At 37.9% G+C, this 115343-nt stretch carries 113 protein-coding genes, 6 tRNA genes and 2 pseudogenes (2 of these 121 running past the window's edge); 39 read left to right on the top strand and 82 right to left on the bottom strand.

Annotation, left to right across the window (positions count from 1 at the left end; all coding sequences use genetic code 11):
• The 9 genes in view from ETP70_RS10275 to ETP70_RS10315 are tightly spaced (at most 53 nt apart) and all read right to left on the bottom strand, a layout consistent with a single transcriptional unit that may run on beyond the window.
• Positions 1 to 1350, bottom strand: partial view of an AAA family ATPase gene (locus tag ETP70_RS10275; RefSeq protein WP_151901092.1) — the 5' portion only. 885 nt of this gene lie to the left of the window's left edge; the window shows 1350 of its 2235 coding nt (coding positions 1-1350); it begins with the start codon at positions 1348 to 1350; its stop codon lies beyond the left edge, outside the window.
• 4 nt (positions 1351 to 1354) lie between these two features.
• Positions 1355 to 2635: a M16 family metallopeptidase gene (locus ETP70_RS10280; protein WP_347400459.1), complete on the bottom strand. Its 1281-nt coding sequence runs from the start codon at positions 2633 to 2635 to the stop codon at positions 1355 to 1357.
• Positions 2635 to 3684 (bottom strand): dehypoxanthine futalosine cyclase, encoded by a 1050-nt coding sequence (locus ETP70_RS10285; RefSeq protein ID WP_151901093.1) that lies wholly within the window; start codon positions 3682 to 3684, stop codon positions 2635 to 2637. The genes ETP70_RS10280 and ETP70_RS10285 overlap by 1 nt, the downstream gene beginning before the upstream one ends.
• Positions 3681 to 4115, bottom strand: coding sequence for a DUF302 domain-containing protein (locus ETP70_RS10290; RefSeq protein ID WP_151901094.1), 435 nt, complete (start codon positions 4113 to 4115; stop codon positions 3681 to 3683). Before ETP70_RS10290 ends, ETP70_RS10285 begins: the two co-directional genes overlap by 4 nt.
• A complete protein-coding gene (locus ETP70_RS10295; protein WP_151901095.1) occupies positions 4115 to 6544 on the bottom strand; it encodes a multiheme c-type cytochrome in 2430 nt (809 codons plus the stop codon). Before ETP70_RS10295 ends, ETP70_RS10290 begins: the two co-directional genes overlap by 1 nt.
• A gap of 6 nt (positions 6545 to 6550) precedes the next feature.
• Positions 6551 to 6955 carry a transcription antitermination factor NusB gene (gene nusB / locus ETP70_RS10300; protein WP_151901096.1) on the bottom strand — a complete coding sequence of 135 codons (405 nt, stop codon included), beginning with the start codon at positions 6953 to 6955 and terminating at the stop codon, positions 6551 to 6553.
• Positions 6955 to 7419, bottom strand: coding sequence for a 6,7-dimethyl-8-ribityllumazine synthase (gene ribH / locus ETP70_RS10305; RefSeq protein ID WP_151901097.1), 465 nt, complete (start codon positions 7417 to 7419; stop codon positions 6955 to 6957). Before ribH ends, nusB begins: the two co-directional genes overlap by 1 nt.
• 20 nt (positions 7420 to 7439) lie before the next feature.
• On the bottom strand, positions 7440 to 8234 hold the full coding sequence (gene kdsA, locus ETP70_RS10310) for a 3-deoxy-8-phosphooctulonate synthase (protein ID WP_151901098.1): 795 nt from the start codon (positions 8232 to 8234) through the stop codon (positions 7440 to 7442).
• Positions 8235 to 8287: 53 nt separating this feature from the next.
• The gene (locus ETP70_RS10315) at positions 8288 to 9193 is read right to left on the bottom strand and encodes a DMT family transporter (RefSeq protein ID WP_151901099.1); all 906 of its coding nucleotides are present in this window, start codon (positions 9191 to 9193) and stop codon (positions 8288 to 8290) included.
• A 43-nt stretch (positions 9194 to 9236) separates the two neighbouring features.
• Here ETP70_RS10315 and ETP70_RS12735 point away from each other — a divergent pair, with 43 nt between their 5' ends.
• Positions 9237 to 9992: a TerB family tellurite resistance protein gene (locus ETP70_RS12735; RefSeq protein ID WP_151901100.1), complete on the top strand. Its 756-nt coding sequence runs from the start codon at positions 9237 to 9239 to the stop codon at positions 9990 to 9992.
• 3 nt (positions 9993 to 9995) lie between these two features.
• Positions 9996 to 10352: a c-type cytochrome gene (locus tag ETP70_RS10325; protein ID WP_230973267.1), complete on the top strand. Its 357-nt coding sequence runs from the start codon at positions 9996 to 9998 to the stop codon at positions 10350 to 10352.
• Between the two features lie 116 nt (positions 10353 to 10468).
• Here the strand turns inward: ETP70_RS10325 and ETP70_RS10330 are convergent, their stop codons facing one another.
• Positions 10469 to 10921, bottom strand: a complete 453-nt coding sequence (locus ETP70_RS10330) for a phosphoribosyltransferase (protein ID WP_151901101.1) — start codon at positions 10919 to 10921, stop codon at positions 10469 to 10471.
• Positions 10922 to 10991: 70 nt separating this feature from the next.
• Between ETP70_RS10330 and ETP70_RS10335 the strand changes: the two genes are divergently transcribed.
• On the top strand, positions 10992 to 11594 hold the full coding sequence (locus tag ETP70_RS10335; RefSeq protein WP_151901102.1) for an LPP20 family lipoprotein: 603 nt from the start codon (positions 10992 to 10994) through the stop codon (positions 11592 to 11594).
• A gap of 118 nt (positions 11595 to 11712) precedes the next feature.
• Positions 11713 to 13191, top strand: coding sequence for a ribosome biogenesis GTPase Der (gene der / locus ETP70_RS10340; protein ID WP_151901103.1), 1479 nt, complete (start codon positions 11713 to 11715; stop codon positions 13189 to 13191).
• Positions 13192 to 13322: 131 nt separating this feature from the next.
• On the opposite strand, the gene ETP70_RS10345 is transcribed toward der, so the two are convergent.
• Genes ETP70_RS10345 through hpf form a run of 3 tightly spaced genes read right to left on the bottom strand, consistent with a single transcriptional unit; the run spans position 13323 to position 14693 of the window.
• Complete coding sequence (locus ETP70_RS10345; protein WP_151901104.1) at positions 13323 to 13745, bottom strand: CopD family protein; 423 nt, start codon at positions 13743 to 13745, stop codon at positions 13323 to 13325.
• A gap of 9 nt (positions 13746 to 13754) precedes the next feature.
• On the bottom strand, positions 13755 to 14354 hold the full coding sequence (locus ETP70_RS10350; RefSeq protein ID WP_151901105.1) for a hypothetical protein: 600 nt from the start codon (positions 14352 to 14354) through the stop codon (positions 13755 to 13757).
• Between the two features lie 9 nt (positions 14355 to 14363).
• Positions 14364 to 14693: a ribosome hibernation-promoting factor, HPF/YfiA family gene (gene hpf / locus ETP70_RS10355; protein WP_151901106.1), complete on the bottom strand. Its 330-nt coding sequence runs from the start codon at positions 14691 to 14693 to the stop codon at positions 14364 to 14366.
• Between the two features lie 108 nt (positions 14694 to 14801).
• On the opposite strand from hpf, the gene trpS reads away from it, so the two are divergent.
• A complete protein-coding gene (gene trpS, locus ETP70_RS10360; RefSeq protein ID WP_151901107.1) occupies positions 14802 to 15767 on the top strand; it encodes a tryptophan--tRNA ligase in 966 nt (321 codons plus the stop codon).
• Between the two features lie 12 nt (positions 15768 to 15779).
• Here trpS and ETP70_RS10365 read toward each other — a convergent pair whose 3' ends face one another.
• From ETP70_RS10365 to hemB, 5 genes are read right to left on the bottom strand one after another with little or no spacing between them, the layout of a single operon-like run.
• Positions 15780 to 16967, bottom strand: coding sequence for a multiheme c-type cytochrome (locus tag ETP70_RS10365; RefSeq protein WP_151901108.1), 1188 nt, complete (start codon positions 16965 to 16967; stop codon positions 15780 to 15782).
• A gap of 20 nt (positions 16968 to 16987) precedes the next feature.
• Entirely contained in the window at positions 16988 to 17503 is a 516-nt protein-coding gene (gene purE / locus ETP70_RS10370) for a 5-(carboxyamino)imidazole ribonucleotide mutase (protein WP_151901109.1), read from the bottom strand.
• Entirely contained in the window at positions 17500 to 18651 is a 1152-nt protein-coding gene (locus ETP70_RS10375) for a 5-(carboxyamino)imidazole ribonucleotide synthase (protein ID WP_151901110.1), read from the bottom strand. The genes purE and ETP70_RS10375 overlap by 4 nt, the downstream gene beginning before the upstream one ends.
• Positions 18652 to 18661: 10 nt before the next feature.
• Positions 18662 to 19582 carry an ornithine carbamoyltransferase gene (argF, locus tag ETP70_RS10380; protein ID WP_151901111.1) on the bottom strand — a complete coding sequence of 307 codons (921 nt, stop codon included), beginning with the start codon at positions 19580 to 19582 and terminating at the stop codon, positions 18662 to 18664.
• A gap of 52 nt (positions 19583 to 19634) precedes the next feature.
• Positions 19635 to 20609: a porphobilinogen synthase gene (gene hemB / locus ETP70_RS10385; protein WP_151901112.1), complete on the bottom strand. Its 975-nt coding sequence runs from the start codon at positions 20607 to 20609 to the stop codon at positions 19635 to 19637.
• Positions 20610 to 20730: 121 nt separating this feature from the next.
• Here hemB and ribA point away from each other — a divergent pair, with 121 nt between their 5' ends.
• Positions 20731 to 21294: a GTP cyclohydrolase II gene (gene ribA / locus ETP70_RS10390; RefSeq protein ID WP_151901113.1), complete on the top strand. Its 564-nt coding sequence runs from the start codon at positions 20731 to 20733 to the stop codon at positions 21292 to 21294.
• 3 nt (positions 21295 to 21297) lie between these two features.
• Here ribA and ETP70_RS10395 read toward each other — a convergent pair whose 3' ends face one another.
• Positions 21298 to 21741 carry a CZB domain-containing protein gene (locus ETP70_RS10395; protein ID WP_151901114.1) on the bottom strand — a complete coding sequence of 148 codons (444 nt, stop codon included), beginning with the start codon at positions 21739 to 21741 and terminating at the stop codon, positions 21298 to 21300.
• 111 nt (positions 21742 to 21852) lie between these two features.
• Between ETP70_RS10395 and ETP70_RS10400 the strand changes: the two genes are divergently transcribed.
• The 4 genes from ETP70_RS10400 to ETP70_RS10415 all read left to right on the top strand — a co-directional run bounded on the left by ETP70_RS10400 (position 21853) and on the right by ETP70_RS10415 (position 23701).
• Positions 21853 to 22416, top strand: coding sequence for a PAS domain-containing protein (locus ETP70_RS10400; RefSeq protein WP_151901115.1), 564 nt, complete (start codon positions 21853 to 21855; stop codon positions 22414 to 22416).
• 75 nt (positions 22417 to 22491) lie between these two features.
• Positions 22492 to 23079: a 16S rRNA (guanine(527)-N(7))-methyltransferase RsmG gene (rsmG, locus tag ETP70_RS10405; RefSeq protein WP_151901116.1), complete on the top strand. Its 588-nt coding sequence runs from the start codon at positions 22492 to 22494 to the stop codon at positions 23077 to 23079.
• Positions 23076 to 23312: a PP0621 family protein gene (locus ETP70_RS10410; RefSeq protein ID WP_151901117.1), complete on the top strand. Its 237-nt coding sequence runs from the start codon at positions 23076 to 23078 to the stop codon at positions 23310 to 23312. The genes rsmG and ETP70_RS10410 overlap by 4 nt, the downstream gene beginning before the upstream one ends.
• On the top strand, positions 23312 to 23701 hold the full coding sequence (locus ETP70_RS10415; protein ID WP_151901118.1) for a hypothetical protein: 390 nt from the start codon (positions 23312 to 23314) through the stop codon (positions 23699 to 23701). Before ETP70_RS10410 ends, ETP70_RS10415 begins: the two co-directional genes overlap by 1 nt.
• Positions 23702 to 23709: 8 nt before the next feature.
• Here ETP70_RS10415 and ETP70_RS10420 read toward each other — a convergent pair whose 3' ends face one another.
• Positions 23710 to 24738 carry an alanine racemase gene (locus tag ETP70_RS10420; protein WP_151901119.1) on the bottom strand — a complete coding sequence of 343 codons (1029 nt, stop codon included), beginning with the start codon at positions 24736 to 24738 and terminating at the stop codon, positions 23710 to 23712.
• Between the two features lie 16 nt (positions 24739 to 24754).
• On the opposite strand from ETP70_RS10420, the gene ETP70_RS10425 reads away from it, so the two are divergent.
• The 8 genes from ETP70_RS10425 (at position 24755) to ETP70_RS10460 (ending at position 34119) form a co-directional block, all read left to right on the top strand.
• Positions 24755 to 25810 carry an agmatine deiminase family protein gene (locus tag ETP70_RS10425; RefSeq protein ID WP_151901120.1) on the top strand — a complete coding sequence of 352 codons (1056 nt, stop codon included), beginning with the start codon at positions 24755 to 24757 and terminating at the stop codon, positions 25808 to 25810.
• Between the two features lie 276 nt (positions 25811 to 26086).
• Positions 26087 to 28087, top strand: a complete 2001-nt coding sequence (locus ETP70_RS10430) for a TonB-dependent receptor domain-containing protein (RefSeq protein WP_151901121.1) — start codon at positions 26087 to 26089, stop codon at positions 28085 to 28087.
• A gap of 82 nt (positions 28088 to 28169) precedes the next feature.
• Positions 28170 to 29498, top strand: a complete 1329-nt coding sequence (locus tag ETP70_RS10435) for a DUF2202 domain-containing protein (RefSeq protein ID WP_151901122.1) — start codon at positions 28170 to 28172, stop codon at positions 29496 to 29498.
• 47 nt (positions 29499 to 29545) lie between these two features.
• Positions 29546 to 30604: a flavodoxin-dependent (E)-4-hydroxy-3-methylbut-2-enyl-diphosphate synthase gene (gene ispG, locus ETP70_RS10440; RefSeq protein ID WP_151901123.1), complete on the top strand. Its 1059-nt coding sequence runs from the start codon at positions 29546 to 29548 to the stop codon at positions 30602 to 30604.
• 54 nt (positions 30605 to 30658) lie between these two features.
• A complete protein-coding gene (locus ETP70_RS10445) occupies positions 30659 to 30946 on the top strand; it encodes a nucleotidyltransferase family protein (protein ID WP_151901124.1) in 288 nt (95 codons plus the stop codon).
• A complete protein-coding gene (locus ETP70_RS10450; RefSeq protein ID WP_151901125.1) occupies positions 30939 to 31400 on the top strand; it encodes a HepT-like ribonuclease domain-containing protein in 462 nt (153 codons plus the stop codon). The genes ETP70_RS10445 and ETP70_RS10450 overlap by 8 nt, the downstream gene beginning before the upstream one ends.
• Entirely contained in the window at positions 31390 to 32835 is a 1446-nt protein-coding gene (locus tag ETP70_RS10455) for a replicative DNA helicase (RefSeq protein WP_151901126.1), read from the top strand. Before ETP70_RS10450 ends, ETP70_RS10455 begins: the two co-directional genes overlap by 11 nt.
• Positions 32836 to 34119, top strand: a complete 1284-nt coding sequence (locus ETP70_RS10460; protein WP_151901127.1) for a ComEC/Rec2 family competence protein — start codon at positions 32836 to 32838, stop codon at positions 34117 to 34119.
• On the opposite strand, the gene ETP70_RS10465 is transcribed toward ETP70_RS10460, so the two are convergent.
• Genes ETP70_RS10465 through ETP70_RS10475 form a run of 3 tightly spaced genes read right to left on the bottom strand, consistent with a single transcriptional unit; the run spans position 34066 to position 37081 of the window.
• Complete coding sequence (locus ETP70_RS10465) at positions 34066 to 34890, bottom strand: YihY family inner membrane protein (RefSeq protein WP_151901128.1); 825 nt, start codon at positions 34888 to 34890, stop codon at positions 34066 to 34068. The genes ETP70_RS10460 and ETP70_RS10465 overlap by 54 nt on opposite strands.
• A gap of 6 nt (positions 34891 to 34896) precedes the next feature.
• Positions 34897 to 36282 (bottom strand): FAD-linked oxidase C-terminal domain-containing protein, encoded by a 1386-nt coding sequence (locus ETP70_RS10470; RefSeq protein WP_151901129.1) that lies wholly within the window; start codon positions 36280 to 36282, stop codon positions 34897 to 34899.
• A 1-nt stretch (position 36283) separates the two neighbouring features.
• On the bottom strand, positions 36284 to 37081 hold the full coding sequence (locus ETP70_RS10475; protein ID WP_151901130.1) for a plasminogen-binding N-terminal domain-containing protein: 798 nt from the start codon (positions 37079 to 37081) through the stop codon (positions 36284 to 36286).
• A 100-nt stretch (positions 37082 to 37181) separates the two neighbouring features.
• On the opposite strand from ETP70_RS10475, the gene ETP70_RS10480 reads away from it, so the two are divergent.
• Both ETP70_RS10480 and ETP70_RS10485 read left to right on the top strand, forming a co-directional pair.
• Positions 37182 to 38378 carry a peptidoglycan DD-metalloendopeptidase family protein gene (locus ETP70_RS10480; RefSeq protein ID WP_151901131.1) on the top strand — a complete coding sequence of 399 codons (1197 nt, stop codon included), beginning with the start codon at positions 37182 to 37184 and terminating at the stop codon, positions 38376 to 38378.
• Positions 38366 to 38947, top strand: a complete 582-nt coding sequence (locus ETP70_RS10485; protein WP_151901132.1) for an NUDIX domain-containing protein — start codon at positions 38366 to 38368, stop codon at positions 38945 to 38947. The genes ETP70_RS10480 and ETP70_RS10485 overlap by 13 nt, the downstream gene beginning before the upstream one ends.
• Positions 38948 to 39303: 356 nt before the next feature.
• On the opposite strand, the gene ETP70_RS10490 is transcribed toward ETP70_RS10485, so the two are convergent.
• The 5 genes from ETP70_RS10490 to ETP70_RS10505 all read right to left on the bottom strand — a co-directional run bounded on the left by ETP70_RS10490 (position 39304) and on the right by ETP70_RS10505 (position 43138).
• On the bottom strand, positions 39304 to 41214 hold the full coding sequence (locus tag ETP70_RS10490) for a primosomal protein N' (RefSeq protein WP_151901556.1): 1911 nt from the start codon (positions 41212 to 41214) through the stop codon (positions 39304 to 39306).
• Positions 41215 to 41415: 201 nt separating this feature from the next.
• Positions 41416 to 41553, bottom strand: coding sequence for a hypothetical protein (locus ETP70_RS12440; RefSeq protein ID WP_188109986.1), 138 nt, complete (start codon positions 41551 to 41553; stop codon positions 41416 to 41418).
• A 31-nt stretch (positions 41554 to 41584) separates the two neighbouring features.
• Positions 41585 to 42064, bottom strand: a complete 480-nt coding sequence (locus tag ETP70_RS10495) for a type II secretion system protein (protein WP_151901133.1) — start codon at positions 42062 to 42064, stop codon at positions 41585 to 41587.
• 17 nt (positions 42065 to 42081) lie between these two features.
• Positions 42082 to 42561 (bottom strand): type II secretion system protein, encoded by a 480-nt coding sequence (locus ETP70_RS10500; protein WP_151901134.1) that lies wholly within the window; start codon positions 42559 to 42561, stop codon positions 42082 to 42084.
• Between the two features lie 199 nt (positions 42562 to 42760).
• A complete protein-coding gene (locus ETP70_RS10505) occupies positions 42761 to 43138 on the bottom strand; it encodes a type II secretion system protein (RefSeq protein ID WP_151901135.1) in 378 nt (125 codons plus the stop codon).
• Between the two features lie 241 nt (positions 43139 to 43379).
• Here ETP70_RS10505 and flgB point away from each other — a divergent pair, with 241 nt between their 5' ends.
• Genes flgB through ETP70_RS10525 form a run of 4 tightly spaced genes read left to right on the top strand, consistent with a single transcriptional unit; the run spans position 43380 to position 46421 of the window.
• The gene (gene flgB / locus ETP70_RS10510) at positions 43380 to 43811 is read left to right on the top strand and encodes a flagellar basal body rod protein FlgB (RefSeq protein ID WP_151901136.1); all 432 of its coding nucleotides are present in this window, start codon (positions 43380 to 43382) and stop codon (positions 43809 to 43811) included.
• 12 nt (positions 43812 to 43823) lie between these two features.
• A complete protein-coding gene (gene flgC / locus ETP70_RS10515) occupies positions 43824 to 44318 on the top strand; it encodes a flagellar basal body rod protein FlgC (protein ID WP_151901137.1) in 495 nt (164 codons plus the stop codon).
• A gap of 18 nt (positions 44319 to 44336) precedes the next feature.
• Positions 44337 to 44636 carry a flagellar hook-basal body complex protein FliE gene (gene fliE / locus ETP70_RS10520; protein ID WP_151901138.1) on the top strand — a complete coding sequence of 100 codons (300 nt, stop codon included), beginning with the start codon at positions 44337 to 44339 and terminating at the stop codon, positions 44634 to 44636.
• Between the two features lie 24 nt (positions 44637 to 44660).
• Entirely contained in the window at positions 44661 to 46421 is a 1761-nt protein-coding gene (locus tag ETP70_RS10525; RefSeq protein WP_151901139.1) for a peptidoglycan D,D-transpeptidase FtsI family protein, read from the top strand.
• Here the strand turns inward: ETP70_RS10525 and panC are convergent.
• On the bottom strand, positions 46398 to 47219 hold the full coding sequence (panC, locus tag ETP70_RS10530) for a pantoate--beta-alanine ligase (protein WP_151901140.1): 822 nt from the start codon (positions 47217 to 47219) through the stop codon (positions 46398 to 46400). The genes ETP70_RS10525 and panC overlap by 24 nt on opposite strands.
• 63 nt (positions 47220 to 47282) lie before the next feature.
• Here panC and prfB point away from each other — a divergent pair, with 63 nt between their 5' ends.
• Complete coding sequence (prfB, locus tag ETP70_RS10535) at positions 47283 to 48380, top strand: peptide chain release factor 2 (RefSeq protein ID WP_151901141.1); 1098 nt, start codon at positions 47283 to 47285, stop codon at positions 48378 to 48380.
• On the opposite strand, the gene ETP70_RS10540 is transcribed toward prfB, so the two are convergent.
• Positions 48377 to 48700, bottom strand: coding sequence for a hypothetical protein (locus tag ETP70_RS10540; RefSeq protein WP_151901142.1), 324 nt, complete (start codon positions 48698 to 48700; stop codon positions 48377 to 48379). The genes prfB and ETP70_RS10540 overlap by 4 nt on opposite strands.
• A gap of 53 nt (positions 48701 to 48753) precedes the next feature.
• Here ETP70_RS10540 and ETP70_RS10545 point away from each other — a divergent pair, with 53 nt between their 5' ends.
• A complete protein-coding gene (locus tag ETP70_RS10545; RefSeq protein WP_151901143.1) occupies positions 48754 to 49467 on the top strand; it encodes an arginyltransferase in 714 nt (237 codons plus the stop codon).
• On the opposite strand, the gene ETP70_RS10550 is transcribed toward ETP70_RS10545, so the two are convergent.
• The 20 genes from ETP70_RS10550 to ETP70_RS10645 all read right to left on the bottom strand — a co-directional run bounded on the left by ETP70_RS10550 (position 49454) and on the right by ETP70_RS10645 (position 68686).
• Complete coding sequence (locus ETP70_RS10550; RefSeq protein ID WP_151901144.1) at positions 49454 to 50122, bottom strand: hypothetical protein; 669 nt, start codon at positions 50120 to 50122, stop codon at positions 49454 to 49456. The genes ETP70_RS10545 and ETP70_RS10550 overlap by 14 nt on opposite strands.
• A 109-nt stretch (positions 50123 to 50231) precedes the next feature.
• Positions 50232 to 52322 (bottom strand): elongation factor G, encoded by a 2091-nt coding sequence (fusA, locus tag ETP70_RS10555; RefSeq protein ID WP_151901145.1) that lies wholly within the window; start codon positions 52320 to 52322, stop codon positions 50232 to 50234.
• An 11-nt stretch (positions 52323 to 52333) separates the two neighbouring features.
• Positions 52334 to 52801, bottom strand: coding sequence for a 30S ribosomal protein S7 (gene rpsG / locus ETP70_RS10560; protein ID WP_151901146.1), 468 nt, complete (start codon positions 52799 to 52801; stop codon positions 52334 to 52336).
• 105 nt (positions 52802 to 52906) lie between these two features.
• On the bottom strand, positions 52907 to 53281 hold the full coding sequence (gene rpsL / locus ETP70_RS10565; protein WP_151901147.1) for a 30S ribosomal protein S12: 375 nt from the start codon (positions 53279 to 53281) through the stop codon (positions 52907 to 52909).
• Between the two features lie 253 nt (positions 53282 to 53534).
• Complete coding sequence (gene rpoC / locus ETP70_RS10570; RefSeq protein WP_151901148.1) at positions 53535 to 58055, bottom strand: DNA-directed RNA polymerase subunit beta'; 4521 nt, start codon at positions 58053 to 58055, stop codon at positions 53535 to 53537.
• On the bottom strand, positions 58048 to 62193 hold the full coding sequence (gene rpoB, locus ETP70_RS10575) for a DNA-directed RNA polymerase subunit beta (protein ID WP_151901149.1): 4146 nt from the start codon (positions 62191 to 62193) through the stop codon (positions 58048 to 58050). Before rpoB ends, rpoC begins: the two co-directional genes overlap by 8 nt.
• A gap of 213 nt (positions 62194 to 62406) precedes the next feature.
• Complete coding sequence (gene rplL, locus ETP70_RS10580) at positions 62407 to 62778, bottom strand: 50S ribosomal protein L7/L12 (RefSeq protein WP_151901150.1); 372 nt, start codon at positions 62776 to 62778, stop codon at positions 62407 to 62409.
• A 43-nt stretch (positions 62779 to 62821) separates the two neighbouring features.
• The gene (gene rplJ, locus ETP70_RS10585; RefSeq protein ID WP_151901151.1) at positions 62822 to 63307 is read right to left on the bottom strand and encodes a 50S ribosomal protein L10; all 486 of its coding nucleotides are present in this window, start codon (positions 63305 to 63307) and stop codon (positions 62822 to 62824) included.
• A 218-nt stretch (positions 63308 to 63525) separates the two neighbouring features.
• Positions 63526 to 64218: a 50S ribosomal protein L1 gene (gene rplA, locus ETP70_RS10590; RefSeq protein WP_151901152.1), complete on the bottom strand. Its 693-nt coding sequence runs from the start codon at positions 64216 to 64218 to the stop codon at positions 63526 to 63528.
• A gap of 64 nt (positions 64219 to 64282) precedes the next feature.
• On the bottom strand, positions 64283 to 64708 hold the full coding sequence (gene rplK / locus ETP70_RS10595; RefSeq protein ID WP_151901153.1) for a 50S ribosomal protein L11: 426 nt from the start codon (positions 64706 to 64708) through the stop codon (positions 64283 to 64285).
• Between the two features lie 111 nt (positions 64709 to 64819).
• Positions 64820 to 65347, bottom strand: coding sequence for a transcription termination/antitermination protein NusG (nusG, locus tag ETP70_RS10600; protein WP_151901154.1), 528 nt, complete (start codon positions 65345 to 65347; stop codon positions 64820 to 64822).
• 10 nt (positions 65348 to 65357) lie between these two features.
• Positions 65358 to 65537 (bottom strand): preprotein translocase subunit SecE, encoded by a 180-nt coding sequence (gene secE / locus ETP70_RS10605; RefSeq protein ID WP_151901155.1) that lies wholly within the window; start codon positions 65535 to 65537, stop codon positions 65358 to 65360.
• A gap of 71 nt (positions 65538 to 65608) precedes the next feature.
• Positions 65609 to 65684 (bottom strand) — tRNA-Trp (locus ETP70_RS10610).
• A 143-nt stretch (positions 65685 to 65827) separates the two neighbouring features.
• Entirely contained in the window at positions 65828 to 65980 is a 153-nt protein-coding gene (rpmG, locus tag ETP70_RS10615; RefSeq protein WP_151901156.1) for a 50S ribosomal protein L33, read from the bottom strand.
• Between the two features lie 45 nt (positions 65981 to 66025).
• A complete protein-coding gene (gene tuf / locus ETP70_RS10620; protein ID WP_151901157.1) occupies positions 66026 to 67225 on the bottom strand; it encodes an elongation factor Tu in 1200 nt (399 codons plus the stop codon).
• Between the two features lie 90 nt (positions 67226 to 67315).
• Positions 67316 to 67390: transfer RNA gene (locus tag ETP70_RS10625), tRNA-Thr, on the bottom strand.
• 153 nt (positions 67391 to 67543) lie between these two features.
• A tRNA-Gly gene (locus ETP70_RS10630) sits at positions 67544 to 67619 on the bottom strand.
• A 7-nt stretch (positions 67620 to 67626) separates the two neighbouring features.
• A tRNA-Tyr gene (locus ETP70_RS10635) sits at positions 67627 to 67711 on the bottom strand.
• A gap of 60 nt (positions 67712 to 67771) precedes the next feature.
• Positions 67772 to 67848 (bottom strand) — tRNA-Thr (locus ETP70_RS10640).
• Positions 67849 to 67903: 55 nt separating this feature from the next.
• On the bottom strand, positions 67904 to 68686 hold the full coding sequence (locus ETP70_RS10645; protein WP_151901158.1) for a 3',5'-cyclic-nucleotide phosphodiesterase: 783 nt from the start codon (positions 68684 to 68686) through the stop codon (positions 67904 to 67906).
• An 86-nt stretch (positions 68687 to 68772) separates the two neighbouring features.
• On the opposite strand from ETP70_RS10645, the gene ETP70_RS10650 reads away from it, so the two are divergent.
• Together ETP70_RS10650 and ETP70_RS10655 are read left to right on the top strand one after the other, a co-directional pair.
• Positions 68773 to 69501 carry a YaaA family protein gene (locus tag ETP70_RS10650; protein ID WP_151901159.1) on the top strand — a complete coding sequence of 243 codons (729 nt, stop codon included), beginning with the start codon at positions 68773 to 68775 and terminating at the stop codon, positions 69499 to 69501.
• Between the two features lie 12 nt (positions 69502 to 69513).
• Complete coding sequence (locus tag ETP70_RS10655) at positions 69514 to 70263, top strand: TrmH family RNA methyltransferase (RefSeq protein ID WP_151901160.1); 750 nt, start codon at positions 69514 to 69516, stop codon at positions 70261 to 70263.
• Here ETP70_RS10655 and ETP70_RS12780 read toward each other — a convergent pair.
• The 15 genes and pseudogenes from ETP70_RS12780 to ETP70_RS10725 all read right to left on the bottom strand — a co-directional run bounded on the left by ETP70_RS12780 (position 70253) and on the right by ETP70_RS10725 (position 85557).
• A complete protein-coding gene (locus ETP70_RS12780; protein WP_347400470.1) occupies positions 70253 to 70729 on the bottom strand; it encodes a CZB domain-containing protein in 477 nt (158 codons plus the stop codon). The two genes, ETP70_RS10655 and ETP70_RS12780, sit on opposite strands and share 11 nt — an antisense overlap.
• Positions 70721 to 71734 (bottom strand): annotated as a pseudogene (locus ETP70_RS12740) (methyl-accepting chemotaxis protein); the annotation flags it as partial. The pseudogene ETP70_RS12740 and the gene ETP70_RS12780, both read right to left, overlap by 9 nt.
• Positions 71685 to 72194 carry a PAS domain-containing protein gene (locus ETP70_RS10665; RefSeq protein WP_151901162.1) on the bottom strand — a complete coding sequence of 170 codons (510 nt, stop codon included), beginning with the start codon at positions 72192 to 72194 and terminating at the stop codon, positions 71685 to 71687. The gene ETP70_RS10665 and the pseudogene ETP70_RS12740, both read right to left, overlap by 50 nt.
• Before the next feature lie 72 nt (positions 72195 to 72266).
• Positions 72267 to 72587 carry a thioredoxin family protein gene (locus ETP70_RS10670; protein WP_151901163.1) on the bottom strand — a complete coding sequence of 107 codons (321 nt, stop codon included), beginning with the start codon at positions 72585 to 72587 and terminating at the stop codon, positions 72267 to 72269.
• A 4-nt stretch (positions 72588 to 72591) separates the two neighbouring features.
• Positions 72592 to 73785: an O-antigen ligase family protein gene (locus ETP70_RS10675; protein ID WP_151901164.1), complete on the bottom strand. Its 1194-nt coding sequence runs from the start codon at positions 73783 to 73785 to the stop codon at positions 72592 to 72594.
• Positions 73782 to 75074: an exopolysaccharide biosynthesis polyprenyl glycosylphosphotransferase gene (locus ETP70_RS10680; RefSeq protein WP_151901165.1), complete on the bottom strand. Its 1293-nt coding sequence runs from the start codon at positions 75072 to 75074 to the stop codon at positions 73782 to 73784. Before ETP70_RS10680 ends, ETP70_RS10675 begins: the two co-directional genes overlap by 4 nt.
• Entirely contained in the window at positions 75071 to 76162 is a 1092-nt protein-coding gene (locus tag ETP70_RS10685; protein ID WP_151901166.1) for a glycosyltransferase, read from the bottom strand. The genes ETP70_RS10680 and ETP70_RS10685 overlap by 4 nt, the downstream gene beginning before the upstream one ends.
• Positions 76159 to 77307: a glycosyltransferase family 4 protein gene (locus tag ETP70_RS10690; RefSeq protein WP_230973269.1), complete on the bottom strand. Its 1149-nt coding sequence runs from the start codon at positions 77305 to 77307 to the stop codon at positions 76159 to 76161. The genes ETP70_RS10685 and ETP70_RS10690 overlap by 4 nt, the downstream gene beginning before the upstream one ends.
• Positions 77273 to 78151: an NAD-dependent epimerase/dehydratase family protein gene (locus ETP70_RS10695; protein ID WP_151901167.1), complete on the bottom strand. Its 879-nt coding sequence runs from the start codon at positions 78149 to 78151 to the stop codon at positions 77273 to 77275. Before ETP70_RS10695 ends, ETP70_RS10690 begins: the two co-directional genes overlap by 35 nt.
• A 3-nt stretch (positions 78152 to 78154) precedes the next feature.
• A complete protein-coding gene (gene gmd / locus ETP70_RS10700; RefSeq protein ID WP_223176099.1) occupies positions 78155 to 79192 on the bottom strand; it encodes a GDP-mannose 4,6-dehydratase in 1038 nt (345 codons plus the stop codon).
• 2 nt (positions 79193 to 79194) lie between these two features.
• Complete coding sequence (locus ETP70_RS10705; RefSeq protein ID WP_151901169.1) at positions 79195 to 80484, bottom strand: TolC family protein; 1290 nt, start codon at positions 80482 to 80484, stop codon at positions 79195 to 79197.
• Entirely contained in the window at positions 80474 to 81769 is a 1296-nt protein-coding gene (locus ETP70_RS10710) for an HlyD family type I secretion periplasmic adaptor subunit (protein WP_188109987.1), read from the bottom strand. Before ETP70_RS10710 ends, ETP70_RS10705 begins: the two co-directional genes overlap by 11 nt.
• A 14-nt stretch (positions 81770 to 81783) precedes the next feature.
• Positions 81784 to 83583 (bottom strand): type I secretion system permease/ATPase, encoded by a 1800-nt coding sequence (locus ETP70_RS10715; RefSeq protein ID WP_151901171.1) that lies wholly within the window; start codon positions 83581 to 83583, stop codon positions 81784 to 81786.
• Between the two features lie 17 nt (positions 83584 to 83600).
• The gene (locus ETP70_RS10720; protein ID WP_151901172.1) at positions 83601 to 84992 is read right to left on the bottom strand and encodes a SapC family protein; all 1392 of its coding nucleotides are present in this window, start codon (positions 84990 to 84992) and stop codon (positions 83601 to 83603) included.
• A gap of 109 nt (positions 84993 to 85101) precedes the next feature.
• Positions 85102 to 85557, bottom strand: coding sequence for a hypothetical protein (locus tag ETP70_RS10725; protein WP_151901173.1), 456 nt, complete (start codon positions 85555 to 85557; stop codon positions 85102 to 85104).
• A 79-nt stretch (positions 85558 to 85636) separates the two neighbouring features.
• On the opposite strand from ETP70_RS10725, the gene ETP70_RS10730 reads away from it, so the two are divergent.
• A tRNA-Thr gene (locus ETP70_RS10730) sits at positions 85637 to 85713 on the top strand.
• A 2-nt stretch (positions 85714 to 85715) separates the two neighbouring features.
• On the opposite strand, the gene ETP70_RS10735 is transcribed toward ETP70_RS10730, so the two are convergent.
• The 3 genes from ETP70_RS10735 to ETP70_RS10745 are packed head-to-tail and all read right to left on the bottom strand — an operon-like array spanning position 85716 to position 89849.
• The gene (locus ETP70_RS10735) at positions 85716 to 87146 is read right to left on the bottom strand and encodes a DUF4214 domain-containing protein (RefSeq protein ID WP_151901174.1); all 1431 of its coding nucleotides are present in this window, start codon (positions 87144 to 87146) and stop codon (positions 85716 to 85718) included.
• 27 nt (positions 87147 to 87173) lie between these two features.
• The gene (locus ETP70_RS10740; protein ID WP_151901175.1) at positions 87174 to 88670 is read right to left on the bottom strand and encodes a FecR family protein; all 1497 of its coding nucleotides are present in this window, start codon (positions 88668 to 88670) and stop codon (positions 87174 to 87176) included.
• A gap of 12 nt (positions 88671 to 88682) precedes the next feature.
• The gene (locus ETP70_RS10745; RefSeq protein WP_151901176.1) at positions 88683 to 89849 is read right to left on the bottom strand and encodes a tetratricopeptide repeat protein; all 1167 of its coding nucleotides are present in this window, start codon (positions 89847 to 89849) and stop codon (positions 88683 to 88685) included.
• A 71-nt stretch (positions 89850 to 89920) separates the two neighbouring features.
• Here ETP70_RS10745 and ETP70_RS10750 point away from each other — a divergent pair, with 71 nt between their 5' ends.
• From ETP70_RS10750 to hepT, 4 genes are all read left to right on the top strand, one after another.
• Positions 89921 to 92083 (top strand): CHASE2 domain-containing protein, encoded by a 2163-nt coding sequence (locus tag ETP70_RS10750; RefSeq protein WP_151901177.1) that lies wholly within the window; start codon positions 89921 to 89923, stop codon positions 92081 to 92083.
• 15 nt (positions 92084 to 92098) lie between these two features.
• Positions 92099 to 94450, top strand: coding sequence for an HD domain-containing phosphohydrolase (locus tag ETP70_RS10755; RefSeq protein WP_151901178.1), 2352 nt, complete (start codon positions 92099 to 92101; stop codon positions 94448 to 94450).
• A gap of 136 nt (positions 94451 to 94586) precedes the next feature.
• Complete coding sequence (gene mntA / locus ETP70_RS10760) at positions 94587 to 94949, top strand: type VII toxin-antitoxin system MntA family adenylyltransferase antitoxin (RefSeq protein ID WP_151901179.1); 363 nt, start codon at positions 94587 to 94589, stop codon at positions 94947 to 94949.
• The gene (gene hepT, locus ETP70_RS10765) at positions 94939 to 95343 is read left to right on the top strand and encodes a type VII toxin-antitoxin system HepT family RNase toxin (protein WP_151901180.1); all 405 of its coding nucleotides are present in this window, start codon (positions 94939 to 94941) and stop codon (positions 95341 to 95343) included. The genes mntA and hepT overlap by 11 nt, the downstream gene beginning before the upstream one ends.
• A 60-nt stretch (positions 95344 to 95403) precedes the next feature.
• Here the strand turns inward: hepT and ETP70_RS10770 are convergent, their stop codons facing one another.
• Positions 95404 to 95664, bottom strand: coding sequence for a Txe/YoeB family addiction module toxin (locus tag ETP70_RS10770; RefSeq protein ID WP_151901181.1), 261 nt, complete (start codon positions 95662 to 95664; stop codon positions 95404 to 95406).
• 2 nt (positions 95665 to 95666) lie between these two features.
• Positions 95667 to 95912 (bottom strand): type II toxin-antitoxin system Phd/YefM family antitoxin, encoded by a 246-nt coding sequence (locus ETP70_RS10775; protein WP_151901182.1) that lies wholly within the window; start codon positions 95910 to 95912, stop codon positions 95667 to 95669.
• 176 nt (positions 95913 to 96088) lie between these two features.
• Here ETP70_RS10775 and ETP70_RS10780 point away from each other — a divergent pair, with 176 nt between their 5' ends.
• Complete coding sequence (locus ETP70_RS10780; protein ID WP_151901183.1) at positions 96089 to 96418, top strand: type II toxin-antitoxin system RelE/ParE family toxin; 330 nt, start codon at positions 96089 to 96091, stop codon at positions 96416 to 96418.
• A gap of 1 nt (position 96419) precedes the next feature.
• Entirely contained in the window at positions 96420 to 96704 is a 285-nt protein-coding gene (locus tag ETP70_RS10785) for an XRE family transcriptional regulator (protein WP_151901184.1), read from the top strand.
• A 496-nt stretch (positions 96705 to 97200) separates the two neighbouring features.
• On the opposite strand, the gene ETP70_RS10790 is transcribed toward ETP70_RS10785, so the two are convergent.
• Together ETP70_RS10790 and ETP70_RS10795 are read right to left on the bottom strand one after the other, a co-directional pair.
• Complete coding sequence (locus tag ETP70_RS10790; RefSeq protein ID WP_151901185.1) at positions 97201 to 97401, bottom strand: hypothetical protein; 201 nt, start codon at positions 97399 to 97401, stop codon at positions 97201 to 97203.
• A gap of 223 nt (positions 97402 to 97624) precedes the next feature.
• Positions 97625 to 97876, bottom strand: coding sequence for a hypothetical protein (locus ETP70_RS10795; protein ID WP_151901186.1), 252 nt, complete (start codon positions 97874 to 97876; stop codon positions 97625 to 97627).
• Between the two features lie 592 nt (positions 97877 to 98468).
• On the opposite strand from ETP70_RS10795, the gene ETP70_RS10800 reads away from it, so the two are divergent.
• Together ETP70_RS10800 and ETP70_RS10805 are read left to right on the top strand one after the other, a co-directional pair.
• A complete protein-coding gene (locus tag ETP70_RS10800) occupies positions 98469 to 98780 on the top strand; it encodes a type II toxin-antitoxin system RelE/ParE family toxin (RefSeq protein WP_151901187.1) in 312 nt (103 codons plus the stop codon).
• Positions 98781 to 98790: 10 nt separating this feature from the next.
• Entirely contained in the window at positions 98791 to 99084 is a 294-nt protein-coding gene (locus ETP70_RS10805) for a HigA family addiction module antitoxin (protein ID WP_223176100.1), read from the top strand.
• A 174-nt stretch (positions 99085 to 99258) separates the two neighbouring features.
• Here the strand turns inward: ETP70_RS10805 and ETP70_RS10810 are convergent, their stop codons facing one another.
• Positions 99259 to 100365, bottom strand: a complete 1107-nt coding sequence (locus ETP70_RS10810; protein ID WP_151901189.1) for a transposase — start codon at positions 100363 to 100365, stop codon at positions 99259 to 99261.
• Between ETP70_RS10810 and ETP70_RS10815 the strand changes: the two genes are divergently transcribed.
• Complete coding sequence (locus ETP70_RS10815) at positions 100335 to 101198, top strand: IS3 family transposase (protein ID WP_230973341.1); 864 nt, start codon at positions 100335 to 100337, stop codon at positions 101196 to 101198. The two genes, ETP70_RS10810 and ETP70_RS10815, sit on opposite strands and share 31 nt — an antisense overlap.
• Positions 101199 to 101203: 5 nt before the next feature.
• Here ETP70_RS10815 and ETP70_RS12445 read toward each other — a convergent pair whose 3' ends face one another.
• From ETP70_RS12445 to ETP70_RS12835, 3 genes and pseudogenes are all read right to left on the bottom strand, one after another.
• Positions 101204 to 101341, bottom strand: coding sequence for a hypothetical protein (locus ETP70_RS12445; RefSeq protein WP_188109988.1), 138 nt, complete (start codon positions 101339 to 101341; stop codon positions 101204 to 101206).
• Between the two features lie 130 nt (positions 101342 to 101471).
• Entirely contained in the window at positions 101472 to 104876 is a 3405-nt protein-coding gene (locus tag ETP70_RS10820) for a beta strand repeat-containing protein (RefSeq protein WP_230973270.1), read from the bottom strand.
• A gap of 48 nt (positions 104877 to 104924) precedes the next feature.
• Positions 104925 to 105200: pseudogene (locus ETP70_RS12835) on the bottom strand (DUF4214 domain-containing protein); the annotation flags it as partial.
• Between the two features lie 155 nt (positions 105201 to 105355).
• On the opposite strand from ETP70_RS12835, the gene ETP70_RS10825 reads away from it, so the two are divergent.
• On the top strand, positions 105356 to 105583 hold the full coding sequence (locus ETP70_RS10825; protein ID WP_151901192.1) for a ribbon-helix-helix protein, CopG family: 228 nt from the start codon (positions 105356 to 105358) through the stop codon (positions 105581 to 105583).
• 666 nt (positions 105584 to 106249) lie between these two features.
• Here ETP70_RS10825 and ETP70_RS10830 read toward each other — a convergent pair.
• From ETP70_RS10830 to ETP70_RS10855, 6 genes are all read right to left on the bottom strand, one after another.
• Positions 106250 to 106471 carry a hypothetical protein gene (locus ETP70_RS10830; RefSeq protein WP_151901193.1) on the bottom strand — a complete coding sequence of 74 codons (222 nt, stop codon included), beginning with the start codon at positions 106469 to 106471 and terminating at the stop codon, positions 106250 to 106252.
• A gap of 219 nt (positions 106472 to 106690) precedes the next feature.
• Positions 106691 to 106942: a hypothetical protein gene (locus ETP70_RS10835; RefSeq protein ID WP_151901194.1), complete on the bottom strand. Its 252-nt coding sequence runs from the start codon at positions 106940 to 106942 to the stop codon at positions 106691 to 106693.
• Between the two features lie 139 nt (positions 106943 to 107081).
• Positions 107082 to 110648, bottom strand: a complete 3567-nt coding sequence (locus ETP70_RS10840) for a beta strand repeat-containing protein (protein WP_151901195.1) — start codon at positions 110646 to 110648, stop codon at positions 107082 to 107084.
• Positions 110649 to 110848: 200 nt separating this feature from the next.
• Positions 110849 to 113335: a glycosyltransferase family 4 protein gene (locus ETP70_RS10845; protein ID WP_151901196.1), complete on the bottom strand. Its 2487-nt coding sequence runs from the start codon at positions 113333 to 113335 to the stop codon at positions 110849 to 110851.
• Positions 113320 to 114333 carry an FkbM family methyltransferase gene (locus tag ETP70_RS10850; protein WP_151901197.1) on the bottom strand — a complete coding sequence of 338 codons (1014 nt, stop codon included), beginning with the start codon at positions 114331 to 114333 and terminating at the stop codon, positions 113320 to 113322. The genes ETP70_RS10845 and ETP70_RS10850 overlap by 16 nt, the downstream gene beginning before the upstream one ends.
• Positions 114330 to 115343, bottom strand: partial view of an ABC transporter ATP-binding protein gene (locus ETP70_RS10855; RefSeq protein WP_151901198.1) — the 3' portion only. The gene runs 213 nt beyond the window's last position; only the last 1014 of its 1227 coding nucleotides appear in the window; its start codon lies off the right edge, out of view — the gene reads right to left on this strand; its stop codon occupies positions 114330 to 114332. The genes ETP70_RS10850 and ETP70_RS10855 overlap by 4 nt, the downstream gene beginning before the upstream one ends.

A 115343-nucleotide genomic window follows, 5' to 3' on the forward strand; every position in this document is an offset into this window, starting at 1 on the left:
AAGCGTCAGTACATCACTCAGCACATTTCCCGCACCTATTGGCGGCAGCTGCGCATCATCTCCGACAATAATGACAATGGCCTTTTTAGAAATTTTGTGCATCACCCGTGCAAACAATGAAGAGTTTATCATAGAGGCTTCATCAATCAATACAACCGAATAGGGAAATTTGTCACTTCCCTCATGTTTGACTAGCAGTGACTGAATTGTTGCAGACTCAAAACCCGTTGTGTCGCTAATACGCTGGGAAGCAATGCCACTCAAAGCACAGGTAATTATCTCTTTTTTATCATATCGGGTATTAAGCAGTTCTAAAATTGTTTTGCTTGTCGTGCTTTTTCCCGTTCCGGCATACCCGACTAAAAAAAGTAAAGAAGCGCCCTTATTTATCATCTCCACGGCAGTTTTTTGCTGTTCGCCGAGCTTAAGAGAACTCTCAGACAAAAAAGCATCAAGGTCTTTGACAAATCCGCCGCTGTCAAGTTTTGCTCGCGTTGTAAAATCATCATACAAAAACTTCTCTGCATCATACAGACGTACAGGAGAAACCCGATCGTTTTTCATAATCACTATACTTTGTTCAGCCACCCGCTCCACCAAAGCCGCCTCATACAGATTTTCTTTGTTGACAAACCCGAGCAGTTCGTCCAGACCGCCAAAAAGCACCTCTTTTGCTATGCAGCTGTTTCCCTGTGCCTCACAGTAGTTCAGCAGCACATAATCCATAGCCGAACTGATACGCTGTTCATTCTCAGGTGTTATGCCCATTTTCAGTGCCAGTTCATCCGCACGTTTGAAACCTATGGAGTTGATATTTGTCAGAATGTAGGGATTTTCTTTGATTTTTGTGCACGGCTCGTCCACATCTTTCATCGCGGTGGCAATCGTTGTCAACAGTGCCGGTGTTACATCATAAGGGCTTAAAAACTCCCCCAGCCGACGCATGGAACGAAACTGTTTCCATGAAGCCTGGATTTTTTTGAGCCGTTTTTCTTTAATGCCTTTGAACTCCAGCAGTTTTTCTATGTCATTGTCCAAAATTTCTACAAGTTCTTCCGCGCCGAAATGTTCTATCAGATCCGCAGAGAGTTTTTTTGTAAAGCCTTTAATGATTTTATTTAAAAAGAAAAAGAGTTCATTCTGGTTGACTTTGAGTGTCTCAAATTTAAAAGTCTTGCCATACTTTTTATGCTCAACCCACTCCCCTTCCAGGGTAATTGCAGACCCTTTAATACTCTCGACATCACTTTCAAAATAGGTCCCGCTGATTTTTTCACCGCTTTTTAAAACAGCAATGAAAAAGCCCTCGGATTCAAAAAGAATTCTGTCGATTTGCCCTATGAGTGTCACGAAACTACTTCGTTACTATCGCAAAGCTCTGCTCTAGGATCTCTGTATGCTTTTTGATAAAATCATTCAAATCTTTGAGCTTTAATTTTTTAATTTTTTTGAGTTCTGTTTCTGAATGATTCAGAGAAAAACCTTTGTAGTAGTCCATAAAGGTGCGTTGCAGTCTTTGGCTCATGGTTTCTACCCGTAACGGTTCACTGCCGAGAAGAAATTTCTTTGTCTGTTCAAGCTCTTCTTTGCTTACACCTTTGTGAACAAATTCCGAAATCACATTTATGACTGTTTTTTTCGCCTCATCCATTGAGTCAAGTTTTGTCTGCAGATATCCGTCCATATACGAAACAGATTTGTTTACATGTACCCGAGCATAGGCGGAGTAGGCAAGTCCGCGTTTGACACGAATCTCTTCCATCAGACGACTGCCAAAACCGCCTGTTCCGAGTATAAAGGTTGCCACTCTGGCTTTGTAATACTCTTCATCATTTACAGCCATATTATACGGTGAGCCGAAATAGATGTATGCCTGTTCTGTTTCTCTTTTTAAAATACTCTCTTTTGGCTTGTCACTCGCTTGAAAATGCGGCAGAGGTTCGCTTTTGCCTTTTGGCAGTGTATTTAAAATTTTGGCCATATTCTCTTTGACTTCTTTTATATCAAGATCACCTCCGATGACAATGATAGCTCTAGCCACAACCAAATGCTGCTTCACAAACTCTTTTACATCCTCTAGTTCTATGCTTTTTACGCTCTCTACAGTGCCCGATGCAGGCTGTGCCAGCGGTGTGCCTGGGAAAAGAAGCTTTTTGAGTTCGTTTGATGCAACATAATCGTAGTCATTCTCTTTGCGGCTAAGTGAACCAAGCGTCATTGTCTTGACTTTGGAAAGCGCTGCTTCACTGTAGTTTGGATCTTTCAGCAAAGTATTTAAAAACTTTGTGGCATTTTCAAACTCATCTTTAAGCGAACTCATTTCAATTACAAAGGTCTCACTGCCTGTATTTGCAGATATGTGAATCGCCCGAGACTCAAGCTCCTCAGAAAAGCCGTTGGAACCCAGTTTTTTTGTTCCCTCATTGAGAAGTTTTGAAGAAAATTTTGCCAATCCAGGTATTTTTGTATCTGTTATCGTTCCGCTGTTTGTAAACACAATCTGTGTGTTGACAAGGGGAAGTCTTTTATCCTGCTCAAAAATAAGCGGGACTTTGATTCCCTTTACTTCTATATAGTCTATTTGTGCTGCCATGATTATCTGTCCTATTGCTAATATTATAAAAAAAAGTTTCATTATTGAAATATCTCTAAAGTCTCATATGCCGTATTTCTTACAGCCGGGATTTCACCCAGGTCTTTAATGAGATGTACCATCTCCTCTTTTGCCATGTGGTAGGCCGCACCGGCTGAACTGACGACATTTTCTTCCATCATCGTGCTTCCCAAATCATTTGCCCCGAATTTGAGTGCCATCTGACCGATATAGGGACCCTGCGTAACCCAGGAACTTTGAATATTTGGCACATTGTCAAGATACAGACGGGCAACAGCCAACAAACGCAAGTATCTGTTAGAAGAGGGTTTTTCCATGTCAGGAATCAGACGCAGCAGTTCCGTGTTTTTGCCCTGAAAACTCCACATAATGAAAGCACGGAATCCTCCCGTTTCATCCTGCAGATTTCGCACCATATCCAAATGTGCTATGATGTCTTCATCACTTTCAACTGTTCCGTACATCATTGTCGCTGTACTCATTATACCGAGTTTATGCGCCTGTCTGTGAACATCCACCCAGACTTCAGCGTCTATCTTTTTGGGTGCAATAATGTCACGCACTTTGTCTGAAAGTATCTCAGCCCCCGCACCCGGAATGGAAGCCAGTCCTTTTGCTTTTAAACGTGCCAAAACTTCCTGAATACTGATACGCGAAACTTTGGCGATGAAGTCCAACTCGATGGAACTGAATCCGTGAATCGTAATCGTCGGGTATTTTTGATGAATGTGTTCCACCAAATCTTCATACCACTCTATTTTGAGTTTTGGATGCACACCGCCTTGAAAAAGTATCTGTGTCCCGCCGATTTCCAAGAGTTCGTCTATTTTTGCATCTATCTCGTCAAAGCTCAGCACATAGGCATCCGCATCTTTTTCATGTCTGTAAAAGGCACAGAACTTGCAGTCTACCCAACAGATGTTTGTATAGTTAATGTTTCTGTCAATGACAAAGGTCGTGATTCCTTTTGGATGCAACTCTTTTTTTCTGTTCGTCGCCATCTTTCCTAACTCTTTTAAATCCGCATTGCGGATTAAATCCAGTGCTTCTTCTTTTGTCAGTCTACTCATTGTATCGCTTTGTTTGTAATTTTATCAAGTGCATTATCTATTTTTTGCACCAGTTTATCTGAGAGCAACGGGTGTTCTTCTTTGAGCCAACTTCCGTTTCTGTAGGCAACTTTCACCTTTTTGTCTCTGTCTTGGTAGACAAGAATTTTCATAGGCAAATCAACACCTGTTACAATATCCTGCTGCATCAGTTGTGTGCCTGTTTCAGGATTGCCAAAAATTATCAGTTTACTGCTTCGCATTTGCATCCCGATGTGTTTTGCATTTGCCTGATGGTCAACTACAGTAAAAACACGCAAACCCTTTTTTGTCACAATGTCTTTTATCTTCTGTATTGTTGTATCAACACTCTTTGTACTCTCTTTTATAATGATATCATTTGCAAAAAGAGTAACATTTAAAAGTGTTACCAACAGTAAAAAATATTTCATTATTTCCATCCTCTGTTTCGTGAACTGATAGACTTCTTTTTAATAAAAAGCCTATAAAAAATATACATTGCAAGCATACCAATAAATACACCCAGAATTACCTGAAGCCATGCAGCTAAATTTAAAACTTTATGTAAAATATCGGCATGTTCTTTGTTGTCTATATTTATATTTGCCATCTCTGCAATATGTGCCATTGCGGAAACTGCCAGATTTCCTTCCGGTATACTTTGGTGACAGGCCACACAGGCTCCGGCTCTGTCTGTTTTATCAATCTGTGACTGACTCAGAGGCTGTGAAAGTTTCCAGTGATGCCCGACAGTCTGCAGTTGCGTTCCGTTTTCATCTAAAAATTTTGAGTAGTCAAAATGAAGATTCGGTATGGCAGGAATTTGTTCATCTACAATCGTCGGCATTATTTTTCCATCAGCACTCATGATATCGACTATAGTATCCACAGAAGGATCAAATGTTGTTTGCGAACCTGTTATACCGTACCCGAGTGCTTTTTTCATTGCATGACAGCTTTCACAGCTTCTTGGTTCTTTTTGAATGGTATGAGGCTGAATCGGTGCCATATCAATGGCATTTTGACCTTCAGCTCCTGCACCTTCGACATTTGGTATTTTAAAAATGTGATTTTGCAAAAGCGCCTTACCGTCTTTCCCGATAACGGTAATCGTTGTCTGGCATCCCGGAACAGTCGGGCTTATACGTCCTTCTCCGTTTTGGGACAGAGCCGGATCTTCCCAGCGTAAAAAACTTCTTGTTTCGGTAACCTGTCCGTCAACCAGATATTTTTTCAATGATTTTCGCATAATACCTGTTTGTCCGTGTATATCATGATCATGAGAAGACTGCAGATAATCAGGGTTTTGTTTTCCGCCGCTGTAGTCAATTTTCACATGACAACCGTAACACTGTGGTGCCCATGTTGCATGACAGGTGTAACACTCAAGTCTGTCATTGTGTGCTGTAATCTTGTCCATTGCCAGCAGTCCGGCTTTTGAGAGTTTTTCCTCTTTTTTAAGCAGTTTGAGCGGTTTGAGCACTACATCTTTTCCGCTTGCCAAATGCATTATAACTTCATTGCCTTTTTTGGTTGCATGTATCAAAGGATTTCCCCGTGCCGAAAGCAGATAACCCTCATCCGCTTTATTGACACTTCCCTGTTTTAGATACTCTGCCATCGTCTTTGTAACGCCTCTGGCTTCTCCTGTCTGCGGAGATGTCTTAAACTCATCACTGTAACCCAATGGCAGTTCCCAGGGATATTTTTTTGTTGTTCCGTGGCAGTCCTGACACTCTATCTCTACAGCACCGGCATTGGCTCCGCTTAAAAAACCGTCTCCGTGCATATCATTGGATGTGTGGCAATCCTGACACAGCATTCCCTTTTTGAAGTGCACATCTCCCTGCATATGAATGTATCGTTTGGTATGAAGTTTGGGCTGGGGGTTTCCGTCTTTGTCAAAAGTTGCCTTGTAAGCAGTTTCCATCAGTCCCTGATATGAAACCCCGATACGCTTTCCGCGATTATGGCATGTTGAACATGTCTCTGTCGGAATGCCCGAATAACTCTGTTTATGCACCGTAACTTTTGTTTCGCGTGATGACTGTATCTGATGCACAAGCAAATGACCCCGTTCTTTATGCGATATACTTTTGTCGCCACCCTCATAATAGCCTTCGTTTGAATAGGGGATATGACAGGCTGCACAGCCTATACCTCGGTAATCACCTCTTTTTTGACGCCCTTTGCTTCCTGTATGGCAACGCAGACACTCTTGACGCAAATAGGTATACACAGCCAAAGAAGGGTCTTTTTCAATCTCTTGTGCTGTTGGAGCGGGAGGCAGTTGGGTCATCTTTTCAGGAAATGCCTGCGGTTCCATTTTTGAGAGTTTTTGCATATACTCCTGATACTTTTTTGTACCAAGTCTGGCATGAATATCTGTCGGATTTTTTGTTTGATATGTGCCTACTGTATGGTTATATCCCTCTTTGCCGCCAAAACTCCAAAGTGCTCCCTGGATTTTTCCCTGTTCTGTCATCATCAGAGAATTCATTTGTGCTGCGACTTCTTCTTTGTGACACATTCCACAGGTATTTTTGTTGACCCAGGTACTTCCCGGTGCCGGATAAAACTCTTTGGGGCCTTCATGCGACAAAAAGTATTTCAGACTTCCTTTATGGGCTTTGCTTTTATGTTTTGTTGCCGGATTGCCTCCGTGACAGACAATACAGCTGTTTTTCGGATACCCTGCTTTGGCTGCTTTTTTTGCAATCGCTTTTGCCATGCCGGATTCAGTCGCCCGTATATGCTCAATCCCTCCGTGACATTTCAAACAGTTGTTTGTTTGTTTGTAATTGACTGCTGCAGATAAAAATGTTGCAAATAAAACACCGAACCAGAGTATCTTTCTCATCTCTGTTTATGCCTTTTTGTCTTTGGCTATTGCATCTAAAACACCATTGATAAACTTTGGAGACTGTTCTGTTCCAAACGATTTTGTAATTTCAACTGCTTCATTGATAACTACGGCAGAATCAAGCCCGCTAAAAAGAATTTCATACGTAGCCAGTCGCAATGTTGCACGTTCAATGGCACCCAGACGTTCAAAATCCCACTCTTTGAGATGTTCTACAATAGCTTTGTCAATTGCCTCAATATGCTCCATTACACCTTCATAGAGTCCAAGAGCAAAATCTTTTTGCTTGTTTCTGATTTTTTTCTCTTCAAGAATTTCATTAGAGTGTTCGGAAGTATTGCCATTTCCAAGATCGTATGCGTACAAAAGGCTGACTACAGCCATACGTGCCTGTTGACGAGTAGCCATTACAGCACCTCATACAAATCTAGCATTTCAATCACAACCGTCATTGCTTCAAAACCTTTGTTTCCGGCTTTTGTTCCGGCTCGCTCTATCGCCTGTTCAATCGTGTCAGTTGTCAAAAGACCGAATGAAACCGGTTTTTGGTATTTTAGACTCATGCTTGCAATTCCTTTTGTCGCTTCAGCCGCAACATAGTCAAAATGCGGTGTTGAACCGCGTATTACGGCTCCCAATGCACAAATTGCATCATATTTTCCACTTGCAAGGAGTTGATCGACGATCATCGGCAACTCAAACGCACCCGGAATCAATACATGTGTCAAATCTTCTTCATTCCCGCCGTGACGGTCAAAAGCATCTTTTGCTCCCTCTACGAGTCTGTCCACTATAAAGTGGTTCCATCGTGTACTTACTATGGCAATTTTTTTGCCGTTTACTACTTTTAATTTACCTTCAATTAACTGCATACTTCTTCCTTGTGAGTTATTTATATTACTGCTTGTATTTTTTTGATTTTCTCTATCAGTTTTTCCAATTCGTCTAATTTTAGCATATTTGGACCGTCACTCAAAGCACAACTTGGATCAAAATGTGTTTCAAAGAAAAATCCGTCCACGCCGATGGCTGCTGCTGCTTTTGCAAGATGCGGCACCATAGAGCTGTCACCGCCTGTTTTTCCGCCTAAAGCACCCGGCATCTGTACAGAGTGTGTGGCATCGAAAATCACCGGTGCGAATTCTTTCATAATCACCAAAGAACGCATATCCACAACAATGTTGCCATATCCGAAAGAACTGCCTCTCTCTGTCAGATAGACCCCGTGCTTTTGGGAATTTTCATAACTCACTTCATCACATCCGCGGGTTTTAAGCACTTTCATAACAGAGTATTTCATATCAGGCGGGTTGATAAACTGTCCCTTTTTGATATTTACCTCTTTGTCTGTTTTTGCACAAGCGACGAGCAAATCTGTCTGCCGACATAAAAATGCAGGAATCTGCAACATATCTACCACATTTGCAACAGGCTCAACCTGAATCGTTTCATGCACATCCGTCACTATTTTATAGCCAAAATCATCTTTGACTTTTTGGAGTATGCGAAGACCTTCACCCATACCCAAACCACGAAAACTCTCCAAAGATGTTCGGTTGGCTTTGTCAAAACTCGCTTTAAAATAAAAATCTATTGTCTCGTCATTATGATATTTTTCCAATGCTTTTGCTATTGTAAAAATATTTTCTTCACTCTCAATAACACAGGGGCCCGCTAAAAGTTTCATAATATATCTGCCTTTCAAAAATATAGCTTATTATAGCTAAACGATTTTAATCCCTACTTATCGCGTGCAACCATAATACCCGCAACCACTATCAGTACAATTCCAAAACTCGTTACCAGTGACGGAAAAGCATCTCCCAAAAACAGACCGACCAGTATCGAAAAAAGTATATTTGTATAACTTACAGCACCGACAATTCCCGCTTTTGTCTCTCCGTAGGCTTTTGTCATCAGCAATTGTGCAATTGTAGCAAAAATTCCCATCGCAAAGAGATAGAACCAGACAATACCATGCGGCATTACAAATTTTGCAAGCATAAAATCAAGTTCAGGAAAGTTCAGATAAGGAGAAACAACAAACAAAATGACCGGACCGAGTGTTCCTGTAATCATAAAAGAAAGCACAATGGCACGGGTGTCATAGTAGGCTTTTAATTCCCGTACAGAGGTATAGGCAAGTGCTGCACCCACCCCGCTGAAAATTCCGAGCAGATCATATTTTGAAAATCCGATTCCGCTCGGCTGTGTAATAAAAAGTATACCGATAAAGCCTGTAAAAACGGCAATCCATCCCCTGTAAGAGAGTTTTTCATTTAAAAAAAGCCAGGCAAATATTGCCGTAAAAATCGGAGATGTTTTTGAGTAGGTCATTGCATCGCCCAGAGGAATATGTGCGATATTGTAAAAAAATGCCAGCAGAGCGACAAAGCCCATGAAACCCCGAAAAAAGAGCAACAGAGGCTTTCCTCCCTTGTGCTGCATAGGCTTTTTCAATACTGCGATACCGACTAACAGTACCCCTGCAATATTTCTAAAAAAAACAACTTCAAGTGAACTCATGTTTTGACTGGCAAGTTTGGCAAAAGCACCCATAACAGCAAATGCCAGGCTGGCAATAAGCATATACTGTACGCCTTTGTTTAAATTTTTGATTCTATTCATAAATGCAATTATATCCATTTACTTCAGCATTGTATAATCTCATAAAAATATAGGAAAAACTATGGGTAATTTATTTTTATTTCTGCTTTTAGGGGCAGTCTTTTATTATATATTTAAAAGTTACGGCAGATACACAGCCGAGTATTCGCAAGAAGCATTTAAAAATTTTTCTGTTTCGTATGAATCACTCAAAAACAGTGAGCTGGGACTTTTTGTCGCCCTTGTTGCCAAAGTTGCCAAGGCAGACGGTCATGTCGATGCCCTTGAAGCACAGCTTGTAGGTATCATGTTTGATGACATTTCCAAGGTCTTTCCGGAACCTGCAAAAACAAAAGATATTTTAAAACAAATCTTCAACGAAGAAAAAGAACGCCGTGACAATACAGAGCAGATTGCCCATGCTTTAGCAGAAGCACTCAGACGTAATAAAGCCCAACAAGAGCAGTTTATGGGATTTCTCATTCAACTCGCTTTTGCAGACGGTGAAGTAACCCAAAGTGAAGAAGAAGTACTCACCACAATTGCCGAGGCTTTTGCTTTTGATCCGCAAAAATATCACGCTCTGTTTGACCAGTTTGAAGCGATGATGAAAAACATCCATCCGCAGGCTACGCTGGATGATGCCTACAAAATTTTGGGTGTCAGCAAAAATGATGATATGAGCAGCATCAAAAAAGCCTACAGAAAGCTTGTGCGTCAGTATCATCCTGATATCATCAAGTCTCAGGGAAAAAGCGAAGAGTATATCAAAGAAGCAACCGCCAAAACGCAGGAGATAAATCAGGCCTATGAGATGATAAAAAAAGCCAGAGGATAGCGTGTGAAATCTCTTTTTATACTGCTTTGCTTCCTTGGCACTCTTTTGCAGGCATCACAAAACAGTGCCCTGCTCTTTCACGGCAACTGCACAACCTGTCATTTTGAAACGAAATCTGTCTCGGCCCCGGCAATGATGGAAGTGCGTACAAGATATTTGAATGCATTTCCCAATAAAAAAGATTTTGTCAGACAGATGGCAGAGTGGGTACAAAAACCGAGCGAAACAACTTCAATCATGCAAGATGCCATTGACAAATACGAACTCATGCCCAATCTTGCCTTTGAAAAAGATGTTTTACAAGATATAGCTGCATATATTTACGAAACAGATTTTACCAGGCAACACAGTCCGCACTGAAGTACGGATTCCGGGAATATGTCACAACCCATCCTTTAAGGAAGTGAGAGTGGCAAAAAAGTCACACCAGTCGGTACTTTAGTGCCGACTCTCAGGATTGAAAAGCATAAAACCGTTTAACCCGCTGGGCTGAAATCTTTCTCCCAAAAAAATTCTATCCATGCATCTGCTTCATTTATCCAAAAATCCGGTTCGTATATTGATGTTTTTTTATAAAAAAGTGTCGAAGATTTAAATGCCGCTTCAGGAAAGTTTTTTTGCAAATGCTGCATGACATACGCAAGTGTTTCACCGCTGTCGGCTATATCATCCACAACAAGCACTCTTTTCACATCTGACAAACTGCATATTCCAAAAAGAGACAGCGCTTCGCGTTTACATGTAGCATCATACAGCTCTGTTCTTATACTCTGCACATCTCGGATATCAAGCCCTTCTGCCAGACAATGCGCCAGAACAAGCCCGCCTCTTGCAACAGCAACTATTGTTTCAGGTTCAAATGTTTTCACATTGTCTCTAAGTTTACATGTATCATTTCTGAAATTTTCATAAGAATAGTACTGTTTCAATATTTTCCTTAGTAATGGTAAAGATTTATGGTAGTATACTACATGTAATGTTAATAAAAAGGTACTGTTAATGAATAAAATAATGAAAAATATAATTGCAACAACACTGATTGCAGCAGCGATTACAGGCTGTAGCAGCAAAAAAGCCGAACCAAAAAAACAAGAAGTCTACACACCCACCTTTACATGTAAACAAGAGGGAGTAGCCGCTCCCAGATGGACCTGTATACCGGAAGTACCCGGTTACTATGCAGGTGTGGGTGTTGCAGGGAAAAGTGCAGCAGGTATTGCCCATATGCGTCGTGTTGCCCTCATGAACGGCCGTTCTGATTTGGCACAACAGATTGAGAGCAAAATCAAAGACAAGATGGAAGGTTTTACGAGAGCCACAGGAAACGGTTCTGCCGAAACAGTGGACAAAGTCACAACGGCTGTCACAAAACAGGTGGCAAAAGTGGATTTAAAAGGCTCCAAAGCTATAGATATGTGGACGGCGCCATCCGGTGCAATTTATATGCTTGTAACTGTTCCCGAGTCAAGCGTTAACCAAGAGGTCAAAAAGGCCTACAAAAAAACTGTTGCTTCAAGTTTTCAAAATGACAATGCCCTTTGGCAGCAGTTTCAGTCAAAACAGGCACTGGAAAATTTAGACAAAGAATTTCCGACTGAATAACAGCACTCCCTACTGCCTGTAAAACAGGCAGTTTTTGTTTCTCTCCCCATTTAAACCATAATTTAGATATAATTTCAAAAATATTTTATAATTCTTCGCAAGTTTACAAGGTTCACTCATGAAAAAAATCGCAATTATAGGCCGTCCAAATGTTGGAAAAAGCTCACTTTTTAATCGTTTGGTAAAAAAACGTGATGCCATAACATCTGATTTGGCAGGAACAACACGGGATGTCAAACGAAAAACAGCCGTAATTATTGACAAAGAAGCAGAACTGTTAGATACGGGTGGACTTGATAAAGGGTGCGAGCTTTTTGATAAAATAAAAGAGATGTCATTAAAAGCTGCCTACAAAGCAGATATTATTTTGTATATGGTCGACGGCAAAGGTTTGCCTGAGGATGAAGACAAAAAACTTTTTTATGAACTCCAAAATATGGGTAAAGAGATTGCTCTTGTTGTCAACAAAATAGACAATGACAAAATGAAAGAGAAGCTCTGGGAGTTTTATGAGTTTGGCACAGATGCCATCTTCGGTATCTCTGTAGCACACAACAGGAATACTGTTGAACTGCTTGATTGGATCTATGACAAACTGCCACAAAGTGATATTCTCAAAGAAGACGAAACAGAAGAAGTACAAATCATCACAGAGGAGAAAGAAGAACTCAGTGATGAAGAATTTTTCTCACAATATGCCCAGGATGAAGAAGATGACAGTTTCATCTACTGGGATGAGGAAGAGGTAGAAGATGACTCAATATTTGCTCAGAATGATCGTATCAAAGAGTTTGATGAAAATGACATAAACCATATAAAAATAGCTATTATCGGACGTACCAATGTCGGAAAAAGTTCACTGCTTAATGCTCTTTTGGGCGAAGAACGTTCTGTTGTGAGTTCTGTTGCCGGTACAACAATCGACCCGATTGATGAGACCATAGTCTATAAAGACAAACAGCTTACCTTTGTTGACACAGCAGGGCTTCGCCGTCGTGGAAAAATTGTCGGTATTGAAAAATATGCTTTAATGCGCACAAAAGAGATGCTTGAAAATGCAAATATGGCACTTGTTGTTTTGGATGCGAGTGAGCCGTTCTTGGATTTGGATGAAAAAATTGCGGGACTTGTTGATCAAAACAGGCTTGCCTGTATTATCATTCTTAACAAATGGGATATTGCCAAAAGAGAAGAGCATGACAAAATCATCAAAGAGGTGCGTGACAGATTTAAGTTTTTAGCCTATGCCCCTATTTTAACCCTTTCGGCAAAAAGCCATCAAAGAGTAGACAAACTTCATGATATGATTTTAGAAATAAACGAAAACTATTCACAAAGAATTCCGACATCCCGGCTCAATGAAGTTTTGGAGCGGGCACTGCGCCGTCACACCCTGCCAAGTATGCACGGACAGGTGATTCGAATCTATTATGCAACACAGTATGAAACACGACCGCCAAAAATTGCCATTGTTATGAATAAGCCCAAAGGTCTGCATTTTACCTACAGACGCTATCTTACTAACAAACTGCGCGAAGCCTTTAATTTCAGTGGAACCCCGCTTCTTTTTAAAGCAAAAAAGAGAGGAGACAAATAAACATGAGTTATGCGCTTGCGTTTACATTTTTATTTGGCGGAATCGGGCTGACAGCCTTGAGTGTTTATTTTTACAAAAAGATGAAAGAGGAAGAAAGAAAAAACAGTCGGCACTAAAGTACCGATTCCGATTTAAAAGGGTTTGAGTACAACCATCGCTACAATAACAAGCATCAAAAGTGTCGGTACTTCATTATACATTCTGAAAAACTTTCCGCTTTTTGTGCATCTGTCTTCTAAAAGCTGTTTTCTGTACACATTCATTGAGTAAAAGTCTATAATTAAAAAAAGTACAAACAGAAGCTTTACATGTAACCACGGAGCACTCATCCATCCGCCAAGATAAATAAGTGCTGCACCGCTAAGGAGTGTAGCCCACATAGCAGGCACACCTATATATTTAAAAAGCTTCATTTCCTGAATTTTAACTACCTCTACAAAACCTTTGTTATTACTGTTTTCAACATGATAGACAAAAAGCCTAGGCAGATAAAACAATACTGCAAACCAGGAGATAAAAGAGATGACATGAAACCATAAAAGCCAGTTATACATATAAGACACCTAAAAGTTTTTTTCTATATACACAGATTCATAGTTTGAACCACCGTGTCTTACATTGTTAATCAAACCAAAAATCCCTGACCGGTGTTTTAACAAAACACCAATATATGTTTCATCTAATGGCTTATACTTCACAAGTTTTCCCAAATCAAAATCCAGGCTTATATCCAAATAATTTAAAAAGTGTGAATTGTTGTCATTATGATTTTGAGCATCTATGCGTTCTATCTCCAAAACACGGCTTACATAAGAAGCCCCCTCTCCAAAACCAAAACGCACTCTGTTATTCCAAAAATCAATATTGTAATATGCTTTTATATAAATATCAGCACCATATACATCTTTTTGTGCCGTTTCATCATAAAATGTCAATCCGCCTTTAAGATACAAATCTAATGGTAAAGTAAATAAATCTTTTGCTAAAAGATACCCTCCATCTAAATTATACGCTTTTAAATCATCTCTGTAAGCTCCGAACTTTCCAAGCGCTATATCAGCTGCCGAATAGAATGTAGGTTTTCCAACCGCCACTCTAAGAGAATAGTTACTTTGTGATGCCCAAAGATTTACTGTGAAAATCAAAAATAATAATAATTTCATATAGCTGCTTTATACATCTGTAAGTTCTAATTCTTTAATAGAAGGCCCTTTATGATCAGTTACTTTGTCATGTAAGCGGCGTAAAGCTTTATTTGCACGGTCAACAGCCACATCAATGGCAGCATCCAGGTCTTTGTGGTGTTCACTGATGACAATAGGAGCAGAGTGTGCTACATGTATTTCAAACTCTACCAAGACACCTGCTCTTTCAGCAGAAACTATACAGTTTACTCTTGTAATATCTAAAGAAAACTTTTTAAATTTTTCAATGCCCTGTTCTATATGTGCTTTCTTTTCGTCTGTTAAAGTTATATCTTTTGCACGAATTTGTACTATCATCATAAATCCTTTAATTTTAAGCCATAGGGCTTAATTATATTTAACTATATAATAGCAAAATAAAGCTGAGATGGGTATAATACGCCTTAAAAAATCAGGAATTGTATAATGAGAGTTTTAACCGGTATTCAACCCTCAGGTGATTTGCATATAGGAAACTACTTTGGTTCTATCAAACAGATGGTCGATGCACAAAAAGAGAATGACACTTTTGCATTTATAGCAAACTACCATGCACAGACAAGCGTAAAAGACGGCAAAAGACTGGCAGAGCTGACTATGCAGTCGGCAACAGATTTTTTGGCACTCGGCATAGACCCGCAAAAATCAACTTTTTGGGTACAGTCTGATGTAAAAGAAGTCTTGGAACTCTACTGGGTGCTCTCTTCTTTTACACCTATGGGGCTGCTCGAACGTGCTCACAGCTATAAAGACAAAACTGCCAAAGGCATAGCCGCCAACCATTCGCTCTTTTCCTATCCTGTTTTAATGGCTGCCGATATTTTACTCTATCAGCCTGATATTATACCGGTGGGAAAAGATCAGATCCAGCATGTTGAGATTGCACGCGACATTGCCATAAAATTCAACAACGAATATGGTGATATATTTAAACTTCCGGAATATAAAATAGAAGCGAATGTTGCCACAGTTCCAGGAACTGACGGACAGAAAATGTCTAAAAGCTATAACAATACTGTCAATATATTTGGTGAAGAGAAAAAACAGCTCAAAACAATCAAAAAAATTGTTACCGAAGCAGTACCGATGGAAGAACCAAAAGAGTATGAAAACTGTAATGTGTACAATATGGCAAAACTCTTTTTAAATGAAAATGAATGCAAAGAACTCCAGGAACGTTACAAAAAAGGCGGGGAAGGACACGGGCATTTTAAACTCTATCTACATGATGTGATTTGGGAATATTTCAGACCCTACAGAGAAAAAAGAGAATATTTTGCAGCGCATCAAGACGAAGTGAGAGAAATACTCCTCCAGGGTGCGCACAAAGCAAAAGAGATTGTAGCGCCGACTATAGACAAAGTCAGAACAGTAACAGGGATAAAATACTAAAAAAGTATTTTATCAAAGTCGCAAAGAACTTTTTACTATAAAGTTCTTTTTCGACCAGATCGGCTCTTTCAGATCCAGCAAATTGCGAACCTCATCGTTTACCAGACGGTAATACAATGTCACTTCAACACTGTCTGCCCCATTGACCAGCGGCAAACGTATTGTTTTCTCACCATGTGCCTTTATACTTGTATCTTTACTTTGCTTCAGCGCAAGATGCGCAATACCGACTTTTTTATGTCTTCTTATATAATGGCGTGAAAGAGAAACAGTTTTTTCACTGATGACTACAGTCCCTTTCTTATAGACAATTTCAACAAGAAGTTCTCTTGAACCAAAACCGCTTGGTATATTGTGCGGTTGCGGATTTTTAATTTTTATGAGCAGTCTGTTTTTTTGTTTTTTCAGTTGCAAGCGCAAAGCGCCTTTCCATAAACCGGGTGTATGTGCACCAATAAATCCGTGTTTTCTCACCATTCGCATTTTTGCTTTACCATTGTACATTTTATATGTTGCGGCAACACCCTTTTGTTTGGGACCCATATGACACGAGACACAGGTCTGCTTACCGACATACTCACTCTCCATATCTGTAAAAACCACGCCTTTTACACTTCTGTCATTTGCATGGCATACAAAACAGAGTTTATTTGGATTTGAATGCATAAACTCATGTGAGACTACCTTGTGATAAGGCGATTTGGCATCTTTGAAAGGTCCCGTCATAACACCCGACGGAGTCCACTCCACTCTGTTGATTCCTCGTTTTGATTTGTCATATTCATCATGTATTTTATCTATATTGTGACATACAACACAATTAATTCCTTCACTGATAACCTTTGAATTTACTGCTTTGTTCACAGGATCATCTTCATCTGCCAATCCCATAACAGCAGCAATTTCATAATCTTCATCTGTTTTTGTTACACTGATTCGAGGGTTATGACAGGTAGCACACTGAATTTTTACAGCATTTAAACTTTTTCTTGTTTTACGGCTGACATATTCAAGACTTTTCTTAAAATATTCATCTTTTTCAAAATGACTTTTTGCATGCCATGAAGCACTCCACTCTTCTACGATACGCCTGTGACAGACTTTGCAGTTTTCGGAACTTTCAAACCGTTTGCCGACTTCAACTGCTTTTGCTCCAAAAAGAGAAGTAAAAAAAATGAGTAAAAAAAGAAAAAATTTCATCTGAATCAAATCCTTGTCTGTTATTGGTTCAAGTACTTTTTGTACTTCATTTTTGCAAGTTTTTCTGACTTTTTGTCTACCTCATCCTTCATTGCAGTTTTATACTCGGCAATCTTTTTCTGCAGGGCTTCATCCCCTGTCCCAATAATTTGCGCTGCAAGAATTCCTGCATTTTTGGCACCGTTAATAGCTACTGTCGCCACAGGAACACCTCCCGGCATTTGCACGATAGAGAGCAGAGAATCCATTCCGTCAAGTGCAGAACTTCTCACCGGCACTCCAATAACAGGCAAGACACTCAGCGCAGCAATCATACCCGGCAGATGTGCAGCTCCGCCGGCTCCTGCGATGATGACGCGCAAGCCTCTTGCTTGTGCTGTTTGTGCATACTCTACAAGTTTTTGCGGTGTACGGTGTGCGGAGACAATATCTACTTCACAGGCAACACCAAATGCTTCACATATCTCAATAGCCCCACTCATAACCGGTAAATCCGAGTCACTCCCCATAATAATTCCAACCAACGCTTTACTCATATCTTTTTGCTTCCTTTAATTTTTAGAATATCTTTTGCTTTCATTGCCTTTTTTAATGCCTCGTCAATATCATCATCAAGGATTGTTACATGCCCCATTTTTCTAAATGGTTTCGTAAAGGTTTTTCCGTAAAAATGAAAAGACAGCTCCGGAATCTCCAATGCATCATGAATTCCTTCTATAAAAGGTTCTCCCTCATATCCTTCTTCTCCGAGCAAATTAATCATAACTGCAGGAGAAATAAGCTTGGTAGATCCCAAAGGCAGATTTGTTACCGCCCGGATAATCTGTTCAAACTGTGATGTTGCACAGGCTTCGACTGTATAATGTCCAGAATTATGAGGACGCGGTGCTATTTCATTAACCAAAATCTTGCCTTTTTTTGTTAAAAACAATTCAACAGCAAAAATTCCGACACCGTCCAAGGCTTTGATGGCTTCAATTGAAATTTCTCTTGATTTGTCCGCAATTTCTTTTGAAATTTTTGCAGGAGCCATCACAATGTCACAAATATTCACTCTCTCATCAAAAAGCATTTCAACCACAGGGTAGCATTTGATCTGGCCTTCAATATTCCTCGCGACGATTACGGCCAGTTCCTTGTCTATATCCACAAGCTCTTCGATAAATGATTCGGTCTGGAGTGCATTTTTTACATCTGCTTCGGATTTTAGCATTTGCACGCCCTTTCCGTCATAACCGCCCATCTTTGCTTTTTGAATAACAGGAAATCCGAAGGCAGCCAAATCTTCCTCTTTCTTCACATCTTTATAGGCAGGAACAGGAACACCTTTTTTGTCAAGAAGTTTTTTTTGCTCATATTTATTTTGAATGAGTTCGATAATATAAGGAGAGGGATGAATGATATGCCCATGATCAAACAGCTCTTTGAGTATAGAAGTGTCTACATGTTCCAATTCAAAAGTTGTCACATCTGTCTCTTGCACTAACTGTTCAAGCTTCTCTTTATCATAAAACCCGCCAAGGATATGCTTGTCTGAAACCTGTGCGGCAGGACAGTTAAATGTGGGGTCAAGTATTGTTACATGAAATCCCATCTTTTTTGCTTTGTGTGACATGATTCTGCCGAGTTGCCCGCCTCCGATAATGCCGAGTTTCAAATTTGAATAGTTGAAATTTTTATCCATTTGTCAACAGTTACCTTTGTCTGTCAAGCCAGACCATAAGCCCTTTTTGTGCATGCAGTCTGTTCTCAGCCTCTGCAAACACTATATCCGCATTGTCTTCAAGCAACTCTTCGCTTACTTCCTGTCCCCGATACGCAGGCAGACAATGTAAAAATTTTGCATTTTTTTGTGCAAGACACATCATCAGTCCGTCAACCATAAAGCCTTTGAAATCTTTGATTCTCTGCTCTTTTTCATCTTCTTGCCCCATTGAAGCCCATGTATCTGTTGTGACAATTGTAGCCCCGCGTACTGCCTCTTTGGGATCATTCATTACCCTGATAATCGCACCGCTCTCTTTTGCTGTATCCAAAGCATCTCGAAGAACCTTACTGTCAACTTCATATCCCTTTGGTGTTGCAATACGTAATTCAAAGCCCAGTTTTGCAGCAAGCATCAACCATGAATTTGTCATGTTGTTTCCGTCACCGACGTAGGCAACAATTGCATTTTTTGCAACTCCAAATTCAATCATCGTCATATAATCAGCCAAAAGCTGCACGGGATGATAGGTATCAGTGAGTCCGTTAATAACAGGTACCTGAGAATACGATGCAAACTCTTCTATCATGGAATGTTCATAGGTGCGTATCATTACCATATCACACATGCTCGAAATAACTCTTGCCGTATCTTTTACAGGTTCTCCCCGTCCCAAATGAATATCACGGCTAGAGAGAAAAAGCGCATGCCCCCCAAGCTGAAACATTCCTGTTTCAAAACTTACACGCGTTCTTGTTGAACTCTTTTCAAAGATCATAGCAAGTGTCTGCATCTCTAATTCTTTATTGTAAATGCCCGCTTTGAGCTCTTTTTTTATTTTCAGACCGATATCTATAATTTCTAAAATCTCTTCTTTGGTAAAATCTTTGAGTGTTAAAAAATGTCTCACAGTTTCTTCCTCTTTTTTGTTTATCAGCTATTTTAATATACTTTTCTTTAAATTAGCGATTTTTGAGCATTTGTGCTACTTCTTTTGCATGATATGAGATAATTATGTCAGCGCCTGCACGTTTAAATGCTATCATCGTCTCCATCACCACGCGTTCATAGTCTATCAAATTATTCAGACCGGCAAATTTCAGCATAGCATACTCACCGCTTACATTATAAACAGCCATCGGAAGCGAAGTGTTGTCTTTAATCTCACGCACAATGTCCAAATAAGCCAAAGCAGGCTTTACCATCAAAATATCAGCCCCCTGCTCTTCATCACTTTTACTCTCAGCAATCGCTTCACGGCGGTTTGCAGGATCCATCTGGTACGAGGAGCGGTCACCAAAACTAGGAGTTGATTCAGCCACATCACGAAACGGTCCGTAATATCCACTTGCAAATTTTGTAGAGTATGCCATAATCGGCAACTCTTTATACCCTGCTCTGTCCAGGTATGTTCGCAAAGTTTCTATAATACCGTCCATCATACCCGAAGGTGCTATCATATCTGCACCTGCTTTAGCATGTATAATTGCCTGCTGTCCGGAAATCTCCAAAGTGGCATCATTATCAACTGTTTCACGATCATCATCAATTATGCCGCAATGCCCGTGATCGGTATATTCACAAAAACACAAATCTGTGACGACAAACATATCAGGGTGTGCTTTTTTTATCTCCCGTACTGCTGAAGCGATAATCCCGTGTTCACACAAAGCATCACTGCCTATGGAATCTTTGACATCGGGAATTCCAAAAAGAATAATCGAATACAATCCTAATTTTTTAAGCACCGCACACTCTTTTACAGCCTCATCAATACTCATCTGATAAACACCCGGCATGGATGCCACTTCGGTTTTAATACCTTCACCGCTACGGATAAAAAGCGGATATATAAAATCATCTACAGTTACATGTGTTTCTCTTACAAGCGCACGGAGATGCTTGTTTAGTCTGGTTCTGCGAAATCTTTGAAACATTTTTGACCCTTTATATTTTAAAGAGGCTATTTTACCCTTTTAAAGATTAAATTTATTCATATAATATAATTCTAATCATAATCTAACTATAATGCCTGCAAAATTGTACAGGACAGCATATATGCAAATAAAAATATCTGATGTGGCAGATTTGCCCTCAAGATTCGGTGATTTCAATGTACAGGCTTTTAAACAAGGGCAAAAAGAGCATCTTGTTATTTGTGCAAAAGAGTTGGCTGAAGTGCCGATAGTACGTGTTCACTCGGAGTGTCTTACCGGAGATGCCATAGGCAGTTTAAAATGCGACTGCCGTGACCAGCTTGAGTATGGTTTGCAAATGGCTGATAAAACCGGCGGAATGGTAATCTATCTTCGGCAGGAGGGAAGAAACATAGGACTTTTAAACAAAATCAACGCCTATGCCCTGCAGGACAAAGGGCTCAATACCATAGAGGCCAACCATCAACTCGGTTTTGCTGCAGATGAGCGTACCTATGAAGTCGTCACTTTTATTTTGCATCATTACAATATCAAAAAAATAAAACTGCTGACCAACAATCCTGACAAAGTAAACTCGATCAGCGGTGTTGAAATTGTTGAGAGGATTCCCATTATTATGAAACCGAACAAGCATAATGAAGGATACCTTGATGTCAAGCGCGACGGAATGGGACATCTTTTATAAAGATCAGGAAAACTTTGATGCGCTCAGGGCCTGCACTCTTCTTTTGCTTGTCTCAAGAAGTCTCAGCAGATCTTTTGTAATCTCTTCAAGATCTTTATAATATACTTTTGCCTTTTCAAGTTCCAAATCATCTACCTTATGTGTTTTAAACAGTTTGGAAAAAAAACCCTCCTCTTTTGCACCCGTAAAAATAGCATGGATTTTGGCATACTGTATATGCCACTCTTCATGTATCCTGTCTAGACTCTCATAAAACTGAACACCTAAAACACTTTTTATTTCTTGGGTATCATCATAAAACCACTTCCCAAATTCACACTTCATTTTCGACACAGGTGTTAAATTGTCAATATTTTTGCCTTCAATCAAAAACTTTATTTTTGTCATCTGCTCTATATGTGCCTCACGGGCATGTTCCATCGCATCTATTGTTTTTTCTTTCGTCATATTGTTTCACCTTATAAAGTACCTGTATTATTACATAAAATTTCTAAATTTATTCATCTATTTAAGAAAAATCATTATATAATTTGTCAAAACTTAAGAAAGGAATGTAACTTGAAACACCCAGAACCAATTAATAACCAAATCAAATTAAATCCAAAAAAATATATAGTTTCCAAAACAGATCCAAAAGGAATCATCGAATACGGCAATGATTATTTTGTAGAAATCTCCGGATACAGTGAATCAGAACTTATCGGAAAACCTCACAGTATCATACGACATCCTGATATGCCAAAAGTTGTATTTAAAATGATGTGGGACAGAATCAATGATGCAAAAAACATCATCGCTGTTGTGAAAAATCTTGCCAAAGACGGAAGTTACTACTGGGTTGTCACAGAATTTGAGCCAAAAATAGATCCTATTACAAACAAAATCATCTCTCATACGGCATACAGAAAAGCCGCTCCGCAAAAAGCAGTTGATACAATGGAACCGATTTATGCAAAACTGCTTGAGATCGAGCAGGAAGGCGGGATGGAAGCAAGTGAAAAATACTTAAGAGGATTTTTTGAAGAAAAACAAATCACTTATGACGAGTTTATCAATGACCTTGTTGGAAACAAAGGTCTGTTCAAAATTTTCTTTACAGCTATGAAAAAAATATTTTCATAATAAATTCTGAATTCCTGCAATTTACATTCTATTAAATAATATTCAGATAAAATATCCTTTTTAAAGGATATTCTATTGGATTTAAAAACAACACTGGCTCATGACAAAATAGAGTTACCAAATAATTTTTTTCAAAACATACAAAAATACAAAGAGCATCTCTTTAAATGGAATAAAATTCATAATCTTACAGGTGCAAAAAGTGAACGGACTATAAATGAGTTCATTTATGATGCGGTTTTTCCTGTCAGTTTTTTACCAAAAGTAGACTCCCTCCTCGACATAGGCACCGGTGCCGGATTTCCGGGAATGATTTTGGCATTTGCACTGCCGCACACAGAGGTAACACTTGTAGAGCCTTTAACAAAACGGGCAAGTTTTTTGCAGTTTGTCAAGGCTGATTTGGGACTTGACAATGTAAAAGTCGTAAAAAAACGGGTTGAAGAGATGCAGCCGAAAGTATTTGATCTTATCACATCACGTGCCGTCACAGACACAAAAATGCTTTTATCTCTCAGTAAAAATTTTCGGGATGCTCATTCAAAGCTGCTTTTTTACAAAGGTGAAAAAGTTTTTGATGAAATTGAAGCTGATATTGATATAAAACATAAAATAATTGAAACAAAAAACAGACACTATTTACTTCTAGGAGAAGAATTATGATACTGAAAATACTTATAATCGGAGCAGTTATTGCTGCGGTTTACTTTCTGTTTTTCAAGACAAAACCAGAAGCAAAAGTTACAAAAAAGAACACGAAAAAAGACTCCGCAAAGCCCGATGCCGATGAAATGGTGGAGTGTACAAGCTGTGGTGTTTATGCGGAAATACAAGAGTGTATTCTCAGTAACGGAAAATACTACTGCTCTCGCGAATGTTTACAAAAGGGAAAATAATGCTTTTATTTGGTCATAGATTTATAAAGAGTGAAAAATTTTATCATGTGTCTGATATAGACGCAATTGTTCAGACACCACCTGCGTCAATAATTTACCTCGAATTTGAAGAGAAAAACCTTGATATTATTGAATACCTCAATCAGAATTCTATAAAATTCGCACTCAAAGTTCAAAATGTCACAGAGCTCATTTATGCTTCTGCCCTGGGTGCAAGTTATATCCATGTAGAGCAGAAACTGGCAAAAACTGCCCAGAAAATTGCTGAAAACTATTTGTTTGATGCAAAAATATTAGTACATATAGAGAAGGAAGAAGAGATAGAAGAGATGGCACTGTTGGGAATAGACGGTGCTGTATTTACAGAGGCGATTGTCAAAATAGCTTAAGGACACCTCTAAATTGTTCTTCGCAGGTGTGCTTTTAAAGAGGTCAGGATTTCATAGCTTATTGTGCCCGCATACTTGGCAACTTCGCGTGCATCATTAAAAATCAGGAGTTCTTCTTTGTCTGTCAAAAAAGAACTGTTGTCCATAGAAATTCTACCCGCTATTTTAATGCCCTCAGGCGTTATAAAATTGTGCGAACAGCTTCTTAAAAAACCATCACCATACCCAAAATCATAATTTGTCACGCTACAAGAGGCCTTTGCCTCAAAAGCTGCTCCATAACCGACACAGTCTCCTTTTTGAAGCTTTCTTGAAGAGATCTTTTTTGCATATACAGACAAAACAGGTGCCAATTCGTTTACATGTAAGCCTTTTACATGTAAAGCATTCGGCAATTCCAGACAACCATAGGCTGCGATGCCTACGCGCGCCATATCTTCATCAAAATCATTTGTGCGAAAGAGTGCGGCAGAATTACACGAATGAAACCCTAAAGGAGTAAAATCATACTTTTTTGCCAACACCTTTGCTTCTTTTTTCACCTGTTGAAAATTTTTGTTTTGCAAATCAAAATATTCATTCTCTTCATCAGCACAAGAGTGGTGTGTAAAAACAGCTTCAAGTTTGAGTCCCTGTTTTGCACATAACACAAAGGCTTCTTCGAGTTCATCCATCAAAATACCGTTACGACACATTCCCGTATCTACTTTAAGTTGTACTTTTGTGTTTTTTGCAAATTTGTGAATTGCCTGCAAATCATTAATCGTATATCTTATTTTTTCATTTGACTCCTGTGCAAAATCTGCCAAAACCAAAATATACTCAAAAAAGCTCTCAATCTGTTTTGCTTCTTCAAAGGTGCGTACCACTGCTTTTGTTATGCCGTACTCTTTTGCCATCTGTGCGATTTGCAAAAGTCCGTGCCCGTAGGCATTATCTTTCAAAACCAGCGCTGTTTTATCTTTTGTTTTAGTTAGTTTGGTAATAATATCAAGATTGTTAAAAAAATAATTTTTATCTAATGCGATGTAAGCCATAGGAGAATTATACACAATGAAAGAGAAAAAAAGGCTAATTGCCGAATTTGAAGAACAAAGTTTTACCCAAATTATATTTCCCCATGCAGATACAGACTGGGCAGACTACCTTGAAGATGCACAAAACACCTTTGTCAGTATCATCAATGCCATCAGAAAATATCAAAAATGCCTTGTTGTCGTCTATGACACAGATGCGGTAAAAAAATATTTTTCAGATACAGACAATCTTGAATTTGTACACTGTGTTACAAATGACACCTGGGCAAGAGACTGTTCTGCTTTATCTGTTAAAACAGCCAATAAAACCGCTTTGCTTGATTTTTCTTTTAACGGCTGGGGCAACAAATTTGATGCCAAAAAGGACAATCTGATGACGCAAAAAATTGCGCACAAATACCTGCCATGCAAGGTTGAAAAAATTGATTTTGTTCTTGAAGGCGGTGCAGTTGAGAGTAATGGTGCAGGTATCCTTTTAACAACCGCTGCATGTATGCACAACAAAAACCGCAATCCCCAATTCACTGCCAAAGAAATTACAAAAAAACTCCAAGAGTTTTTCGGCGCAGAACAGATTTTATATCTACATCACGGCTACCTGGCTGGAGACGATACAGATTCCCACATAGACACCCTTGCAAGATTTACAGATGAGAAAACCATCATGTATGTAAAATGCGATGATACCAATGACGAACATTATCATGAGCTCAAACTTATGGAAGAAGAGCTGCAACACTTGGCAAAAACGCATGATTTTAAGCTTGTTTCACTTCCGATGTGTGATGCGATTTATTTTGAAAAAGAGAGGCTGCCCGCGACTTATGCCAATTTTCTTTTTGTCAACGGTGCCGTTTTAGTACCGGTTTATGGTGTTTCACAAGATAAGGAAGCACTTGCAATTTTTAAAAAAACGTTTCCAGACAGAGACGTTGTAGCCATAGACTGCTCTGTTCTAATCCGTCAACACGGCTCACTGCACTGCGTAACAATGAACTTTTGCGTATCAGTTCAGCTTTTTAAAAACCCAAACACTTTAGTCGGCACTGAAGTACCGATTCCGATTAAATAGCGTTACGGAACCCGTACTTTGTAGTGCGGGCTGTGTGTCATACAAGCCATCTCTGCAAGACAAAGCCTTTACTGCAGCATCGCCATCCCGCTCATAATCAAATAGGTCGCCAGACCAAACCCCGCTGCTATTAAAATCGTCCGTTTTATTTTTTCTTTTGTACTCATAGTGCAATTTTAGCAAAAAATTAACACTTTTGTAACACTTCTTTTTGTATCATAAATTAAATAATTTCTTAAAATTATTCTTTAAATATATATTTAAAAAGGGTACACCATGAAAAGAACAATTACACTCTCTTTATTAGTCTTCTCCTCTTTGTATGCATCAGAAATTGAACTTGCACCAATCAGCGTAGAATCCACAACACTCACAGACGTCGCACAAAATGCGCAGGTTTCTGCTGATGTCGCACAAGCGCTCGCTGATTCAGTTCCAAGTATAGACATGAGTCGCAGAAGCGGTATTGCCAATGACATCTTCATCCGCGGTCAAAAACGCGACAATATTTCCGTAGAAGTTGACGGTACAAAAATCTATGGAGCCTGCCCAAACAGAATGGATCCGCCGGTTTCACACATTGTAGCCAACCAGATTGATTCTATCGAAATAATCACAGGACCATATGATGTAACAACATACGGCAATTTAAGCGGTGGCGTGAAGATAAAAACAAAACAACCTACAAAAGATTTCAAAGCATCTGTTAATCTTGGTTTTGGTTCATGGAACTATAAAAAATTTGGTGCAAGTGCAAGCGGTGGCAATGATTTTATCCGTATGACTGCAACAGTTTCAACTGAATCCTCTGATCAGTATCATGACGGAAACGGTGACTCTTTAGCACAGCAGATTGACAAATACCAAGCAGCAAATTCTGCAACACTGGTTGGGTCCAAAGACCCAAGACTCCAACCTGCTTATTATGATATGCCTGCATACACAAAAAAAAGTGCCATGGCCAAAGCCTTTATCACAACTGCAAAAGATCAAGAACTTCGTTTAAGTGTCACAGCAAACAGAAGTGAGAATGTATTGTATGCAAACTCCAAAATGGATGCACTCTATGATGACTCAAATATATACTCAGTGGAATATAATATTGACAATGTAGCCAAAGGGTACAAAAATATCAATTTGCAATATTACCACTCTGATGTTGACCATCCAATGGGAACAAATTACAGAAACTCTTCTCTTGCAACAGGAAATATTAAAAACTGGCTGACAACAAATCTTGACGGTATCAAACTAAAAAACAGTTTTGACATCAACTCCTACAAACTTCTTATCGGTCTTGATGCTAGTAACAGAAAATGGAATGGACATTATGAGAAAAATGATTCAGCAGCACTCATAGGGTACAAGAAAAGTATCGACAATGCAGTAACAAAAAACACAGCACTCTTTGCAAAACTTGACAAAAATTTTGGTGCATTCAACCTTTCTCTTGGAACCAGAGTTGATGACACTATCATAACAAACGACAGCTATCAAGACAACGATTATCACTCGGTAGGTGCAAATATTCTTGGAACATATAATCTCAATCAAGAGAATAAAATCTTCTTTGGTATCGGACAGGCTTATCGTGTACCAGATGCCAGAGAACTTTACTTCTTCAGTTCTATGGGTAATCTTGTCGGAACCCCTGACCTTAAAAATGTCAGAAATCAAGAAGTTGATTTAGGATACGAAATCAATAATGACAGTTTCGAGTTTAAAATCAAAACTTTTTACTCAAAACTTAAAGATTATATCTACATCCAAAAAGGTGTAGCCGTAAATGCATTTCAAAATATTGACGCATATATTTATGGCGGAGAAGCCAGCGCATCTGTTTATCTGAGTGATGACATCTCTTTAGATATGAGTGCAGCCTATAAACGCGGAAAAAAAGATGCTCCCCTTGCAGGACAAACAAACACAAACCTGGCGGATATAGCACCGCTTGAGGGGAAAATTGCTCTTAACTATGAATATGCAAACCGTTCTATGGCAACAATTGACACTATGATGCGTAAACGCTGGACACAGATAGATGATGAAAACGGTGAACAGGTTCTAGCCGGCTGGGCAATACTCAATGCAAAAATAAAACATGCTGTCAGTAAAAAATTCGACTTCACTGTAGGGATGAATAATATACTCAACAAAACCTATGCAAGAAGCAATACATATGCAGACTTGGTCCTTATTTCAGGTGGTACAACTGATGTTATGCTTATGAATGAACCGGGGCGTTACTTCTACACAAATTTGGATTTTAAATTTTAGGTACCTCATCCTGAGGTACTAACACTGCGCTAACACTTTTGTATTATACTTTTGAAAACTAAGGACAAAAGGATTCTACTCTATGCAAACAAAATATTTAAAAACACTTCTTAGCATATCTACTGTTGCAGCGACACTTCTTTTAAGTGGCTGCGGTTCATCATCTGACAGTACTGCTACAGCCACATCTCTCACTGCAAGCGGGCAGCTTGTAGACAGTTTTGTCGCTGATGTCAACTATACATGCAGTGACGGTACAACAGGTGTGACCGATGAAAACGGCTCATTTACATGTACTGCACTTCCAGTAACGTTCAGTGTTGAAACACTTGAACTTGGAACAATTTACACACTTCCACAGGATGCTATGGTTTTTCCGCAAGATTTGACAGATGTAAACAGAACAGATCTCAATAACAGTGAAGTCATCGCAATTGCAGAATTTTTGCAGTCATGCGACGACAACAACAACGCAAATGATGGTATTCGTATTCAGGCACAGGTACGCGAACAGCTTCGTCAAAGAGCACATGAAAAACTAACAGCAGAAAATCTTGATGCAATTGCTGCAGATTTAAACCTTACACTTGTCGACCAAGAAACAGCAATCCAACACCTTACCCAAACAACAGATTATGTCCAAAGTGTCATTTCGGCTCATGGATATTCAAGAAACTCAGCCGCACATCAGGGTAATGGAATTTCAGATACCGCTACTATGCAGACACAAACAACATCAGCAGTAACACAGGCACTGCTTTCACCTGCTTCTGCTCTTACACAAGAGGCAAAAGATACCCTGGCATATATGGGAAATGAAGAGCGTCTGGCACATGATGTCTATATGACACTCTATAATTACCACCTTGAGAGCGGAACCGAAATTAAAACACTCTACAATATCGCAACAAATTCTGAGACAGTCCATACAACAGATATGCAACTTTTGATTAAAAAATATATCACTTCTTTAGATGAGTTTACCAATGTAGATGCAGCTCAAAATCTTCCGGATGCGAATTTAAGCTATTTAGATATGAGTGTAAGTGAATTACCGGCAGGACAATACAACATTCAGGCTATCCAAAATCTTTATGACACACTCGTAGCAAAAGGAAAACAGTCTCAACAAGATGCACTTGAAGTCGGATGTATGGTAGAGGTGACAGATATCAACGACCTTGATGAGGATATCGCCATTGCACAGGATTCAAATGCAAGCGATGTCGTCACCGTATTTAACTTTTTAAGAGACGGTAGCTATACACACTACTGGGCATTTGATACGGCCCTCAAAAATATGGGTGTAACAGAGGGATGTGCAGTCATTGGTGAAGAATACAATCATCCGGAGTATCCACAAGACACAGCATCTGCAACAGGAAACGGTCATCAATACGGACGACAGTAAAAAACTTCCTAAGCCCTTTTTTACCTAAAAAGGGCTAAAATCCAACCATGATAAAAAGATACCCAACTAAAAAAATATTTGTCGGTGATGTGCCCGTCGGTGGTGATGCTCCTGTCTCTGTGCAGTCTATGACCTACTCTGACACACACAATGTTGCAGCAACGGTTGAGCAGATAAACCGCCTGCACTTTGCAGGAGCGGACATTGTCCGAGTTGCTGTACCGGATATGAAAGACGCCCTTGCACTCAAAGCCATCAAAGCACAGATTTCACTCCCGCTTGTTGCAGATATTCACTTCAATTACAAACTTGCACTCATTGCAGCCGAATCAGTGGACTGCATCCGTTTCAACCCCGGAAATATCAGCGATAAAAGCAAAATAAGAGAGATAGTAAAAGCCTGTCAGGAACGAAATCTTCCTATTCGCATCGGTGTCAATGCGGGGAGTCTCGAAAAAGAGTTTGATGACAAATACGGTCCGACGGCAGAAGCAATGGTCGCTTCGGCAGAGTACAACATAAAGTACCTTGAAGACTTGGGTTTTGATGACATTAAAATATCGCTCAAAGCCAGCGATGTGCAAAGAACGGTTGAAGCCTACAGAATGCTGCGTCCAAAGAACCACTATCCGTTTCATTTGGGTGTAACAGAGGCGGGAACTATTTTTCATGCAACCGTTAAAAGTGCCATAGGCTTGGGAACACTTTTACTTGAAGGTATCGGCGACACTATGCGTATAAGCATTACAGGCGAACTCGAAGAAGAGATCAAAGTCGGCCGTGCAATATTAAAAGACAGCGGCGTTGCAAAAGAGGGCTTAAACATCATCTCCTGCCCGACCTGCGGACGCATCGAAGCCGATTTGGTCTCAGCAGTAGCCGAAATAGAAAAAAGAACAGCCCACATAAAAGCACCGCTGGATGTAAGTGTAATGGGCTGTGTCGTCAATGCCATAGGCGAAGCCAAACACGCCGATGTTGCCATAGCCTACGGAAAAGGCAAAGGGCTTGTCATGGTAAAAGGCGAAGTGGTTGCCAATTTGGATGAAAAAGAACTTGTCGACAGGTTTGTCAGCGAAGTGGAAGATATGGCTAAAAAATCATAAACCTTTGATATAAATTATGCTAAAATATGTCTAATACACAAAGGATGTTGCGTTATGACAAAAGAGTATATTTTAAACTTTTTAAAGAACAATAAACAACTTTTAAAAGAGAAATATAATGTCACTAAAATCGGACTGTTTGGAAGCTATGCACGTGATGAGGCAGAAGAAGCAAGTGACATCGACTTAGCGATTGAAACATCTAAAAAAGATTTTTTTATCAAATCTGATTTACAATATTTTTTAGAAGATACTTTCGGCACAAAAATAGATATAGGCTATTTAGACAGTATGAGAGAGTTTTATAGACGCCGTGTTGAAAAAGAGATACTTTATGTCTAAAAAAAGAGATGTTGAACTCTTTGTACTCGATATATTTATTGCTATATTTAAAATAAAAGCATATTCTTCCAACTTTTCATCAGCACAAGAATTATTACATGATTCTCTGCATTGGGATGCTACTATAAGACAATTAGAAATTATTGGTGAAGCCATTAAAAACCTACTTCAAACAAAACAGTTCCATCAATCTTCACCAAAATATTTTAGACAAATCATAGATTTTAGGAATATAGTTGCTCATGGTTATTTTGGTATTGATGAAGAAGAAGTTTGGAACGTTTTACAAGACAAAATTACTCCACTTCATGATGACCTAAAACAAATAACTATAAATATTTATAATTTAGGTGAAGCTTTCGACACTACTATTAACTATGATCTGAAAAATAGAGATGAAAAACTAAAAACATATTTAAAAAATTTACAAAAAGAATTAAACAATGCAAGATAACCTCTACAACCTCGCTTTTGAACGTTCCGTCTTAAGCTCCATAGTCTTTGAGCCGAGTCAGTTTGATGAACTGAGTGTCATACTGAAAAAAGATGATTTTTACCTGCCTGCTCATCAGGATATTTTTGCTGCAATGCTTACACTTTTGCAAAAAGACCAGCCAATCGATGAAGAGTTTATAAAAAAAGAGCTCATGAAGGCAAAAAAATTTGACGAGCAGGTTTTGCTTGAAATTCTCTCTGCCAACCCTATTTCAAATACCAAAGCCTATGTTGATGAGATCAAAGACAAATCACTCAAACGCCATCTGCTGACACTCACGACCGAGATAAAAAGAGTGACTGTAGAAGAAGAACTGCCATCGGCCGAAGTGGTTGACATCGTAGAGAAAAAACTCTATGAAATCACCCAGGACAACCAGACAAGCGATTTTAAAGACTCTCCAAAAATGACCTTTGATACTATGGAATACATCAAAGAGATGAAAGCACGAGGAAACTCCGTACTCGTCGGTGTCGATACAGGCTTTAAAGAACTGAACAAAATGACAACCGGATTTGGCAAGGGAGACCTGGTTATCATCGCCGCTAGGCCGGCGATGGGCAAAACTTCTTTTATACTCAACACCGTTAACTCTCTCATACTCCAAGGCAAGGGAGTAGCCTTTTTCTCGCTTGAAATGCCGGCTGAACAGTTGATGCTGCGTCTGCTTTCTATTCAGACCTCCATTCCTTTGCAGAAGCTTCGTGTAGGGGACATGAATGATGACCAGTGGTCCAATCTTAACGGTGCCATAGACAGAATGAATGACGCAAAACTCTTTGTCGATGACCAGGGAAGTTTAAATATCAACCAGCTCCGCTCAAAACTCAGAAAACTCAAAAATCAGCATCCCGAAATTGAGATAGCCGTCATCGATTACCTGCAGATTATGCAGGGAATAGGCTCGCAGGACAGACACCTGCAAGTCTCAGAAATTTCGCGTGGACTCAAAATGCTCGCGCGTGAGCTTGAAATGCCGATAGTTGCACTCTCTCAGCTTAACCGTGGCCTTGAGAGCCGTAATGACAAGCGTCCGATGCTCAGCGATATTCGTGAATCTGGTTCAATAGAGCAGGATGCCGACATTATTTTATTTGTCTATCGTGATGATGTCTACCTTTACAAAGAAGAAAAAGAGCGTGAAAAAGCCGCAAAGGCCGAGGGCAAAGAGTTTACCTCAACCTACGTAGAAAAAGAGGAAGAGGATGCCGAAATCATCATCGGCAAACAAAGAAACGGTCCGACAGGGCATGTCAAACTCATCTTTCAAAAAAAGCTTACCCGTTTTGTGGACGCGCCGGGCTATGCGCAAGGTGTTGAGACCGTCTATGAAAATGTAGATACCAAATCAGCAAATATTGATATGCCGCAGGTAGAGATGCCCTCTATCTAAATGCAAATAATTGAGAAAGTAACACTTTTTAGTGCAAAAAGAGATTACTTTCTCTTTGTGGGACTTATGCTCACGCTTCTTAGTTTTTCCTTCTCTTATGAGTACTACAAATACAAACAGCTCACAAAATTTGATTCCCAACTTTCTGACGTCACAGTTGTAAAAGCCTACAATAAAACAAAGTTGACAAAAAATGGAAAGATAAAAAGCTATAAAATTTTAAAACTCAGGAGTGATGACGGATTTGTTTTTTATACAACCGCAAAGAAAAATCTTCACAACCTTCAAAACAAACGCTTACATGTAGAACTGTGGGCGGGGAACATCAGCTTCAAAGAGTATCTCAAAGGTTTTTTTGCCTTTAGCAAAATACTCAAAATTTATAAAAAGCCTACTTTCAAACAAAAAACGGCCTCATTTATAGATGCACAGCACGCAAGCAGTGAAATTGCCAAACTCTACAAGGCACTGTTTTTGGCACTTCCCCTCCCAACATCTATACAGACACAGTTTTCCAACCTCGGTATTTCACACCTCATCGCCATCAGCGGTTTTCATTTGGGTGTTTTAGCTACTCTTTTGTTTTTTCTGTTTAAATACCCTTATAAATTTTTGCAAAACAGATACTTTCCCTACAGAAGCTACAAAAGAGACAGTTTTTTCTTTATCAGCCTGGTTTTGCTTGGCTATTTGCTCTTTTTGGGTTCACCGCCCTCACTGCTGAGAGCCTATGTAATGCTTGTCGTCGGTTTTGTATTGTATGACAGAGGCATGCAAATCATCTCGATGCAGACACTCCTGCTTACCGTGCTTTTGATTCTTGCACTTTTTCCAAAACTTCTGCTCAGTATAGGTTTTTGGCTTTCGGTAAGTGGCGTTTTTTACATCTTTTTATTTCTGCTGCATTGTAAGGAGTGCAGTAAGCTTACACAGTTTCTGCTCCTGCCGTTTTGGGTTTACTTGATGATGCTTCCTTTTTCTATGGCAATATTTGGCAACTTCAGCCTGTATCATCCCCTTTCAATTCTCTGGACAACACTTTTTACGCTCTTTTACCCCTTGGCAATTGCATTACATGTAATGGGCCTGGGAAATCTTTTAGATGCACCTCTAAGTTATCTCTTACATGTAAACGCACATGCCCTGCAACACACACTTGCAAAAGTTTATCTTATTGCAGAAATTGTGCTTTCACTCGCAGCCGTATTTAGCAAAAAGGCACTCTATGCCTTACTCGGCTATACGCTGCTTCTTTTTGTATATTTCATCTATAATGTGGCATAGTTTCAAACCATACAAAAAGATAATCCACGAAACATAAATCCACAAAAACAAAAACATCAAAATAGCAAAGGAACCGTACATTGTTGTGTAGGATTTGTTTAAAAAGACATAGTAGATAAAAGCATTTTTACTGACACTGAAAATTACAGAGACAATAAAAGAACTGATAAGTGAAGCTTTTGGATTTATTTTTGCATTGGCGGCAATTTGAAATATCAAAAAGAAAAGTCCCCAAATGATGATGTAGGGAACCAGAGGCAAAATATTAAGCCCTGAAGTCAAAGAATTTGAAGCCATAAGCGCGGCAATGTAGCCTGTAATATAAAAAGAGATGCCAAGTGCAACAGGCGTAAGTGTCAAAAGTGTCCAGTAGGTCGTAATGCTCTCCCACAAAGTTCTTGGTTTTGCATGAAAAATTCTGTTGGCAATGTATTCAAAATTTTTAAAAAACAAAAGAGAAGAGACTAAGATTGCCACAAATCCTATGGCTCCCATTTTAGAAGCGTTTTGTAAAAATCCGTTTATCTGAAACATAACCGTGTCCGAATTCACAGGCATCAAATTGGAAAATATAAAGCCCTGAATTTTTTCATAATAATCGGCAAAAGAGGGCAAGGCAGTCAAAATAGCCATCACAATCAACAAAAGAGGAATAATGGTAAAAATCGTATAAAAGCTCAAACTTGCCGCAAAAAGTGTGAGCTCTTTATCAATAAAAGAGCTGACAAACAGTTGAACAGGCTTAAAGTATTTTGTCAGCTTTTCATTCATGACCTATTAGTCAAGCCCCATTTTTGCAGGATTTAAAATATTGTTCGGATCAAATGCTTTTTTGATGGATTTAAAAAGTGCCATCTCCGCATCTGTAAACGCCATTTTCATGTACGGTGCTTTTGCAAGCCCTATTCCATGCTCACCAGAGAGTGTTCCGCCCAAATCAATTGTTGCCTGAAACACCTCTTCTATGGCTTTATAGGCAATTTTTACCTGCTCAGGGTCGCTGCCGTCAACCATGACATTTGTATGCACATTTCCGTCACCCGTATGTCCGAAACACGGGATTTTGACATTGTATTTGTCCGCTATTGCATAAAATCTCTCTAGCAGTTCCGGCAGTGCCGAACGGGGCACTGTTACATCTTCATTGAGTTTTTTACTGCCGTAAATGCTGAGTGACGGCGAAGCATTTCGACGGGCAAACCAGATGTCTGCCGCCTCTTTGTCATCTTTTGCCACTTTAAAGTCACTGCATCCGTTTTCACGGAATACTTTTTCAATCTGTGCAAGTTGAAAATCCAGATCATCTTCAAGATTGCCGTCAACATCCGTAACAAGCAAAGCGCCCGCATCAACCGGCAGACCTTTATGAAAGGTCTCCTCCACGGCTCGAATCGTCAAATTGTCCAAAAACTCCATGGCAACCGGAGTAATACCGCTTGCCATTGTTTTGTAAACTGCTTCCATTGCCTCATTGACAGTCGGAAAGATTCCCATTGCCGTTTTTGTCATTTTCGGTTTTGGGATGAGTTTGAGCGTGATTTCTGTAAGCACTGCCAAGGTGCCTTCACTCGCGATCAATATCCCGCTTATGTTATACCCTGCCACATCTTTGATGGTTCTTTTTCCTGCTTTTATCACATCACCGTTTGGCAAAACAGCCCGTGTTGCCATGACGTAATCTTTTGTGATTCCATACTTTGCAGCACGCATTCCGCCGGCATTTTCACTCACATTTCCACCGATGGTAGAATAATCCTGACTCGCAGGATCCGGCGGATAAAACAGCCCTACCTCTTCTACTCTCTTTTGCAGGTCCATATTGATCACACCGGGCTGAACAATGGCGACCATATTTTTCATATCTATTTCAAGAATTTTGTTCATATGTTTTTCCATTGCCAGGACAATTCCGCCTTTGCTTGGAAGTGCTCCGCCCGTAAAACCGGAACCGGCACCGCGCGGTACTATAATGATCTGATGTTCATTACAGTACTTGAGTATTTCGCTGACATCTGTTTCATTTCTCGGAAAAATAACCGCATCGGGCTCAAAATGTTCCCGTGTCGCATCATACGAATAGGCAAGCAGATGTGCCTTGTCGCTGTAAATATTCTCTTCTCCTACAATATTTGTAAAATGTTGTAAATGTATTTTATCTATCATCTTATTTTCCTGTTTCAAATTCATCAAGTAAATAATGCAAAGAAGCATCACCGTTTTTTATAATATTATAAAGCTCTTTGTTCGTTTTGTTGTTTGCAACCAACAGTTCATAATAGTGTGGCGCATAACTTTTGAGTCTCGAACTCCCCGCTCCCCACCATGCAGCATCAATGTTGTTGACACGCGTATAAAAAGGAAGATGTACCTTGTCCTGCTTGAGTTTTGCATCACTGATACTCAGGATTTTAAAACTTTTGATGTCGAGCGTATATACTTTTTGATTGAGATATATAAAAAGCAATCCTACGCTGCCGGCATCTGCCATCGCTTCAAAGTCCTCTTTCAAAGGTGTCGGATGTCCCCGAAAAGAAAGAACCGTTGCAAAAAGATCCGGATGAATCCATTGTGTCTGCACACTCTTGGCAATTCTATAATAAATCTCTTCATTGGGAGCGATAAGCAGTGAACGGGAGTAGCCAAATGCCAACTCGACCGTATCACCCACTTGCACTTGCCATTTTCCGTGAGGCAGTGCACTGTTTTGCAGAGCAGTAAATGCACTCATTTTGATTGTTGCCGTCTTTGTTTGTGCATTAAAACTCTGCACAACAGCATTTTTAACAATGGCACTGTGTTCAGGGCTAATGTGATGTACAACAAAACCGCTGACACCGACATCAATTTTGTCTGTTTTTATTGTTGCAGTTTCATTTTGATTATCAACTGAGATTACAGGTGATTTTATAACAGCGCCAAAAACTTCCAACGCAAGTATCGTGAATAAAAGTATATATTTCATGTTTCTTCTTTGATTTTTTGTTTATGATTATATCAAACAAACCTCAGACTAAGCCAAAATTTGATAATCTTTGCAAATTATTTATTCTAGGCTTATATTTATGATACGATTTTTCATATTTTTTTTACTGATTACCTCCTCTTTTGCTGCCCATGTGGACAGATACCGGTGGAATAACGGAGAAACCTATCTGGATTTTTTACAAAATCACAATCTTCCGTTGCGACCGCTCTACTACAATCTTGACAAGGATGACCAAAGACTCACAGAGGAGATGCGTGCAGGCATTCATTATCAGATTTTAAAAGATGACAAAGAAGAGATAGAACAGATTTTACTGCCTTTGAATGATGAACTGCAAATCCATATATACAAAGATGACAAAAGCTACAAATTTGAAGCCATTCCCATTATAAGCACAACAAAAACAGAAGCTTTTTACACAACAATAACAAGTTCACCGATGTACAATATTTTAAAAGAAACAGGTTCCAAAAAACTGGCACAAATTTTTGTTGCCAGTTTCAAACACTCATTAAACTTTAAAAACGACATTCGCAAAGGCGATGAACTTGTCATGATTTATGAACAAAAATATCGTCTGGGAGAACCTTTTTCCATGCCTGCTTTAAAAGTCGCCATGATAGAGATGCACCATAAAAAACACTTTATCTACCTCAACAGTGACGGACGTTATTATGATGAAAAAGCCCATGAGGTCGAAGGATTTTTACTGGCCCGTCCGGTAAGGGGAGCCAGAATATCTTCTTATTTTACAAAAAGGAGATGGCACCCTGTACTGCATAAATGGAAGGCACATTTGGGCGTTGACTATGCTGCAAGACGCGGAACACCGGTTATTGCAGCGGGCAGAGGTGTCATTGTATGGGCTTCAAGAATGGGAAGCTATGGAAATTTGATAAAAATACGCCATGCTGACGGCTATGAAACACGCTATGCCCACTTAAAATCATTCCGCAGGGGTATTCACAGGGGCAAACGTGTAAAAAAAGGGCAGACTATAGGCTATGTCGGCTCTACAGGCCGCTCTACCGGACCACATCTGCATTTTGAACTCAGGAAAAGAGGACGTGCAATCAACCCGCTCAGAGTTGTACAGGTAACGACCAAAAAGCTCAAAGGCAAAGCAAAAAAAGCATTTTTACGATTAAAGAAAAACTATGATGAAAGTGTCAATCTTCACCTCAACAACAAAACAGCCTATAAAAAACGCCCGCCTTTTGAAAACATGTCCTATATTCATCTTTTACAAGGAAAAAAGCAATGGGTAAAATAACTTCCATAAAAGAGCTCAAAGAACCAAATTTTGTCAAACCGGTGGAAATAAACTACACACAAAACGGCAAAGAAAAAAGATGGGAAGCCGTACTTTCGCATGACAGTGTTGCCATACTGCTCTATCACACACAAAAAGATGCCTTTGTGCTTGTCAAACAGCTTCGCGCTACCGTGCTTAACAAAAATCAAAACAACGGTTACATGTATGAACTCTGTGCCGGCATTGTTGACAAAGAGTGTTCCATAGAGCAAATAGCCAAAGAGGAAATTTTGGAAGAGTGCGGATATGATCTGCCTGTGCAAAATCTGGAAAAAATCAGTGCTTTTTACACCAGTGTCGGCATATCGGGGACCTATCAGACACTCTACTATGCCGAAATTGACGAACATATGAAAATAAATGAAGGCGGTGGTCTTGAAGAGGAAGAAATCGAGGTCATTTACATCCCCGTATCTGAAGCAAAAAAGTTTATGTTTGATGAACGCTATCAAAAAACAACCGGTGTTTCTTTGGCTTTTTACTGGTTTTTTGATACAAAAAAGTCGGCACTACAGAAAAAAATTTAGTTTTTTTCCAAGTCATGCTTTAGCATAGAAAGTACCGATTCCGTAGTCATCCTCCCTCTCCAAACCCAAACTTCAGTCTGGGCTGTGCGGCATGAGAGTTCAAAAGATGAAGCAAAGACATCAGTCGGCACTGAAGTACCGATTCCGGGGTCATTCTTCCTCTCGGCATCGAGGCTTCAGTCTCAATGCCATTAAGTTAAGCGGCTTTTTCGGAACCCGTACTTCAGTGCGGACTTTGTGTCTTTCAAGACTAAGGCCTAGGTTCCAAAAGAATATCGAACTTTTTTCTTAACTTAATGGTATTGAGACTTTAGTCTTGGTTTTACTGCATTACAGCCAAAAATCCTTCGTATGAACTACCCAAACTCTATGGGGTCCATATCTATTTCTGCCAAAGCCACTTTAGCTTTTTTTACTGCTTTTATGATATCGGTGCTTTTATCAGCCCGCAAAAGTATCTCAAATCTGTACTTGTTCGCCACTTTTTCTATGGCACATTTTTTTGCACCGACAATTTCCACACCTTTACATGTAAGCAGATTTTCATGCATTTTTCGCATCTGTTCTTGTGCTTTTGCTCCGTTTTTATGGGCAAACAAAATACGACACAGTTTTTTATAAGGCGGGTAAAGTTCTTTTCTGAAAACCTTTTCTTCTTCCAAAAAATCTTCATATTTTTCTATATATGCTTTGAAAAAATCTTCATTGAAAGTCTGCACAATGACCTTTGCATCTTTTGCCCGTCCGCTTCGTCCGGCTACCTGAATCAAAGAAGCAAGCGCTTTTTCCCGCGCACGGTAATCACCCATGTTCAGCATGTTGTCCATACCCAAAACCACAGCCAAAGTGACTCCGTGATAATCATGCCCTTTTGAGAGCATTTGAGTGCCGACAAGAATATCACTCTCTTTGTCATTAAAACGCTTTAATGCTTTTTTGAGTTTATTCGCGGTTGTGATGACATCTCTGTCAAACTGTTCTATTTTTGTTTCTGGAAAAATTTCACTTAAAATTTTTGCCGCTTCTGCCGTTCCAAGTCTAGAACTGGACAAATTCTGACTGTGACACTCCGGACAGACTTGCGGTATAGCCTGCGTAAAATTACAATAGTGGCATTTAAGTGCGCGTGAATGCTGATGTACGCTCATACCGACACTGCAAAAGGCACATTTTACAGTATGCCCGCAGTCTTGACACTGCAAATATTTAAAATTGGCACGTGTGGGCAAAAAGACAATGGACTGCTCTTTTTTTTCAATAACTTCTTGCAAATTTTTCAGAATCAAAGGCGAAAGAGTTTCCGCACTTTTTTCATATATAAATTTTTTATCTGCACTGAAATGTCCCCCTTTGAGCCTAAAATGAGGAAATTTCACATAAGAGGTCAAAGAGGGTGTCGCACTGCCAAGCACTACGGGAACAGCATATAATTTTCCCATATATATGGCCAGATCTCTTGCATTGTATCGCGGTCTTGAAGATGACTTATAACTCTCATCATGCTCCTCATCTACAACAATGAGTCCCAGATTTTTGACAGGCAAAAAAAGAGCTGAACGGGCACCTGCAATGATTTTTGCTTCACCTGCATATATTTTTTCCAGTGCTTTTTTCTTTGCCAATGGGGTGAGTTTTGAATGCCACATCACAAAATCTTCACCAAAATGTTCTTTGAGACGTTTGGACATCTGCGGTGTCAGAGAGATTTCAGGCATTAAAAAGATGGATGTTTTTTCTTCTTGAATCATCTGTTCAAAGTATTTCATATAGACTTCTGTTTTTCCGCTGCCTGTATCGCCGAAAAGAAGGGAGACTTTGTGTTGTTTTAAGAAGGTGAGTGCTTTTTCCTGTTTTGATGAAAGTATAATTTTTGAGGTACTTTTTATGTTCTTATGACGTACAGCCCAGACTGAAGTCTGGGTTTCGAGGGCTGCGGCCTCAGTTTCATTTGCACCTGGAACCGCTACTTCAGTGCCGGCTGATTTATGCGGCAATATTAAAGCCAAAGCATCTCCGAGTGAGCAGATATAATAAGAGGCTATAAACTTTGCCAAAATGAGCTGTTTGTCTGAAAAACAAAATGCACTCACTTCCAAAATTTCATGTGTTTTAAAATCAGGCTGTTTACATGTAGCAATAACAACACCGTTGACTACTCTGTTTCTTACATGTACGCTGACACGGGTGCCGATTTCTATCTCTTGTTCTGAGTGATAGGTAAACTCACCAAGCGGTGAACCTATGAGTGCTATATTGTAGTAATTTATACGCAAATTTAAAAAGATTTATTTACACTATATGATATAGTACTAACTATCAATTTCGATTATTTGTTTTGTTCCGTATATTATTGTAGCTGCAAAAAGAACTGCTACTGCTACAATTGCAATTGTTGCCAAATCCATTTTATAAATCCTTTAATCTTTTTATATTCGAATGAATACTCCGTGATATTATAATAAATAAAGTCAAAAGAGAATTGTTATATTATTGGAAACATACAACCTTGATACACCTGCACCCAGTGTTAATATAATAGCGACTAGAATATTCAAATAACTCTTCAGTGCGCCAATATGCTCTTTTATCTCATCTATTTTAGCCATACTTAATTATACTCGAATTTCGATTAATTATTTAGTCTACAAGTTTATCGCAAATTGTATCTTGACCGGTATTTAAATCAAATCTACCTGTTGTAGGGCTATAGGTAAACGCACAATCTTTACCGCCGATTTTGTAGACATAATGCAAATAAGGCGGAGCATCGTCTGTTGTACTCCAATGTCCGTCAGTATCGCCGGCAGTTACACCGTACATCAGCAACTCTCTTGTTCCGTTTCCGTCAAAAAGAGTTGTACTGTTTTGACTCAAACCCGATATATAATCCGGATCGCCTTGAATAATATGTGCCTGTCTGTCTGTAATTATAGCAGAGCGTATAGAGGCAATATCTGCACGTCCTTTGCTTATCTGGGCATCTGTTCTTGTTGCAGCAAACTTGGGAATGGCAATACTTGCCAAGATACCCAACACAACAATGACAAAGACAAGCTCTATCATTGTAAAAGCGTTTTGCAACGAGTGCCCTTGGGCTGCCTGTTTTGATTTTTTCATAAACATATAACCTTTTTTCAATAAGTAACAGATGTTCCACGGAGTTTCATTGGGTATTGCGTGGCATCTATAGCACTTTGCAGTGCTGTACAGAGTGTATCACTGTTTGGGTTGCCAAAGAGAATTGTTAAATTATCATCATTTGGACCTGTCTGTATCTGTATTGTAGCACAATCATTCACAGAACCCACTTGAATAACTGCTTTTTTATCGGCTACAGAAATAATAGCTTCTCCTGTATTTTCCAAAGAAGATATAGCATTGGACATTACAGACAAATTATTTTCAGTTTTTGCTTTACTCATTGCATACGAAGCAATTTCAGATGCCCCTGTCATTATATTCATTGCTATTTTAGAGACTTCAGCATCATCTCTGGTTGCAGCCAGCCTCGGAAGTGCAACAGCTGCCAAAATACCTAAAATAACAATGACAAAAACCAATTCAATCATTGTAAAAGCGCTGTGAAAAGAATGTCTCTGAAATCTATTTTTCATCACTATTTATTCCTTAATAATATAAAAAAACTGGATTTGTTTATAATATCATAATTTTTATTATTTTAGTTTTAAAGTTTGGAGAGATTCTATAACTTAGATAGGTAATGGAATAAGAGCTTAAAGAAAATAAAAATATTTTACAGAAATTCCCAACTCATAAATTGAGAATATCTGCAATATTAATCAGTAGTAAATATTAATATACTATATTAGTACCACCGAATTGATGTGTCCCATTTAAATCTTTGGCCTCAACCGCAGTCTTTACATTAGCACAATAAGTTCCACCAGCACCAGTATAAGTTACTGTAATATTACCATCAGTTGCTGAAGTCCCCGTAGAAACACTATAACATTTAAGTTGCGTACAAGATGCTGAACTATTATCTTCTGTTCCTGTTGCTGTATAAGCATTACCCGCATCATTTATACATGTAGCAATATTTGTAAGCTCCGTTGAAGCTTTCGCATCATCACGCGTAGCTGCAAGCTTTGGAATGGCAACTGCTGCCAAAATACCTAAAATAACGATAACGAAGATCAATTCGATCATTGTAAAACCAGCTCTTTTCATAAGAACTCCTTATATTTTTAAAAATTGGATTACACTGGTAATCTTAGAAAACATTATGGACCTATTTTCATTAAAGTTTGCTTAATCTGATTGTTTTCAATTTAAACGAGGCATTGCCCGCACTAAAGTACGGATTCCGGGAGGGAATGATTTAGGAACCGGTATTGTAATGCCGGCTGATAAAATATTTGGAATAAAAGTTGCTTATTATCTGTTATTACATGTAAACAAGGAGTCATTGATGAGCATTGAAATTTCCAAAACCCATTCTCTTTTAACGAAAGCGATGGACTATCGTGTTGCACGTCAGGATATGATAGCATCAAATATTGCCAATGCGGACACGCCTTATTACAAACCGAGAGATATCAGCTTTGAAGATGCTTTGATTGCACAAAAAAATACCCTTTATCAGGACAATACACATCAGTTGAAAATGGCTCGTACCAATGCCAATCATTTGGCGCCAAAAGAAGAGACAAGCGATCTCAAACCCACACTCTTTTTCAGAGACGGACATATGGCTCGCAATGACGGCAACTCTGTCGATATAGATGTGGAAACAACCGAAATGAGCAAGAACTCCATTATGTTTAATGCCATTGTCATGGCAGCCAAAAAAGATGCAGGCATTTTCAAAAGTGTCATAGATGCTTCTGCAAAAGTAAATTAAGGATAGACAACCATGAGTAACTTTCTCAACAGTTTTGATATCAGCGGATACGGACTCTCAGCCCAAAGAGTCCGTGTCAATGTCATTTCAAGCAATATAGCCAATGCCCAGACAACAAGAACAGAAGAAGGCGGACCCTATCGTCGCAAAGAGGTTGTTTTTAAAGCAGTAAACTTTAATGATGTATACAACAAAGCCCTGGGTGGGACTGCACAAAGTGCCAAATATCAAGACCCTTTGAATGAAGGGCAATTTGGACAAAAGGTAAATCCTGCTATAATGAGTGTAGTAGTTGACAAAATTGTAAGAGACGACAGCAAACCTCTTATGAAATTTGAGCCAAACAACCCGGATGCAGATGCAAACGGATATGTGGCATATCCAAATATTAATCCTGTTGTGGAAATGTCCGATTTGGTAGAGGCAACACGCTCCTACCAGGCAAATGTTGCGGCATTTCAAAGTGCAAAGGATATGGCAAACGCTGCCATATCACTGTTACAGTAAAAAAGGAAGTGAAAGATTATGAACAACATTAATAATATTTCCGGTGCTTCAACAGCAGACCTTTTAAAACAAAAAGGCAGTACTGAAAAAACCGGTGGCGAAGCTTTTGCTCAGCAGTTAAAATCAGCCCTCAATGAGGTTAATGAGATTCAAAAAGAGAGCGAAGAAGCTATAGCCGATTTGGCAACAGGCCAGGTAAAAGATCTCCATCAGGCAGCTCTTGCAATCGGCAAAGCAGAAACAAGTATGAAACTTATGTTAGAGATTCGAAACAAAGCATTAAATGCCTACAAAGAGATTGGCAGAACACAATTATAATCTGCCTCTGCACATAATAACTTCATGGTAAACCGTAACAAAAGTAAAAAAATATTCCTTCTTTATGTCCTTATTTCTCTTGCTTTTGCGGTTTTTTTAAGCGTTATGCTTCTCACTGCCACAAAATCACGCCGTATGCCCTCTTTGTATGCAACAGAAAGCTCAAAAGCACAACGTGGCAGTATCATCAGTGCAGACGGTTTTCACATAGCTACAACAAAAAAACTCTATAAAGCAGTTGTCAATACCAGATACATCGACCCTGATAAAAAAGAGTTATTTGTCAAGCTTTTCAGTATTTACTCAGGTATGACACCAAAGGCCATTGAAAAAAGACTCTCCAAACGCAAAGGTGTTGTCGTTTTGAGTTATAATGTGCCACAAATAAAAGCACATTATCTCAAAACACTCGCGAGAGAACTGCGACGCTTTAAAGTATTTTTAGAGTTAAAAAACCCGGCAACAGGGCTTCGTTCTGTGCATGGGCTCAGCATACTTGAGAGCGGGGAAAGCCGGGAGTATCCTTATGGAACACTGCTTACTCCTGTTATAGGCTATCCGCATAAAATAGAAGAAGACGGATATACCTCCATCAAAGGAGTCAAAGGACTTGAAAAAAGATTTGACAACGAACTCTCACCCAGACAGGACGGCTACAGCAGAGGCAAACGTGATGTAAACAGCTACATTATTTTAAATAAAGAGAGCTTTACCAAACCAAAAATAAACGGGCTTGACATTAAACTGACCATTCCGGTTTCTTTTCAAATACGCATAGAAAAGATGCTTGACAGTATGAAAAAAGAACTCCGTGCAAAAGAGGTTATGATTGCTATTATGGACTCCAAAACAGGTGATGTCTATGCTATAGCCAGTTCCAACAGATATTTGCCAAAAAAGATTAGACGCAGGGACTATCCCTCTCTCAACAGTTCTATGATAGAGTACAGTTTTGAGCCGGGAAGTGTTCTGAAACCTATCACTTTTGCCCTGCTCCTGGAACACAAACTTGTGAATCCCTATGATTTGGTAAACGGACATAACGGACGCTTTAAAATAGGGAGAAAGGTTATTACTGACGAGCACAGATTTGACTGGCTTTCGGCTGAGAATGTTATAGTCTACTCTTCAAATATCGGTATAGCCCAACTGGCACAAAGACTCTCCGGGTATGACTTTTATCAAGGGCTGAAAAAATTTGGCTTTGCAAGCAAATCCACACCTGATTTGATTTATGAAAGAAAAGGTTCTGTTCCAAGTGCCAAACGGCTTGAAAATGAAATATACAAAGCTACCTGTGCCTATGGTTACGGCATCCGTGCAAATCTTATGCAACTGCTCCGTGCCTACAGTGCTTTTAACAATAACGGGCGTATGGTAAAACCTAAACTTGTCAAAAGTTTTATAGATGAACACGGCACTGTAAAAGAACTCGGTTATGAGGAGAGTGTGCAGGTTATAAAAAGTGCAACTGCCAAAAGAATGAATAAAATTTTACTCAAAACCGTGAATGAAGGCACCGGAAAAAAAGCCATCACAAAAGGATTGCAAATCGGTGGAAAAACAGGAACTGCGCACATTGTTGAAAAAGGACAGTATGTAAGGAAATACAACACCGCTTTTATGGGATTCGCCAATGACAAAAAGCACAAATACACTATAGGTGTTATTGTTATACAGCCTAAAAAAAGCCAGTTTGCAGCCCAAACTGCTGTTCCTGTCTTTAAAAAAGCGGTTGATATTATGATAGAAGAGGGTTATTTAGAGCCAAATATTGTCAAGTAGCCTTGTTTCACCTACAATCGCCTCCACAAGAATAACAGTATTGCCGATTTGTACTTTCTTTATTACTTCAAAGTCACGATTAAGTACTTCTACATATTTTACTTCCAAAGGAGACAAGATAGCGTGCATCTCCTCTTTAATTTTTACAGTATCCAAAATATTTTTACTGATTAGCTTTGAAGCTGCATATAAAGACTTTGGAATCTTTAAGGCTTCTTCCCTTTGTGCCTTTGAAAGATATACATTTCTGCTGCTGAGTGCCAGTCCATCATTATCGCGAACGATATCTACAGGAACAATTTCAACATCCATGAAAAACTGTTTTACCATGAGACTTATCAGGTTAAGCTGTTGTGCATCTTTTTTTCCAAAGTAGGCTCTTGTCGGAGAGACAATATTGAGCAGTTTCATAACAACTCTCAAAACACCGCTGAAATGCCCCGGTCTTGTTGCCCCTTCTAAAACATATCCACGTACATTAGGCGCACAGATTTTCACTTCATCCTTACTGTATATATCTGAAGCAGTTGGGAAAAAAAGAATATCTACGCCTGCCAATTCACATATTTTCTTATCAGCATCATCTTTTTTCGGATATTTGTCTAAATCTTCACCTGCCAAAAACTGTGCAGGATTGACAAAGACAGAAACTACCACTGTTTCATTCTCTTGTCTTGCGCGTTTTATCAAAGCAATATGCCCTTCATGCAAAGCACCCATGGTAGGCACAAAACCTACGGTTTTATTTTCATCTTTTAAGTATTGTTTTAATGCCAAAGGATTTGATATAATCTTCATTTTAAGCCCTGATATAATATAATCGCAATTATAACAAATTTAATGCCCCCTAAGTGATGGAATATGGATAACTACGAATACACAGAACTTTTAAAAAATATTGATGCAAAAATGAAAAACATTACCGAGGTTGTCGAACCGGAAAAAATCCACAAGAGACTCAAAGAGATTGAGACTATGGAAAATGACCAGGATTTTTGGAACGATGCTGCTTATGCCGCAAAAATACAAAAAGAAAAAACTCAGCTTCAAAGAAAACTTGACAAATACAATACTGCCAAAAATGCTGTTGATGACGCAAAAGAACTTTATGAAATGGCTAAAGAAGAGAATGATACAGAATCACTCGAAGCACTTTACGAAGATGCGCCAAATTTGGAAAAACAGATTCGTGATATGGAAATTGAAGTCCTGCTAAGAGGTGAAACCGATGCCAATAATGCCATTCTTTCTATTCATCCCGGTGCCGGAGGAACAGAGTCCCAGGACTGGGCAGAGATGCTGCTGAGAATGTATAAACGCTGGGCAGAGCGGCGCGGTTTCAAAGTAGAAGTTTTGGATTACCAGGCAGGAGATGAAGCAGGCATCAAAGATGTCTCCATACTTATAAAGGGGGAGAATGCCTATGGGTATCTCAAGGTTGAAAACGGTATTCACAGACTTGTAAGAATTTCACCGTTTGATTCCAATGCCAAACGTCATACCTCTTTTGCCTCTGTTATGGTCTCTCCCGAAATTGATGATGATATAGACATTACCATAGAAGACAAAGACATACGCATTGACACCTACCGCTCAAGCGGTGCGGGCGGACAGCATGTTAACAAAACCGAATCTGCCATACGCCTAACCCATATCGCCACAGGTGTTGTCGTACAGTGCCAAAATGACAGAAGCCAGCACAAAAACAAAGCAACAGCGATGAAAATGCTCAAATCCCGCCTCTATGAATTAGAACTTGAAGAACAAAAAGCAAAAGAAGCAGGTATCGCCAAAAGTGAAATAGGCTGGGGACATCAGATACGCTCCTATGTTATGCAGCCTTACCAGCAAATCAAAGACACAAGAAGCAATGAAGCCTACTCTAATGTCTCTGGTATCCTTGACGGAGATATTGATACAATGATTGAAGGTGTTTTAATAGCTATGAACCGTACTTAGTCTTGCTCTTTTTTTATAAAACTGTAGCCTAGAAACAATACTCCAAGCAGCATTGCAAAAATCGTAAGATACTTTTTTTGCTGTTGCTGTGCACTTACTAAAGACTCCCTGAAAGTGGCTATGTCCGGTTTAGCTTTTTTTACACCTGGTACATGCCCGGATACACTGGCTTCAATTCTTGCAACATTGGCTGCAGCTACCTCATTTGCACTCATTGCGATTTTGGGTGTCGTCCAAAAATGTACTGCAAAACCGATAAAAAACATGAATATGCCAACTGACCTTAAAATAACAATCTTATGTTTTAAAAAAAATTCCATCTTCTCTCTTTTTCTTTTGCTGTTTCTAAAGCAAATTATGTCAAAATCCCGGTATGAATCTACTTAAAGAATTTTTACTTGATGATACGTGCTCCTATCTGAGCGGCAAAAAACAAACTACACACTATAAAGTGATCAACAACTGTGACTCCAAATCTTGTGAAGCCCTGATTGAACGAGGATACCGTCGTTTTGGAAAAATGTACTTTAGACCCATATGCACTACATGTACAGAATGCCAGAGTATTAAAATTGATGTAGAAAACTATGCATTCAGCAAATCTGCAAAAAGAGTTATCAAAAAATCCAAAGATATTACTTCTTACATACAGGTACCGAGTGTAACCCAGGAGCACCTTGAACTGTTTGAAAAGTACCATCTTTATATGCATGATAAAAAAGGGTGGGACTACTCTGCGACAACTGCACAGCACTACTATAACTCTTTTGTCACAGGCCATGCTGACTTTGGCTATGAAGTACTGTATTATGATCAGCAAAAGCTCATTGCAGTAGATTTGATAGATATTCTTGAAAACGGAATATCATCAATCTATTTTTATTATGATCCTGATTATGCCCAGTACTCCTTAGGTAAACTCTCCCTGTATAATCAGATAAAATATGCTAAAAATACAAACAAAAAATGGATATATTTGGGGTACTATGTAGAAGGATGCCCTTCTCTTTCTTATAAAGCCCAGTATACTCCTTACCTCACGCTTCAAGGCAGACCGCACGAACACGAAAAATTTATATGGTCTTAGAGAGCTCTTTTTTTTGTTCTTCTCTAATTTGTAACTTTTTCTTTTGTACTTCTTTGTTAAGTTGCTCTTCCAGTTTTTGCTGTTCGAGTTTGTCTTTTTTTCTGATTCTTTGAATTTTTTCCAATTCTCGTTCTTTTTTTCGTTGCAGCAGGCTTTTTTTACGCTCTTTTTTTGCCTGTAGTTTTTTATCTTCATCCAAATATTTTTGTATTATTCCTGTTGTATTGACATCATCAGAATGTGCAAAATAGTAATCGAGTATCTTGCTTTTACTTCTTTTTTCATCAATCAGTCCGCTGTTTGCCAGTTTTGTGAAAAGTTTTGAATTTTCATTTTCGATTGCCAAATCCAAATTTCTTTTGACAGAGCGTACAAAAAAATCATTTGTTCGTGAAAGTTCTCTTAATCTGTTTAGATAGCGCATCTTGTCTTTAACCGCTCCCTCATCCAATGAAAAACCCTCTTTTTTCAACTTTTTGACAGCAGTAGCATACTCTTGTATTTTCTTTTCGTACGGTGCGTACTCATCTATATTTGCAAGCTTCTGAATTTTATCTACATTATTGTAAACAATATCACCAAGCGCAGAAAAAGCTTTTGGATTTTGTGCCGCAAGCAGTGTAACGAGTATAAGTAAAAGTAGTATTTTATGCATTCAAATCAGCCTGAAAAATTTTTACCATTATAACAGAATTTTATTTTTAAAAGAAGAAAGACTCCTCTCTCGTTAAAGAGAGAAGAAAGGAGAGTTTGTGACGAAAATACTATCCGTTACGTTTTTTCTGAATCTCTTCAGCTATATTTCTTGGAACTTCTTCATAATGATCAAATTCCATTGCATATGTTGCACGTCCCTGAGTTGCAGAACGAAGGTCGGTTGAGTAACCGAACATTTCGGCAAGTGGAACAAAAGCATCAATAATTTTGTTACCGGCACGGTCACTCATATTGTTTACCTGTCCGCGTCTACGGTTCAAGTCACCGATAACATCACCCATATACTCTTCAGGAACTTCAACTTCAACTTTCATCATCGGCTCAAGTATAGCAGCATCTGCTTTACGACAGGCTTCTTTAAATCCCATTGAAGCAGCGAGTTTAAACGCCATTTCATTTGAATCCACATCATGGTAAGAACCGTCATACAGTGTAACATCAATATCTTCCATAGGATAACCCGCAAGAACACCTGCCTGCATCGCTTCTTCACAACCTTTTTCAACAGCAGGAATATATTCTCTTGGAACAGTTCCCCCTTTGATTTCGTTGTGAAATACAAAACCAGAATCAGGCTCACCCGGCTTCACTTTCAAGAATACATGACCAAACTGACCACGACCGCCAGACTGTTTTGCATACTTGTATTCCTGGTTGACTTCTTTCTTGATTGTTTCACGGTAAGAAACCTGCGGAGCACCGACTTCTGCTTCAACTTTGAATTCACGTTTCATTCTGTCAACAAGAATTTCAAGGTGTAACTCACCCATTCCTGAAATAATAGTCTGACCTGTTTCATCATCAGTGTGTACTCTGAAAGACGGATCTTCCGCAGCAAGTTTACCTAGAGCTATACCCATTTTTTCCTGGTCAGCTTTTGTTTTTGGCTCAACCGCAACAGAGATAACCGGCTCAGGGAAATCCATTCTTTCCAGTACAACTTTCTCAGCAGGATCACATAAAGTATCACCGGTAGTTGTTGATTTTAGTCCGACAACGGCACCGATTTCACCGGCATATATCTCTTTGATCTCTTCACGCTTGATAGCATGCATTTTCAAGATACGGCCGATACGCTCTTTTTTGTCTTTTGTCGTGTTGTGTACGTACGAGCCTGATTCTAAAGAACCGCGGTATACACGGATAAATGTAAGAACACCCACAAACGGGTCAGTCATAATTTTGAAAGCAAGTGAAGCAAAAGGGCCGTCATCAGTTGATTCAACAACAACTTCTTTCTCTTCATCATCCATCATAGTACCCATGATTGGCGGTGCTTCAACCGGTGAAGGAAGATAGTCAACAACAGCGTCAAGCAGAGTCTGAACACCTTTGTTTTTAAATGCAGTACCCGGAGTCATCGGAACAACAGCCATGCCGATTGTTGCAGATTTGATAGCCGCTTTGATCTCTTCTTCAGAAATTTCTTCGCCTTCAAGGAATTTTTCAGCAAAATCATCATTGCCTTCAACTTCAGCTAAAGTCTCAAGCATTTTTTCTCTGTATTCGTCTGCAATTTCCTGTAACTCAGGACGAATATCCTGTACATGGTAGTTTGAACCCATCGCAGCATCTTCATCCCAGACAATCTCTTTCATTTTAACTAAATCAACAACACCTTCAAACTTGTCTTCAGCACCGATAGGCAGCTGAAAAGGCATAGGATTCCCTTTAAGACGATCACGAATCTGACGCTCAACTTCATAAAAGTCTGCACCTGTTCTGTCCATCTTGTTAACAAAAACAATAGATGGAACTTTATAACGATTACGTTGTCTCCAAACTGTTTCTGATTGTGGTTGTACCCCACCAACAGCACAGAATACTGAAACAGCACCGTCAAGTACACGCATAGAACGCTCAACTTCAATAGTAAAGTCAACGTGGCCCGGAGTATCGATAATATTTATCTGTTTTCCGTTCCACTCACAGGTAGTCGCAGCAGAAGTAATCGTAATACCACGCTCCTGCTCTTGTTCCATCCAGTCCATAGTAGCAGCCCCGTCATGGACCTCACCGATTTTATGCTCAACACCAGTATAGAAAAGAATTCTTTCTGTTGTTGTCGTTTTACCCGCATCAATATGTGCAGCAATACCGATGTTTCTTACATCTTCTAATTTATGACTTCTTGGCATATGTTATCCTGTTACCATCTGTAATGAGCAAATGCTTTATTAGCTTCTGCCATTTTATATGTATCTTCTTTTTTCTTAAATGCTGCACCTTTGTCACTTGCAGCATCCATAAATTCATTTGCTAATCTCTCAGCCATTGTTCTTTCATTACGTTTACGAGCTGCATCTACCAACCATCTAATTGCAAGAGATTGTTGACGCACCGGGCGTACTTCTACTGGAACTTGATAAGTAGCACCACCGACACGGCGACTTTTAACCTCTATAATAGGTTTAATATTCTCAATAGCTTCATTAAATGTATCTATTCCTGATTTTTCTCCACGAGAGCTAATGATATCCATTGCACTGTAGATGATTTTTTCAGCTGTAGATTTTTTACCATCTAACATAATTTTATTTATAAATTTCGTTAAAATTTTGCTTCCATAAACTGGATCTGGCATAATTTCACGAACGGGAGCTTTTCTTCTTCTCATTTGTAATTTTCCTTACTTCAATTTTTTTCAAAATTTACTCAAAATTAATCACTTAAGATTAATCCTGTAGCTATTTTTGAATATAGTTAAAAAAATAATCTCAGATTATTTTTTTGGTTTTTTAGTTCCGTATTTAGAACGGGCAACCATACGGTTAGCAACACCGGCAGTATCAAGTGCACCACGAACGATATGATACTTCACACCCGGTAAATCTTTAATACGACCGCCACGTACAAGAACGATTGAGTGTTCTTGAAGGTTGTGACCTTCACCACCGATATATGAAATAACTTCAAAACCGGAAGTTAATCTGACTTTGGCAACTTTTCTTAAAGCCGAGTTAGGTTTTTTAGGTGTAGTTGTGTAAACACGTGTACATACACCACGACGCTGTGGACATGAGTCAAGAGCAGGTGATTTTGATTTTTTAATCACACGTTTACGCTCTTTACGAATCAATTGATTGATTGTAGGCATACAATTCCTTTTTTCTTAAATTTTCCAGTAGAATAAAACTCACTAAAAATTTTAGAGAGTTATAGACACGAAATAATACAAAAATTGTAATTAAAGTTAGCTTATTTTAAGGAATTATTAAAGTGGATCTTAGATTAGTGTGCACATATTACTAATGTAAAAACTCTGGCTCTCGTAAAGAGACTAGCTTTAGTGCCGAACGCAGTGATCAGAATATGGGCTTTGCTCATATTCTGAATATAAAAAGAAACCTTTACTCTTCTTCAATCTCAAATTCTATATTTTGATCTTTGTAGATACCGGTTCCAACAGGAATAGTACGGCCGATAATAACATTTTCTTTCAGGTTTTCAAGATTGTCAACTTTTGCCGAAACTGCCGCTTCTGTCAATACTTTCGTAGTATCCTGGAATGATGCCGCTGAAATAATAGAGTCAGCTGAAACTGCCGCACGGGTAATACCGACCAGGAACGGTTCAGCAATCGCAGGACGACCGCCAAGACGCATAATCTTTTCATTTTCCTGAGTAAATTTCACCTTGGAAACCAAATCACCTTCTATGAATTTTGTATCGCCGGATTTTACAATTTTTACCTGACGCAACATTTGGGTAAAGATGACTTCAATGTGTTTGTCGGCAATGTTAACCCCCTGAGAACGATATACCTGCTGTACTTCAGATACAAGATAGTTATACAGTGCTTTGACACCCATGATACGTAAAAGTTCATGAGAAGATAAAATACCCGTAGTCAATCGCTCACCGGCATGCACAAAGTCACCCGGATTTACAACCGGCTCATGTGATTTGTCAACAAAATACTCTTTTACAATTCCGTTGTCTGCATTGCTGACAATAATTCTTACTTTTCCGCGAAGCGGTTTTCCAAAGCTGACAACACCGTCAATTTCAGAAATCAGTGCGGTTGCTTTAGGACGACGACCTTCAAAAAGTTCAGATACACGTGGAAGACCCCCGGTAATATCTGATGATTTTTGCAATGCTTTTGGCGTTTTTGCCAATATGTCAGCCACTTTCACTTCAGCACCGTCAGCAACATACACAGATGATTTTGGCTCAATTGCATAACGCAAAAGTTCTCCGTCTTCTGTTGCCAGTACTATTGCAGGCTTATACTCTGAAGAGATGTGGTCATTAATCATCAAACGCGTTTTACCGGTCAACTCATCAAGCTGCTCACTCGCAGTTGTTCCGACAATGATATCTTCATATTTCACAACACCGTTAGCTTCTGAAATAATCGGGTTAGAGTACGGATCCCATTCGGCGATCACAACTGATTCATCAGAGGAAGGTTTCGCAATAACTGTATCTCTGTCTACACTTTCATTGTCATCTGTTACAATAACTGAACCGCGTGCAATATAATGACGAATCGCTTCACGGTTGTTTGTATCAATTACAGCGGCAAAAAGACCTTTTTCTACAACTTCATATCCTGACTTCAGGCCTTCAAATCTCTCAAGGTAGTCCCCTTTGAGCAAGAAGTACTTCACAGTACCCTCTTCTTTTGCAAGAATCTTTTTCGTAACAGGTGCACCGTCATCAACTAAAAGTTCTGATGCATACGGAATACGGCTAGGTACGTTCCATCCGTCTTTGATTGTTTCAACAATAGAATCCAGTGCCTCGACTTTTTCCCCGTTTTTATGAGGGAAATAGTATTTTCCTTCAATCTGTCCGCTGACTCCCGCAAGTTCATTCGGCTTCGCTATTTCAAGCTTACGCAGTGAATAACGAACAGTTTCATCTTCGGATTTTACACTGATAATGACTTCATCATGAATCGTCTGAATCTCAACAGTTCCCGCAAACGGTGCTTTGATTTTTGGTTCAACCAGTAAAACACCCGCATTACGGCGATTGGCAACAATATTTTTACCCTCTTTGTTTTTATACGTTTTAAGGTTGTAATAACGTATAAAACCTTCTTTTTCTGCAACAACCTGACGTTCCTGTGCAGTAGAAGATGCCGTTCCACCAACGTGGAATGTACGCAGTGTCAACTGTGTACCAGGCTCACCGATAGACTGTGCCGCAATAATACCTATCGCTTCACCAGGACGAACAATATATCCGGTTGCAAGGTTCACACCATAACACAGGGCACATACACCTTCTTCGCTTTTACATGTAGTCGGTGTTCTGATTACCGCTGTTTTGATACCTGACTCAGCAATAACTTTTGCAGAAACTTCATCTAAAAGTGTTCCCTCAGCATAAAGAATTTCATTGGAGATAGGGTCAATAACATCATCCGCAAGAACACGACCGTTGAGTCTGTCTTCCAATGATTCTATCAATGTATTTTGATCAGATATATCAGAAATCTCTATCCCTTCGTGCGTATGACAGTCATGCTCAACAATTTTAACATTCTGTGCAACATCAACAAGTTTACGAGTCAAATACCCTGCATTGGCAGTTTTAAGTGCCGTATCTGCAAGACCTTTACGCGCACCGTGTGTTGAAATAAAGTATTCAATGACATTAAGACCCTCTTTAAAGTTAGAAATAATCGGTGTTTCAATAATTTCTCCTGACGGTTTTGCCATCAGACCACGCATACCGGCAAGCTGGCGAATCTGCGCTGCAGAACCACGAGCGCCGGAATCTGCCATCATATGAATAGAGTTAAAACCGTCTTTGTCCGTCTGTACAAGTTGCATCATTTCTGCTGCAAGTGTATTGTTTGTATCTGTCCAGACATCAATGATCTTATTGTAACGTTCCTGCTCAGTCAACAGTCCCGCTTCAAACTGTTTTTGAATCTCAATGACTCTTGCTTTAGACTCTGCAATTTTTGCAGGTTTCATATCAGGCACACGAATATCATCCGCTGAAATTGACACACCGGCTTCTGTCGCATGCTTGAAACCCAAATCTTTCAAACGGTCAAGGAAAGATGCAGTGATGCCAATTCCCCCGTGTTTTTGTACATAATCAACAATCTCATTAATAGCTTTTTTCTTCATTACTTTGTTCCAAAGCTCAGCCGGAACAAAATCAGGAAGAATTGCCTTAATCAAAAGACGACCTGCAGTTGTGTGAATAATACGTCCGTCAACACGTGTTCTAACCTTAGCGTGCAAGTCAAGTGCGTCATGTTCTAAAGCAATTCGGATCTCATCAACATTTGCAAAAAGTTTGTTAGAACCCTTCACACCGTTTTTCTCAAGTGAAAGATAGTAAATACCAAGTACCATATCCTGAGAAGGTGTAGCAATAGCCTTTCCGGATGCAGGAAGCAAAATGTTCATAGAAGCCAGCATCAACACTTTACATTCAGCTATAGCAGCAGAAGAAAGCGGTACGTGTACAGCCATCTGATCCCCGTCAAAGTCGGCATTAAATGCCGCACAAACCAATGGGTGAAGCTGAATTGCTTTTCCGTCTATCAGTTTAGGGTGAAACGCCTGAATAGAAAGTTTATGCAGTGTCGGTGCACGGTTAAGCATAATCGGATACCCGTCAACAATCTCTGCAAGACACTCCCAAACTTCATTTGTTTTTTCTTCTATCATTTTTTTGGCAGCTTTTACCGTTGTTGCATAACCTTTGTCTTCAAGTTTGGCAATCAAATGCGGCTTAAAGAGTTCGAGTGCCATTTTTTTCGGCAGTCCGCACTCATCCATTCGCAAACTTGGTCCGACAACAATGACAGAACGTCCGGAAAAGTCAACACGTTTACCAAGCAGGTTTTGTCTAAAACGCCCCTGCTTTCCTTTAATGATTTCACTTAAAGATTTCAAAGGACGTTTGTTTGCGCCTTTTACCGCATTTGCACGGCGACCATTGTCAAAAAGTGCATCTACAGACTCCTGTAACATACGCTTTTCGTTTCTGACAATAATTTCAGGTGCTTCAAGTTCTACAAGACGTTTTAAACGCTGATTACGGTTAATAACACGACGATATAAATCATTTACATCAGATACGGCAAACTTACCGCCGTCAAGTGATACCAACGGACGTAAATCCGGTGGGAGAACCGGCAGCACAGTCAGCATCATCCAGGCAGGGTTGTTGCCTGAATTTAAAAATGACTCAATAACTTTCAGACGTTTGTTAATCGTTTTTTTCTTTGCCTCAGATTTTGTTTCGCCAATCGCTTCTTTTAAGTTAGTAAAAAGGTCAACCAAATCAATAGAATCCAATAAATCACGAATCACTTCACCACCCATACGGGCTTTGAAACCAAGCTCACCAAATCTCTGCACAAGTGTACGGTACTGCTCTTCATTTAAAACATCATATTTTAAAACCGGAGTTTTAGCCTCTGCATCATAATAGGACTCTCCGCCCTCTTCGACGATATATGCTTCATAATAGAGTACACGCTCTAAATCTTTCATTTTGATACCAAGCAGCGTACCGATACGAGAAGGCAGTGAACTTACATACCATATATGTGCAACCGGAGTCACCAATTCAATGTGTCCCATACGTGTACGACGTACTTTTGTAGATGTTACTTCAACACCACATTTTTCACATACCACACCTTTATAGCGCATCTTTTTATACTTGCCGCAAAGACACTCATAGTCCCTTACAGGTCCAAAGATTTTTGCACAAAACAAACCGTCACGCTCAGGTTTTAAAGTACGATAATTAATAGTTTCTGGCTTTTTAACCTCTCCGTGACTCCATGACATTACCTTTTCAGGGGATGCCAAACGGAACTGGAGCTGTTTTATATCTTTTGGTCTGCTGTCTTCTGTTACTTCTACCGGTACTAATTTACTCATCGTCTTCTACCTCGTCCATAATATCTACATCAAGAGCCAATGCCTGCAGCTCTTTTGTTAATACAAATAGTGTTTCAGGAATACCAGATTCTGGTACCAATTCACCTTTTGTAAGTGCTTTGTAAGCACGTACACGACCATCAACATCATCTGATTTGATAGTCAACATCTCTTTTAGAACTGCTGAAGCACCATATGCTTCAAGTGCCCAGACTTCCATCTCACCGAATCTTTGACCACCAAAGAGTGCTTTACCACCAACCGGTTGTTGTGTAACAAGCGAGTATGGTCCGGTTGAACGGGCATGGATCTTTTCATCTACCAGGTGATGCAGTTTTAAGATGTACATGTAACCGACATTGACACGCTCTTTCATCTTCTCACCGGTTTTTCCGTCATAAAGTACACGTTTGCCGTCAGCATCCATATTTGCCAGTTTGTAGAGTTTTTCAAACTCTTCAGCATTTGTCCCTTCAAAAATAGGTGCAGCAAATTTAACACCCTTGGCCCAGTCTCTTGCATGGATCAGAAACTCTTCATCACTCATATTTCCGATAACTTCAGAAGCTTTCATCATTCCTGCAACATCAGCTATTTCGATCATTTTTGCACGAAGATTTTGTATATAGTCTTTTTGTTTTGAGTCAAACTCTGCCTGTATCTGATCGCCGAGTTCACGACCTACCATACCGAGGTGCATTTCCAAAATCTGACCGATATTCATACGAGAAGGTACACCAAGCGGATTCAAACAGACATCAACAGAACGTCCGTCTTCCATATACGGCATATCTACCTCAGGAACTATAATAGAAACAATACCTTTGTTTCCGTGACGTCCGGCCATCTTGTCACCGACTTTGAGATGACGTTTTGTTGCTATATAGATTTTTACATACTTCACAACACCGTTTGGTAAAATGTCGTCTTTTTCCAATATAGTGAGTTTCTCTTCATGTTCATCTCTGAAAACTCTTTTTTGCTTCTGGAAATGACTTTTCGTTTTGTTGTACTCATCCTGAATCTCTTGTGAAAAAGATTTGACGATTGCATTCATAGCAAAACGGTTTACTTCTTTTAAATCATCTCCGTTGATTTTTTCTCCGGCCTTATACTCGGTATCACCTATTTTGATGTCACTCTGTAACGGTTCACGGGTGAGAAGTTTTGTCACACGAAGCATCTCTTCTTTATCTATCATAATAAGTCTGTCATAATGCTCGCGTTCAAGGTAGTCTCTCTCCTCTTTTTCAAGTTCCAATGCACGAGGATCTTTGTCATAACCTTTTTTTGTAAATACTTTAATATCTACAACCACCCCTTCCATTGACGGCGGACAGTAGAGTGATTTATTGACGACATGACCGGCTTTTTCGCCAAAAATTGCGCGTAAAAGACGCTCTTCCGGTGTTGGTTTCACTTCCCCTTTTGGAGAAACTTTTCCGACAAGAATCATACCGCCTTTGACATTTGTACCGATTTTAACAATACCTGATTCATCGAGATGTGCCAGTTCATCATCACGAACATTCGGGATATCACGGGTAATCTCTTCGACACCGTGTTTCAATTCACGGGCTTCTACCTCTTTTTCATAAATATGCACTGAAGTAAAAGCGTCTTGACGGATTAAACGTTCTGAGATGACTATAGCATCCTCAAAGTTATACCCGTTCCACGGCATGAAAGCAACCATTGCATTGACACCAAGCGCCAGTTCCCCTTTGTCCATATTTGGACCATCGGCAATGATCTGGTTTTTCTTTACCATTTCACCGACTTTTACAATCGGTTTTTGTGTAAAAGAGGTGTTTTGGTTGGTTCGAAGATTTTTTTGTAACGGATAATAGTCAATAAAGATTTCGCCGTCTTCTTCACCCATCACATAAATGTGTTTACCGTCAACTTTTTCAATTTTACCGGCACGTTTTGCTTTGACACATTCCCATGCATCACGGGCAACCAGTTTTTCAACGCCCGTTCCAACCATTGGTGCATTTGCACGTAAAAGAGGCACTGCCTGACGTTGCATGTTTGATCCCATAAGTGCACGGTTGGCATCATCATGCTCCAAGAACGGAATCAGTGACGCGGCTACACCGACAACCATCTGTGAAGAGAGATCTGCATATTCACACTCTTTGGGATCACGTAAAAGGATTTCCCCGTCCTGTCTTACAGCAATCAAATCTTCAACAAACTGACCGTTTTCATCCAGTTTGTTAGAAGCTGCGGCAATTTTTTTACCCTCTTCCTGTGTTGCCGTCAGATAGACAATTTCATGAGTAACTTTTCCGTCTTTCATCACTTTGTAAGGAGCTTCAATAAATCCATGCTCGTTTACTTTTGCATACATTGCAAGTGTATTGATAAGACCGATATTTTGTCCCTCCGGCGTTTCAACAGGACAGATTCTACCATAATGTGTAGGATGGACATCACGTACTTCAAACCCGGCACGTTCTTTGACAAGACCGCCTTCACCAAGAGCCGAAAGACGACGTTTGTGTGTCACTTCAGAGAGTGGATTTGTCTGGTCCATAAACTGAGAAAGCTGACCGCCTGAAAAGAATTCCATGATTGTAGAGGTAATCATTTTTGAGTTAATCAAATCATGAGGCATAAGCTCATTCATCGGTCCGCTCATAGTAGAGAGCTTGTCACGAATTGCTTTTTGCATTTTCACAAGACCGTTGTGTAACTCGTTTCCTAATAATTCACCGATGGAACGAATACGACGATTACCCAAGTGGTCTCTGTCATCCAGATGACCCTGTCCGTTTTTTACTTTAATAACATATTTTACAGATTCTATAATATCTTCGTGTGTTAAAACAGTCACATACTCAGGAATATTCATTCCAAGTTTGTGATTCATTTTCATACGGCCAACCTGAGTCAAATCATATCTCTCAGGATCAAAGAAAAGCTGGTTTACAAATATTTTTGCAGCCTCTTTGGTTACAGGCTCGCCCGGACGCATCACTTTGTAGATACGAATCGCAGCCAAATCATTCTCATCTTCAATATCTTCTGTCTGTTTTAAAAGCTTCAGAGAATCTGTATCGGCATTGAATGCGTTGATAATAGAACTGTCAACACCTTCGGCAATATCATTGGCAATTTTGAATTCTGTTACGCCGATTTCAGCCATTTTCTTTAATTTGGTCTCATCTATATGTGTCATTGTATCAAATAACACTTCCCCTGTTTCCGGGTCAATGATAGGCTCAGCCAAATATCTGTCCAAGAGTATTTCCAAAGGATACTGAACTTCTTTCACACCGTCATCTAAAAGTTTTTGTACTTTTTTGCTTGAAAGTCTTTTGCCTGCAGCAACAAGCACTTTACCATTCATATCAACCAAATCATAAGAGATACGTGTTGCATAATCTTTAGGATTAAAATCCATAGAAAAAGTATTGTCATTGATTTTTATTGTCTGAATCGGGTAAAAGAGTTTTAAAATATCCTGTTTGGAATATCCCAAAGCACGGAACATGATTGTTACAGGTACTTTACGACGTTTATTGATTCTCATATAGAGAATATCTTTAGGATCATACTCAAAATAGAGCCATGAACCGCGGTCAGGAATAATCTGTCCGGTATAAATTAATTTGTTTCCTGCAGTAGTTGACTCTTCTTCTTTAAAGATAACACCAGGTGATCGGTGTAACTGGTTGACTACAACGCGTTCAACACCGTTGATAATAAAAGAAGTTCTATCGGTCATAAGCGGAATATCACGAACGAATATACTCTGCTCTTTTATATCTTTTACACCAAGTTTTTCTTTTGTGTTTTCATCTCTGTCCCACAAAATAAGGCGTGTTTTCATTCTAAGGCTTACTGCATAGGTAAGCCCTCTTTCCATACATTCACGAACGGTATATTTTGGGTTCGTGACTTCAGAACCGATATATTCAACAGTTAATCTGTTTTGTGCATCATGAATAGGAAAAACAGATTGAAAAACTTTTTCAATACCGCTTGTCGCTCTGTCTTTTGCATTTAACATTAAAAATGTATCATATGAGCTTTGTTGCAGTTGGAGTAAATTTGGTACTTCAATTTCTTGAGGAGTTTTAGAGAAGTCTATACGAAGACGGTTTCCGGAATATAAAGTGTTTAACATAGGCTACCTCGATAAGTTGTTAATTAGGGACTTGATAAGTTCAAGCATATCGTATCCAGTCGTCACCAGATAGATTGTTTTACTCTTAGCTATTAAGAGATTTTTTTATAGTGCTTATAAACGACATAAGGGCACTTTAGCCAAGAGAGTCCGTTCTCTTCGCTAAAGCGCCCAAAAAAGAGGGACAAAACCCTCTTTGTTTTTAAGTTAAGACTACTTAACTTCTACTGTAGCACCAGCTTCTTCTAAAGCAGCTTTTGCCTCTTCAGCAGTTTCTTTATCTACACCCTCTTTGATTGTAGACGGTAAGCTTTCACATGCTTCTTTTGCTTCTTTTAGTCCAAGACCAGTTAAAGCACGAACCGCTTTAATAACACCGATTTTTTTCGCACCGACATCAGTTAAAACAACATTGAATTCAGTCTGCTCAGCAGCAGCAGCGCCAGCATCACCGGCAACACCAGCAACAGCAACAGGTTGTGCAGAAACACCAAATTTTTCTTCAAACTCTTTAACAAGTTCAGATAATTCTAAAACAGAAAGTCCAGAAATAAACTCTAATACATCTTCTTTAGTAACAGCCATAATATTAGCTCCTTAATTTTATTTTATATATTGTAAAGAAAGCTTACGCTTCCTCTTCTTCTTTCTTTTTGCGTAAAGCATCAATTCCAATTGCCATATTTGTAATTGGAGCCATCCAGGTAGCAGCAAGCATACCGAGAAGTTCATCACGACCAGGAAGTTTTGCGAATGCTTCGATTTTAGCTACGTCTGCAGGTTCTTTATCTAAATAACCGGCTTTAATCACGAACTTGTCATGATCTTTGGCGAAATCAGCCGCGATTTTAGCAGCATTGATAACATCATCAGACCAAATAAAAATATTTGTATCTTTGATTTCAACACCACTCATCTCAGCATTATTCAGTGCAATTGTTGCTAAAGTATTTTTAACAACCTGAACACTTGTGTCTTTTGCACGAGCAGATTTACGTAACTCTTCAAGTTCACTTACAGTTAAACCTTTGTAGTCACATATAACAACTGCCGTAGTATTGGCAAATGAAGTAGTTAACTGCTCAATTACTTCAGCTTTTTTTGACTTAAGCATATATAGTTCTCCTTTCCAGACATAACTTCAAGCGGGGCGAAAGGGTACGATTAAGCTCACTGCCGACACGGCAGATACCCCCAACTATCTTTAGTCCAAGTAATTCAGATTTCCAAAATGAAAATCTTTATTGTAATATATATTTTATACTACAATAAAAACTTTTATTTCAGCATAGGAAAAAATTTGGTTTTTTCCTATGAGGGGCTTTAGCCCGCTTATTTGATATCTGCCAACTCTACAACATCAAGTTTAACTGCAGGACTCATAGTTAGACTCAATGCTGCATTTTTAATATAACGCCCTTTTGCAGAGGCAGGTTTTTGTTTATTGATTGCAGAAAGAAATGTTGTTAAATTCTCTGCAATTTGAGAAGCTTCAAAGCTTGCTTTCCCTATACCGGCATGGATATTACCTTTTTTGTCAACTCTAAAGTTAACCTGGCCGCCTTTGACATTTTTCACAGCTGTTGCAACATCAGGTGTTACAGTTCCAGTTTTAGGATTTGGCATCAATCCTTTTGGCCCAAGAATACGACCAATTTGACCTACAAGACCCATACAGTCAGGTGCTGCAACAACAACATCAAAATCAAAAATTCCCTCTTTGATTTGTGCAACCAAATCATCAGTTCCAACGATGTCTGCACCTGCAGCTTTTGCTTCATCAGCTTTGGCACCTTTGGCAAATACAGCAACACGAACTGTTTTACCGGTTCCATGAGGAAGAACGATAGCACCGCGAACCATTTGGTCTGCGTGACGAGGATCTACATTCAAGTTCATTGCAATTTCAACTGTTTCGTCGAACTTTGCACTTTTTAAATCTTTTACTGTTGCAGAAGCTTCTTCTACACTGTATGATTTTGTTTTGTCAATTTTTTCTAATAATTGTTTATATCTTTTGCTCATTACAAATCTCCATATTAATTCTGCCACATAATTTTGAAATCACTGTGGTCGATGATTGTTTTTACTAGTCTTTGATTTCTATACCGATTGAACGGGCAGAACCAGCCAAAGTATTTGCAGCCATCTCTTTGTCGTCAGTATTTAAATCTTCGATTTTAGCTTCTACAACTTCCATAAGCTGTGCACGAGTTAATGACCCTACTTTGTTTTTAAGAGGATTGTCACTTCCTTTTTTCAGTCCGGCTGCTTTCATTAAAAGTTCAGAAGCAGGTGGTTGTTTTGTAACAAAAGAAAAACTTCTGTCATTGTAAACTGTAATAATAACAGGAACTTTAAATCCCATTTTATCTTTTGTTTTTTCATTGAATGCTTTACAGAATTCCATGATATTAACACCACGTTGTCCTAATGCAGGTCCTACTGGTGGAGCCGGGTTAGCTTTACCAGCTTCTATTTGTAGCTTGATATAATCCATGACTTTTTTTGCCATTTTTTGTCCTTTTCATTATTTAATTACGTAATCCAAACGAGGTCCAGTTTACTACGCTAAGGTTAAGTTTCAAAAAATTAAAACCTAGCCTTAGCGTAGCAGGGTTCTTTATTAGATTATTTTTTCTACCTGTGTGTAAGAAATATCTACAGGAGTAGCTCTGCCAAAGATTGAAACATTCAGCTTAAGAGTGCCGTGTTCAAGGTCATACTCATCAACTGTTCCCGTAAAGTTGGCAAAAGGTCCGTCAATAATACGTACCGTTTCACCATTATCAAAAAATACTTTTGGTTTTGGTGCGGCACGGTTGTTCACACGATCCAAAATAACATTAATGTCATGTTCGCTCAAAGGTGTAGGTGTGTTTCCTTCCCCGATAAAACCTGATACTTTCGGTATTGACTGAATCATATGCTGAATTTCTGTATTTAAATCTATGCGGGCGAACACATAACCGGAATACAAAGATCTCTCACTCACCTTCTTCTTTCCGTCTTTTACTTCAATAACATCCTCTGTAGGAACTATTACATCGGTAATATGCTCTTCCAAACCATGTTCTTTTATCATATTAAAGATTGCATCTCTCACTGTTCTGTCACTGCCATAGGTCTGTATAGAGTACCATTGATGTGCCATTTTTTACTCCTTAACCTAAAATTGCAGACATAACAGATGACATAAGCAAGTCAACCAATGCAAGAAATGCTGCTATTGCAGAAACTACAATAACAACTGCTATATATGCCTGTTTTACCTGACTTTTGGTAGGAAAGATAACTTTGCTCAGTTCCAGTCTTGCGTTACTTATTACTTTACTTAAATTCATCTATCTTTTCCATATATTGAAATGTCATTTGTTATAAATAAAGCAGATCTGCTCTACTTATAATAAATGTGTGGCAGGCGTAGAGAGACTCGAACTCCCAACACCCGGATTTGGAATCCGGTGCTCTACCATTGGAGCTATACGCCTAAATTTTTACAAAATTTAGGCACCAATTATTTAATAGTGACGACATCGGAACAAGTCCCGATATCTACGCTAACGCTGAGTTTCCTTCGGCAGGAAACCCGCGGCACTAGTGCCTTCATTTGTTACAAAAAAATGAACTGTTATTACAGTTTCATCTCTTTGTGAATTGTGTGCTCTTTACACCATTTACAGTATTTACGTACTGAAAATTTCTCAGTGTGAGTCTTTTTGTTTTTTGTTGTGTGATAATTACGTCTTGTACATTTCTCACAACCCAAGTGTATTGCTTCTCTCATATTAAGGAACCTTTTAAAGGATTTTGCATATTAGCCAAAGGCTAATTATGCAAGAATCTCTGCAACAACACCGGCACCAACTGTACGTCCACCCTCACGGATAGCGAACTTAGTACCTTTTTCCATTGCAATTGGGTGAATTAACTCAGCAGTAATACTTACGTTATCACCTGGCATTACCATCTCAGTACCTTCTGGTAAAGTGATTGCTCCAGTAACGTCTGTAGTACGTACATAGAACTGTGGACGGTAACCATTGAAGAATGGAGTATGACGACCACCCTCATCTTTACTAAGAACATAGATTTCTGCAGTAAATTTAGTGTGAGGTGTAATTGTACCCGGCTTACAAAGTACTTGACCACGCTCAACTTCATCTTTCGCAATACCACGAACAAGAATACCACAGTTGTCACCGGCTTCACCTTGCTCCATTTCTTTACGGAACATTTCAACACCGGTTACAGTAGTTTTTTGTGTATCACGGATACCAACGATTTCTACTTCTTCACCAACTTTAATAACACCACGCTCGATACGTCCAGTAACAACTGTACCACGACCAGAGATTGAGAAAACATCTTCAACAGGCATTAAGAAATCTTTGTCAGTTTCACGTTCTGGTTCAGGAATATACTCATCAACAGTTTTCATAAGCTCAACAATCTTCTCAGACCATTCACCCAAAGTACCTGCTTTTGCTTCTTCAAGAGCTTTTAATGCTGAACCTGCAGTGATTGGAGTGTCATCACCTGGGAATTCATACATATCAAGCAGTTCACGAATTTCCATTTCAACCAACTCTAACAACTCTTCATCATCAACCATATCTTCTTTGTTCATGAAAACAACGATGTACGGAACACCAACTTGTTTTGAAAGAAGGATATGCTCACGAGTTTGTGGCATTGGGCCATCCGCTGCAGAAACAACAAGAATAGCACCGTCCATTTGTGCAGCACCTGTAATCATGTTTTTAACATAATCCGCGTGACCAGGACAGTCAACGTGCGCATAGTGACGGTTGTCTGTTTCATACTCTACGTGTGAAGTAGCGATAGTAATACCACGCTCTCTTTCTTCAGGTGCATTATCGATTGCATCATAATCCATAAATTTTGCATCATTTTTAACTGCAAGTACTGCAGTAATAGCTGCTGTTAATGTTGTTTTACCGTGGTCAACGTGACCAATTGTACCGATGTTAACATGGGGTTTGTTACGTTCAAACTTTTCTTTTGCCATAATGTTCTCCGACTTTAATTTTGAATTGAAATGGAATTATACCCAAAAATCATTCAATTATTGCTTAATTAAAACATAATTTTACTTAAATGGAGCTCACGAGCGGATTTGAACCGCCGACCTCTTCCTTACCAAGGAAGTGCTCTACCCCTGAGCCACGAGAGCAAACGAGATTATATTAAGCAATAATTGAATAATTCTTTTATTTTGATATTAGTTTTTTTGTGATTAGAATATTCTATATAAATATATATTTTACAAATATACAGATTGTATGAAGTAAGATAGAAATTATACTTCAGCTTCCAGAATCTCAGATGGAGCGGGTGAAGGGATTCGAACCCTCGACAGCCTGCTTGGAAGGCAGGAACTCTAGCCACTGAGTTACACCCGCATATGAGTGGTGGTGGGAAGAGGAGTCGAACCTCTGAACCCATAGGGAGCAGATTTACAGTCTGCCGTCGTTGGCCACTTGACTATCCCACCACGTGTACATTTATAAAATGTTTTTCTGGTCTAACACTGTTTCTAATATTCAAAATTCAATGGTGCCGACACGAGGATTTGAACCCCGGGCCTGCTGATTACAAATCAGCTGCTCTAGCCAACTGAGCTATGTCGGCATCGAATTTGAGCCAGAATTATAGTGCAAAACAAATTCAATGTCAAGGGTTTTTCTCAGAAATTTATAAAATCACCGTCTTTTAGTAGAATTGGCCTAAAATTTCTCCCAAATTCTTCTATTTCTTCAGTAATCTCTTTTAAATATGACGGTTTGATATGGTTAATATAGAGTCTTATATCATCTCTTTGTAATTTCTGCAATGCTTTAAAAAGCAGTTTTGGTGTCAGGTGTTTGCTTACTCTTGCTAGTTTTTCCATACTTGAAGGAAAAGAGCATTCAATAACAAGCGACTTTATTTCTCTGTCATTGTTCAGTCTGTTTATAATATTTTCAAGAGAGAGTGTATCTGCCGTTATAAGTACACCTTTGTTGTTTACTTTATAAATATAGCCGCAACTCGGAACCGTATGGTCCGTTTCAATTGGCATAATAGTTGTTTTGTTATTGAGTGTATATGTCTCGTTACAATGTACATCTCTGTATCTGATGCTCATTTCTTCTGAGCCTTCCAAAGGAATTTTGGAAAAATCCGGCCATATTATGTCATTAAAAAAATGTTTTTTTAATGCCTGTATTGTTTGGGGCAAGCTTATGATATGCAAAGTTTTTCTTCTTTGTAAAAAATAGTTGTCTACAATATAAGCTATATCCGCTATATGATCAAGGTGAGAATGTGTTAAATAAATATACTCTACATGTAAAGAGTTCTCGGCCAAAGCATTTAAAAGATTTCCGGCATCAATCACAGTTGCGGCATCCAACATAAAGGATGTTGTTCCAAAACCTTTGGCTTTAGTTCCATAGGCACCTAAAATTTTTATGCTGTTTTCATACATTTTATACACTTTTTGCTGTTTTGGAAATATTATAGCATTTATGTAGATATAATTGCATTAACAGTTTTTACAAAGGTATATAAATAATGTTAAAAATACTATTTTCTCCATCAGAAGGGAAAAAGAGCGGCGGAAACGAAAAAGCAAAAGACCTTTTTGGTGCATTAAATGCCAGGAAAGAAATTTTGGACGCTTATAATACTATAGTATTAAGTGCTAATGAAGAAAAAATAAAAGAACTTTTTGGTTTTAAAAAATTCAGTGAATGCTGGCCATACATAAACGACATATACAATTCTGCTTTGATGTGTGCGATAGAACGCTATCAGGGTGTAGCCTATGACTACCTGAAATATGCTGAACTCAATGAAAGTGCGCAAGAGCATCTCAAAAACAATACTCTTATATTTTCAAATCTTTACGGTCCTGTACTCGGTGGTGATGTAATTGCAAACTATAAAGTCAAACAGGGAAACAGTATCGGTGATATTGCACCGGATAAATTTTACAAAGAACGTTTTTCCTACCAGCTTGATTTATATCTTGGAGGCAATGATATTTTAGATTTACGGGCAGGCTATTATAATAAATTTTACAAACTCACGCAACCGCATACAACACTGAAATTTTTAAAAAACGGAAAAACAGTTTCACACTGGGCAAAAGCCTATCGGGGAATTGTTTTGCGTGAAATTGCAAAAGCCGGTGTAAACTCTCTGAATGATTTTATGAAACTTGAGATAGAAAATTTACAGGTTCACGAGATTACAGAGCAAAAACTAAAAAAAGAAATTGTATACAATATAATAGAATAGGAGAAACACAATATGAAAGACTCTCAAGAGTATAAAGAAAAAAAAGCTTTTTTTGAAAAAATCATTACCTTGTACGGAAGAAATGTCGTTGTAGAAATACTCCAAGACAGTTCTATTGAAATTCACAAACTGCATCTGGCAGATTCAAACAAACCTGACGGAGCAATAAAAAAGATTCTTTTACTTGCAAAAGAGCGTAATATCGAAACAGTGAAACATAACAAAGCCGCTCTTTCACGCATAAGCAAAAATGCGAAACAGGATCAGGGAGTAGCCATTGATATAGTTTCTAAAACATATTTACATGTAAACAAAATAAAAGAACTGCAGCAATACAGACTCATTGCACTTGACGGTATACAAAATCCGCAAAATTTAGGAATGATTATACGTTCGTGTGCTGCAGGAAATATTGACGGTATCATTCTGCCAAAGAAGAACTCGGCAAAAATTTCTCCTCTTGTTGTCAAAGCAAGTGCCGGCACGCTTTTTAAACTGCCTGTCTACTTTTGTAATACACTTGAAGAGATATTGCCGCAACTTCAAGAAGCAAAAATCTATTCCCTCTCCTCCCATGCAAAAACTGCTCTCAACGATATCAGAGAAGATAAAAAAACCGTCTATGTTTTGGGGAATGAAAACGAAGGCGTCAGTGATGCAGTGGAAAAACTCTGCAATGATTCTGTCTCTATTCCCATGAACAGAGGTGTAGAATCACTCAATGTTGCCGTTACGGCATCACTGATTGCCTTTAAAGCGTAACTTTGGGGTTACCTTCTCTTACCATTGCTCTAAAGAGATCAAACATCTTAAAACTCGCTTCTTCCATATCTTTAAATCCGCTTATAACATTATCCTGGTTTTCTTTCGTAATACAGGTATGTTCAGGGACACAGCGCATTACTTCAAATATTTTATCATGGACTCTCTTATGGACATTCCCCAGCTCTTTATAGGCTTTTGTATGTCCAAACTTCTGTTTTGCATCGGTATTGTACCACTGTCCCATTCTACATTTATTGTGATCAACAAACTCTTTTACCATTGCTTCATTTTCATCTAAAAGCGCCTTGTAGGCTTTGTGCTTGAGTATAATATGGTCTACTTTTGCCAGACTGGTATAGAGTGAGTCATACATAAATACAGCTTCATATGCTGATTCATTTGCTTTGTTTGCAAAGCTGTTGAGTGTATTGTTAAATTTTGAAACATCTTCTTGGGAACGCATTGCAAGATCAGTAATCTGCATAGAGTTGTTTTGGATATCATCCGCTTCCTGCTTGAGTGTATTGGTTGTAATAGAGATTTCCTGGGTTGCTTTTTGCGTTCTTTCTGCCAGTTTTCTTACCTCATCGGCTACTACAGCAAACCCTCGCCCGTGCTCTCCGGCACGCGCTGCTTCAATAGCAGCATTGAGTGCCAGCAGATTTGTCTGGTCTGCAATATCTTTAATCAAATCAACAATAGTATTGATTTCACCTGTCTGTTCATTCAAAGCACGAATGACTTCATCTGAATTTGTAATAAGTGTGATAAGTTCTTCCAGCCTGTTTGTAATATTATTCACCACAACTTTGGACTCTGTTGCTTCCTCTGCCGTCTCTTGTGTACTGTGTGCAATTCTTTGCAATATGTCCAGATTATCAGATATATCTTCTTGAATAATATTCAGTCCACGTGTCACACCCCCATTACTGTTGACATCAAAAACTTCTCCAAGGTTTGTTTTTTGTGCAGCTTTGTGAGATACTCCTATAGACGTAATGGCATGGTTGAGCGCAGGAATGGATGCAAGAAATTCTCCTCTGTATCCGTTTTCATAGATTATTCTGTTGTTATATCCCGCATTTGCATTTTCAATCGAAGCAATCACATCACGGATATACTGTTCTGTCTGATCAAGCAAATCATTGATTCCCCATGCAACTCCCTGCATTATATGGGTATCAGGTATGTTTGTAATTCTATAAGAAAGCTCTCCTTTGCCAGCCTTGAGAAGCACATCTCTGATCTGTCGAACCAACTCATCCTGGAAGATTTTATCGCAGATATCACCTGATGCGAGCGATAAAAGCAATGTTGAGATAAGTCCGGCAAATACTGCTCCTGCAAATATATACTGTCCTGTAACCAATGTGTAAATCAATATGGCACCTAAAAGCATATAGAGAGAAAGTGTTTGCTTAGTGCTGTAAATGGAAGATAAAATCATCATACCCTGTCCTTTTTTCATGGAGTAGTGTGTCAAGCATTTGTTTTGAGCCAGCCATTCCTGACCTTTTTTCTTCCTGCAGCAACTGTGCATAAAGCTCCGGAATGACCGCCATTGCCCTGGCAGAGGGTTTACGCCTTACAGAATGGTAATCAATAACATCTCCGTTTTTTCCCATAGTGACTGTGACATTTGCCAATACCCAGTAATAGGAACCGTCTTTGGAGAGATTTTTCACATAGGCAAATATCTCTTTTTTCGCTTTGAGTCTCTCCCAAAGCAGTTTAAAGATAATCTTAGGCATATCAGGATGTCTCAGTATTGAGTGGGGCTGGCCAAGCAACTCTTTTTCTTCATAACCGGAAATCTTTATAAAAATTTTATTCCCGTAAAGAATTTTTCCTTTTGTATCAGTTTTAGAAACTATAAACTCATCTTCTGCGAGTGTTATTTCGTTATTTCTCGGAACAATTTTATTCACTGCTTATCCTTTCAAAAGGTTACAAGAAGCTTACAAACATTGTATTATTTTATATAATATTACAAAAGGATATTAAGAGATCATAATTTCATAAGGACGGCGTATCTCCCGAATAACCTCATCCACACTCATATGACGGGATTTTCGCAAAAATTCCCTGCCGTCTAAAAAAACGAGTATCGTAGGAATTGCAAAAACACTAAAATGTGCCGCTATTTCCTGCTCAACTGAAATATCAACAGTTACAATGGTAAATTCTTTGAAATTTCTATCTATCGCTTCAAGCAGTTTTGGTTTGAGCGCATGGCATACATTACATGCAGGCGCAGAAAAGTAGAGCATCACTGCCGGATTTTCTTGTATTGTTTTTTCTATGTTTTCTATTGTGTTCATAAATTTATCCTTTCTGATGATTTTCTATTCTTGATATTCCTAAAAAAAGACCGCTGAACAAAGCAAAAAAGACCATGGGATTCATTAGATGCAATGTGTTATGTGTCATTGAAAAAATGATAAAACTCAATACAAACATAGTATTGAGTATAAAGTATTGTTGTGTTGCAAATTTAAGTCTCAACAGGGCATACAGCATAAAAAGAACAAGCAACAGACCAATACTGCCAAGTTCTACTGCTTCATTGAGAAACATATTGTGATAATCAGCAAATTCGTTCATGTTTCTATGCTTAAAGCCGTGCTGGGAAGCCACCAAATTTGCCTCTTTCATTGCATTGCCTATTCCCGTTCCTGTTACTGGATGCTGCATAAACAGGTCTGCCCCGACTATCCACAAGGCAGCCCGCATACCTCCCTGGTCTGTATAGTCATCGTTATTAAATATTTTTGTCACTCCCTTTTTAAACTGATCTATCCGTACAGTAAAATTATCGGAGTATGTATAGGCAAGAAAAAAACTTGTAAATATAATAGAAAAAGCCAAAACAGCCGCTTTTATTTTATGCTTTATCAATAAAAAAGGCAACAGTGCCATCAAAGCCATAAAAGCAATCTGTCCTGTTCTTCCGCCGTTGATAAATAAATTTACAGTGACCGTAATAAAAAAGAGTATATTAAAAAATTTGTATTTATACTCTTTTGCTGTAAATACATTTGTAAGCAGAATTGTACCTGTGAACGCCAAAATCACACTATAGGTAATATGGTGCATAAACGGTGTCGGGAACTGGGCTGTTGCCCCTTTATAGGTAAAAAGATGAAAAAAAATGCCATAGGACATCAGTTCACTCACAAACACACTGAGTACAAAAGCTGAAAAAACATAAGGAATGTATCTCTTTTGCAATGCAGTATATACCACAGGTATCAATAAAAAATGATGGTATTTTCCGATATATTGCAATGCGAATTCGGTATCTGACGCCCACATAACAGACAGCAGACTGTAAAGCAGAAACAGTCCCAACACTCTGATAAAGAGACTCGACTGTAAAAGTCTCAGTTTTTCTTTCCAGTTTCCCTCGTATATCCACAAAAGCAGTATGACTGCTTCCAAAATGTTCACAGCTGCTTTTGATACCGGAAAACTGAATGCATAAAGAATAATTAAATAATTGATATACCTGTTTGTCATTTAGCACCAACTTTTGCTAAAACAACTTTTACCGTTTTGACCAAAATTACAAGATCAGCCCACAGAGACCAGTTTTTGATATACCAGACTTCCAGTTCGCTTCTTTGTCTGAATGTCAAATTATTCCTGCCGCTTACCTGCCATAACCCGGTAATGCCGGGTTTTACTTTTAAAATAAGTTCTCGCAGTTTTCCAAGTTTTTCTGCTTCACTGAGCATATACGGTCTGGGTCCGACAAAGCTCATCTCCCCTTGCAACACATTCAAAACCTGAGGCAGTTCATCAAGAGAACTGCTTCGTAAAAATTTCCCTACTTTTGTTATACGCGGATCATTTTTATATTTATGATATTTTTCATAGTAGGCAATCTCTTCGGGATGTTCTGTAAGATACTGTTGCAACAGTGCATCAGAGTTTTCATACATTGTTCTGTACTTGTAGCATTTAAAAATTTTGTTATTTTTCCCCAACCGCTCCTGTTTAAAAAAGATTTTTCCTTTCGATTCCAATAAAACAGCCAAAGCGACAAAAAAATGCACAGACAGAAATATCGGCAATACTGCAAATGCCAGGAGATAATCAAAAATATACTTTATATATACATTTTGCTTTAAAAGCAGTTTGTTCTCTATACGAATGGTATTTACCCGAACATTGGTATAATCCATAATCACGGAATTTGCGAAATCAATACTTGTCACATAGGGAACAACATAAACAGCACTTTTTTCATTGAGATATTTGGTGATGGTGTTGTCCATCTCCTGGGGGTTCATACCCTTTGAAGGAATAATCACAATATCATAAAATCTCTTATTTGTTTTCATTCCCAAATACCAGTTTTTTTGAAACTCTTTTTTTAGTGTTCTGATTTGTACCGTATTCCCCAGCAGCAAAACATTTTTTTTAAAGCAGTCAAAAGAATAAAGAACTCTTTTTTCCAGCCGTTTTACCACCGGCAGTAAAAAAAGACCCAAAAAAAAGTAGGTAGTAATAAATATTTTTGAATACGCAAAAGAAGTTTTTAAAAGTGCCAATATCGCCATCACCAGAAAAAATGCCAAAACAAGGGACTTTAAAATTTTATAGGTTTCCTGCCAAAAATCATAATGGAGCGTATAAATTTTTTCATATACAAATAAAATAAAAATAATAAAAATAATAAATAAAAAATCCCCCAAAGCAATTTCTTCGGAGTGAGGAAAGAAAAAAGCAGTGATGTAAAACAGCACTGTCAAAGCAAGCAAATCAATACCAATAATTATCATATGGGAGATGTAAGTTTTCATTTTGCCAGCTTTCTTTCTACAAAAGTTTGAAATTCTGTTTTAAATCTTTTTTTATTAAAAATCTGTGCATGTTTGGATATAAGCTTTGCATCAAAGCCCATATTTTCAAAACGCTCTACTGCTTCAATTATATCCAAAACTGTTTGTTTTTTAAAATGGATGCCGGTAATACCCTCACAAACTGTTTCATGCGTACCACCCTCATCTAAAGCAATCACAGGTGTTCCGCATGCCTGTGCCTCTACAGGAACAATGCCAAAGTCCTCTACCGCCGCATATACAAAAGCTTTTGCTTTTTGCATGTACTCTTTTAGTATCGGTTTTTCCTGGTAGCCAAGAAGTATTATATTGGGTTTTGCGATTTTTTTTATGGCACTGTACTCTTCCCCCTCACCTATCACAACAAGTTTTTTGTCAGGCATGGCATTGAATGCCTCTACTATCAGTTTTGTTTTTTTATACGGTACCAGTCTTGAAGCACTCAAATAAAAATTCTCTTTATTTTGACACAAAGTAAAAGTCTCTACATCTACCGGAGGGTATATTACAACAGAATCTCTACTATAAATTCTTTTGATTCTCTGCTGTACAAATTTTGAATCGGCTATAAAGTAATCGACTCGATTCAGAGTTTTGAGATCCCACCTGCGAATGTATTGCAAAACTGCCTGCACTAAAAACTTTTTTGGCTGTTTCAAGCTTCCTGTATATTCATCATATAAATCCCAGGCATACCGAACAGGCGTATAGCAATAGGAGATATGCATTTGGTTTTTACTCTTTTTGATGCCTTTGGCAACTGCCCAGGAACTACTGATGACAAGATCATACTTTTGCAGATCAAAACTTTCAATTGCGGCCGGAAAAAGTGGCAAATAGTTACGAAAATGTTTTTTTGCAAAGGGAAATTTTTGTATAAAAGAAGTGTACGCATATTTGCCGTGTAACACATTTTTTCTCTCCTTTTCATCCAAAAAATCCACCAGACTAAAAATATCGGCATCAGGATATATCTCCAAAACAGCTTGCAAAACTTTCTCTGCACCGGCATCTGTTACCAGCCAGTCATGTACTATTGCTGTTTTCACTGCTTTAGTACCTCTTTGAAAACTGACAGATGCTCTTTTGCCGATTTTTCCCATGTAAACTGTTTTACTCTTTGCAAACCTTTGTCAATAAGTGTTTTTTGCAGAGATTTATCATACAGAAGAAGTTCTATTTTTTCTTGCATCTCTTCTATATTGCAGGGGTCAAAATAGAGTGCCGCATCACCACACACTTCAGGCATTGAACTCGAATTTGAACTTACAACAGGCGTTCCGCAAGCCAGTGCTTCCAAAGGAGGCAATCCAAAACCTTCATAAAAAGAGGCAAAAACAAAAAGTGAAGCCAGATTATATACTTTTGCCAGTTCATCATCACTGATAAAACCAAGATAAACAATATTGTCTTGATTTTTATGAATAATCTGCATTAACTCTTTGTTTTGCCATCCTTTAAATCCAACCATCACAAGTTTATACTCTTTCTTTATAGCGTCATCCATAGCATCATAAGCCTGAAGAAGCCCTCTAAGATTTTTTCTTGGCTCAATACTGCCAACGCTCAATATAAATTTCTCAGGCAAAGCAAAAGGCAGCGAAAGTTCTTTTTTTACTTTAAATACATGATGATTGATTCCATGATAGATTACTCTTACTTTCTCTTCATCAAAATTGAGTCTTTGCAGTATTTCATTTTTAGAATAGTTGGAGCCTGTAATGAGCATGTCACTCAGAATAATATTTTTAAAAAAATTCTTTTCAAAATATTCAATCCGTTCTTTTGGATGAAAATCTCTATGAAGTATAAAGGAAAAATCATGTACGGTGGTTACAATTTTTTTTGCTTTTACATTCTCATTGGGTATAAAATTTGGCTGCCAGTATAAATCATAACTTGAAAAATTCACCGAACTGTATATTTTTAACAGTTTTCTTGCTGCTTTTTTTAAAAAAGTGTTTTTTGCAAGAATTTTTTTAATACTTTTAAGTGGTCTTGAGTGAGTCTTTTGATCCTCTAAAATTTCTTTGGAAACGTATCCATAATAAAAAAATGTATTTATCTGTGTGGAGCTTTGTAGATTTTTTGAAATTTCATACGTATATCTTCCTATACCGGTCAAAGGAGAAAGCAATGCAACAGCGTCAACTAATATTTTAGGCTTCAAACATATCTCGCAAAGTATCTTCAAACTCTTTTTGTTGTACTGTACCAACAACAGAAAAAAGTTTTTCTGCAGAACCTGTTAAAGATTCGATTTCATTTTTTCTGACGAAAGCAGGGTTTATTCTGACTTCAATTTCATATCCGGCAATTTTATTCATCATTGCTATAGCATCCAAAAGCTTTATTCCTCTTCCTGAACATATATTGAGTATTTCGGATTTTTTTTCGGATTCTAAAAGCCTTTTGTATACTTCACACACAAAACTGACATCGTTAAATTCACGCCTTACATGTAAGTTGCCGAGTTCTATACTCTTTTTGCCCGCTTTAAAGTGACTGACTATTTTTGGTATTAAAAAATTTTCTGCCTGCCCTGTTCCTGTATAGTTAAAAGGACGGGTTATTATAAGGGGTAATTTTTCAAAATAGTTTTGTGCCAGACACTCCATAGCGTATTTGCTCGCACCGTAATGGTTTACAGGCTTTGGACATAAAGACTCGTCCAAAACGCCAATACCCTGATTGCCATAGACTGTTGCACTGCCTGCCAGTATTACTTTTTCAGGTTTTGTATCAAGTTGACATAAGGCTTCTAAAATATTTGTTGTTCCGACAGTATTTACTTTATAAAAATCTTCACTGTTGCCGTGTGCACTAAAAGAGATACCCGAAAGATGAATCAAATACTCAGGCTGCACAGCCTGCAAAACTTTTTCAATGGCATTTTTGTCGGTTATGTCACACTGAAACTGTTTTTCATTCTCGTGAAAGAGAGAAGTTCCATAAACATCATACCCATGTTTCTCAAGATAGTGTGCCAAATGTTTTCCTGTAAAACTGTCACTGCCTGTTATTAAAACTTTTTTCATTCTTTAAAACTTGAAACCTGTTTTATTGCGTTTTAAATCCTCTGCAACCATCATCATGCAAAGCTCTTCGAGTGTTGTTTTTGGTTCCCATCCAAGTATGTTTTTTGCTTTTTGAGGATCACCTATGAGCAAATCCACCTCAGCCGGTCTGTAAAATTTCGGATTTACACGAACAACAGTTTTACCTGTTGCTTTGTCAATTGCCACCTCATTTTCTCCATCTCCCTGAAACTCAAGCTCAATATCTGCTGCTTTGAATGCCATGGTAACAAAATCTCTGACTGTTTCTGTTCTGTTTGTTGCCAGCACAAAAGTATCCGGCTGCTCTGCCTGCAGCATCAGGTACATTCCCTCGACATAATCTTTCGCATACCCCCAATCCCGTTTTGCATCCATATTTCCAAGCTCCAGGCACTCCAATTTTGCAAGTTTTATTTTTGCAACTGCATCTGTGATTTTTCTTGTTACAAATTCAAGTCCTCTTAAAGGGGATTCATGATTAAACAAAATGCCACAACTGCCAAAGATATTATAGGATTCTCTATAGTTGATTGTCATCCAGTGCGCATACTGTTTTGCCACACCGTAAGGGCTTCTTGGATGCAATGGTGTCGTTTCTGTCTGTGGAATCTCCTGAACTTCTCCAAACATTTCAGAAGTACTCGCCTGATAAAATTTTATACTTTTATCTACGATACGAATTGCCTCAAGCAGATGCACACACCCAAGTCCTGTGATATGTGCAGTTGCAAGAGGCTGCTCAAAAGAAACACCTACAAAACTCTGTGCCGCAAGATTGTAGATTTCGTCCGGCTTAATCTCAGCTACCATTCGGATACTGTTTGCCTGATCTGTCAAATCATATTCAATCAAATGCAGATTCGGATGATTCTCGATTCCCAAATCTTCTATTCTCCAAAAGTTGACAGACGATACACGTCTGTATGTTCCATACACTTCATAGCCCTTTTGGAGTAGCAACTCTGCCAAATAAGCGCCGTCCTGCCCTGTAATTCCTGTTACAATTGCTTTTTTCTTCAAAATCAGTCCTTTAAAAATCTATCCAGTATTTCAATGTTTTTCATATTATTTGTATCAGCCAAAATCTTTATATAGGATTGTAGCATATCATACAAGTTATTGATATATTTATAGCGTATATTATAGAGTTTTTGTTTTGCTTTGTTATACTCAATAATACTGCTCAAACCTCTGTCATATTTTATCTTTACCGCATCAATGTACTGCTGTGCAGACTTCAGTGCTTCGGCATACAGACTCACAGAGTCCATAGAAGAGTAAAAAAGAGAACGCGCATTTTCATACTTCATATTGACCTCTTTTTTTGTATTTTGCAAGTCTTCATAAGCTGCCTGCTTTATCAGTTTTGCCACTTCAACAGCAGCGGAATTGTATCCACCGTCATACAATGGCATACTTAAACTCACTACTGCATACTCTGTTTTCACAAAAGGATCTTGAATTGTCAGAGAATTCATATCAGATTTAGAATAGACTACATCCAGGTCTATTTTGGGATAATACCCTGCTTTTGCCTGTTTAATTTCATACTCTTTCATTTTAAGCACTATATTTGATTGTTTTACATCCACAGATTCTACCTGACCGCTCGCAGCTCTTTGCATATCGTACAAAAGGGGCTGCATATCTTTGTGTAACTTTATTTGTGGTATTTCAATACTCTTTTTCCCTGTGTATTCTTGCAGTTTTTGCACATACGTTTTATATGTTTTTTTTTCTTTATCCAGCTCTATTTTTGCCGAATTATATTCTACCTGCATCTCTAACAAATCTACTTTGTCTGAAAGTCTCATCACAAACTGTTTTTGTATTTTTGTCTGCATAGAACGGGTGTATGCTATCTGGGACTCTAAAAGTTTTATTTTTGCATCAGAACGCATGGCATCAAGATATGCTTGCATTGTATCCTGTGTCAATGCTATTTTTTTCTGTTTTACATCTATATCAGCATATTTTTCACGCTGCTTTTGAAGATTGATTCTCGCATAAGTTCCTGCATTATATATACTTTGCTTTAAAGAGAGTGCATAGTTTGCTACCGTCTGTTTGCTGACATCCGTAGCATAGTATCTCGCCTTTTTATATGATGCAGAAAGATTCAAATGCGGATAAAGAGCAGATTTTTCCTCTTTTAGCTTTTGTATTTCTGACTGATACATGTAACTTGATGACTTGACTGCATGTGAATTTTCCAAAGCCAGATTGTAGGCCCTCGAAAAGGTCAGCACTTCTGCATTTAGGGAACCTGCAACAATAAAAAGCAATATACCTGCATATATTTTATTCTTCATTGAAACTTCTCCCGAGCATATCTCTAAAAGGCTTGACAATATAACTTAAAAAAGTTCTTTGTCCTATATTTATCATTGCTTCAGCAGGCATCCCCGGTAAAAGTACTATTGATTTACTTTCCAACTCTTTTTTCCCCGCATCTGTAACTTCTATTTTCACAATATAGTAGGATGTGCCATTTCTTTTTTCCGTAAAACTGTCTGCCGAAACATAAATAACTTTCCCTTTTACTATGTCAAGCTGTGCGACATTAAATGCCGGAAACTTCAATGTTGCTTCAAGCCCTCTATGTACTTTGTCGATATCTTTTGTCTGAATCTGTGCTTCTACAATCAGGTGTTCATTTTGAGGCACAATACTTAAAATTTCTTCTCCCGGTTTTATAACACCGCCTACTGTATGTATATTCAGACCAACCACTGTTCCACTGATGGGTGCATTGATATTTGTTTTGCGCAGCTTATCCTCATAAGCAATGATTTGAGACCGCAAATCTGCTTCATCCGATTTGGCTTTTGCATATTTTTCCAATATTTCCTGCTGAAACTTTTTTTCTCTTAACAACTGCTGATTTTTTGCTTCGACTATCTGTTCTTTCAGTTTTGCCATATCAAAAGAGTTACTGAGAATTTCACCCTGTAAACTGTTGTATGTTTTTTGCAGTTTTCGTATTTGTTCATTGCTTACAAGCCGTTCTTTAAAAAGTTCTTTTTGTTCTTTTATTTCTTCGGCAACAGCTTCCAGGTTTTGTTTTTTACTTGCTACCATTGAAGAGAGACTGCTCATCTGATTTTCAAGTTCAGTTATTCTGTTTTTGGTAATTTCTCTCTCTTTGTTGTTGCTTTTATGCGTTACATTAAATATTTTCAGTTGAGTACTTCGTGCATTTTGATTTTGCAGCTCTTTTGGAAAATCTATCTTTTCTCTTGCCTCTTTCTGTGCTTCGAGTCGAGCTACAAGCGCAATGGTTTCTTGATATTTCGCTTTTGCGATAGCAAGTTTTGACTTTATTTCCACATCATCCAGTTTGATAAGAAGATCACCTTTTTGTACCTTGTCACCATTATTTATATAAATCTTTTTTATTGTACCGCCATACTGATTTTGAACAGTTTTTTTATAAACTCCCGCAGAAACTTTTCCCGGAGCAACCACAGATGTTTCAAGCGGATTAAACGCTGCCCATACCAGCAACACAACCATTAACAGCAGTATAAACAGGCCATACTTGATTACTTTTGTTGTATCGTGTGGTGGTAACTCATGTTCTTGATTTTTTTGCATACTCTTATCCTTCATTACTTTTGCGGTTTGCTTAACGAAACTTTTGGCATAGCTGTCTGTTTGCCTGCTGCTTGTGTTTTTGTCTGTGCCTGCTGTTTTGCCTGTTGTGCTTTTGCTGCTGCCTGTTCATTAAGTTTTGCCAAAACATCATTTGTCGGACCATACATCTGCAGTGTACCTCCGCCGAAAAGTGCTACTCTGTCAGTTACCTTTAAAATATCCATCTTATGGGAGATAACCAGGACTGTTGAGCCTATACTTTTTAGGTGTAAAATGGTGTTATTCAACGCCATCTCTCCTTCGGCATCAAGATTTGAGTTTGGCTCATCCAGTACTACAAGTACCGGGTTGTTGTATACAGCACGTGCCAGTGCTATTCTTTGTTTTTGTCCGCCTGAAAGTCCAACGCCGCCATTGCCTATTGGAGTATCATAGCCATTTGGAAGTTTCAGTATCATTTCATGAACACCGGCCATTTGCGCGGCTGCAACAACTTTTTTATCATCTACTTCGCCAAGTCTGGCTATATTTTCTGCAATTGTTCCCTCAAAAAGTTCTATATCCTGTGGTAAATAGCCTATATATTTTCCAAGTTTCTGACTGTCCCACTGATGAATATCAGCTCCGTCAATTCTTGCTACACCGCTTTGGATAGGCCAGACACCCAAGATGGCTTTTGCAAATGTCGTTTTTCCACTGCCGCTTGCCCCTATGATACCTACGGTAATGCCCTGCGGTATATCAATGTTAATTCCCTTGAGCACCGGAAGTTTTGCCATCGGAGGAATAACAATAATATTTTCTGTTGTAATATGCCCTTTAGGTGCAGGCAGTTCAGTAGTTTCTTTTTCTTCCTGGTAATCTTTGAGCAGGGCATCAAGTCTTTTATAGGCAATTTTTGCATCCGCAAAACCTTTCCATGAACCTATAAGCAAATCAAGCGGTGCCAAAGCACGCCCAAGCAACACAGCCCCCGCAATAATTGTACCGGCAGAAATATCTCCGTTAATAGCCAGATAAGCACCGATACCGTAGGTTAATGACTGAAACAACTGTCGCAGTGTTTTACTCAGGTTGGACCATTTTCCCGCATTGTCACTTGCTCGCGACTGTGTATGCAAAAATTTTATATGCTGTCTGTACCATCTTTTTTTAATATCTTCCTGCATCCCCATGGCATGAATAATTTCTGCATTTTGTATATTTTTGTTGATATAGAAATTTGCCTTGTTTGAGAGTTTGTTTGCCTCTTCAAGATCTTTTTTTGTACTTCTTTCATTTATGATGGTAATTATAACAATAACCAAGGCAGCAAAAATTGTAAATCCTGCAAGAAAAGGACTAAACAGATACATTACAAAAAGATAAAAAGGAAACCATGGCACATCAAAAAGGGCAAAAATCCCCTGTCCCGTCAAATACTGTCTCAATTTTGTCAGATCACTCATCGGCAAAGAAGAAACCTGTCCGGGTTTTAACCGTGCTGTTTCAAAAATAGTGTCAAAAAGTTTTGTATTCATATCCAGATCTATTTTATTCCCCACCCGAACAAGTATTCGTGAACGAATCATTTGCAGTGCGCCAAGAACAAAAAACAATCCTGTCACTAAAACAGTCAGCAAAATCAGCGTATCCATGCTTCGGCTCACCATAACTTTATCATATACCAGCAACATATATATTGACGGCAAAAGCATCAACAGGTTTATAAACATGCTGAAAAGACCCGCATGCACAAAAGCATTTTTAGACTTTTTAAGTATTTCAGCCAACGATAATGCTGCTTCACTGTTTTTTGATTGTTTTTTATTCATTGTTTCTCATCCGATTATTAGGCTATATTTTGTTTTTGCATTGTAAGTTTAAAAAGCGTTTCTATGTGTTTGAGTGATTCCAAATGTGCATCTATCAAAGTAATAATACCTTTTCTTACCCAGTCTGCCAATATGTCATCACTCAGTGCATTGAGTTTTTCTCGGTCGACCACTTTAAATCCGTTCACAAGAACTTTTTTCTCATCACCTTCACCTACAGAAATTTCTCTCTCTTCAAGAATACCGCTTTGACTAATCACTTTGGCAACATTGGCTGTAATCACTGCCTGGTTTTCATGATTTGTCAAAAATTCTATGGCATGTGTCAACAGTTCTGACTGCTCACCGCTTTTTTTAAAAAGCTGTTTGCCTTTTGATTTTGAAACAAGCGGTGATTCTTCATCTATGAGAATGACCTTTTGCTCCGGATTTTCTTTCGTACTTGCCAAAGCAAACGGATATTTTCTCAAAAACGACGGAACATACTGTGTAATCCATTTTCCTTCTTCATTAATTGCCAAAGAGTCACCGCCAAGTGATACAAGCGCAATAAGTGAAGGATTTTCATCCGCACTGAAAACTACAGGAAAATTCGAGCCTACTGTTGCCACTTCACTGGCTAAAACAGGAATAAAAGCACTCTGTTTTGCAAAGTTTAAATTTTCCATTGCCGCTATTTTAAGGTCTTTGTGTTTTTCTTTGTCTAAGACTACTAAATTTTTATACATGGTTTTCCTTTTTTCTTTGGTTTGTTTTTTTGGACGACCTCGACTTTTTGAAGCCAGTGTCATTCCGACAAGTGATTCTAATTCTTTTATAAATTCAGGAGTTGCTGTTATACTTTGTTTTTCCAGAGAATGTTTGATAAAAGAAATCTTTTTTTCATCTTTTTGTTCATTAAAAAGTTTTGCATACGCTTCAACCCTTTTTTCATCTGTATAGCCCAATTCTTTATACATTGGATGATAACTTACAATACTGTCTGCTCTACTGTAAAGGTTTTTACCTATACTGCTAAAAGAATGATTTTTCCCAGCCAATTGTTCAATGTATATCATGACATCAAATAAAAAAGATTTGTCCTCTACAAGAGAAGCTTTATATCTTCCTTCCCACAGTGTGCCACTGCGCTGGTATTTTTTATTATAGTAACCGACATATCTTCGTCCCAAACTCTGCATAAACTTTGGCAAAGTATCAGGTGCTGCCGGAGTAGCCAAAAATTCAAAACACTGACTAAGCAAGCTGTAGGCATGAATATGCAGTAAATTATCTGCTGAGAGCTCTTTTACTATGTTCATAAATACCGTATAATCATCACTGTCCTTAAAAAGCACCATATCATTGATACTCTTTAAAAGTACATGCTGTGATAAATTCTCTACAAAAACTCTGGTTTTCCGTGCCAAGCAAATTCCTTGATTTATTCTCAGAATGCATTGTAGTAGAATAAAACTTTATTGTTTATTAAATCACTCCGACACTGTTTTTATTTTAAATAATTGGTGCCATAGTGATTTAAAAATTTTCTGCAATTCCCCAGTTAATATTTGGTATCGCACTTTTTAAAACATGAAATATCTCCTGCATAACAAAAGCATCTACAACTGCTGTTGCAAGAATATTTTGAGATGCCAATGATATTTTTATCTCATTTTTTGCCTGTAAGGTAAAATTTACTTCCATAAGCAACTCTTCTTTTGTTCTATAAAGCTCAAGATTGACTCCGTCAGTTTCTGTCCGTGCTGATACAGCAGAATTTTTATTTTCCTGTATTGTCCGGATCGGAGTATCAAGAGAAAAATGTTTTTCAAGAAACTCTTGGGCAGTCGGAATCAGATCTAAAATAAAATTTCTTGTAATCATAAAATCTATTCGGTTGTGTATGTCTTCATAATTAATGACAAAGCGTATCCGGTCTTCTACCACATCATAAATTGGTGTAAATGTTTGTGCAGTTACTGTTTTTTTCATAACGCAAATTATATCTTTTTTTCACTGGTTTTAGCTTTGCTCAAGGTTTTTTAGATATTATTCTGCTTCTACAATATTTGCCGACATAGCTCAGTTGGCTAGAGCAGCTGATTTGTAATCAGCAGGCCCGGGGTTCAAATCCTCGTGTCGGCACCATTTTATATCACGACCATAGTATTATCCTGAAAATAAATACCTGTCAAATCAATAAACTCCTGCGAATTTGAAAACCCTACAACCACATCAGCCTGTGTAAATCCCTTGTTCATTGCTTCTTCCCAATAGAGTAAACCGTCGGTATCTGCGCTTCGAAACAAAACATTTTCATACAGAGAATTTATAAATTCTGCATTTGTCTGTGAAACACCGTACAAAGAGCTAAACTCAGCAGAAAGTACAAAAGAGTTTGCAATATCGTTAATACTCTGTCCGTTGTTAAGGTTATTTACCCAGTAGTTTAAACCGGCGCTGTCTGCAACCCTGTCCAAAACAGCAAGGTAAAGTCTTCCTATAGCCGCTTCACTGCTTTGAGTATAAAAAACAGTACTTCTTTGGTAGGCAGTAAGGTTTACTGCAACGCTGTCAATATAAAGTGCTTCTACGTTTGTAAGCACATCAAAACCGGTATCTGTTCCCGCTACTACAATAGTATTGTTAAAATAATCCACTCTCGGCACCCAGGTAATACCTTCTTCATACACAGTATCATACCCATTCCCTGCATCTACGTTATTATTGAGAGAATTGAGAACAATTGTATCAGAAGATTGACTTCCGACAATATTTTCTATATAAGTATCTTCAGTTAATGCCAGATAGTGTTTCACTTGACCATTTATAATGATACTTTGTGCACCCGGATTTATATCAATATATTCATTCCCTGATGCACTGAGAGATTCAAGTGAAATTGTATCATTCCCTCCAAAATCATAAATAGTTGCGATATTCCCTGTTGTCTGAAAGTTACCATATATCTTCTGGCTGTAAAGCAACGCATTTAAATCATACAAGGTATCGCCTGTATCCTCTTTCACACCATATATAGTCTGTAATGCCTTAATATCCGCTGCCTGATAGGAAGTAAAAGTATTGATGCCGTTATAAGGATTATAGGACATATCGGTATCATGTATATCTACACCTGGGTAAAAACCGTCTCCAAAAGGATGGCTTAGTCCAAGAGCATGCCCTATTTCATGCATCAATGCAGAATAACCAAGCCCTCCATAGCTAAAATCCTCATCATTAAAAGCTGCAGAAATATAAATATCTCCAGAAGGGCTTTTCACATCAGAATAAGGAGTGTAGGCATATCCGAGAGTTGTCGAATCTGACATATTTTTGTCAGATATGACTATATCTCCTACTCCGCTTGCATCATATATAAAATCTAGATTTATAAGAGCAGTAATATAATCAAATATTTTAAAAGCAGCATTTTTGAGTGCTGCTGATACTGTGACACTGCCTTCATAATCTGCAGCAAGTTCATAACTGAGTCTTGAACTCTTAAAGGAGAAAGAAACCGTTGTTTTGTCCCATTTATCACCATATATTAAACCATCAACCAATTCTTGTGTAGTCATAACAGTATTATACCGGCTTTATACTAACTAATACGAAATTTCCTGATCGCCGGTACCGCTCCCTGGTCCAGTGTCGGGACCAGGATTGGCAGCAGCAGCGGCAGCATCTGCTTCCTCTTTTGCCTGCGTCGCCGCATCCTCGGCTGTACTTTGTGCATTCTGCACCTGAGTAAGTTTTGCAGCGGCATCACTTTCTATCTGCACTGCCTGCTCCTTATATATTTGCACATTAAGATTTGCAGCAACGGCTTTATCACTCGCTGTCTGAGCATCTTCAGAGAGCGATACAGCCAGATCTGAGTGTTCTTTTGCTGCATCTTTTAAAATATTAATTTGACTGAGACTGTTTTCTGTTTGTGCACTTTGAGCGTTAAAACTTGTCTGTGTCGCTTCCAAGAGAGTCTCATTTGCTTTTTGTGTTGCTATGTCTGCCTGATTTCTGGCAGTATTTAATTCTTCAGATGCCAAAGTTTCTATAGTTGTCACATCCTGTGTCAGCTGATGTATATCATTTGCTGTATTCTGTGCGCTCTCTGACTGTGCTTGTGCTGTTGCAGCCGCTGTTGCAGCCGCTGATTCTCTTGCCGCATCCGCTGCCGCCTGTGCAGCTGCATCCGCTGCTGCCTGTGCAGCCTCATACGCACTGATTTCATAAGCTGTAACATTCTCTTTTGCCTCTACAATTCTGTTAAAGGCCTCGTTGGCACTGTTTGCAGCTTCTGTTGCTGCCTGTGCCGCCTGCAATGCATTTTCTTTTGCCTGAAGGGCAGTCTGTTCATATTCCAGTGCCAGACTTTTTGCTGTATCTATTTGTGTTTCAACTTCATTCGTCACTGCAGTTGCAACAGAATTTTGGTTAAAATTACCGGTTTGCTGTATTGCACTCTCTGTATTTGCACTTACAGCTGTATTGACACTTTTGCTTACTTTTACCTCTTGTGTTGCAACAGACACACTTTTTTTTTGTTCTTTTGCTGTTTTTGGTTCCTGCGGTGCTTCTCCGACAGGAACAAAAGTATACTCTCCTGCCTGTACATCCTGGCAGCTTCCTGAAGCACACACAACAATTGCATGCTCAATACACTGTATGAAATCTCCGTTTTCCCCTGTTGTTCCTTCAAAAACTGTTCCTCTGATACCGATTGTGGCATTTCTTGTTTTGAGATGAAAACGTTCCTGTGCTATTTTTCCTATTTTTCCCGTTATAACCCTGAAAAATCCTCTGCTGACTTTAAAGTCTGCTTTTGATTCCTGCGCAGTATCAAAAAAATATTCCTCTGTTTTAAAAATTGTTTTTTCACCAAGAGTAATAACTGTGTCATCTTTAAAAACAATTTTTGCCAAAGAATTTTTAGCCGTGCTTATTATATCTTTACGCTCTATTGGAAGAGATTCAAAGGCTTTGACAGATCTGTTGTCTCGCAAAATATGGACATCTCCTTTGAGCAGAGCAAAAGAACCTATACTCCCATGTACCCCAACCGTACATGTCAAAATTAACAAAACTATTTTAAAAATCTTCATAATGATTCCTTTTTAAAAATACCGGGACAACATGAGGCTCAGTGTATTCTTTTTATAGGCAAAAGCACTGATTGTTGACTCGTTTTTTATATAATTGTATTTCAAAGAAAGATTATATACTTTGTAAAAACTTCTTGAGACTGTTGTCCCATACGTTTTTCTTCTGTCTTCTCTTTCTCCCAAACTGACATCATGATCGATAAAATGTCTCTTTTCATATTTTGCATCTACAGCAAAAGCATATTTTTTTATAAATGTTCTGCTGTAGCCTGTTTCAAATATATATTCATCTCGACTGATATCTGTTCTGTTTCCGAATTCTTTTCTTATTTTTTGGTATGCCACAGTACATTTTACAGCAGTCTGTGTTGTGAGATTATACATTGCAAAGAGTTTATACAAAGCTATATTGTCATTTTTTGTTTTATCTTCATCATGAACAAATTTATCTTTTTTAAAGGCAATATCCATTTTCGTCCGCAAACGTTGAAAAAACACTTTTGAAAGTTTCACGCCCAGACCATATGTGTACATATAATGCCGTGCGGCATAATTTAAATCATTTAGAAGTATCTGCGGGCTAAGAGTATATCCGTTTTTATGTACAGCAGGTCCACTCGCAAGAGAAGTATACAACATATTTTGATCAGAGTATTTTAAACCATTCCTGTGAAAAAGCAAAACACTGTCTTCCCATGTTGTAAACGGGTAGTCCGGCATTGTATAAGTATGGGAGAAATAAACAAGTTTGTCTATAAAGATATCACTTACAGCATTTGTGTCATTGCTTAAAATAATCGAGTTATAACTTGTAACAGGTTCATAGGTATTGTTTCTGATGTTGCTGTCATATGTTGTCCCTGCAGACAAAAGGACAAAATATTTATGCAGTCGTTTTGTTCGATCAATTTGTTTAAGATAATATTGTGCCTCTTTTTTAAATTCGGCTTTTTTTAAAATCAAAAAAAGTTTTTTGGCGTCTTGAAGTTCTCCCAGATTGTATAAAGATTTTGCCAGATAGAGTATTACTTTTTCATTTTCAGGTTCCTTTACATGTAATATATAAAATTTTTCATATGCCTGCACAAAATTCTCTTCTTTATACAGGGTCACTGCATCTGAAAACACAGAAGCAAAAAGCTGAACAGTTGCAAATAATAAAATATATATAAATCGCATGTTTTAATTCCTTTTTTTAAAGTATAGTATACTTTAAATTGATTTTCCTTAAAATATGTTATCATTCATGTATGAACAAATATAAAAAAATATTGATGCAGCTTTTCATTTTTGTCAATATTACACTTATATCCATGTTTGCCTATTTAAAATACCCTTCCTTCTTTTCGCTGTTTGAAAATAAACTCAATGATGTAATGTTTCTTGCAAGAGGAGACAAAACAGCAGATGATCGTATAGTTATTGTTGATATTGATGAAAAAAGTCTTCAACAACTCGGACAGTGGCCATGGAGCAGAAACAAAATTGCTACGATTTTAGAGCATCTGACACAATACGGTGCAGGTATTATCGGTTTGGATATTGTGTTTGCAGAAAAAGACAACAGTTCTCCAAAACTTGTGCTGCAGAAGCTTGGTTTGAAAAATATAGCAGCAGAAGATTATGATAAAATTTTGGCAGAAACAATTGCTGCATCACCTACTGTTACGGGCTATGTTTTTGCACTGAAAAATGATACCCTGGAAAAAAGAGAAACCCTTCCAAAAACAACTGCAATTATTATAGAAAAAAACAAACCGGAAAAATCTTCTCTGATTAAACCTTACAGGGCCATTGTAAATATCCCTGTCATTAAAAATGCCGCTTATTCCAGTGGATATTTTAATACCATACCGGATGAAGACGGTGTGGTGAGAAGTATTCCTATGATTATGGAGTACCGTGGTCTGCTCTACCCCTCTTTAAGCCTGGAGCTTACAAGATTGGCACTTGGGGAGAGAAAAGTTGTTATCAATTATTATAAAAAAGGAGTAGAATCCATTCGTATAGGTAAAATCACTATTCCTACCGACAGATTTGGAAGAATGATAATCAATTACAGAGGAAGACAGCACAAATACAAATATATCTCTGCCTGTGATATTTATGCAAATAAAATTGATCCAAAAGAGATAGCCGGAAAAATTGTACTTGTCGGAACAACAGCAGCCGGACTGCTTGACCTCAGAAGCACGCCTTTTGACAGTGTTTACCCTGGTGTTGAAGTCCATGCAACAGCAATTGACAACATACTCAACCAGGAATTTCTTGCCCGTCCCTCATGGATTATCGGTTTTGACATAGTTGATATATTTCTCTCTTTGAGCATAGCATTCGGGCTGCTGCTTATCCCGAATGCTATGCTCAGTTTTACATTTTTAACTCTTTTCATCACAGGACTGCTCTTTATGCACTACTATACCATGACTGAAAAGGGACTGCTTATCAATACTCTGTTTCCTTTGGCAGGCATCAGTTTTTTGTTTGTTATTGGAGAAGCTGTCAACTACTTCCTTGAATCCAGACAGAAAGAGAGAATCAAACAAAAATTCGCCACAAAAGTTTCTCCAGCCGTTGTTGAAGAACTCATTGCAAATGCAGACTCGGATACTTTTGATGTCAAAGAAAAAGAGATAACCATACTTTTCAGTGATATAAGAGACTTTACCTCTATATCTGAAAAAATGGATTCTGCAAAAAGTCTTATAAACCTCCTAAACGAATATATGACCCCTATGGTGGATATTATCACAAAATATAAAGGTACTGTCGACAAATTTATAGGTGATGCCATCATGGCATACTGGAATGCACCCACAGATGTGCAAGATCATCCGGATAAAGCCCTGCAGTCTGCAATAGAACAGATTCTACGGCTTGAGACATTAAATATAAAACTCAGCAAAGAAAAAAAACCAAATATAAATATAGGTATAGGCATCAATACAGGTGTCAGTGTTGTCGGAGAAATGGGTTCCATAGGAAGAAGTGATTACACCTGTATAGGAGATTCTGTCAACCTGGCATCGCGGGCAGAGGGATTGTGCAAAGTCTATGCAAGTAAAATCATACTGAGTGAATATACAAAAAAAATGCTCAAGAAAGACAACTACTTCTTGAGAGAACTTGATACCGTTCGGGTAAAAGGCAAAAACAAACCGGTTACAATCTATGAATGTATGGGATACAAAGAAAAACACTGGGTGAATTTTAATGAAAATGATACTAGAATCTATACAGAAGCTTTAAAATTGTACAAAAACAGTCATTTTAAAGAGGCAAAAAAATTGTTTACCCGGCTTAACAATGCAAACGTCCAAAAACTTTATACCATATATATACAAAGGTGTGAATATTATATACACAACAGACCAAAAGATTTTGACGGTGTTTTTACATTTACAAACAAATAAAAAGGAGCTTTTGCAATGCAAGGCATAAAATTTTTAGGTGCTGGCGGCAGTGTCAGTAATGATTCTTATACTACTTGTATACAGTTGGGCAATCACACACTCATAGATGCCGGAAATATCATGCACTCTTTAAATGAAAAAGCCAAAGAGATTCATACTGTATTTCTTTCACATTCCCATTTGGATCATATAGTGGACATTGCCTTTTTACTTGACAGTTTTTTTGAAACCCGCAAAGAGACATTAACACTCTACGGACATCCGACAAGCCTGCAGATAGTGCATAAAAATATTTTCAACAATGACATCTGGCCTGATTTTACAAAAATCAATATCCCCGGGACAAACAAACCTTCCCTTGCCTTTGTAGCCATCGAAGAAAATAAAAAATATACAATTGAGAACAATATCAGCCTCACTCCTTTTGCTTCTGTACACTCGATTCCCTGTTATGGTTATATCATCGAACAGGGAGAAGATGCACTTTTTTACTCTGCAGATACATTTAAAAATGAAAAACTTTGGAAATACATTAATAAGCATCCCAACATACACGCGCTTATCATTGATGTCTCTTTTCCAAATGCACTTTCAAAGGTTGCACAGGAGAGTAAACATCTTACAAGTCAGTTTTTGCATGATGATATGCAGTATTTGCAGCGCAAGGACATCAAAATATATATTAACCACATAAAACCGATGTATAAAGATCTCATAGAAAAAGAACTCCATGCTATAGGCATAGGGAAAAAAGATATCATTCATGACGGAGATATCATTACTTACAAAAAAGGCATAAAACGAAGATCTCTTGATTCTGCGGAACATAAAATAGAAAAACTGAATAAAATAGGCATAGCACTCTCTTATGAACAAAACATTAACAAACTTTTAGAGAATATTGTCAAATATACCAGAGAGATAACAGAGGCCGACGGAGGAACGCTTTATCTGCTAAAAAATGACAAACTCCATTTTACTGTAGCACAGACAGACTCTCTCGGCATAAAAATGGGAGGGGAGAGTGCTGCCATCACATGGCCCCCTCTGCCTATGCATCTTGAAGACGGCAGTCCAAACAAAAAAATGGTTGCGGTTATGTGTGCACTTGAGGGCAAAGTCATCAACATCCAAGATGTCTACGAAGCGGAAGGTTTTTCTTTTGAGGGGACAAAAGCCTTTGACAAATCAACCGGTTACCGTTCCAAATCTATGCTTGTTATTCCTTTGCGTGACCATGAAAACAAAATAATCGGAGTCTTACAGCTTATCAACAAACTCGATTTGTTCAATGACACAGTTGTTTCTTTTAACAAACATGATGAACAGATTACACTCTCACTCGCATCACAGGCTGCCGTTGCCATCACAAAAGTAAAACTCATAGCAGGGCTTGAAAATCTGCTTGAAGCTTTTTTAAAGAGCATTATTTATGCTGTAGGAAAAAAATCCCCCTACACTGCCGGACATATAAAACGGATGGTACAGCTTTCCTTAATGCTTGCAAATGCCGTAAACAAAGAGAATCAAATCTTTCAAAACAAAACCTACACAAAAGAACAGCTACAAGAGATAAATTTTGCAGCGCTGATGCATGACATAGGCAAACTTGCCACACCTGAACAGATTGTGGACAAAGCCACAAAACTTGAAACAATTTATGACAGAGTTTATATGATAGAAGCACGTATAGCCTTGATAAAAAAAGAGTATGAAATTGCCTGTCTTAAAAAAGAAATAGATAAAAAAACCTTTGAAGACACTGTAAAAGAGCTAGAAAACTATTTTGATAAAATACAAGAAAGTAACAAGGCTGCCGGATTTACCTCAGATGAGGATGTGGCACTTTTCACAATGTTGGCGGACAAAGTGTATCAGATTAACAATAAAGCATACAAGGTGCTGACAAAAGATGAAGCCTATAACCTGAGTATACGCAAAGGAACATTGACAAAAGAAGAAAGACAGATTATAAATGACCATGCAAAAATCAGCCTTGAAATCTTAAAAAAACTGCCTTTTCCTCAAAAATATAAAAACATACCCGAAATTGCCGGCAGTCATCATGAAAAACTTAATGGTAAAGGCTACCCCAGAGGGCTCAAAGGAGATGAAATATCTTTTGAAGCCCGCATCCTTGCCATTGCCGATATTTTTGAAGCACTTACAGCAAGTGACCGGCCATACAAAAAAGCCAATCCTCTCTCCCTTGCAATGAAAATTTTATACTTTATGGCAAAAGAGAATGAACTCGACAAAAATCTTGTCAAATACTTTTACACCTCGGGACTTTACAAAGAATATGCCAAAAAATTTTTACCAAAAAGCAGTATAGATGAAGTAGAACTGGATTTTAGTGATTTATAATTGGTAAATTTAACAGATGTAAAAAAAATGGCAAAAATGGTGCCTAAAAATGGTACCTAGCACCTTTTTTTATTTACTTGATCTGCCATTTAAATATCATTTTATGCTATAATAAAGCCAAAAAAGGAATATAAAGTTGGATATATTGGACGAGGTGACAGAAGGGTTGGCTTCAATGGATAGTGTCATTTTTGCTTATTTGTTTGGTTCTTATAGTACAGATGAACAAACAGATGAGAGTGATGTTGATATAGCACTTTATTTGCAAGATACTTCGTTTGACACACAGCTTGATATTACTTATAAACTCTCCAAACGCCTCAATAAAAATGTAGATATAGTTATTTTAAACAGGGTGAAAAATATTTTTTTATTAGAAAATATACTCAAAGACGGCATTATTCTCAAAGACTCCCAACAAAGATTTGATTTTGAACTCAAAAAACAACATCAAATATTGGATTTTAAAGCTTTTAAAAGGTACATAAATGCAGCATAAAATTGATGCAAAGATTGCAAAGCTTAAGTACTATATAGGACTTTTACAAAGTTATAAAACAGATTGCAAAGAGAGATTTTTAAAAGATGCTATGTTTGAGGGTGCTGTTTTGCATTATTTGTATTTAGTGAGTGACGGTTCTATCTCACTTGCAGAAATGGTTATAAAAAGTAAATCTTTACCTAATCCTCAAAGCTATTACCAAGCTATAGATATACTTGGAGAACATGGAATTATCCCGAGAGAATTTGCATACAATTTTGCAAAAATCGCTTCTTTTAGAAATTTTTTAGCACATGATTATGAAAAGATAGACTATGCTTTTATATGCGATGAAATATTAAATAAATTAGATGATATTGAACAATATATTTCTTATATTGAAAATATTTGATGCACACAATGGTGCCTCACACAATGGTGCCTGGCACCTTTTTTATGGCATCTTTTCTTTTTAGTAGTGATACCTGCACTGTGCTATTACAATAAGTCCATTGATGATTTTATAAACCAGTCTATGTTCAGATGTGATTCTTCTTGAAAAATAGCCTTGATAATTTTCCTTCAGTCTCTCGGGTTTTCCAAGCCCGTTTGAATCATCAGGATTTCTCTTGATATCTTCAAGAAGTGTATTGATTCTTTTTAATACTTTTTTATCATTTTGTACCCAATACTGATAATCTTCCCAGCCTTTATCAGCAAACCCTATAAGCATATTTAAATCTCTTTTGTAATGAATTTACTGCTTTCAATCTGCTCAATAGCATCGTTTAGTCTATCTCTATTGTTTTTTGAACCCAATAGATACAGAGTTTCTTTCAGGGAACTATATTCATCATAAGACATGATGACAGCAGACTTGTTGTTTTTTGTAGTAATTATGTACTCATCGAAGTCATCACAGACTTTATCTATGATACTTCTGAGATTATTTCTTGCTTGTGAATAAAATACAGCTTGCATGAAAAACTCCTTTTGTCAATATGTTGTCATTATAGCTAAAGGATATATGATATGTCAATGTTTCTCATGCACAAAATGGTGCTTTGCACCTTAAATGGCACCTTAAATGGCATTAAAATGGTGCCTGACTGGCACCTTTTCTTGATAAAATGTATCTTTTTTGATACAATTTGATTATGAAAAAAATTACTTCACTATTTTATATATCTGCTAATGGAAATAAGCCAGTACGAGAATGGCTATTAAGTTTAAGTAAAGAAGATAGAAAAATAGTGGGTGATGATATAAAGACAGTAGAATATGGTTTTTCTATTGGTATGCCTGCATGCAGAAGGCTTGAGAGCAAATTATATGAAGTAAGAAGTAATATAACCGATAAAAGAATAGCAAGAATTATTTTTACTGTTGAGCATGAGTATATGATCTTATTGAATGGTTTTATAAAAAAAAGTCAAAAAACACCTAAAAATGAGATTGATTTAGCACTTAAAGAGCAAAGGAGATAAAATGAAATTAAAACCAAATATAAAAAGTGATTTTGATGAGTTTTTAAAAGAGGAAGATATGCTTGTAGATGCTGAAACAACAGCTGTAAAAAGAATAATAGCATATCAAATAAAGCAAGAGATGGAAGCTCAAAAAATAACAAAAACAAAAATGGCTAAAATGATGAACACAAGTAGAGCAGTTGTAGATAGGTTGTTAAACCCTCAAAACCATTCTATGACACTGCAAACACTAGAATCAGCCACATCTGCACTTGGGAAAAGGTTAGATATAGCTATTGTTTAAAGCCCACAAAATCAAAATGGTGCCTGGCACCTTTTTATTTAATGATGTTGTAATTTTTCTTTTATTAATAGATAAGTTGAAAAAATAACTAAGACTAAAGTAACCACTGAAATAATTGTTTGTCCATCCATTATTTACTCCTTTTTTCAAAATGTATCATTGTTGCCATAATTAATATAGAACCTGCAGTAATTGAAATCGTATGTAAATTAATATCAGAATTCATAATTGCATAAGTACCATTAACAAATAATCCTAATCCTATATTTTTTAGTAATTCATACATAGTTGATTATACAATAAAAAGGATAAAAATGCGGTTTGCTTAACATAAGAAGATTTTCTGTGAAAAAAGAAAGAAAAAAAGGGAATGCACAAAATGGTGCTTGGCACCCTTTTTTTAGTGACTTGGTTTATGCGGCTTATATATAAGTTTTAAACCTACAACCAAAGCTATAGTTCCTATAACTGCTATTGCTATTGCTAGTTCCATAATTCATTCCTCATTAGCTTTTTTGATAAGTATATAACCAATTAAATATAAATTTACTATACCATAAACTGATAATAAAACAACACCGATACTGTAATTATCTTTTTGCATATAAGTATTGAAAAGAAATAATACTAATAATAAGTTGGCAAGTGTCATAAATATTTCACCAAGCTTTTCTTTTGCTTTATCTATTTTAGCCATAAACGATATACAATAAAAAGGATAAGAATGCGGTTTGCTTAACATAAGAGGACTTCTGTCGAAGAAAGAAAGAAAAAAAGTTGGTTTGGTGAAAATGGTGCCTGGCACCTTTTTTTGCACCTTTTTTTAAACCCAGTCTGCAATTTTCCAATGCTTTTTAACAGCTAAAAAACCTATAATAGCAGCAAATATAAAACCTAGTGGTATTATTAAGATTCCTATTTCATTCATCAGATATCCTTTCAAGTTTTTTAGTTGATAAATTCATTTTTATATAAGTAACAAAAATTGCTATTGATACAAATATAAAAATAACAGCAAATACATATCCAACCATATTTGAATCTGCTATATATTTTAGCGCATATGTACCAAACGCTCCATCAATTGCTAATAATATAATTAATTTTTTGTAAAGAGAATCAATTAGTTTAGCAATAATATCAACTTTATCTTTCCGTGCCTGTAATGTCATAAGATTATTATACAATAAAAAAGATAAAGAATGATTGGAGTAACATAATGCTTATTCTGAGGGAAAAAGGTTTGTTTGGTGGATGCAAAAAGAAAACACAAAATGGTGCCTGGCACCATTTTCTTTGGCACCATTTTCTTGACACCTTTTTTTTAAAAATAATCTACTATTTTCCAATGCTTTTTATATGCAAATATAGCAATCATAGCTGCAGTCACAAAACCTGTACTATATATCAATATTCCTAAACTACTCATCTCTTAAATCCTTTATTAGTATTTCTAATCTATTTAATTTTAAATAAGCTAACACTATACCAAATGATAAAAATAAAAAAGGAATTAGTAATAATAAACCTACCCTAATTCTTTTTCAAATACAGATAATCCAAAGCCACCGATGGCTCCATTTACTGTCATAAGAATAAATATTTTTTTATCTTTCCTTTCCTGTAATGTCATAAACAATTATACAATAAAAAGGATAAAAATGCGGTTTACTTAACATAAGAGCACGGTAATTCAAGTTTAACCACCATTTAAAGAAAGTGGATCAAATTTTGCTTATCTTCTGCAAACAGCAGGAGATAAAAATGCAAGCATTACTAGAAGAATTTAGACAATTACCAGATTATAGGAAGAATAAGGTTGGATATACACATCTAGGAGAGATATTATTTTTATCTCTCTTAGCTGTAAACAATATTGGCAAAAGAAAACTTGATATGCTTCATGCTGCTTTTATTGAGAATGATTTACGGATACCGCCTTCAAATAGATTTGAGCATTTACAAGGGAATTTAAAAGGTTTTTGTAACATCAGAATTAACGAGCAATTTCGAGTAATATTCCGTTTTGAGAACTCAAATGCTTATGATGTTTATATAGAAGACTATCACAAATAAAGGAGAAATGATGAAAGCAATAAGACCAAGTACACACCCTAGAGTTATTTTAAAAGAAGAGTTTGCAATTCCTATGAATTTAACACAGGCAAAACTCTCAAAAGACCTTCATGTCGGCATTAAAACATTAAGTGAACTTTACAATGAAAAACGTGGTATTACATCTTTAATGGCATTAAAACTTGCAGAGTATTTTGGAACCACTCCTCAGTTTTGGATGAATCTTCAAAATGCTTATGATTTGTATAAAACATATGAAAAAGAGAAAGATAATTTAACACATATTTCGCATTATGCAGCATAAAATTGCAAGATGCACAAAATGGTGCCTCAACAAAATGGTGCCTGGTACCTTTTTAAAAATAATCTACTATTTTCCAATGCTTTTTACATGTAAATATATCTGCAGTCACAAAATCTGTACTATATATAGTCATTCCTGAAAAACCAAGCCTCAACAAACTCCAGTATTTCTAAATCAGCATTTTTTAATCACTCGTAAATAAAATATTAAGATTATTTTATCTTGTAAAAATTGAAGTTTCCTAATCTTGCTAAAAATTGTAATTGCAAAGGAATAATTTCCAATATAAAGTGCAAAAAAGTAGAGTCTCATCCACTTTTTAAGATTAAAGGCACTCGCAGCCAATAGAAGATTTATCTCATCACCTTTGAAACCTTTTAAAAAGTTTCTTGCCATTCTATGGTCTGATTTGAGATGCCCTATAACAGGTTCTATGGCAGCTCTTCTTCTAAACTTTTGTCGTTTTATTTCTAACTCTTGAGGTGTATCTTTTTTTCTTACTTTTGAGGGGATAGAGATTATAGTCTCATAAGGTATAGGTATCATCTCTATCGCTTTTAAAAACTGAGTTATGATAAAAGTTTTTTGGTGATATTGCAAATAGACAAGCATTAGGTAAAAAGTGACATAGAGTGACTCATAATGGTTGCTTACTTGTTTAACTCCAACATAACCTCTATCACATATTCCTTCTGCTACTGCTGTTTCTCTGCTCTTATGGACACTATCTAAAACATCAGATACTGTTTTTGAATCATGAATATTCTCTTTATGTGCAGCAACACCTACAATAATTGCACTCTCTTTAGTAGTAGCGATAGAAGCTTTCGTACCAAACTCATACCCTTTATGATCTTTACCTTTATTGATAGCATAGGCATCTACTTCATGAAGAGAGTAAACTTTATTTTTATCATTTCTCTCTTGTGCTAATACTTTGAGATAAAACTCAAATTTAGAGTGATAGTTTTTAAGGGTATCTTCATCCATCTTCCTCTGGATATCTCTCATAATTATTTTTGCTATTGCTCGTATACGCTTCATTGCACCAAGAGCTGTTTTTATCTTACGAGGATGACGATAGAAGCGAAGTTGCATACGAAGTTGTTTCAGTTCTTTTACGTAGCTTCTTCTGAGTTTGATATTCTCTTTATTTGCAATCTTTAAAAGGTGAATTATTATTTTAAGGGCAAGTTTTCCATCTGTAGGAAATGTTAAATTACTCTCTTGAACAGTAGAGTCAAGCAGTGATGTGTAGGATACTTCAAGTCGATAAAGCAAGTTATTACCACTGGATAAAGCAAGGATGCCAGATGCAACAGATAGATAAAAAACTTAATGAACTCATTGAAATTATCTTCATGCAGGGTAGAGAAAATTACGGTACACGGCGTATTAAGGATAAGCTAGTGCAAAGGTATGGCTTTGTTGTTTCTCGTCGTCGCATAGGGCGTATAATGTGTGAGCTGGGACTTGTTGCAAAGACGAAAAAACGCTATAGAATCAATACAACAAACTCCAATCATAATCTACCAGTTGCACCGAATATTTTAAACAGAGACTTTTATGCTTCTTATCCTGATGAGAAATATGTTGGAGATATAACTTATATTCCAACAAATGAAGGATGGCTCTATTTAGCTACTGTCATAGATTTATACTCCCGTCGCATCGTTGGCTGGTCGATGGATGATACAATGAAAGTATCACTTGTGAATGACGCTTTAAATATGGCACTTATTGCAAGAAAGCCTCAAAAAGGTTTGATCTGGCATATGCCCGAACGAAGTGACAAATGCCCTTGGGGTACCAACAGAGGCAGTCAAGACGCTTCATATACTCACAAGGATTTATTACAACAGCATGGAATCGTTCAAAGTATGTCACGCAAAGGGAACTGTTGGGATAACGCGGTGGCAGAGAGCTTTTTTCATACACTCAAAACTGAACTCATTTACCATGAGATTTTTGAGACAAAAGCTCAGGCTAATCAAGCTATATTCGAGTATATCGAAGTTTATTATAACCGACAAAGAATGCACTCTGCAAATGGTAATTTATCACCTGTTGAGTTTGAAGAAAAAATGATGTTACAAGTTGAAACAGCAGCTTAGAATCTTTATGGATAAGTATGAAATAGGGTTGACACATCACTTTGTTCCATCTTCTCTTCAAAGAGTTTATATATAAGTTCTATCTGCTCTTGTGTTAATCGTTTATATGGTCTGTATTTTCTTTCACTCTCTTTTACTGCCATGATAAAATCCTTCTTTATGAATTTTATCTTTTTAAGCAATTTCTGTTCTAGTTAGTCAGTGCCTAATATTAGAGGACTTTTACGTGTGCGTAAGTCTGCAGATGCAGGCTTACGAAAGGGTTAAATGTTATTAAACAAAGTCAACGAAGTCTGCTGCAGTCAATGTACCTGCATCCGCTATACCTGTAAGTGTAGCTATCAATGTAAGCTCAGCTGCATCAATAACAATATCACTATTTCCACTTGCATCAGCTTTAAATATAGCTGTATCTGTTCCATCTGAAACAGCTAGATAAATTACTGAGTTAGTATTCTCATAATCAACATGATCTTCCGCAGCATCCACATCTATAGCTGCTAAATAAGTAGCGACATCCGCAGTAGAAAGAGAAGTAGCATTACCTGTACCAGCATCTCCATTATTAATTATTACTAATCCACTATTTGCAGTAATAGCATCATCAGTACCATCATTATTGGATATAACCGCTTGCAGTGTTCCTGAATTAGTTACATTTACTACATCAGTGGTACCTGTAAAGTCTATGATATCTTCTGCTACTGTAAAGCTATTTATAACATCTGTACCTTCACCACCAAATGCGATTTGGATCGTATCCGCACCAGCACCAAGCGTGATAGTATCATTACCTGCACCACCTGTGATAGTAGCACCATTTGTTGTATCGGCATTATCGGCAATAATAGTATCATCACCGGTAGAACCTGTAATTGTAACAGCAGCTGTGTCATTTGTTGCACTTATTCTAAATCCATCCGTTGATGCAGTAGTTACTGTTGCAGCAGATAAATCAACCGTTGTTACAGTGTCAGCCACAGCTAGGTTGGCATTAACAGCAGCACCACCAAGGTTTTGAGTTGCAGTTGTAGCTGTCCAATTTGCGCTTACATTTGCATTTGCTGTAGCTCCTGAAGCAATAGTTAAAACATCATTACCAGCTATCCCATTGATGCTATCTATACCTGCATCTACATTGACCGTATCTACACCAGCACCAAGCGTGATAGTATCATTACCTGCACCACCTGTGATAGTAGCACCATTTGTTGTATCGGCATTATCGGCAATAATAGTATCATCACCGGTAGAACCTGTAATTGTAACAGCAGCTGTGTCATTTGTTGCACTTATTCTAAATCCATCCGTTGATGCAGTAGTTACTGTTGCAGCAGATAAATCAACCGTTGTTACAGTGTCAGCCACAGCTAGGTTGGCATTAACAGCAGCACCACCAAGGTTTTGAGTTGCAGTTGTAGCTGTCCAATTTGCGCTTACATTTGCATTTGCTGTAGCTCCTGAAGCAATAACTAAATTATCAGAAGCACTTAAATCTGTTATAGTATCAGTTCCCGCATTTATATTAAAAGTGTCATTCCCTGCACCACCAGTTATAGTATCATTTAATGCACCGCCTGTTATAGTGTCTGCATCAGCACCGCCTTCTATAGTGAAAGTACCATCTAGTTCGGCAGAGCCGTCAAAAGTTAAGGTTTGTCCGGCAGTTAGATTAGAAGCATCAAGGATTAAAGAAGCTCCGTTTGCTACAAGTGTATCAACAGTCGTTATTGCAGTTGTTGCATCTCCAAGTGATATTATTTCAACATTTGTGACAGCATCTAAGTTATCTGTTGCGCCATTTGAATCTGTAAAGAGCAAGATGTCAGTTCCTGTGCCTCCATCAACTGTTACAGTAGAGCTCATTGCCCCTATAATTACGATATCATCACCATCATCTGCATTAACAGTTATTAGTGTTGTTCCATCAGCAGTCATTACAGAGTTTTCTCCTGCTGCATCTGTTAAGGTGTCTGTTGTGATACTACTAATATCATACATATCATTAGGCTTGATTGTATAAGAAACAGCGTTATTCGGATCATATGTGTACATGTTAAAAGCTATAGTCGGTGCACCTGCTAATAATGCCGGATCAGTAGGGTCAATACCTGCTTGAAACTGATCTAATAACGACATTCCCATAGCCGATGTCAATCCTATTATATTTACAGTTGAATTAGGGTCAAGTAAGTTTAAATCCGTTGCACTGCTATTTTGAGTGAAAAGTGTTTGTAATTGTGTTGCTGAAATGGTCAGGTCTGAGTGTGTATTGATTGCATTGATATTGCTAATCGTAGCATATGTTAAATCCGCTGCACCCCAAATTTCTATGCTATCTGTGCCTGCTCCACCGTCATACGTTTCACCAGTCCCGTCAACTCCAGAATCACTTGTCGCTACACCTGCTACTATTGTATCTGTAAGTCCAAGTGCATAAGCACCTGTTCCTGTTGTTACATCAGCTGCTGTATAGTCACCCGAAGCTATAGCACCAAGTACAACAAGAGTATCATTATCTGCACCACCAGTTATAGTGTCAACTCCAGCACCACCACGAATGATGTCATTCCCTGTACCACCGTCAATGATATCAGCTTCACTTCCGCCTATAATACTGTCATTCCCATCGTTACCGTTAATAGTTACACTTCCTGATGTAAATGTAATTCCACTGACATCTATGAAGTCTGCTGTGCTTGCACCGTCTGCAGTTCCGTCAATAATTACTGAATTTGTAATTGTTACCGCCCCAGTAGCAGCATCTATGGCTGATAAATCTGCAGCCAATATTGTTGAATTAGCAGCATCTGTAAGTGTAATAGCTTCACTACCATTTAGAGTAATGATAGAATTAAGAAGCGTAATTACCTCAGTTGAAGTACCAGTCACACCAGTCACGCTATTTGCACTAATGGTAGCTGTTGTTGCATTATCTATTGTATTAAGATCTGCAGCGGTAACTGTTCCTGTATCTGTTACTCCTATATCTGTAGCTTGTCCGAGTGCTGCTGCAGATATAACAGCAGGATTGGCAAGATTTGCTGCCGTATCGGCGACAAGGTAGGTAGCTCCATTGTCAAAATCGTAAGCTGCTTGGGCTTCTGCTGCAGTTAAATAAGATGAGTAATTTGTAATAGTTGTTAAAGTTTGTGTAGCTGCTGCATTTGAAGCTACATCCTGAATGGAGTTTGGTGTACCATTTGCAGCAGTATAAACAATACTGTTCACTGTGGAAGCACCTGAAATTTTTGTTGCCATGGTAAGTGTTACGATATAACGATCTACACTTGCATTTAGGACTGCATCGGTAGCCCCATCAACAGTAACAACAAAATCACTCGCTTCTGCTAGAGAGCCTCCTACATTTTCATTATACGTGATTACTATATCACCATCACTGTTGACGGTTGCCGATGCCATTGTCGGTGGTGTTGTGTCCGGTGTAGGGACTGCTGTTTCTATTGTGGTTGTTACAGTTTGAGTTGTTTGTGTTGGTGTAATTACAGCATCTTCAGCTGCTGTAATTGTAGTCGGATCAGCTGTAATGGTATCTAATTGTGCTGTTGCCTCTACCGGAGAAACACCAGAAGCAAGAACATTAAGTGAAAAAGTAGCCATGTTTTCAAGTCGAATACTGTCAACATTATTTGGTTGTGATGCTGCAGTCTCAAGCATAGCATACATTATCGTCCCTTTATCGAAGACATTTGCATTAAGTTGATTTGTCCAATTTACTAAGCCTTCAGGATCTGGTGCTCTTCCAAATAAATTATTATATATTTCAGTTACATATTCTTCATTTGTCATAGTTTCCGGATATTTTGCCAAATACTCAGGCTGGCTTGTGAAGTTCTCCGCTATCTGGTCATATGTCATCAGCCCAGCTGTGTATTGATTCAACCAGTTTTGTAAACCAGCCTCATCTGGTACTCTATGAAAAGCCGCTATATATATTTTTGTTATCTCTGCTTTTGCTGTCTCTATTGGATCTAGTGCCATGGTTTTTCCTCCGAATGGAATGATATTTAATTTACGCTTGTTAGGCCTTGTAAGAATTTTATCATAATAAATCTTATAATGCAAATTTTTGTTCAGTGAGTTCACTTGAATTTTATAAATATTTGTAGTATTATGTAGATACAAAAAGATACATTATGAAAAAAGCTATAAATATAAGAATGGATGAAACATTATTAGCAGATTTGGATTCTTATGCTCAAGAACTTGAGCGTTCTCGTACATATATCATTGAGAAAGCTGTAAGCACTTATTTTGACACACTTGACGAGATGATTTCTGATACACGAACTGATGAGCTTAAAGCTGGAAAAACTGAAGTTTACTCTCTGGAAGAGCTTGCACAAAGACTTGGACTTAATTAATGTTCAAAGTTATTGTTTCAGGAGCTACTTTTAAAGAACTAGCAAAAATTGATACACAAAATCAAAAACTAATTTTCGAACTCGTGATTACTCTCATTAGAATTGCTCACAGAAAAGAAGTTTAACAAAATGGTGCCTGCACCTTTTTTTAGTGACTTGGTTTATGCGGTTTAGATATAAGTTTTAAGCCTACAGCCAAAGCTATAGTTCCTATAACTGCTATTGCTAGTTCCATAATTCATTCCTCATTAGCTTTTTTGATAAGTAAATAACCAATTAAATACAAATTTACTATACCATAAACTGATAATAAAACAACACCAATACTGTAATTATCTTTTTGCATATAAGTATTGAAATGAAATAATACTAATAATAAGTTGCAAGCATCATAAATGTCTCACCAAGCTTTTCTTTTGGTTTATCTATTTTAGCCATAAACAATTATACAATAAAAAAGATAAAAAATGATTGGAGTAACATAATGCTTATTCTTGTAGAAAGGTTAGTTTAAGAAAATGCACAAAATGGCAAAATGGTGCCTGACACCCTTTTTGTTTTGTTTTGTCTGTTACATAAATGTATGATCAATTCCTTTTTTATTAGACCATATTACATATATAACACCTAATAACATGCTAATCCCTATAAATATTTCATAATTATTCATATCTTTTTCTCCTCTTGATTTAATTTAAATAAGTTGTTAACAAAACCAACAATGCCATATACCAATAAAAACCATAATACAGAATAAAAAATAATTTCATCAATGGATTTAAGTATATTTTCTTTATTTATCAATAAAAATATACCTGCTCCTAATGTAGTTGTAAATAAAGTAATCTTATATTTTAAAATTTCAATTTTTAATTTTATTTTTTCCATAAGATAATTATACAATAAAAAGGATAAAAAATGATTGGAGTAACATAATGCTTATTCTTGTAGAAAGGTTAGTTTAAGAAAATGCACAAAATGGCAAAATGGTGCCTGGCACCTTTTTTTTATTAAACCCAGTCTGCAATTTTCCAATGCTTTTTAACAGCTAAAAAACCTATAATAGCAGCAAATATAAAACCTAGTGGTATTATTAAGATTCCTATTTCATTCATCAGATATCCTTTCAAGTTTTTTAGTTGATAAATTCATTTTTATATAAGTTACAAAAATTGCTATTGATACAAATATAAAAATAACAGCAAATACATATCCAACCATATTTGAATCTGCTATATATTTTAGCGCATATGTACCAAACGCTCCATCAATTGCTAATAATATAATCAATTTTTTATAAAGAGAATCAATTAGTTTAGCAATAATATCAACTTTATCTTTCCGTTCCTGTAATGTCATAAGATTATTATACAATAAAAAAGATAAAAAATGATTGGAGTAACATAATGCTTATTCTGTGGGAGAAAGGTTAGTTTGAAAAAAACTTCTCATCCCCAAGAGGGGAGGAGGAAGTTTTAATGTGTGGTCGTTAGAAAAATTATGCTATTTCTAATGTACCAGCAGTATTGAATGATGCATCAGTACCAAGGTCAACAAGACCTGTAATCATAACAACTGCATCTGTACCATCAACAAATGAGTTACTACTGTCCGAACCAAGATCGGCTACAATAAAAGTATTTCCATTATATTGGAACCAACCCATCTCATTAAGAGCTAAATTAGTCACTGCTTGATCAAGATATGCCTGCGTTGATTCAGTTGCACCTTGTGCCAAAGTAATTTGAGTAGCTGAAAAGGCATCAGCTACACCTATACTAATAGTGTCACCACTATCTACACCTTGAATTACTGCGTAGTTACTTTTGTTTGTACTTCCACCAGCAAAGCTAAATGTATCTGCACCAGCTCCGCCAGTCAATACAACTAAGTCAGCACCAGCATCAACATTAAATGTATCTGCACCAGCACCTCCGTTTACAGTTGCACTATCAGCAGTCGCTGCAATACCAATAACATCATCACCAGCTCCACCAGTAACTGTCATGCTTGCAAGTGAGAAACTAACTGTTAATGCACCAGTCATTGCGGAAGCATTTATAGTTGTTAAATTACCCATTCCTCCACTTAATGTTAAATCAGCAGAACCATCAATATTTAGTGTAGTTACACTATCTGCATTTAAATCAAGTGTACCGACATCAGGAGTATCATCAATACCATTGTTATCAGTATCAGCAAATAGACCTTTTGCAGTTATATTGATAGTTTCAACATCATTAACAGTTAATGTACCAACATTTGTTGTAGCATCTTCAACATCTACAATAACATTGAAAACATCTGATGAACCAGTAGCATCTTCTAAAGTAGCAACGACAGCTACTGTATCATTTGCATCACCAGTTGAAACGGTTTGCGTATTACTTAATACAACAGTTGCATTTGCAGCCATATTACTTAATGTCAAAGTATCACCATCATCTGCACCACCTGAGTCATCAGTGCTATCATCCGTACCACCAGCTAAAGATACATAATCAGCAAAACCAAGGTTTTTAGTATCAATAGTTACACCACCTGTAACATCAATTCTATCAACAATAGTCAATCTTTCAAAACTAGTAATTGCTGATGCAAAGTTAGTGTTTGCGTCTAATGATTGAGCCGAAGAAGAGGTCATCGCAATTGTATCAGTACCTGCTCCACCATCAGTAGTACCAGTTGGAACACCCATTGTGGCAGTAGAGTATGTTAATGTATCATCCCCGTCACCTAAGTCAATATCTTTAGTTTGAGTAGCAGTGTCAACTGTAATGCTATCATTACCAGAACCAGTTGTTACAGTAGCTTTAGTACCATCAACTGTTGCCGAGATTGCACCTGTAGCACTTCCTGCAGTAATTGTCGTTGTTGCAGCAGATATATCACCCATCGCTACATTTCCAGCACCTGTTACAGTAAGTGTCTCTAATGCAGCAATAGATGTAGGGGTTACAGTTAAGTTAGCACCAGCATTTACAGTTAAGTATTTTAATCCACCAGCTGTTAATGCTGTTGAAGTCGCTGTACCAGAAGTATTAACTGTCAAAGTTGCTACGTTACCACCAAGATTAGTTGCTCCAGTAATACCATCTAAATTTGCTGTTAAAGTTGTAGAAGTACTTGTTAAGGCATTTGCACCTGTACTATTAGATAAGTTTAGTGTAGTTAAAGCATCTAAGCTACCACCAGCACCAAGTCCAAGTGTCGCAGTATCATATCCATCTAATGTAATAGTCGTGATAGAAGCAGTTGCGTTATCATCAACTACTACTACTCCGTAATCAGTTGAAATATTTTGAGCAACAACTGTTGTACCAGCAGCACCAGCTGTTGTTACCGCAGCAAATGTTGCATCATCAGCAGCACCATTATCAGCAGCACCAGCACCATCTGCATCAGTATAAACTTCTAAATTGGGAACATCAGTATCTGCCGTTGTTGAAGTAAATGTTACTGTTGAGCCTGATACAGCGCTTGATGTCCAACCTGCATCCAAAGTACCTGTAAAGTAACCGTTAGCAGTTATACCACCAGCGGCTTGTGTATCAGTAGCAGTTAGCTCAGCAAATGCAGCAGCAACTTCAGCACCTGTTAGAGCCTTTGTTGCTATAAAAGTTAAATCTGTACCACATGTAGCTCCACCAGTAACACCCACTAATGCAGCTTCACCTGCAGCAAGTGCACCAAATGTAATAGCGGCAGTTTCTGTTACATTACCAGTAGTTACAGCTGCAAGATCAGTAGCAGTTGCATTTTGAGTAATAGTTACTTCTGTTGTAGCATCACCTGCAATAGCAGTATATATACCAGCAGTAATATCAGCACCCTTTCCTGTGGTTGCTGTATTTGTCATATTTGCAGTAATGTCGATTGTTGAACCACCAGTTACAGTAACATTACCAGCAGTTGCAGCTGTACCATCTGAAGTTGTGTTTTGAGTAACAACAACAGCACCAGTTGGTAAATCTGTCGCAGCACCACCTTGACCTACATTAATAGCAGCACTAGTTGCCTTGTCAGCTGTAGTTGTAATAGTAACATCTGTACCACCATCAACATCAATAGTATTTGCTCCAGTATTATCTGTATCGGTGATAGTAATAGTTCCTGCAGGAACAGTAATTGCACCAATAGTAATAGTCTGCGCAGCAGTCGCATCATTCACAACTACAGTCTTACCACCATCAACATCAATAGCTCCTGTAATCCCAGAAACATTAACATCTGTTGTTGTAGCTGCATCAATAGTTGTAGCAGTACCTTGTGTTACATTCAATGTTTCAAGACCAGTAAAACCTGTTGAAGTATTAATCGTTGCAGCACCTGCTGAACGGAGGTTAATAGTTTCTACATTTGAAACTGTTACAGTTGGTAAAGGTGCAGCTATTACTTCATTTATATTTAAAGTATCTGTTCCGCCTGCACCGTCTATAGTGTCAAGTGCTGTCAGTGTTGAGTTTGTACCGTCTAAGATGGCATTAAATGTGTCATTCTTTTCAGTTCCTGTAAGTGTATCTACACCTGTTGTTAAAGCAACCGTTTCACCAGGGTTTACTGCAGTAGCAACTGCAGCTTCAGCAGCCGTAACAGTTGCAGGGTCAGCCGTAATGTTTGCCAACTCTGCAGTAGCAACATCTGTAGGTACTTTGTCTAAAATAGTCTGAATACCAAAAGTAGCCATATTTTCTAAACGAACACCGTCATCATTGCCCGGTTCTGCTGCACTTTGTAACATTGAGTACATAATGTTACCTCTGTCAAGTACGCCTGCATCAAGCTGGTTTACCCAGTTTTGCAGTCCACCTGCATCTGGAGCTCTTCCAAATACATTGTTGTATATAGCTGTAATATACTCACTGTTTGTCATAATAGCCGGATACGTTGCCTGATATTCAGGTTGATTTGTGAAATCTTGAGCGATTTCATCATATGTCATCAAACCAGCAGCATATTGGTTATACCAGTTGTCAAGCCCGCCTGCGTCAGGGACTCTACCAAAAGCCGCTATATAAATTTTCGCTATTTCTACTCTCGCAGTTTCTATGGGATCTAATGCCATGTATTTCCTCCTCAGGAATCTTTTTAAATTTTTTGTAATTTTAAAATCTATCTACTAGAAGACAACCTTTCAAAATAGGTGCACCACTTAAAAGGTAAATCCATTATCTTATAGAAGATATAAAACTACCCTAACTATCGATAGTATTTTAAAAATACTTGCAATGATTATAGCATATTTTTATTTATAATCAAGTCTTCTTATAGCAATTCTAATAATTTTTGTGCACTTTGTTTCCATGTTAAAAATTTAATATTATTTTTATTTAACATTTGTTGCTTGTACTTGATCCAGTCTTGCAGTGTTTTTGCAATATCTGCAGGTTCTTTGGTATTGGGAAAATAGCTGATGTTGTTGCCGGCTATTTCTTTAAACACGGGGATATCTCTTGCTATAACTGGTTTATTTTTCTGTGCAGCTTCTATAAGCGGAAGCCCAAAGCCCTCTGCCTCACTTGGCATAAGTACTGCTATTGCTGTTTTATATACCTCATCGAGATACTCATCACTTATAGATTCTAAGATAAAAAGATGTTTTTCTTTTTGGGGATGTGCCATCATATATGTATAAAGTTCTTCTACGAGCCAGCCTTTTTTACCTACTATCACAAGATTGAGCTTTTCTCCTGCTTTCCAAAGTATTTCAAAGGCTTTGATGGTTTGCATGTGTCCTTTTCTTGGTTCTATGGTTCCTACCATTAAAAAAGACGGGTACTTTGCAAGCTTTTGCAATGTCTCTTTGGCATTGTCAGGCAGACCTTTGCTTGGCAGACTCTTGTCTATATCTGCTCCCAGATGAAACCAGGCTGTTTTTGGATAGGGCTGTGCGGTATGCTCCATGAGCCAATTTTTCAGTTCCTTTTCTACAGTCTGAGAGATGGTTATCAAAGAAGTAGCGGTTTTACTTATGGTCTGTAGCCAGTTGGCAAAAACATCCGAAGTTCCCTTCGGCCACCACTGAGGATTTGTCACAGGAAGAATGTCATAGACTATAAAGTGCAGTTGCATACCGATTTTTTTAAAATACTCATGCCAGATATTTGTTTCATCAATAATGTCCGCATTAAGGTCAAGTGATATATAGACATCCTGAGTATTGACAATTATCGGGGTATCAGAACTCTTTGACATTATGTCAAAATACTTTGTTTTAAAGCTGTTTGCATATCTGTAACAATTTTTGTCAAAATAAATGGGCTGTATCTCAAAACAGTTTTGTGACATGTTCATCCAAGTGGCAAGAATACTGCGCACTACTCTTTGTATACCAGACTTGGCATCCACCTTTGCCAGTTTTGAGATATCTACGAGTAGTTGGGGTTTGGCATGTACTCTTTGGTTGAGAGACATTGCATATGCAAGTTGCAGTCGTTCTTGTTGTGTGCATTGTAACGTAAACTTTTGCAGTCTTTGAAGTAAATTTTCGCTGTTTACATGTAACGCATTTGTTGTCTGTGTTTTTTTTGCCAACGCAAGCAGTGCCTCTTTTGCTTTTTGGGCAACTGTTTTTGGAGAAAATCTTTTTGCCTGGTAAACGGCTGATCTTTTTAAATCAAGTAAAAATGCCTGTGATGTCAATGCCTCTTGCAGTTTGTTTTTTATAGCCTCAACATCAGAAGGATCAAACAGTGCCTCTTTGTTGTTTATAACTTCAGGTATGCCTGTGGTGTTTGAGCATATAACGGCAGCACCGCAGGAGATAGCTTCAAGTATGGGCAGTCCAAAACCTTCATGGTAAGAGGGAAATACAAAAACTTTGCACAGAGTGTAAAGTGTTTTTAAGTCAGCATCACTGACATAACCTAAAAGTCTAAACTCTGTAGCACTTAATGTATTTTCTTTTGCAAGTGCCGACAGGTTTGCTTTTGCTTCTTTGGTCAATTTACTTGCAATGACAAGCTGGTGCTTAGTTCGTAACTCTTGAGGCAGAGCTGCATATGCTTCTATAAGATGTTTAAAGTTTTTTCTTGCATCAAAACCGCCCGGTGCATAAAAAATAAAATCTTTTTGCAGTCCGTAATGTGTGAAAAAATTTTCTTCTTCTTCCTCAAGCATTTCTACAGGCTTAAAAGTACTGTCTATTGCTGTATGTATTGTCACAATTTTATCTACCTGAATATGCAGCATTTTTTCAGCTTCTTGTTTTGAATGCTCTGATATGCTTAAATACAAATCTGCTTTTTTCAAAGAGGCAATTTTTCTCTCATAAAAATCTTTTTGCACGGCTGTTTTCAAGTATGTTTCTTGATGCACCAAAGGTATCAGGTCATATAAAATCACTGCAGTGGGTATATGCCCTACATATTCGTTTATAGAAACGACTGCATCATCATGGTAACCTTCAAAAAGACTTGTCACAAGTACAAGGTCGGGGGAGAGGGAGGCTAAAAAATATTCACGTATAATTTTTGCTCTCGTCGTTCTGTGTAAATTCTCAGGGTTACTCTCATTTGTAGCAACAGGCGTCTTAAATTTTACAATACGGCTTTTATCAATATAGTGTGTAAACTCTTCTATAAAATTTTCCTCATATGTAAGCAGGTTTTCATTACATACGAGCCATATATCTGCTTCTTTTTCTTCTTGAAAAAGCTGAAGGATATTTGTCACAAACAAATGAGAGTATCTTCCAATACCACGGTGTTTACTGGCACTCTGTATGCCCTGTACATCTATGACGATTCGCAAGATAATTCCTTGTATATGTTTTGTGCGTCTGCATTAAGCTGTTCAAAGTTTTTCGGATACACATTTTGTGTTTTCTTCTCTTCTTTTTGTGTCTGTGTTGTCTGCTGTATTAAAGCAGGAGATGTTTTTTTAAAATAAGAAAAGAAAGTTCGCAAAGGTTTTGTAATCTTCCATGATTTACTGTTTAAGAGTTCTGCTTCACGTATTTTAAGCTCATTAATCTCCTGTAAAAGATTGTTATGTGTTTTTTCCCATGCTTCTCTTTCATTTTGCAGTTTTAAAGAGAAATATTCAGCTCTTTGCAATGCTCTTTTATGTTCATACTGAATATAGTCATCTAAAATATTCGGCGGAGAAGAAAAATGTTTTGCAAGTTCTTTTTTTTCATTCGCAAGATAGTATTTGTTTATGCCATCAAAATAGACCTGTGTATAGTTGTGCTGTATGATGAGATGTTCCCATTTCGACGATATATCTTCATTGGTTCCCGGCAATGTTGCTTCCACAAGCAGTATCCATGGGCGTACTTTTTCAAAAGAAACACTTTGCAATACATCTTCTTCAGCACCTTCTACATCTATTTTTAAAAAATGGATTGTTTTAGGTGCATACTGTTGTACTAAATCGTCAATTGTGACAGTTTTAACGGTTACAGGTTTTTGCGAAAAAGTATTGTCATTTTTTGCATGCGCAATGTCGGGATTTGTTGTTGAACGTCCTCTGACATCACTGACAAAAAATGTAATTTCATCCATCTTGGCACTAACTGCATAATTAAGATTGATATCGCGTACTCTTTTTTCCTGTAATCGTTGGAAGAATTTTTTTTCCGGTTCTACATTGATACCCTGCCAGCCTGCATCATAAAACGCTTTCGTGACAGAGTCATGCAATGGATCATTGGCGCCGACATCAATGTAAAAGCCCTCTTTTACATTTTGTAATGCTCTGTGAAGCATTACATCTTCGAGGTTTTGACTGTAACTTACAAAGCTCATATATTTTTTATCCTTATTTTTGGTTGACTCCACACCATACCTACAAAAAACTGTTGCCTGACATTGATTACTTCAAATATCAGTGCTAAATCTATCCATTCGTAATTATTTTGCAGATGAGTATCATTTTCTACAAGAGCCACCTGTACTGAGTAGTTGCCTACTCCGAAAATAACCTCAAAACTTATGTCAAACTCAAAATGAGTTCCTTGTTTTGGATCATATATCACCTGTTTGGTATGCCAGGTGTTTGTACCAAATACTACCTGACCAAGCCGGTCCTTTATAGAGTACCCCAAAACAAGGGAAGGCAAATCTTTATGTACATCTACTTTGATTTTCAAAGTAACCTGATCACCTACTGCAACGGTATCGGTAGGGTTGTTTTGGGCATCAAACAGCTCTATGGAAGCCACATGTGCAAGTCCGTTTCCTGAGACAGTCTGCTTTTTTCCATTTTTTAAAAGTACCTGTTTGAGTTTTGTATCTTCCTGTTTTGCAATAAGAGCATTGTATAGATCCATGACCGATTCTGCATCGCCGTCCTGAACAATTTTGCCTTTTTCAAAAAGTATGGCTCTGTCACAGATGGAAACTATGGCATTTTTATCGTGAGAAACAAGGAGCATTGTCGTACCTTCTTCTTGAAAAGTTTTGATTTTTGCAAAACTTTTATGCTGAAAATAGGCATCACCTACAGAGAGCGCTTCATCTACGATTAAAATATCCGGACGATATGCTGTGGCTATAGCAAACGCAACACGTACCTGCATACCACTGCTGTAAATACGTACCGGCTCGTCAAAAGCTTCGCCTATTTCGGCAAATGCTTCTATATCATCCATCACATTGTCAATCTCTTTTTTTGAAAATCCCATCAGTCCTGCCGTATGGTAAACATTTTGGCGTCCTGTCAAATCCGGGTGAAAACCCATACCAAGTTCAAGTATAGCAACAACCGAGCCTTGCTTGACAATTCTTCCTGAGGTTAATTTCAATGTCCCTGCTAT

The sequence above is a fragment of the Sulfurimonas hydrogeniphila genome (assembly GCF_009068765.1).
Classification (GTDB): Bacteria; Campylobacterota; Campylobacteria; order Campylobacterales; family Sulfurimonadaceae; genus Sulfurimonas; species Sulfurimonas hydrogeniphila.

Coding starts and splice junctions, on each gene's coding strand:
- ETP70_RS10675 (WP_151901164.1), bottom strand. CDS start 73,785: ATGACAAACAGGTATATCAATTATTTAATTATTCTTTATGCATTCAGT.
- ETP70_RS10825 (WP_151901192.1), top strand. CDS start 105,356: ATGAAAAAAGCTATAAATATAAGAATGGATGAAACATTATTAGCAGAT.
- ETP70_RS10835 (WP_151901194.1), bottom strand. CDS start 106,942: ATGACATTACAGGAACGGAAAGATAAAGTTGATATTATTGCTAAACTA.
- ETP70_RS10650 (WP_151901159.1), top strand. CDS start 68,773: ATGTTAAAAATACTATTTTCTCCATCAGAAGGGAAAAAGAGCGGCGGA.
- ETP70_RS10335 (WP_151901102.1), top strand. CDS start 10,992: ATGAATAAAATAATGAAAAATATAATTGCAACAACACTGATTGCAGCA.
- ETP70_RS10805 (WP_223176100.1), top strand. CDS start 98,791: ATGAAAGCAATAAGACCAAGTACACACCCTAGAGTTATTTTAAAAGAA.
- rplK (WP_151901153.1), bottom strand. CDS start 64,708: ATGGCAAAAAAAGTCATGGATTATATCAAGCTACAAATAGAAGCTGGT.
- nusB (WP_151901096.1), bottom strand. CDS start 6,955: ATGGCTACTCGTCAACAGGCACGTATGGCTGTAGTCAGCCTTTTGTAC.
- ETP70_RS10420 (WP_151901119.1), bottom strand. CDS start 24,738: ATGGCTTACATCGCATTAGATAAAAATTATTTTTTTAACAATCTTGAT.
- ETP70_RS10475 (WP_151901130.1), bottom strand. CDS start 37,081: ATGAAATATATACTTTTATTCACGATACTTGCGTTGGAAGTTTTTGGC.
- ETP70_RS10715 (WP_151901171.1), bottom strand. CDS start 83,583: ATGAATAAAAAACAATCAAAAAACAGTGAAGCAGCATTATCGTTGGCT.
- ETP70_RS10770 (WP_151901181.1), bottom strand. CDS start 95,664: ATGCTTATAGGGTTTGCTGATAAAGGCTGGGAAGATTATCAGTATTGG.
- ETP70_RS10365 (WP_151901108.1), bottom strand. CDS start 16,967: ATGAAATTTTTTCTTTTTTTACTCATTTTTTTTACTTCTCTTTTTGGA.
- ETP70_RS10395 (WP_151901114.1), bottom strand. CDS start 21,741: ATGACGAAAGAAAAAACAATAGATGCGATGGAACATGCCCGTGAGGCA.
- tuf (WP_151901157.1), bottom strand. CDS start 67,225: ATGGCAAAAGAAAAGTTTGAACGTAACAAACCCCATGTTAACATCGGT.
- ETP70_RS10830 (WP_151901193.1), bottom strand. CDS start 106,471: ATGGAAAAAATAAAATTAAAAATTGAAATTTTAAAATATAAGATTACT.
- ETP70_RS10710 (WP_188109987.1), bottom strand. CDS start 81,769: ATGCAAAAAAATCAAGAACATGAGTTACCACCACACGATACAACAAAA.
- ETP70_RS10785 (WP_151901184.1), top strand. CDS start 96,420: ATGAAATTAAAACCAAATATAAAAAGTGATTTTGATGAGTTTTTAAAA.
- ETP70_RS10645 (WP_151901158.1), bottom strand. CDS start 68,686: ATGTATGAAAACAGCATAAAAATTTTAGGTGCCTATGGAACTAAAGCC.
- ETP70_RS10285 (WP_151901093.1), bottom strand. CDS start 3,684: ATGAGTAGACTGACAAAAGAAGAAGCACTGGATTTAATCCGCAATGCG.
- ETP70_RS10800 (WP_151901187.1), top strand. CDS start 98,469: ATGCAAGCATTACTAGAAGAATTTAGACAATTACCAGATTATAGGAAG.
- rpsL (WP_151901147.1), bottom strand. CDS start 53,281: ATGCCTACAATCAATCAATTGATTCGTAAAGAGCGTAAACGTGTGATT.
- ETP70_RS10525 (WP_151901139.1), top strand. CDS start 44,661: ATGGTAAACCGTAACAAAAGTAAAAAAATATTCCTTCTTTATGTCCTT.
- ETP70_RS10295 (WP_151901095.1), bottom strand. CDS start 6,544: ATGAGAAAGATACTCTGGTTCGGTGTTTTATTTGCAACATTTTTATCT.
- ETP70_RS10455 (WP_151901126.1), top strand. CDS start 31,390: ATGCAAGATAACCTCTACAACCTCGCTTTTGAACGTTCCGTCTTAAGC.
- ETP70_RS10430 (WP_151901121.1), top strand. CDS start 26,087: ATGAAAAGAACAATTACACTCTCTTTATTAGTCTTCTCCTCTTTGTAT.
- ETP70_RS10725 (WP_151901173.1), bottom strand. CDS start 85,557: ATGAAAAAAACAGTAACTGCACAAACATTTACACCAATTTATGATGTG.
- ETP70_RS10485 (WP_151901132.1), top strand. CDS start 38,366: ATGGGTAAAATAACTTCCATAAAAGAGCTCAAAGAACCAAATTTTGTC.
- ETP70_RS10315 (WP_151901099.1), bottom strand. CDS start 9,193: ATGGATATAATTGCATTTATGAATAGAATCAAAAATTTAAACAAAGGC.
- ETP70_RS10495 (WP_151901133.1), bottom strand. CDS start 42,064: ATGAAAAAATCAAAACAGGCAGCCCAAGGGCACTCGTTGCAAAACGCT.
- rplA (WP_151901152.1), bottom strand. CDS start 64,218: ATGAGCAAAAGATATAAACAATTATTAGAAAAAATTGACAAAACAAAA.
- rplJ (WP_151901151.1), bottom strand. CDS start 63,307: ATGCTTAAGTCAAAAAAAGCTGAAGTAATTGAGCAGTTAACTACTTCA.
- ETP70_RS10850 (WP_151901197.1), bottom strand. CDS start 114,333: ATGAGCTTTGTAAGTTACAGTCAAAACCTCGAAGATGTAATGCTTCAC.
- ETP70_RS10350 (WP_151901105.1), bottom strand. CDS start 14,354: ATGAAATTATTATTATTTTTGATTTTCACAGTAAATCTTTGGGCATCA.
- rplL (WP_151901150.1), bottom strand. CDS start 62,778: ATGGCTGTTACTAAAGAAGATGTATTAGAGTTTATTTCTGGACTTTCT.
- ETP70_RS12735 (WP_151901100.1), top strand. CDS start 9,237: ATGGGTAATTTATTTTTATTTCTGCTTTTAGGGGCAGTCTTTTATTAT.
- ETP70_RS10755 (WP_151901178.1), top strand. CDS start 92,099: ATGCAAGGCATAAAATTTTTAGGTGCTGGCGGCAGTGTCAGTAATGAT.
- ETP70_RS10740 (WP_151901175.1), bottom strand. CDS start 88,670: ATGAAGATTTTTAAAATAGTTTTGTTAATTTTGACATGTACGGTTGGG.
- kdsA (WP_151901098.1), bottom strand. CDS start 8,234: ATGAAACTTTTAGCGGGCCCCTGTGTTATTGAGAGTGAAGAAAATATT.
- ETP70_RS10445 (WP_151901124.1), top strand. CDS start 30,659: ATGACAAAAGAGTATATTTTAAACTTTTTAAAGAACAATAAACAACTT.
- flgC (WP_151901137.1), top strand. CDS start 43,824: ATGAGTAACTTTCTCAACAGTTTTGATATCAGCGGATACGGACTCTCA.
- hpf (WP_151901106.1), bottom strand. CDS start 14,693: ATGATAGTACAAATTCGTGCAAAAGATATAACTTTAACAGACGAAAAG.
- ETP70_RS10460 (WP_151901127.1), top strand. CDS start 32,836: ATGCAAATAATTGAGAAAGTAACACTTTTTAGTGCAAAAAGAGATTAC.
- hepT (WP_151901180.1), top strand. CDS start 94,939: ATGCAGCATAAAATTGATGCAAAGATTGCAAAGCTTAAGTACTATATA.
- rpmG (WP_151901156.1), bottom strand. CDS start 65,980: ATGAGAGAAGCAATACACTTGGGTTGTGAGAAATGTACAAGACGTAAT.
- ETP70_RS10465 (WP_151901128.1), bottom strand. CDS start 34,890: ATGAATGAAAAGCTGACAAAATACTTTAAGCCTGTTCAACTGTTTGTC.
- ribA (WP_151901113.1), top strand. CDS start 20,731: ATGCAAATAAAAATATCTGATGTGGCAGATTTGCCCTCAAGATTCGGT.
- ETP70_RS10790 (WP_151901185.1), bottom strand. CDS start 97,401: ATGGCTAAAATAGATAAAGCAAAAGAAAAGCTTGGTGAAATATTTATG.
- ETP70_RS10820 (WP_230973270.1), bottom strand. CDS start 104,876: ATGCTTGAGACTGCAGCATCACAACCAAATAATGTTGACAGTATTCGA.
- ETP70_RS10670 (WP_151901163.1), bottom strand. CDS start 72,587: ATGAACACAATAGAAAACATAGAAAAAACAATACAAGAAAATCCGGCA.
- ETP70_RS12445 (WP_188109988.1), bottom strand. CDS start 101,341: ATGGCAGTAAAAGAGAGTGAAAGAAAATACAGACCATATAAACGATTA.
- ETP70_RS12780 (WP_347400470.1), bottom strand. CDS start 70,729: ATGCGTTCCCAAGAAGATGTTTCAAAATTTAACAATACACTCAACAGC.
- ETP70_RS10425 (WP_151901120.1), top strand. CDS start 24,755: ATGAAAGAGAAAAAAAGGCTAATTGCCGAATTTGAAGAACAAAGTTTT.
- panC (WP_151901140.1), bottom strand. CDS start 47,219: ATGAAGATTATATCAAATCCTTTGGCATTAAAACAATACTTAAAAGAT.
- ETP70_RS10795 (WP_151901186.1), bottom strand. CDS start 97,876: ATGACATTACAGGCACGGAAAGATAAAGTTGATATTATTGCTAAACTA.
- ETP70_RS10540 (WP_151901142.1), bottom strand. CDS start 48,700: ATGGAATTTTTTTTAAAACATAAGATTGTTATTTTAAGGTCAGTTGGC.
- flgB (WP_151901136.1), top strand. CDS start 43,380: ATGAGCATTGAAATTTCCAAAACCCATTCTCTTTTAACGAAAGCGATG.
- ETP70_RS10435 (WP_151901122.1), top strand. CDS start 28,170: ATGCAAACAAAATATTTAAAAACACTTCTTAGCATATCTACTGTTGCA.
- ETP70_RS10735 (WP_151901174.1), bottom strand. CDS start 87,146: ATGACTACACAAGAATTGGTTGATGGTTTAATATATGGTGATAAATGG.
- ETP70_RS10415 (WP_151901118.1), top strand. CDS start 23,312: ATGCTTTTATTTGGTCATAGATTTATAAAGAGTGAAAAATTTTATCAT.
- rpsG (WP_151901146.1), bottom strand. CDS start 52,801: ATGAGAAGAAGAAAAGCTCCCGTTCGTGAAATTATGCCAGATCCAGTT.
- ETP70_RS10680 (WP_151901165.1), bottom strand. CDS start 75,074: ATGAAAACTTACATCTCCCATATGATAATTATTGGTATTGATTTGCTT.
- ETP70_RS10840 (WP_151901195.1), bottom strand. CDS start 110,648: ATGGCATTAGATCCCATAGAAACTGCGAGAGTAGAAATAGCGAAAATT.
- prfB (WP_151901141.1), top strand. CDS start 47,283: ATGGATAACTACGAATACACAGAACTTTTAAAAAATATTGATGCAAAA.
- trpS (WP_151901107.1), top strand. CDS start 14,802: ATGAGAGTTTTAACCGGTATTCAACCCTCAGGTGATTTGCATATAGGA.
- fliE (WP_151901138.1), top strand. CDS start 44,337: ATGAACAACATTAATAATATTTCCGGTGCTTCAACAGCAGACCTTTTA.
- ETP70_RS10345 (WP_151901104.1), bottom strand. CDS start 13,745: ATGTATAACTGGCTTTTATGGTTTCATGTCATCTCTTTTATCTCCTGG.
- ETP70_RS10550 (WP_151901144.1), bottom strand. CDS start 50,122: ATGCATAAAATACTACTTTTACTTATACTCGTTACACTGCTTGCGGCA.
- rpoB (WP_151901149.1), bottom strand. CDS start 62,193: ATGTTAAACACTTTATATTCCGGAAACCGTCTTCGTATAGACTTCTCT.
- ETP70_RS10815 (WP_230973341.1), top strand. CDS start 100,335: ATGTGTAGGATACTTCAAGTCGATAAAGCAAGTTATTACCACTGGATA.
- rpoC (WP_151901148.1), bottom strand. CDS start 58,055: ATGAGTAAATTAGTACCGGTAGAAGTAACAGAAGACAGCAGACCAAAA.
- ETP70_RS10775 (WP_151901182.1), bottom strand. CDS start 95,912: ATGCAAGCTGTATTTTATTCACAAGCAAGAAATAATCTCAGAAGTATC.
- ETP70_RS10745 (WP_151901176.1), bottom strand. CDS start 89,849: ATGCGATTTATATATATTTTATTATTTGCAACTGTTCAGCTTTTTGCT.
- ETP70_RS10375 (WP_151901110.1), bottom strand. CDS start 18,651: ATGGATAAAAATTTCAACTATTCAAATTTGAAACTCGGCATTATCGGA.
- nusG (WP_151901154.1), bottom strand. CDS start 65,347: ATGGCACATCAATGGTACTCTATACAGACCTATGGCAGTGACAGAACA.
- ispG (WP_151901123.1), top strand. CDS start 29,546: ATGATAAAAAGATACCCAACTAAAAAAATATTTGTCGGTGATGTGCCC.
- ETP70_RS10780 (WP_151901183.1), top strand. CDS start 96,089: ATGAAAAAAATTACTTCACTATTTTATATATCTGCTAATGGAAATAAG.
- hemB (WP_151901112.1), bottom strand. CDS start 20,609: ATGTTTCAAAGATTTCGCAGAACCAGACTAAACAAGCATCTCCGTGCG.
- secE (WP_151901155.1), bottom strand. CDS start 65,537: ATGAATTTAAGTAAAGTAATAAGTAACGCAAGACTGGAACTGAGCAAA.
- purE (WP_151901109.1), bottom strand. CDS start 17,503: ATGAGTAAAGCGTTGGTTGGAATTATTATGGGGAGTGACTCGGATTTA.
- fusA (WP_151901145.1), bottom strand. CDS start 52,322: ATGCCAAGAAGTCATAAATTAGAAGATGTAAGAAACATCGGTATTGCT.
- ETP70_RS12440 (WP_188109986.1), bottom strand. CDS start 41,553: ATGGCTAAAATAGATGAGATAAAAGAGCATATTGGCGCACTGAAGAGT.
- ETP70_RS10450 (WP_151901125.1), top strand. CDS start 30,939: ATGTCTAAAAAAAGAGATGTTGAACTCTTTGTACTCGATATATTTATT.
- ETP70_RS10280 (WP_347400459.1), bottom strand. CDS start 2,635: ATGAAACTTTTTTTTATAATATTAGCAATAGGACAGATAATCATGGCA.
- ETP70_RS10505 (WP_151901135.1), bottom strand. CDS start 43,138: ATGAAAAGAGCTGGTTTTACAATGATCGAATTGATCTTCGTTATCGTT.
- ETP70_RS10695 (WP_151901167.1), bottom strand. CDS start 78,151: ATGAAAAAAGTTTTAATAACAGGCAGTGACAGTTTTACAGGAAAACAT.
- ETP70_RS10545 (WP_151901143.1), top strand. CDS start 48,754: ATGAATCTACTTAAAGAATTTTTACTTGATGATACGTGCTCCTATCTG.
- ETP70_RS10290 (WP_151901094.1), bottom strand. CDS start 4,115: ATGAAATATTTTTTACTGTTGGTAACACTTTTAAATGTTACTCTTTTT.
- ETP70_RS10470 (WP_151901129.1), bottom strand. CDS start 36,282: ATGATAGATAAAATACATTTACAACATTTTACAAATATTGTAGGAGAA.
- ETP70_RS10410 (WP_151901117.1), top strand. CDS start 23,076: ATGATACTGAAAATACTTATAATCGGAGCAGTTATTGCTGCGGTTTAC.
- ETP70_RS10705 (WP_151901169.1), bottom strand. CDS start 80,484: ATGAAGAATAAAATATATGCAGGTATATTGCTTTTTATTGTTGCAGGT.
- ETP70_RS10655 (WP_151901160.1), top strand. CDS start 69,514: ATGAAAGACTCTCAAGAGTATAAAGAAAAAAAAGCTTTTTTTGAAAAA.
- der (WP_151901103.1), top strand. CDS start 11,713: ATGAAAAAAATCGCAATTATAGGCCGTCCAAATGTTGGAAAAAGCTCA.
- ribH (WP_151901097.1), bottom strand. CDS start 7,419: ATGCAGTTAATTGAAGGTAAATTAAAAGTAGTAAACGGCAAAAAAATT.
- ETP70_RS10500 (WP_151901134.1), bottom strand. CDS start 42,561: ATGAAAAATAGATTTCAGAGACATTCTTTTCACAGCGCTTTTACAATG.
- ETP70_RS10750 (WP_151901177.1), top strand. CDS start 89,921: ATGAACAAATATAAAAAAATATTGATGCAGCTTTTCATTTTTGTCAAT.
- ETP70_RS10480 (WP_151901131.1), top strand. CDS start 37,182: ATGATACGATTTTTCATATTTTTTTTACTGATTACCTCCTCTTTTGCT.